Source organism: Sandarakinorhabdus cyanobacteriorum (genome assembly GCF_002251755.1).
Taxonomy (GTDB): Bacteria; Pseudomonadota; Alphaproteobacteria; order Sphingomonadales; family Sphingomonadaceae; genus Sandarakinorhabdus; species Sandarakinorhabdus cyanobacteriorum.
The window spans coordinates 42,501-127,639 of record NZ_NOXT01000120.1 but is presented as its reverse complement, the minus strand read 5'-3'; the positions used below and the strand labels follow the sequence as shown (position 1 = coordinate 127,639).

At 66.8% G+C, this 85,139-nt stretch carries 75 protein-coding genes, 3 tRNA genes and 1 other RNA gene; 55 read left to right on the top strand and 24 right to left on the bottom strand.

Features of this window, described 5'->3' with window-relative positions; translation table 11 throughout:
• Positions 1 to 135: 135 nt before the first annotated feature.
• Positions 136 to 1,722: a lysine--tRNA ligase gene (locus CHU93_RS12940; protein ID WP_094474588.1), complete on the bottom strand. Its 1,587-nt coding sequence runs from the start codon at positions 1,720 to 1,722 to the stop codon at positions 136 to 138.
• A gap of 48 nt (positions 1,723 to 1,770) precedes the next feature.
• Between CHU93_RS12940 and CHU93_RS12935 the strand changes: the two genes are divergently transcribed.
• Both CHU93_RS12935 and CHU93_RS12930 read left to right on the top strand, forming a co-directional pair.
• Positions 1,771 to 4,536, top strand: a complete 2,766-nt coding sequence (locus tag CHU93_RS12935; protein ID WP_243375666.1) for an ATP-dependent DNA helicase — start codon at positions 1,771 to 1,773, stop codon at positions 4,534 to 4,536.
• Complete coding sequence (locus CHU93_RS12930; protein WP_094474587.1) at positions 4,533 to 5,081, top strand: SixA phosphatase family protein; 549 nt, start codon at positions 4,533 to 4,535, stop codon at positions 5,079 to 5,081. Before CHU93_RS12935 ends, CHU93_RS12930 begins: the two co-directional genes overlap by 4 nt.
• On the opposite strand, the gene CHU93_RS12925 is transcribed toward CHU93_RS12930, so the two are convergent.
• The 4 genes from CHU93_RS12925 to CHU93_RS12915 are packed head-to-tail and all read right to left on the bottom strand — an operon-like array spanning position 5,078 to position 7,974.
• Complete coding sequence (locus tag CHU93_RS12925) at positions 5,078 to 5,695, bottom strand: glutathione S-transferase family protein (protein WP_243375664.1); 618 nt, start codon at positions 5,693 to 5,695, stop codon at positions 5,078 to 5,080. The two genes, CHU93_RS12930 and CHU93_RS12925, sit on opposite strands and share 4 nt — an antisense overlap.
• Positions 5,692 to 5,847 (bottom strand): hypothetical protein, encoded by a 156-nt coding sequence (locus tag CHU93_RS17600; protein ID WP_165768731.1) that lies wholly within the window; start codon positions 5,845 to 5,847, stop codon positions 5,692 to 5,694. The genes CHU93_RS12925 and CHU93_RS17600 overlap by 4 nt, the downstream gene beginning before the upstream one ends.
• The gene (locus CHU93_RS12920; RefSeq protein WP_094474585.1) at positions 5,810 to 6,649 is read right to left on the bottom strand and encodes a Gfo/Idh/MocA family protein; all 840 of its coding nucleotides are present in this window, start codon (positions 6,647 to 6,649) and stop codon (positions 5,810 to 5,812) included. Before CHU93_RS12920 ends, CHU93_RS17600 begins: the two co-directional genes overlap by 38 nt.
• Positions 6,646 to 7,974, bottom strand: coding sequence for an MFS transporter (locus CHU93_RS12915; protein ID WP_094474584.1), 1,329 nt, complete (start codon positions 7,972 to 7,974; stop codon positions 6,646 to 6,648). Before CHU93_RS12915 ends, CHU93_RS12920 begins: the two co-directional genes overlap by 4 nt.
• A 204-nt stretch (positions 7,975 to 8,178) precedes the next feature.
• Between CHU93_RS12915 and CHU93_RS18020 the strand changes: the two genes are divergently transcribed.
• Positions 8,179 to 9,009 carry a PEPxxWA-CTERM sorting domain-containing protein gene (locus CHU93_RS18020; protein WP_243375662.1) on the top strand — a complete coding sequence of 277 codons (831 nt, stop codon included), beginning with the start codon at positions 8,179 to 8,181 and terminating at the stop codon, positions 9,007 to 9,009.
• A 22-nt stretch (positions 9,010 to 9,031) separates the two neighbouring features.
• On the opposite strand, the gene CHU93_RS12905 is transcribed toward CHU93_RS18020, so the two are convergent.
• From CHU93_RS12905 to ubiA, 3 genes are all read right to left on the bottom strand, one after another.
• Entirely contained in the window at positions 9,032 to 9,850 is an 819-nt protein-coding gene (locus tag CHU93_RS12905; RefSeq protein WP_243375660.1) for an inositol monophosphatase family protein, read from the bottom strand.
• A gap of 10 nt (positions 9,851 to 9,860) precedes the next feature.
• Positions 9,861 to 11,207, bottom strand: coding sequence for a TldD/PmbA family protein (locus CHU93_RS12900; protein WP_094474583.1), 1,347 nt, complete (start codon positions 11,205 to 11,207; stop codon positions 9,861 to 9,863).
• A gap of 200 nt (positions 11,208 to 11,407) precedes the next feature.
• A complete protein-coding gene (gene ubiA, locus CHU93_RS12895) occupies positions 11,408 to 12,328 on the bottom strand; it encodes a 4-hydroxybenzoate octaprenyltransferase (RefSeq protein ID WP_094474582.1) in 921 nt (306 codons plus the stop codon).
• Between ubiA and CHU93_RS12890 the strand changes: the two genes are divergently transcribed.
• Together CHU93_RS12890 and CHU93_RS12885 are read left to right on the top strand one after the other, a co-directional pair.
• Positions 12,327 to 13,058, top strand: a complete 732-nt coding sequence (locus tag CHU93_RS12890) for a 16S rRNA (uracil(1498)-N(3))-methyltransferase (protein ID WP_094474581.1) — start codon at positions 12,327 to 12,329, stop codon at positions 13,056 to 13,058. The two genes, ubiA and CHU93_RS12890, sit on opposite strands and share 2 nt — an antisense overlap.
• 145 nt (positions 13,059 to 13,203) lie before the next feature.
• On the top strand, positions 13,204 to 14,001 hold the full coding sequence (locus CHU93_RS12885) for a c-type cytochrome (RefSeq protein WP_133064401.1): 798 nt from the start codon (positions 13,204 to 13,206) through the stop codon (positions 13,999 to 14,001).
• Here the strand turns inward: CHU93_RS12885 and CHU93_RS12880 are convergent.
• Positions 13,998 to 16,292, bottom strand: coding sequence for a penicillin acylase family protein (locus CHU93_RS12880; RefSeq protein WP_094474579.1), 2,295 nt, complete (start codon positions 16,290 to 16,292; stop codon positions 13,998 to 14,000). The genes CHU93_RS12885 and CHU93_RS12880 overlap by 4 nt on opposite strands.
• Positions 16,289 to 18,034 (bottom strand): N-acyl-D-amino-acid deacylase family protein, encoded by a 1,746-nt coding sequence (locus tag CHU93_RS12875; protein WP_094474578.1) that lies wholly within the window; start codon positions 18,032 to 18,034, stop codon positions 16,289 to 16,291. The genes CHU93_RS12880 and CHU93_RS12875 overlap by 4 nt, the downstream gene beginning before the upstream one ends.
• A 387-nt stretch (positions 18,035 to 18,421) precedes the next feature.
• Here CHU93_RS12875 and CHU93_RS12865 point away from each other — a divergent pair, with 387 nt between their 5' ends.
• Complete coding sequence (locus CHU93_RS12865) at positions 18,422 to 19,795, top strand: glutamate--cysteine ligase (protein WP_094474576.1); 1,374 nt, start codon at positions 18,422 to 18,424, stop codon at positions 19,793 to 19,795.
• Here CHU93_RS12865 and CHU93_RS12860 read toward each other — a convergent pair.
• Positions 19,789 to 20,295, bottom strand: coding sequence for a TetR family transcriptional regulator (locus tag CHU93_RS12860; protein WP_207759278.1), 507 nt, complete (start codon positions 20,293 to 20,295; stop codon positions 19,789 to 19,791). The genes CHU93_RS12865 and CHU93_RS12860 overlap by 7 nt on opposite strands.
• Before the next feature lie 105 nt (positions 20,296 to 20,400).
• Between CHU93_RS12860 and CHU93_RS12855 the strand changes: the two genes are divergently transcribed.
• Positions 20,401 to 21,051 carry a hypothetical protein gene (locus CHU93_RS12855; RefSeq protein ID WP_094474574.1) on the top strand — a complete coding sequence of 217 codons (651 nt, stop codon included), beginning with the start codon at positions 20,401 to 20,403 and terminating at the stop codon, positions 21,049 to 21,051.
• Positions 21,052 to 21,228: 177 nt separating this feature from the next.
• A complete protein-coding gene (locus CHU93_RS12850) occupies positions 21,229 to 24,156 on the top strand; it encodes a TonB-dependent receptor domain-containing protein (protein WP_094474573.1) in 2,928 nt (975 codons plus the stop codon).
• A gap of 58 nt (positions 24,157 to 24,214) precedes the next feature.
• Here CHU93_RS12850 and CHU93_RS12845 read toward each other — a convergent pair whose 3' ends face one another.
• The 5 genes from CHU93_RS12845 to CHU93_RS12825 all read right to left on the bottom strand — a co-directional run bounded on the left by CHU93_RS12845 (position 24,215) and on the right by CHU93_RS12825 (position 26,959).
• On the bottom strand, positions 24,215 to 24,592 hold the full coding sequence (locus CHU93_RS12845; protein ID WP_094474572.1) for an ester cyclase: 378 nt from the start codon (positions 24,590 to 24,592) through the stop codon (positions 24,215 to 24,217).
• Positions 24,589 to 25,344: a 23S rRNA (guanosine(2251)-2'-O)-methyltransferase RlmB gene (gene rlmB / locus CHU93_RS12840; protein WP_094474571.1), complete on the bottom strand. Its 756-nt coding sequence runs from the start codon at positions 25,342 to 25,344 to the stop codon at positions 24,589 to 24,591. Before rlmB ends, CHU93_RS12845 begins: the two co-directional genes overlap by 4 nt.
• A 35-nt stretch (positions 25,345 to 25,379) precedes the next feature.
• Positions 25,380 to 25,466: transfer RNA gene (locus CHU93_RS12835), tRNA-Tyr, on the bottom strand.
• Positions 25,467 to 25,560: 94 nt separating this feature from the next.
• Complete coding sequence (locus CHU93_RS12830; RefSeq protein ID WP_094474570.1) at positions 25,561 to 26,649, bottom strand: GGDEF domain-containing protein; 1,089 nt, start codon at positions 26,647 to 26,649, stop codon at positions 25,561 to 25,563.
• 236 nt (positions 26,650 to 26,885) lie between these two features.
• A tRNA-Gly gene (locus tag CHU93_RS12825) sits at positions 26,886 to 26,959 on the bottom strand.
• A 96-nt stretch (positions 26,960 to 27,055) separates the two neighbouring features.
• Between CHU93_RS12825 and CHU93_RS12820 the strand changes: the two genes are divergently transcribed.
• From CHU93_RS12820 to ssrA, 14 genes are all read left to right on the top strand, one after another.
• Positions 27,056 to 27,131: transfer RNA gene (locus CHU93_RS12820), tRNA-Trp, on the top strand.
• 224 nt (positions 27,132 to 27,355) lie between these two features.
• On the top strand, positions 27,356 to 27,562 hold the full coding sequence (secE, locus tag CHU93_RS12815) for a preprotein translocase subunit SecE (protein WP_086116089.1): 207 nt from the start codon (positions 27,356 to 27,358) through the stop codon (positions 27,560 to 27,562).
• Between the two features lie 8 nt (positions 27,563 to 27,570).
• On the top strand, positions 27,571 to 28,107 hold the full coding sequence (nusG, locus tag CHU93_RS12810; protein WP_094474569.1) for a transcription termination/antitermination protein NusG: 537 nt from the start codon (positions 27,571 to 27,573) through the stop codon (positions 28,105 to 28,107).
• Between the two features lie 73 nt (positions 28,108 to 28,180).
• Positions 28,181 to 28,615: a 50S ribosomal protein L11 gene (rplK, locus tag CHU93_RS12805; RefSeq protein ID WP_086115180.1), complete on the top strand. Its 435-nt coding sequence runs from the start codon at positions 28,181 to 28,183 to the stop codon at positions 28,613 to 28,615.
• A gap of 4 nt (positions 28,616 to 28,619) precedes the next feature.
• Positions 28,620 to 29,318 carry a 50S ribosomal protein L1 gene (rplA, locus tag CHU93_RS12800; RefSeq protein WP_094474568.1) on the top strand — a complete coding sequence of 233 codons (699 nt, stop codon included), beginning with the start codon at positions 28,620 to 28,622 and terminating at the stop codon, positions 29,316 to 29,318.
• Between the two features lie 421 nt (positions 29,319 to 29,739).
• Positions 29,740 to 30,255 carry a 50S ribosomal protein L10 gene (gene rplJ, locus CHU93_RS12795; protein WP_094474567.1) on the top strand — a complete coding sequence of 172 codons (516 nt, stop codon included), beginning with the start codon at positions 29,740 to 29,742 and terminating at the stop codon, positions 30,253 to 30,255.
• Positions 30,256 to 30,306: 51 nt separating this feature from the next.
• A complete protein-coding gene (gene rplL, locus CHU93_RS12790; protein ID WP_086115177.1) occupies positions 30,307 to 30,684 on the top strand; it encodes a 50S ribosomal protein L7/L12 in 378 nt (125 codons plus the stop codon).
• 204 nt (positions 30,685 to 30,888) lie between these two features.
• Complete coding sequence (locus tag CHU93_RS12785) at positions 30,889 to 32,250, top strand: alpha/beta hydrolase (RefSeq protein WP_094474566.1); 1,362 nt, start codon at positions 30,889 to 30,891, stop codon at positions 32,248 to 32,250.
• Between the two features lie 292 nt (positions 32,251 to 32,542).
• On the top strand, positions 32,543 to 36,685 hold the full coding sequence (rpoB, locus tag CHU93_RS12780) for a DNA-directed RNA polymerase subunit beta (protein WP_207759276.1): 4,143 nt from the start codon (positions 32,543 to 32,545) through the stop codon (positions 36,683 to 36,685).
• A gap of 110 nt (positions 36,686 to 36,795) precedes the next feature.
• Positions 36,796 to 40,935, top strand: coding sequence for a DNA-directed RNA polymerase subunit beta' (gene rpoC / locus CHU93_RS12775; RefSeq protein ID WP_094474565.1), 4,140 nt, complete (start codon positions 36,796 to 36,798; stop codon positions 40,933 to 40,935).
• A gap of 174 nt (positions 40,936 to 41,109) precedes the next feature.
• The gene (locus CHU93_RS12770; protein ID WP_243375658.1) at positions 41,110 to 42,282 is read left to right on the top strand and encodes a glycosyltransferase family 4 protein; all 1,173 of its coding nucleotides are present in this window, start codon (positions 41,110 to 41,112) and stop codon (positions 42,280 to 42,282) included.
• Between the two features lie 44 nt (positions 42,283 to 42,326).
• Positions 42,327 to 43,571, top strand: a complete 1,245-nt coding sequence (locus CHU93_RS12765) for a TolC family protein (protein WP_341476586.1) — start codon at positions 42,327 to 42,329, stop codon at positions 43,569 to 43,571.
• Positions 43,568 to 46,708: an efflux RND transporter permease subunit gene (locus tag CHU93_RS12760; RefSeq protein ID WP_165768729.1), complete on the top strand. Its 3,141-nt coding sequence runs from the start codon at positions 43,568 to 43,570 to the stop codon at positions 46,706 to 46,708. The genes CHU93_RS12765 and CHU93_RS12760 overlap by 4 nt, the downstream gene beginning before the upstream one ends.
• Positions 46,701 to 47,043, top strand: a transfer-messenger RNA (tmRNA) gene (gene ssrA, locus CHU93_RS12755). The genes CHU93_RS12760 and ssrA overlap by 8 nt, the downstream gene beginning before the upstream one ends.
• 142 nt (positions 47,044 to 47,185) lie before the next feature.
• On the opposite strand, the gene CHU93_RS12750 is transcribed toward ssrA, so the two are convergent.
• Positions 47,186 to 47,722: a DUF3833 family protein gene (locus CHU93_RS12750; protein ID WP_094474564.1), complete on the bottom strand. Its 537-nt coding sequence runs from the start codon at positions 47,720 to 47,722 to the stop codon at positions 47,186 to 47,188.
• A 165-nt stretch (positions 47,723 to 47,887) separates the two neighbouring features.
• Between CHU93_RS12750 and CHU93_RS12745 the strand changes: the two genes are divergently transcribed.
• The 10 genes from CHU93_RS12745 (at position 47,888) to CHU93_RS12700 (ending at position 56,621) form a co-directional block, all read left to right on the top strand.
• The gene (locus tag CHU93_RS12745) at positions 47,888 to 48,373 is read left to right on the top strand and encodes an SspB family protein (protein WP_086116088.1); all 486 of its coding nucleotides are present in this window, start codon (positions 47,888 to 47,890) and stop codon (positions 48,371 to 48,373) included.
• A gap of 41 nt (positions 48,374 to 48,414) precedes the next feature.
• Positions 48,415 to 49,020 carry a guanylate kinase gene (gene gmk, locus CHU93_RS12740; protein ID WP_086116087.1) on the top strand — a complete coding sequence of 202 codons (606 nt, stop codon included), beginning with the start codon at positions 48,415 to 48,417 and terminating at the stop codon, positions 49,018 to 49,020.
• Positions 49,017 to 49,646, top strand: coding sequence for a DUF4893 domain-containing protein (locus tag CHU93_RS12735; protein ID WP_086115170.1), 630 nt, complete (start codon positions 49,017 to 49,019; stop codon positions 49,644 to 49,646). The genes gmk and CHU93_RS12735 overlap by 4 nt, the downstream gene beginning before the upstream one ends.
• Complete coding sequence (locus tag CHU93_RS12730) at positions 49,646 to 50,419, top strand: sulfite exporter TauE/SafE family protein (protein WP_243375656.1); 774 nt, start codon at positions 49,646 to 49,648, stop codon at positions 50,417 to 50,419. Before CHU93_RS12735 ends, CHU93_RS12730 begins: the two co-directional genes overlap by 1 nt.
• Entirely contained in the window at positions 50,395 to 51,678 is a 1,284-nt protein-coding gene (locus tag CHU93_RS12725; RefSeq protein ID WP_094474563.1) for an amidohydrolase, read from the top strand. Before CHU93_RS12730 ends, CHU93_RS12725 begins: the two co-directional genes overlap by 25 nt.
• Before the next feature lie 17 nt (positions 51,679 to 51,695).
• Positions 51,696 to 52,970: an amidohydrolase gene (locus CHU93_RS12720; protein ID WP_094474562.1), complete on the top strand. Its 1,275-nt coding sequence runs from the start codon at positions 51,696 to 51,698 to the stop codon at positions 52,968 to 52,970.
• A 96-nt stretch (positions 52,971 to 53,066) separates the two neighbouring features.
• Positions 53,067 to 54,503, top strand: coding sequence for an aldehyde dehydrogenase family protein (locus CHU93_RS12715; protein WP_094474561.1), 1,437 nt, complete (start codon positions 53,067 to 53,069; stop codon positions 54,501 to 54,503).
• Positions 54,504 to 54,600: 97 nt separating this feature from the next.
• Entirely contained in the window at positions 54,601 to 55,554 is a 954-nt protein-coding gene (locus tag CHU93_RS12710) for an NAD(P)H-dependent flavin oxidoreductase (protein WP_086115166.1), read from the top strand.
• Entirely contained in the window at positions 55,554 to 56,069 is a 516-nt protein-coding gene (locus CHU93_RS12705) for a DsrE family protein (protein ID WP_094474560.1), read from the top strand. Before CHU93_RS12710 ends, CHU93_RS12705 begins: the two co-directional genes overlap by 1 nt.
• A 12-nt stretch (positions 56,070 to 56,081) precedes the next feature.
• The gene (locus CHU93_RS12700) at positions 56,082 to 56,621 is read left to right on the top strand and encodes a DsrE family protein (protein WP_094474559.1); all 540 of its coding nucleotides are present in this window, start codon (positions 56,082 to 56,084) and stop codon (positions 56,619 to 56,621) included.
• Between the two features lie 6 nt (positions 56,622 to 56,627).
• Here CHU93_RS12700 and CHU93_RS12695 read toward each other — a convergent pair whose 3' ends face one another.
• Together CHU93_RS12695 and CHU93_RS12690 are read right to left on the bottom strand one after the other, a co-directional pair.
• Complete coding sequence (locus tag CHU93_RS12695) at positions 56,628 to 57,143, bottom strand: GNAT family N-acetyltransferase (RefSeq protein ID WP_094474558.1); 516 nt, start codon at positions 57,141 to 57,143, stop codon at positions 56,628 to 56,630.
• Between the two features lie 84 nt (positions 57,144 to 57,227).
• Positions 57,228 to 57,749 (bottom strand): (2Fe-2S)-binding protein, encoded by a 522-nt coding sequence (locus CHU93_RS12690; protein ID WP_094474556.1) that lies wholly within the window; start codon positions 57,747 to 57,749, stop codon positions 57,228 to 57,230.
• 29 nt (positions 57,750 to 57,778) lie between these two features.
• On the opposite strand from CHU93_RS12690, the gene CHU93_RS12685 reads away from it, so the two are divergent.
• The 12 genes from CHU93_RS12685 to CHU93_RS12630 all read left to right on the top strand — a co-directional run bounded on the left by CHU93_RS12685 (position 57,779) and on the right by CHU93_RS12630 (position 68,445).
• Positions 57,779 to 58,603 (top strand): crotonase/enoyl-CoA hydratase family protein, encoded by an 825-nt coding sequence (locus tag CHU93_RS12685; protein WP_094474554.1) that lies wholly within the window; start codon positions 57,779 to 57,781, stop codon positions 58,601 to 58,603.
• Positions 58,604 to 58,711: 108 nt separating this feature from the next.
• On the top strand, positions 58,712 to 59,656 hold the full coding sequence (gene coxB / locus CHU93_RS12680) for a cytochrome c oxidase subunit II (protein WP_094474553.1): 945 nt from the start codon (positions 58,712 to 58,714) through the stop codon (positions 59,654 to 59,656).
• Positions 59,657 to 59,679: 23 nt separating this feature from the next.
• Positions 59,680 to 61,317: a cytochrome c oxidase subunit I gene (ctaD, locus tag CHU93_RS12675; protein WP_094474551.1), complete on the top strand. Its 1,638-nt coding sequence runs from the start codon at positions 59,680 to 59,682 to the stop codon at positions 61,315 to 61,317.
• A gap of 48 nt (positions 61,318 to 61,365) precedes the next feature.
• Complete coding sequence (locus tag CHU93_RS12670; RefSeq protein ID WP_094474549.1) at positions 61,366 to 62,286, top strand: heme o synthase; 921 nt, start codon at positions 61,366 to 61,368, stop codon at positions 62,284 to 62,286.
• Complete coding sequence (locus tag CHU93_RS12665) at positions 62,283 to 62,477, top strand: hypothetical protein (protein WP_094474547.1); 195 nt, start codon at positions 62,283 to 62,285, stop codon at positions 62,475 to 62,477. The genes CHU93_RS12670 and CHU93_RS12665 overlap by 4 nt, the downstream gene beginning before the upstream one ends.
• A complete protein-coding gene (locus tag CHU93_RS12660) occupies positions 62,474 to 63,082 on the top strand; it encodes a cytochrome c oxidase assembly protein (RefSeq protein WP_094474545.1) in 609 nt (202 codons plus the stop codon). The genes CHU93_RS12665 and CHU93_RS12660 overlap by 4 nt, the downstream gene beginning before the upstream one ends.
• 10 nt (positions 63,083 to 63,092) lie before the next feature.
• Positions 63,093 to 63,926, top strand: coding sequence for a cytochrome c oxidase subunit 3 (locus tag CHU93_RS12655; RefSeq protein WP_086115155.1), 834 nt, complete (start codon positions 63,093 to 63,095; stop codon positions 63,924 to 63,926).
• Positions 63,927 to 63,987: 61 nt separating this feature from the next.
• On the top strand, positions 63,988 to 64,299 hold the full coding sequence (locus CHU93_RS12650; protein ID WP_243375653.1) for a DUF983 domain-containing protein: 312 nt from the start codon (positions 63,988 to 63,990) through the stop codon (positions 64,297 to 64,299).
• Positions 64,296 to 64,940, top strand: coding sequence for an SURF1 family protein (locus tag CHU93_RS12645; protein WP_094474543.1), 645 nt, complete (start codon positions 64,296 to 64,298; stop codon positions 64,938 to 64,940). Before CHU93_RS12650 ends, CHU93_RS12645 begins: the two co-directional genes overlap by 4 nt.
• Positions 64,941 to 64,952: 12 nt before the next feature.
• Entirely contained in the window at positions 64,953 to 66,356 is a 1,404-nt protein-coding gene (thrC, locus tag CHU93_RS12640) for a threonine synthase (protein WP_094474541.1), read from the top strand.
• Positions 66,356 to 67,585, top strand: coding sequence for a M16 family metallopeptidase (locus CHU93_RS12635; RefSeq protein WP_243375668.1), 1,230 nt, complete (start codon positions 66,356 to 66,358; stop codon positions 67,583 to 67,585). Before thrC ends, CHU93_RS12635 begins: the two co-directional genes overlap by 1 nt.
• A complete protein-coding gene (locus CHU93_RS12630; protein ID WP_094474537.1) occupies positions 67,582 to 68,445 on the top strand; it encodes a class I SAM-dependent methyltransferase in 864 nt (287 codons plus the stop codon). The genes CHU93_RS12635 and CHU93_RS12630 overlap by 4 nt, the downstream gene beginning before the upstream one ends.
• Before the next feature lie 4 nt (positions 68,446 to 68,449).
• Here CHU93_RS12630 and CHU93_RS12625 read toward each other — a convergent pair whose 3' ends face one another.
• Genes CHU93_RS12625 through CHU93_RS12615 form a run of 3 tightly spaced genes read right to left on the bottom strand, consistent with a single transcriptional unit; the run spans position 68,450 to position 71,151 of the window.
• Positions 68,450 to 68,878 carry a DUF3429 domain-containing protein gene (locus CHU93_RS12625; protein WP_094474535.1) on the bottom strand — a complete coding sequence of 143 codons (429 nt, stop codon included), beginning with the start codon at positions 68,876 to 68,878 and terminating at the stop codon, positions 68,450 to 68,452.
• A 49-nt stretch (positions 68,879 to 68,927) separates the two neighbouring features.
• On the bottom strand, positions 68,928 to 69,590 hold the full coding sequence (locus tag CHU93_RS12620) for a class I SAM-dependent methyltransferase (protein WP_243375651.1): 663 nt from the start codon (positions 69,588 to 69,590) through the stop codon (positions 68,928 to 68,930).
• 37 nt (positions 69,591 to 69,627) lie between these two features.
• Entirely contained in the window at positions 69,628 to 71,151 is a 1,524-nt protein-coding gene (locus CHU93_RS12615; protein WP_094474533.1) for a M23 family metallopeptidase, read from the bottom strand.
• Positions 71,152 to 71,492: 341 nt separating this feature from the next.
• Between CHU93_RS12615 and CHU93_RS12610 the strand changes: the two genes are divergently transcribed.
• The 6 genes from CHU93_RS12610 to CHU93_RS12585 all read left to right on the top strand — a co-directional run bounded on the left by CHU93_RS12610 (position 71,493) and on the right by CHU93_RS12585 (position 77,023).
• Positions 71,493 to 74,069 carry a helicase-related protein gene (locus CHU93_RS12610; RefSeq protein WP_243375649.1) on the top strand — a complete coding sequence of 859 codons (2,577 nt, stop codon included), beginning with the start codon at positions 71,493 to 71,495 and terminating at the stop codon, positions 74,067 to 74,069.
• A gap of 3 nt (positions 74,070 to 74,072) precedes the next feature.
• Positions 74,073 to 74,405 carry an RNA-binding S4 domain-containing protein gene (locus CHU93_RS12605; protein WP_341476585.1) on the top strand — a complete coding sequence of 111 codons (333 nt, stop codon included), beginning with the start codon at positions 74,073 to 74,075 and terminating at the stop codon, positions 74,403 to 74,405.
• Between the two features lie 70 nt (positions 74,406 to 74,475).
• Entirely contained in the window at positions 74,476 to 74,814 is a 339-nt protein-coding gene (fdxA, locus tag CHU93_RS12600; RefSeq protein WP_086115145.1) for a ferredoxin FdxA, read from the top strand.
• A 337-nt stretch (positions 74,815 to 75,151) separates the two neighbouring features.
• Positions 75,152 to 75,655: a CarD family transcriptional regulator gene (locus CHU93_RS12595; protein ID WP_207759275.1), complete on the top strand. Its 504-nt coding sequence runs from the start codon at positions 75,152 to 75,154 to the stop codon at positions 75,653 to 75,655.
• Positions 75,656 to 75,683: 28 nt separating this feature from the next.
• The gene (locus CHU93_RS12590; protein WP_094474527.1) at positions 75,684 to 76,226 is read left to right on the top strand and encodes a hypothetical protein; all 543 of its coding nucleotides are present in this window, start codon (positions 75,684 to 75,686) and stop codon (positions 76,224 to 76,226) included.
• Between the two features lie 56 nt (positions 76,227 to 76,282).
• The gene (locus tag CHU93_RS12585; protein WP_094474525.1) at positions 76,283 to 77,023 is read left to right on the top strand and encodes a GIN domain-containing protein; all 741 of its coding nucleotides are present in this window, start codon (positions 76,283 to 76,285) and stop codon (positions 77,021 to 77,023) included.
• A 6-nt stretch (positions 77,024 to 77,029) separates the two neighbouring features.
• On the opposite strand, the gene CHU93_RS12580 is transcribed toward CHU93_RS12585, so the two are convergent.
• Positions 77,030 to 77,608 carry a nitroreductase family protein gene (locus CHU93_RS12580; RefSeq protein ID WP_094474596.1) on the bottom strand — a complete coding sequence of 193 codons (579 nt, stop codon included), beginning with the start codon at positions 77,606 to 77,608 and terminating at the stop codon, positions 77,030 to 77,032.
• 32 nt (positions 77,609 to 77,640) lie between these two features.
• A complete protein-coding gene (locus CHU93_RS12575) occupies positions 77,641 to 78,876 on the bottom strand; it encodes a metal-dependent hydrolase family protein (RefSeq protein ID WP_094474523.1) in 1,236 nt (411 codons plus the stop codon).
• A gap of 81 nt (positions 78,877 to 78,957) precedes the next feature.
• Here CHU93_RS12575 and CHU93_RS12570 point away from each other — a divergent pair, with 81 nt between their 5' ends.
• From CHU93_RS12570 to CHU93_RS12550, 5 genes are all read left to right on the top strand, one after another.
• A complete protein-coding gene (locus tag CHU93_RS12570) occupies positions 78,958 to 80,760 on the top strand; it encodes a peptide MFS transporter (RefSeq protein ID WP_094474521.1) in 1,803 nt (600 codons plus the stop codon).
• Positions 80,761 to 80,828: 68 nt separating this feature from the next.
• On the top strand, positions 80,829 to 82,247 hold the full coding sequence (locus tag CHU93_RS12565) for an amidohydrolase (RefSeq protein WP_423825909.1): 1,419 nt from the start codon (positions 80,829 to 80,831) through the stop codon (positions 82,245 to 82,247).
• Positions 82,244 to 83,539, top strand: a complete 1,296-nt coding sequence (locus CHU93_RS12560) for an amidohydrolase family protein (RefSeq protein ID WP_094474518.1) — start codon at positions 82,244 to 82,246, stop codon at positions 83,537 to 83,539. The genes CHU93_RS12565 and CHU93_RS12560 overlap by 4 nt, the downstream gene beginning before the upstream one ends.
• Before the next feature lie 43 nt (positions 83,540 to 83,582).
• A complete protein-coding gene (locus CHU93_RS12555) occupies positions 83,583 to 84,266 on the top strand; it encodes an NnrU family protein (protein WP_165768728.1) in 684 nt (227 codons plus the stop codon).
• Positions 84,263 to 85,066, top strand: coding sequence for an SDR family NAD(P)-dependent oxidoreductase (locus tag CHU93_RS12550; protein ID WP_094474514.1), 804 nt, complete (start codon positions 84,263 to 84,265; stop codon positions 85,064 to 85,066). Before CHU93_RS12555 ends, CHU93_RS12550 begins: the two co-directional genes overlap by 4 nt.
• Positions 85,067 to 85,139: the final 73 nt, after the last annotated feature.

Here is an 85,139-nt window from a genome sequence, read left to right as displayed (position 1 = left end):
CAACGCCCTGACAGGAAGGCTCATGAATAAGGCGGGTTAATACTTTAGCGGAGGCAGCTTTAGAAGGCGCGGACGAAGACGAACGGGTGCAGGGACCGCGTACCTGCCCGCCGGAGGCCAGCCTTCGCTTGGCCCTCAGCCCTTCAGCGCATCCGCGATCAGCGCCCGGCTCTGCGCCAGGCCATAAAGCGCGATGAACCCGCCCATGCGGGGGCCGTTTTCGCTGCCGATAAGGATTTCGTAGAGCGATTTGAACCAGTCCCGCAGGTTCGAATAGCCGGCGGCCTTGCCGGCTTCGTAGACTTCGAACTGATAGGCTTCCGCATCGGCCTCTTCGCCGACGGCGGCCAGGCGCGCATCGAGATCGCGAAGGGCGGACGCTTCGGTCACCGTCGGCACGCGGCGCTTCAGGCCTGGCACCACGAAATCGCGCGCGTAAGCCGCGGCGTGGTGGACCAGCCGGTCGAGCATCGGGTGGGTTTCGGGCGACGAACCCGGTGCATATTTCTTGACGAAGCCCCACAGCCGCGCCGGATCATCGGTGGCGGCGACGGAGGCGAGGTTCAGCAGCAGCGAGAAGCTGACCGGCAGGGCGGCGGCGGGCGGCTTGCCTTCGTGGATATGGTGCACCGGGTTGCCGAGCTGCTGTTCCAGCGGCTGTTCGGGATAGCGGCCGAGGAAATCGGCATAATCCTCGATGGCGCGCGGGATCACGTCATAATGCAGCCGCTTCGCCTTCCTGGGGTTCTGATACATGTAGAGCGCCAGGCTCTGCGGCGGGCCGTAATCCAGCCATTGTTCGATGGTGAGGCCGTTGCCCTTGGACTTGGAAATCTTCTGCCCCTCGGCATCGAGGAACAGCTCATAATTGAAGCCGGCGGGCGGATTGCCGCCCAGCGCGCGCACGATCTTGCCGCTGAGGATGACGCTGTCGATCAGATCCTTGCCGGCCATTTCATAATCAACGCCCAGCGCCAGCCAGCGCATCGCCCAATCCACCTTCCACTGCAGCTTGCAGTGCCCGCCGGTGACGGGAACCGTGACCTCCTCGTCGGTGCCGGGGCGGATGTAGGTGACGGTGCCGGCCGCCACATCGCGGGCGATGATCGGCACCTGCAGCACCGTGCCCAGCACCGGATCGACCGGCAGGAACGGCGAATAGGTGGCGCGCCGTTCGGGGCCCAGCGTCGGCAGGATGATGCCCATCACATCATCATAATGGGCCAAAATCTTCAGCAGCGTCGCATCGAACATGCCGCTGGCATAGCATTCGGTGGACGACATGAACTCGTAATCAAAGCCGAAGCTGTCGAGAAAGGCGCGCAGCCGGGCATTGTTGTGCTGGCCAAAGCTGGGGTGGGTGCCGAACGGATCGCGCACCTTTGTCAGCGGCTTGCCCAGGTCTTCGCGCAGCATCTCCGGGTTGGGGATGCCGTCGGGCACCTTGCGCAGCCCGTCCATATCATCCGAAAAGGCGATCAGGCGGGTCTTCACCCCCGGCGCCATCGCTTCAAAGGCGCGACGCACCATGGTGGTGCGCACCACTTCGCCAAAGGTGCCGATGTGCGGCAGGCCCGACGGGCCATAGCCGGTTTCAAAGATCACCGCCTGCCCGGCGGGCACGCCGTTCGGGTAACGGGCGAGGATCTTGCGGGCTTCCTCGAACGGCCATGCCTTGTTTTCCAGGGCGGCGGCTTGAAGGGTTTCGGTGGTGATGGTCATGGCTTTTGGCTATCGCTTGGCTTTGCCCCCCTGTGACGACTGATGGCCATGAGTGCAACAGAATCCAGCGATCGCGGCAGCGAACGTGGCATGGCCATCCCGGCGCTGGTGGCCAGCCATGCCGGCGTGTGGATTGGCGATGCCAGCGGCCAGGTGCGCGGGTTGAGCCGGGGGGAGGCGATTGCCCGGGCCGGCGATTCGCCCCACCTGCTGCTGAATGCGCCGGTCACCGCCAGCCGGCTGGGGCTGGGCGAATTGTCGGGCCTCGATCTGCTTGAGCTGTTCGCCTTCCTGTTTCCGGCGCGCTTTGCCATACCAACGCCGCGCGGGCTGGCCGCCGCGCTGGGCATCGCGCCGCCGGGGCACGAGGGCGACGCCGCATTCCTGCAGCGCGCGGCCGCCGCCCTGCTTGCCGTGCCGGGCCAGGCCGATTGGGCGCAGCGCCACGGTGCGTGGACGAGCCTGCAAAGCCTGATCCGCCAGCGCTGGGCCTGGGCCCCGCATCTGGCCCGGCTGATCGACAAGCCCAAGGCGCCCGAACGCCATGTGTTTCAAACCCTGCCCAAGTGGGAAGAGGCGCCCAGCCGCCCGGCTCCCCGTGTCGTGCTGCTGGATGAGGGCGAGGTGGAGGGCGAACTCGCCCGGCTGGTCGGGCCGGCGGCCGAGACCCGCGAGGGCCAGCGCGCCTATGCCCGCGCCGCGGCCAGGGCCTTTGCGTCGCGGCAGGAGGCTGGCCGCCCGCACATGGTGCTGGCCGAAGCCGGCACCGGGATCGGCAAGACCCTGGGCTATCTCGCCCCCGCGTCACGCTGGGCGGCCGAAGCCGATGGCGCGGTGTGGGTGGCGACCTATACCAAGGCGCTGCAACGCCAACTGGATGCCGAAACCCAGCGCATCTGGCCCGATCCGCAGGTGCGCCGCGCCAAGGTGGTGGTGCGCAAGGGGCGCGAAAATTATCTCTGCCTGCTCAATCTGGAAGATGCGGTGCAGGGCGGCTTTGGCGGGCGCGCGGCGGTGTTTGCCCGGCTGGCCGAACGCTGGGCCGAATATAGCCGCGATGGCGACATGGTGGGCGGCGATCTGCCCGGCTGGCTGCCGCCGCTGTTTGGCCGCACCAGCTTTGCCGGCCTCACCGATCGGCGCGGCGAATGCATCTATGCCGCCTGCCCGCATTATCGCAGCTGCTTCATCGAACGCGCCACACGGGCCAGTGCGGGGGCCGATCTGGTGATCGCCAACCATGCGCTGGTGATGATCAACGCCGCGCGCGGCCGGGCGGAAGGGGCCGGCCTCAATCGGCTGGTGTTCGATGAAGGCCATCATCTGTTCGATGCCGCCGATGCGACCTTCGCAGTCGCCTTGACCGGCCGCGAGGCGGTGGAGCTGAAAAACTGGCTGCTCGGCCCCGAACGGGCTGCCGGAAGGGGGCGCCGGCGCGGGCTGGCTGCCCGTCTGGCGGATTGCATCAGCTATGATGACGAGGCGGCGTTGGCCGTGGAGGCGGTGGCCGAAGCCGCCCGCGCCCTACCCAATGATGCCTGGTTGGCGCGGGTGGCCGGCGATACCGGCGACACCGCAATCGAGCGGCTGCTGGCCGCCGTGCGCGCCCAGGTGTTGGCCCGCGCCCCGGCCGACGAGGCGGACAGCGGCTATGGCCTGGAAACCGAAGTTGCCGAAGTGTCCCCCCGGCTGGTGGAGGCAGCGGCCGATGCGGCGGCGGCCTTGCAGAAGCTGGCGCGGCCGATGGCGCAGCTGGATGGCCGGCTGGCGCTGCTGCTGGATGATCCGCCCGATTGGCTGGATGGCGGGGCGCGGGCGAGGGTGGAGGGCGCGCGCGCCGGCCTGCAGTTGCGGGCGGGCCTGATCACGGCATGGACGGCGCTGCTCGCCCGCCTGGGTGGCCCGGCCGATGTCGATTTCATCGATTGGCTCGAAATCGTCCGCGCCGATGGCCGGTTGCTTGATGTTGGCATTCAGCGCCGCTGGCTGGATCCGATGCGGCCCTTTGCCGGCGCGGTGCTGGAGGGCGCGCATGGCGTGCTCGTCACCTCCGCCACCCTGCGCTCCCGCCCCGACGCGCTTGCCGATGATTGGCGCGATGCCGATGCCCGCACCGGGGCGGTGCATCTGCCGGGCCCCGCCCTGCATTTCGCCGCCGCCAGCCCGTTTGACTATGCCGCCCAGGCCCAGGTGCTGATCGTCACCGATGTGCGCCCGCGCGATGTGGCGGCGCTGGCCCATGCCTATCGCGCCCTGATCGAGGCGGCGGGCGGCGGCACGCTCGGCCTGTTCACCGCCATCGCCCGGCTGCGCGCCGTGCATGCCCGGCTGGCCGATCCGCTCGCCCGCGCTGGCCTGCCGCTCTATGCCCAGCATGTCGATCCGATCGACACCGCCACACTGGTCGACATTTTCCGGGCCGAACCGGGGGCGAGCCTGCTGGGGACCGATGCCCTGCGCGACGGGGTGGATGTGCCGGGCGACAGCTTGCGCCAGGTCATCATGGAAGGCGTGCCCTGGCCGCGCCGCACCGTGCTGCACGCGGCGCGCCGGCTGGCGGGCGGCGGCAACGCCTTTGATGATCGCGTCACCATGGGCCGGCTGGCGCAAGCCTTTGGCCGGCTGATCCGCCGTGCCGATGATCGCGGCCATTTCGTGCTGCTTGGGCCCGCCGTGCCGAGCCGCCTGCTGGGGGCGTTCCCACCCGGCGTGCCGATCGAGCGGGTGACGCTGGACGAAGCCGTGACGCTTGTACGGGCCGGCGTGAAGGCTGGCAAAGCTCTGCCTGATGTGCCAAGCCTTGGCCCGCAATGAAGACGCTCATCCTCTTGCGGCACGCCAAATCGGGCTATGACGATCCGCTGCTGCGCGATTTCGACCGGCCGCTGAATGACCGCGGCCGCCGCGCCGCGATGAAGGTCGGCCAATGGCTGGGCGCCGCCATCCGCAAGGGGGAAATGCCCGATCCCAAGCTGGTGTTTGCTTCGCCGGCGGTGCGGGTGCGCCAGACGATCGAAGGGCTGGAGGCCGGGGTCAACCACCCGCTCGCCCCGGTCTATGAACAGCGCATCTATCTCAGTTCATCGGCCACGCTGATCGAATTGTGCGCCGGCTTTTCCGACGATCACCAGAACGCGATGCTGGTTGGCCACAATCCGGGGCTGGAGGATCTGCTGCTGGAACTGGTGCCGCCCGGCGGGGCGCTGCGGGCCGAGGCCGAGCTGAAATATCCCACCGCCACCCTCGCCCGGCTGGACATCGCCATCGACCGTTGGGCCCAGATCGACGGCGGCCGCGCGGAGTTGACCCGCTTCATCCGCCCCCGCGATCTCGATCCCAGCCTGGGGCCAGACGATTAGGCTCCTGCGCTCGGCCGCGCGGCCACCCGGTCGCGCCAGGCCGGCAGCCAGGTCAGGCCATCGGGCAACGGCTGGCCCACCTGCGCGCCGAATTCGACAAAGCAAAACAGCAGGATATCAGCCAGGGTGAAGCGGTCACCGCACACCCAGTCGCCCGCCATCAGCCCATCCAGCCACTGCAGCTTCTTCGCCGCAATCGCCTTCAACTCCTGGCCAGCCGCCACCGAGACGATCGGGAAGCGCGGTTCGAACATCGGCCGGCCTTCGGTGGCGCGGAAACCGTTGGCCATCGGCTCGCAATAGCCCAGATCGATGATCCGCACGCATTTGCGCGTTTCCGCCCGTTCTTCCGCCGTGGTGCCGATGATCGCCGGGGCAGGGTGCAGCTCCTCCAGATATTCGGCGATCACGGTGATTTCCGAAACCACCTGTCCGCTGTCCAGCGCCAGCGCCGGGGTGCCACCGGCCGGCACCTTCTTGATATAATCGCCCTGGCGGTTGTGGCCGGCCATGATGTCGATGGTCTCGGTCGGGATGGTCAGGCCCTTTTCCGCCATCGCCATGCGCACCACGCGCGGATTGGGGCCGATCGAATCATAAATCAGCATCGTCATTCTCCTGCAGTTCGCACCAGATCGATGGCACGCATGGATTGCACCGGATCATCGGCCGGCAATGGCCAGTCGCCGCGCCCGGTCACAAGCGCCACAAAGGCCGCCAGCTGGGCATCATAACTGCCCGGTTCGGCCGGGCTCGGAATATCCACCACGTCGCCGGCCGTCTCCAGCCTTATGCCATGGCCGCCGCGCTGCGGGGCGAGCGGATTGGCAACGGTCAGCACGCCCAGTTCGCCTTCGATCCGCAATTCCGCTCCGAACGGCGCCGCCATGTCGGGCCGCAACCCGCGCCGTCACCCCGCCCGCCAGGTCCAGCGTGGCGGCAAAGGCGCCATCGGCCTGCCGCTCGCGCCGCATCACCACGTTGCGCGCCCGCACCGGTTCGCCGGCCACGGCGCGCACCCAGGTCAGCGGATAGACGCCCAGATCCATCAGCGCGCCGCCGCCCAGCCCGGCCTGCCAGCGGAATTCGGCCGCATCGGTCTTCACCGGCGCGTTGAACCAGGCCTCCACATGGCGCACCCGGCCCAGCGCCGGCAGATGCTGCGCCACGATGGCCCAGAAGGCGTGGCAGCGGCTGTGCTGCGCCTCCACCATCACCACACCCGCAGCTGCCGCTTGCGCCAGCAGGGTTTCGGCCTCGGCCGCGTTCAGCGTGAACGGCTTTTCCACCAGGCAGGGCTTGCCGGCGGCGATGGCCAGCCGCGCCTGTTCCAGGTGGAAGGCTGGCGGGGTGGCGACATAGATGGCATCAATATCGGGATCGGCCACCATCGCGGCATAATCGCCAAAATGCCGGGCGATGCCGTGGGTGGCGGCATAATCGGCGGCGCGGCCCGCATCGCGCGACGCCACGGCGGCCACCACCACATCATCGCGGGCCCGCGCCGGCGCGATCATGGCATAGGTCGCCACCCGCGCCGCGCCGATGATCCCGATGCGCAGGGTCATGATTGCAACGCCGCCACAATGCGCTCCTGCGCTGCCTTGTCGATGGTCCAGCCCCAGGCCAGCCAGGCCGCGCCCACCGCCGCGATGATTGGCGGAAACAGGAAGAGGTAAACCAGCCCCTCGATGGCCGACGCCGTGTTGCCGGCACCCAGCTTGGCATCAAAGCCCACGGCATCCAGCACGATATAGGCCAGCCCCACGGGAATGGCGTAACCGATCTTCTGCACCCCCATCAGCACGGCATAATAAAGCCCGGCATTGTTGCGCCCGGTGGCCAGCGTTTCGGCGTCGGTCACATCGGCCAGCATGGCGCGCACCAGGAAGGGCGGCGCCACCGCCGGCAGCCCGGCCAGCAGCATGCCCAGCGCCGCCAGCCAGAAATCCGCCCGTGGCGCCAGCACCAGTGCGGCGTGCAGCAGGGCATAGCTGCCGATCGACCAGGCCACGGCCTGGTGTTTCGAGGTGCGCCGCGCCACCCAGCTCCACAGCGGCGCGCCGATCAGCCCGGCAGCGAAATAGAACAGCAGCAACAGCCGCGCCTCGCTCACCGAAAAGCCGCGCGCCGCCTCGAAGAAGAACACCAGCAGCGCCCCGCCAAAGCCCGGCGGCAGGCTGGCGAGAAGATCGATCAGCATCACCCGGCCCAGCAGCGGCCGTTTCAGCGCGCCCCACATCGCCCGCCAGCCGTGATGTTCGGCTGCGGCCGGCTGGCCTTCCGGCACCCACAGGCTGGCGGCCACCAGCGTTGGCACCACCAGCGCGATCAGCACCCAGCCCATGGCGTGCACGCCCAGCCCCGCCGATGGTGCAAGGCCGAATCGCGGCCCCAGCCAGTTGGCCAGCGGTGGCACCGCCAGGATGGAAATCAGCGCCAGCATGTTGGCTGCCTGCCACCAGCCAAAGATGCGGCTGCGCTCGTGATAATCGGTCGAAAGCGACTGGCCCCAGCTGGTGTGGGCCACCTGCGCCGCCGAAAAACCGGCATACACCACGAACAGGCCGAAAAACGCCCGCAGTGGCGACAGGCCGGGCGCGGCAAAGAAGGTCAGCGCCAGCCCCAGCAGCATCACCAGCCCGCCAGCCAGAAGCCAGGGCCGGAACCGGCCGATGCGCGTCGCCGTGCGATCAATCCCGCGCCCGAACAGCACATCCAGCGGCAGGTCGATCCAGCGCACGGCGGAAAACAATATGCCGGTCAACGCCAGGTCCAGCCCCAGCGAGCCGGCATAATAAGGCGGCAGATACACCACCATCGGCAGGCCCACGCCGGTCAACGGCAGGCAGGGTGCGGCAAAGGCCGCCAGCGTCCGGCGTTTCAGATGCACTTCGGGCCCCTCCCCAGGGCCGCTGCACTCTGCGGTGGCCAGCGGCCGCGTGCAAGCCTGTGGAATGCGGCAGAGTCCGGCCTGCGGCCCTCTCCGCGGACGAATGTCAATCTTTGCAAGATGTCTGCGCGCGGCGCATTATGCCGCTTGACCATAAACCCCGACTTCACCGAGCATTTCGCGGCAAGAAACCGGGGGGTTCACATGCAGATCAAGTTCGCCGTGCTGGGCGCAGCCCTGCTCCTGTCGTCTGCCGCGCACGCCGCGCCGGCGCCGCCGATCGTGCCGCTCGGCCCGGCGGGCAGCAGCTATTTCATCAACATGTTCGGCGGCAGCGGGGCCGCGTTCGGGTCTGGCCCTGGCAGTGGCACCGTCCCCGGCGGGGATCCGGGCAGCAGCGCCGATTGGTCCATCGTCTATGGCGCCAGTCCGGCCCTGGCCCTCACCATGACCGGCGGTGGCAGTGGCAGTCTCTTCCTGCGCTACACCTTTGCCATCACCGCCAACAGCCAGCAGGCGTTTGATGATTTCAACGCCTTCCTCCTGCTTGATCCCAAAAACGGCGCCGAACTCAACGGCTTCTACAGTGTTGATCTGGGCGATCAGTTCGAAGGCGTCGATGCCTTTGCCACGGTCGGCATCGATGCCGGCTTTGGCCAGGGGCGGTTCGAATGCCGCACCGATGCCGGACCCGGCCCCCACTGCACCGGCCTGACCGGCGGGGTGTACAACCAGCAGGCCTATGTCGCGACCGCGGCGCTGGTTGCCGATCCGGGCAATCTCAGCTTCTTTGGCCAGATCGCCATGGAAGCGTCCATCGTCAAGCTGTTCGGCGGCACCGCCCATGCCTTCATCGATCCGCTGATCAGCCTGCCGGCGGCCTATCTCGGCGGCGGCGGCAATGCCGCCAATTTCACCGTCAGCACCAGCCCCAATCTGAACACCGTGCCCGAACCGGCGAGCTGGGCGATGCTGATCGCCGGCTTTGGCCTCATCGGCGCAGTGGCCCGGCGCCGCCGCGCGGTTCAGGCCTGATCAGGCATCACCAACCGGCGCTTCAAGCAACCGCCCGCCGCCGCGCCGCCAGCGCCTTCAGGGCATGGTCGAGCCGGCCCAGCACCTCGGCGTGCAAGGCGGGCGTTGCCGCGGCCAGGCCATGCACCAGCGGCTGCGGCTGGTTGAAGCGCAAAGGCGCCCCATGCCGGTCGGTCACGGTGCCGCCGGCTTCGATCAGGATCAGGCTGGCGGCGGCCACATCCCATTCCGCCACGCTGCGCCCTTCCATCCAGGCATCGGCCTCGTCGGCGGCCAGCATCGCCATCCGCAAGGCAAGACTGTTCGGCTTGGCCACCGCCGTGCCCGGCCAGGGCGAAGGCCAGAAACTGGCATTCAGGTTGGGCGGATCAATGGGCAGGCGCACCCCTTCCAGCGTGGCGAGGCTCGACACCTGCAAACGCCGGCCGTTCAGGGTGGCGCCCTCACCGGCACTGGCGGCATAGAGGCGCTGCTGCGCCGGGGCGGCCAGCACGGCCACCTGCACCGCGCCATCCTCCACCAGCGCCACCGAAACCGCCCAGCCGCTGCGGCCGCGCAGGAAATCGCGGGTGCCATCAATGGGATCGACCACCCACAGCCGGCGCTTGTCCAGCCGGGTCGCGGTGTCGGCACATTCTTCCGACAGCCAACCATCATCGGGCCGGGCGGCGGCGATCACGCCCTTCAGATAGGCGTTCACCGCCATGTCCGCCTCGCTCACCGGGCTGCCGTCGGCCTTGGCCCAGCTGCGTCCCCGCCCGCCGAAATGGCCCATGGCGATGGTGGCGGCGTTGCCGGCAATCTCGGCGGCGAGGGCCAGGTCAGCGGCACGCTGCGTCAACTGCCAGCCCTCAACTGCCTGCCACCATCATGCCATCGACGCGCAGGGTGGGCGCGTTGCTGGCGTGGCGGAAGGCCAGATCATTGCCGGCGACAAGGCGGGCAAACATGTCGATCAGATTGCCGGCGATGGTGATTTCCGCCACCGGGCGGGTGATCTCGCCATTCTCGATCAGGAAGCCGCTGGCGCCCCGGCTGTAATCGCCGGTCAGGCCGTTGACACCCATGCCGATCAGCTCGGTGACCAGCACGCCCTGTTTGATGTCGGCCATCAGTTTGGCCGGGGTCAGCGTGCCGCCTTCCAGGTGCAGGTTGCTGGTGCCGGCGCCCGGCGGCCCCGACGTGCCCCGGCTGGCATGGCCGGTGGGTTCCAGGCCCAGCTGGCGGGCGCTGGCCGAATCGAGCAGCCAGGTGGTCAGCACGCCATCTTCGATGATGGCGGTGCGGCGCGTCGCCAGCCCCTCGCCATCAAAGGCGCGGCTTCTGAGGCCGCGCAGGCGCAGCGGATCATCGATGATGTGGATGCCGGCCGGCAGGATGCGCTGGCCCATCTTGTCCTTCAGGAAACTCGTGCCGCGCGCGATCGCGCTGCCGGTGATGGCGCCGGCGAGATGGCCCAGCAGCGAGGTGGCGATGCGCGGATCAAACAGCACCGGCATGGCGCCCGAATTCAGCTTGATCGGGTTCAGCCGGCTGACGGCCCGTTGGCCGGCGCGGGCGCCGATGATGTCGGGCGATTCCAGATCGGCCAGATGGCGGGCGCTGTGCCAGGCATAATCGCGCTGCATGTCACCGCCGCTGCCGGCCACGACCGAGGCCGAGGTGCCATGGCTGGTGGAGCGCTTGGCGCCGCGAAAGCCGGTGGAGGTGGCCAGCGCCATCACCACGACGCCGGCCGATGCGCCGCCGCCCTCGCTGTTGGTCACGCCCGGCACGGCGCGCGCCGCATCCTCAGCCGCCAGTGCGCGGGCCTTCAGCTCGGCCGAACTGGGCTCGGCCGGATCATCAATGTCGAGATCGGCAAACGGTCCGCTGGCCAGACGATCGGCCGGGGCCAGGCCGGCGAAGGGATCATCGGGGGCCAGCCGCGCCATCATCACCGCCCGCTCCGCCGCTTCAATGAGGGCGGCGGCGGACAGATCGGAGGATGAAACGCTGGCCGACCGGTTGCCGACAAACACGCGGATGCCCACCTCCTCGCCTTCGGAGCGGCCAACATCCTCCAGCTGGCCCAGCCGGACCGAGACCGAGGTGGATCCATCGCCGACATAGAGCGCATCGGCAGCATCGGCGCCGGCGCGCTTTGCGGCGGCAAGGGCGGCATCAAGCCGGTTCAGGGCATCAGCGGGGGACAGCATGACCAAGATGTAGGGATGGGCAGGGCCGGTGTCACGGCCTATTCACGCGCGCTTTTGTCGCTTTCGTGCAATTCAAACCCGGCAAACGCGCCGATAACGATGTGGGTCGGATGCCGGTGCTGGGTGGGCCAGCCGGGATCAAACAGGGTGCAGCGCGGGGTCGAGACCAATCCGGTCCGGCCCCGCAGCCATTTTTGGCTTCAGGCCAAGCCCACCGCCGCGCAGGCCGCCGCCAGCAGCGCCCCGGCCCAGCGGTTCGCGCGGAACAGCGTGAGCGCGGTTTCGGGCACCGGATCCGCCAATTTTGCCACCTGCCAGCCAAAATGTGCCACCAGCGGCAGCAAGGCGGCCACCGCCAGCGGCTGCGCGGCCACCAAATAGAGCGAAATTGCCCACAAGATCAAGGCGATGGCGTAGAATACCGCCACGCCCACCCGCGCCCTGCCGCCCAGCGCCCGCGCCGAACTCTTGATGCCAGCCAGGGCATCATCCTCGATATCCTGCAGGGCATAGATGGTGTCATAACCCAGGGTCCAGGCGATGCCGCCAGCCCACAGCAGCCACATGGCGGGATCGGTGATCGGCGCCACCGCCGCCCAGCCAACCAGCGCCCCCCAGTTGAAGGTCAGGCCCAGCCAGGCCTGCGGCCACCAGGTGATGCGCTTCATGAACGGGTAGGCGGCGACCGGAAAAAGACTCGCCAGCGCAACCAGTTGCGCGGTTGCGCGCAGCTGCAGCAACACGATGAGGCCGATCAGCGACAGCGCCACGGCAAAGGCCAGCGCCGCCTTCAATGATACCCGGCCCGCCGCCACCGGCCGCAGGCGCGTGCGCTCCACCTGGGCATCGAGATCGCGGTCGACAATGTCGTTCCACACGCAGCCGGCGCCCCGCATGGCCAGGCTGCCAAGGCCAAACCACAACAACAACAAGGGCTTGTGTTCCATCCCGCCGGCCAGCGCCAGCCCGGCGACGCACGGCCAGAACAGCAGCCAGGTGCCCGCCGGCCGGTCCATCCGCGCCAGCCGGGCATAATCCTGCGCCCGCGCCGGCAGCCAATCAATCCAGCCCTTCACGGCATCTGGTGTTATCGGGGCAGGGGGCGTAACCACGGGGCCCATGAGCGAAGAAGCGCCCCGTTTGTCAACCACGCCGCGGCTGTTCGTCACCGATGCCCTGGCCGCCGGCACCGCCATCACGCTGGACCAGCCGCAATCCCACTATCTTGCCAATGTGATGCGCCGCCAGCCCGGCGATCTGGTCCGCCTGTTCAACGGCCGCGATGGCGAATGGGCAGCGCGGGTGACATCGGTGGCGAAAAAGGCGGTGACGCTGGCCGCCGAATGGCAGAGCGCGCCGCAGCAGGCTGTGCCCGATCTCTGGCTCTGCGCCGCGCCGTTGAAAAAGGGCCGCATCGACTGGCTGGTGGAAAAGGCCTGCGAACTGGGCGTCGCCCGGTTGCAACTCGTCACCACCGCCCGCACGGTGGTGGACAAGCCGAACCGCGACCGGCTGCAGGCGCATCTGGTTGAAGCGGCAGAACAATCCGGCCGCACCGCCCTGCCCGAACTGCCCGAACCGGTCACGCTCGACCGGCTGCTGCGCGATTGGCCAGCGGGCCGTGTCCTGATCTTCGCCGATGAACAGGGTGGCACGCCCTTGGCCCGGGCCAAAGCGCCGGCGCCGGCCGCCATCCTGATCGGCCCGGAAGGCGGCTTCACCGCCCCGGAACGCGACGCCATCCGCGCCCATCCGGCCGTCGTGCCGGTCAGCCTTGGGCCCAACATCCTGCGCGCTGAAACCGCGGCGCTGGCCGCGGTGGCGGTGTGGCAGGCGCTGAACGGGCATTGAACCACAGGGCAAAAGCCGTCATCCTGCGCACCGCTGGCAACCGGGGGGACGGCCCATGCATCTGATTCTGCTCGCCGCGGCCGCAGCGATAGCGCCGCCAGCCTGGCTCTATCCTCAAAACATGGCGCCCGAAACACCTGCCAACGTGGCCACAACGATTACCGTTCCCGGCAGCCGGGTGACGGCCGATGCCGCAGTGCTGCATGATCGCGCCAAGGCAGTGAACTGGTTCCCGAACGATCAGCCGCCACCACCGGCTCGCGTGCTCAAGGCCCCGGCCGGCCAGTTTGCCTGCGCCTATTGCCATATGCCGAACGGCGTCGGCCACCCGCAGAACATCAGCATTTCGGGGCTGCCGGTGGATTATGTGGTGGCGCAATTTGCTGCCTTCCGCAGCGGCCAGCGCAAGGCGGCGCAAGCAGGCTATATCCCCAATGGCAGCATGACGCGCGTGGCCGGGCAGGTGCCCGATGCCGAACTGCTTGATCTTGCCCGCTATTACAGCCGCCTGCCCTATCGCAGCCTGATCCGTGTGCGGGAAGCGGCGCTGGCGCCCAAGGTGACGGCCAGCGGCCTTGTCTGGGTGCGTGCGCCAGGCCCGGCCGAGCCGATTGCCGGCCGCATCGTCGAACTGATGGACGATCCGGACGATTCGATCCGCCACAATCCACGCGGGCGCACCACCGCCTTCGTGCCGCCGGGCAGCATCGCCCGCGGCCGCCGCATCGCTGCCGATCTGGGCTGCATGGCCTGCCATACCCAGATGCTGGGCGGCTGGGGACCGGGCCGGTCGCCCAGCTATATCGTCCGCCAGCTGCTCGCCATCCGCAACCGCGCCCGCACCGATCCGGGCGCCGAAACCATGCAGCCCATCGCCGATCAACTCAGCCTGGATGACATGGTGGCGGTGGCGGCGTGGATGGGGGCAGGGGCCAAGCCCTAGGGCGTCACCCGTATCACCCGCTCCGCCTCCTGCAACACGCGGGGGCGGCTCCAGGCAAAGGGCACATACTGGCCGGTGGCCCAGCGCGGGAACAGGTCGCGATAATGCGGGCTGGCCGGATCGCCGGACTGGCCGGGCGTGTTGATGGCCATCGAATTGTCCCACTGGCCGACATCCATCACCAGGCGCACCGATGCGCCCGACGCGACATGCCAGTCGGCGGCCGGCCCCATCGCCATCGGCGTCGAACCGCTGCCGCCGATGGGCAGCGGGCCGACCCGGCGTTCGGCATCCCGGCCGGCAATCGGCAACGCCGGCCGGAAATCGGCGACATGCAGCGCGCCCCAGCGCCACTTGGCCGGATCAGTGCCCAGCAGGCGGCTGGCCTCGGCAAAGGCGCTGCCCAGCGAGTCCAGCAGGATGGCGCTGCGCTGCTCCGGCGTGACCAGTTTTGCCTCTTCCAGCACCGGCAGCACGGTGCCGATGCCGGTGCGGCCAAATCCGGCCTGCATCGCCGCCGGCACGATGGCCTTCACCGCGGCGCCGGGCAGATGGGTGCGCGCCCAGATTTCATACAGCGCGGCGGCAGCCGAATCCGGCCCTTCATGGCCATCCCAGCCGGTCAGCACGGCCAGCGCGCCGCGTTCATTGGCATCCCGGCCCACCAGCCCCGACAGCAGCGCCACCGCCCGGCGCGCCATCGGCGAGGTGGCATCATTCTGCAATGCCATCGCATCGGTGATGCCGAATTTGGGCTTGGCGGCAATCACTTCGGAAATGCGGGTGATGCGGCTGCGGTCGGCCCAGCTGTCCAGGCCGAGCAGATGCGGATAGCCGGCCGGCAGGTTCATCTCGTTGGCGGTGGCGATCCAGCCTTCGGCCGGATTGTGCTTCACCGGCATCAGGGTCGCATCCAGCAGGCCGGTCCAGCGGTGGGCCTTGCCCGCCGGCACCGGCAACAGGCCGTCGCCGGCAGCGCGCACCGGCACGAAGCCGCCCGGCGCCCAGCCGATATCGCCGTCCCGCCCGGCATACATGAGGTTCAAGGGCGGCGCCCCCCAATGGTTGCGGGCGACGAGGAAATCGTTCCAGCCGCGCGCCTGAAACGCCCAGGTGGCGTTGAAATAGGCCGAAGCGCCCGGCCGGTCCCAGGTGGCGCGCAAGGCAAAGCTGCGCCCCGACGCCGGGTCTTCGTGGATGATGGGGCCATCGGCACTGAACTTCATCACCACTTCGCGCGGGGCCTCGCCCTTCACGTCGATGGTCTCGCGCACCTCGGTCAGCGTCATGCCCTTGGGGTTCACCACCAGATCCTGTTGATCGATGGCAAAGATGGTGATGGCCCATGCCGAATCCTCGTTGTGGCCAAAGCTGATGCCGGGCAGGGCGGGTTCGCCGGCGCCGGCGATCTTCAGTTCCGGCGTGTCGATGTGGGAGAGATAGCGCAGATTGGGCACGCCGTGGGCGCGGTGGGGATCATTGGCCAGGATCGGCCGGCCGGTGGTGGAGCGGGCGCCGCTGATCACCCAGTTGTTCGATCCCTCGCGCACGTCAGGGTCCAGGCTGGCCAGCACCACCTTGCCGCCATCAAAGCGCACGTCGCCGGTGCCCAGCGCATAATCATCCAGCACCTTGTCGGGGATGCTGCACGGATCAAGGCCCTTGGGAATGGTGACCGGCCGGGCCGGTTCGATGGTGCGGCGCAGCGGTTCATGGCGGACATCGCCGCCGCACAGGGCGCGGGCGCGCGCCACCTCGCTGGCCAGATTGCTGGTCAATGCGTTGGATCGGATGCGCACCACATCATCGGCCTGCCAGCGTTCCGGCCTTGTGCCGGTGGCGGCAAATTCCATCGGCAACGGCGCCCGCCCGGCCTCGACCTCGGCCACATAGGCGTTGATGCCGGCCACGAAGCCTTCGGTCCAGCTTTTGGCGGATGGCGCATAGGCGACCCATTCCGCCGCCATGTCCCCGCGATAGAGGAACAGCCGGGCCGCCCGGTCCTGCGCGACATAGGCCGGCCCAAAGCTGGCCGACAGCCGGCCCAGCCCGCGCTTGCGCCACAGATCGATCTGCCACAGCCGGTCGCGCGCCACGGCATAGCCCTGCAGGAAAAACCCGTCGCGGGCGTTGGCGGCATAGATGTGGGGGATGCCGGCGCGATCGATGACGATCTCCCCCGGGGCCGACAGGCCGGGCAGTTGCCGGGCCTCGCTGAAGGCGCCGGGCGGCGGCTCCTGCGCGTGGGCGGTGGTGGCCAGCAGCAGGGCGGCGAAAACAGCGCGCATCATTCTGCGGCCAGCGCGGCGGCGGCCGGGGTGGCCTGGGGCCCGCGGATCAGGCCGCCGGGCAGGGCGCCGGTCATCTGCCCGTCGCGGAAGGTGACGACGCCGTTCTTGATGGTCGCGACATAGCCCTCGGCCCGCTGCAGCAGGCGCTTGCCGCCGGCCGGCAGGTCAAAGGCCAGCCACGGCTTGCCCAGTTGCAGCCGGTCAAGATCGATGATGTTGAAATCAGCCAGATAGCCGGGCGCGATCAGCCCGCGATCGTTGAGGCCATAAAGCCGGGCCGTGTCGTGGCACTGGCGGCGGATGGCGTTCTCAAGGGTGACCGTGCCGCGCGCCCGGTCACGCACCCAATGCTGCAGCAGATAGGTCGGGCTGGCGGCATCGCAGATGGTGCCGCAATGGGCGCCACCGTCCGACAGGGAGATGACCACGTCATCCCGGTGCAGCAGGCCATGGACGAAATCGAGATTGCCATCGGCATAGTTGAGGATGGGGAAATAGATGAAGCCGCTGCCATCACCCCGGCACAGCAGGTCATAGGCATATTCGGCCGGATCCTTGCCCGCGGCCTTGGCCATCGCCCAGATCGTCTCAGCCTGGGTCGGCTCATAATTGAAGGCGTCGGTCATCTCATATTGCAGCTGCCAGCCCAGCGCGACCGCCATCAGCAGCGGCAGCACATCGGTTTCAGGCCAGACATTCTCTTCCGCGAGCAGCCTCGCCTTGAAGGCCGGATCGGTCAGATGCGCCCATTGCTCGGCCCATGGCAGCGCCTCGATCGCCTGCCAGCTTGGCCGGAACTTGAACGGGTGCACGGTGCCGCGCCACGCCATCAATATGCCGTTCCCCCGGATGGCAATCTGGGCAACGATATTGGCCCCTTCGGCGTTGGCGCGCGCGGTCTCGGCCATCTGCTCTTCCCACGGCAGCTCCTTGGCGATGGACTGCAGCATGGCGAAGGTGACCGGCAGGCCGGTTTCCCGGCTCATTTCGGCCATCCAGCCAAATTCGTCCCATTCGCGCTTGAGGTCGCTCGCCATTTCGAACACGCCGTGGCCCACCTGGCCCATGGCGCGGCCGATCGCGATCAATTCGTCCTTCTCGGCCGTGGTGCCGGGCACCAGCTCGCCATCGATGCTCTTGTGCAGGATGGTGCGGCTGGTCGAAAAGCCCAGCGCCCCGGCCTTCACGCCTTCGGCCACGATCTCGGCCATGCGGGCAATGTCATCGGCGGTCGGCTTTTCATTGCGCGCACCGCGTTCGCCCATCACATAGGCCCGCACCGCGCCGTGCGGCACATGGGTGGCTACATCGATGGTGCGCGGCCGCTTTTCCAGCGCATCCAGATATTCGGGGAAGCTTTCCCAATCCCAGGTCATGCCTTCGGCCAGCGCGGTGCCGGGAATATCCTCCACCCCCTCCATCAGGCCGATCAGCCACTGGTGCCGGTCAGGCCGGGCCGGCGCAAAGCCGACGCCGCAATTGCCCATCACCACCGTGGTGACGCCATGCCAGCTGGATGGCGCCATTTCCGAATCCCAGGTCGCCTGCCCGTCATAATGGGTGTGAATGTCAACAAAGCCGGGGGTGACGATGCGGCCGGCGGCGTCAATCTCCTCCCGCCCCGGCGCGTTGATCTGGCCAACGGCGGTGATGCGCCCGCCATCCACGGCGATATCGCCCACAAAGCGCGGCCGGCCGCTGCCATCAACGATGGTGCCGCCACGGATGACCAGATCATGCATTGCCTTATCCTCCCCAGGATGGCGCGGAGGATGCCAGAAGCCGGCGCGGGGTCAAACTGGTCTGATGCGCAGGGTCACCCCCGCGGGGCGGCCGGCGGGGTTTCGGCCTGCTGCGGCCGCTCCGGATCGGGGGGGCAGGTGGCCCCAGCGGTCGGCATCCGGGGTCGGGGCCGGCTGGCTCTGCTCGATACCGCAGGCGCCCAGCGCCAGGGCAGCCAGAATCACCAGCGCGTTGAAGGGGGGGCGGGGCAGCATCGCGGCGCAATGTGGCGATGCATGACATTTTGGCAAGGGGCAGTTTGCGCCATCGCCGCAGTCTTGCTGTCATCGCCCTGTAACCACCGGGTCTGATTGCCTGAACCCGGCAACGGGTTTAAGGCGCAAGGCATGAGCAACAAGGTTACGGCCGCGGGCGACGACGAAATCATCGAAACGCGCGACCAGCTGGTCTCGGTCTTTGCCGACGGGGCCAAGCCGCGCGACGCCTGGCGCATCGGCACGGAGCATGAGAAATTCGTGTTCCGCACCGCCGACATGCGTGCCCCGTCCTATGACGAACCCGGCGGCATCCGCGATCTGTTGATGGCGATGACCCGCTATGGCTGGGAACCGATCGAGGAAGGCGGCAAGGTCATCGCCCTCAAGGGCGCCGATGGCAACATCAGCCTGGAACCGGCCGGCCAGTTCGAACTGTCGGGCGCGCCGCTGGAAAATCTCCACCAGACCTGCGCCGAATCCAACCGCCACCTCAGGCAATGCCGCGAGATCGGCGCCGAACTCGGCCTCGGCTTCCTCGGCCTCGGCTTCTGGCCCGACAAGGCGCGCGCCGACCTGCCGGTGATGCCCAAGGGGCGTTATGCCATCATGCTGCGCCACATGCCGCGCGTCGGCAGCCTGGGGCTGGACATGATGCTGCGCACCTGCACCATCCAGACCAACCTCGACTATGCGTCAGAGGCGGACATGGTGCAGAAATTCCGCGTGTCGATGGCGCTGCAGCCGCTGGCCACCGCCCTGTTCGTCAATTCGCCCTTCACCGAAGGCCGGCCCAACGGCTTCAAGTCGTTCCGCAGCCATATCTGGACCGACACCGATCCGGCCCGCACCGGCACCCTGCCCTTCGTGTTCGAAGACGGCTTCGGCTTTGAACGCTATGCCGATTATGCCCTCGATGTGCCGATGTACTTCGTCTACCGCGACGGCAAGTATATCGATGCCGCCGGCCACAGCTTCCGCGATTTCCTCGCCGGCAAGCTGGCCGTCCTCCCGAGCGAAAAGCCGCGGCTGGGCGACTGGAAGGATCATCTGTCCACCGCCTTTCCCGAAGTGCGGATGAAGGGCTATCTCGAAATGCGCGGCGCCGATGGCGGGCGCTGGGATCGCATCTGCGCGCTGCCGGCGCTGTGGGTGGGCCTGCTCTATGACCAGTCGGCGCTCGATGCCGCCTGGGATCTGGTCAAGCACTGGACGCCGGCCGATCACGACCGGCTGCGCCGCGAGGTGCCCGCGCTGGCCCTGGGCGCGGCCAGCCCCAATGGCGGCACGCTGAAGGATCTGGCGGCCGAGGTGCTGAAGATCGCCGATGCCGGCCTCGCCGCCCGGGCCCGGCTGAACGGCGCGGGTGACAGCGAACAGGGCTTCCTTGGCCCGTTGCGCGAAATTGCCGCCAGCGGCCTCACCAATGCCGATCGCCTGCTGGCGCTCTACAACGGCGCCTGGGGCGGCGACATCACCCGCATCTACGAGACCGAGGCCTATTGAGCGAGGTTGGCGGTGGCGGCGATGCGGGCCGCCATCCGGGCCGGCGTCGCGGCAACGGCACCGGTCATCCACGCCTCCACCGCGGCCAGTTGCGCGGCGGCGATCTGCACCGCCGCCAGCCGCTGATCCGGCCCCAGCCGGGCCAGGATGGCATCGGCCAGCGTGCGTTCCAGCACCTGGCGCAGCGGCGGGGCAAACAGCACCCGGCCGTGGCGGCGCTGTTCCCAGAAATGTTCCAGCAGCCACAGCAGCTGCGCCGTCTCCCCGGTCGCGGCTGCGGCCAGCACGGTCAGCAGCGGCTGCATCGACGCGGTGAGCAGCGCATCGCGCCCGGAAAAATGCGCATAGAAGGTGGAGCGGCCGACATTGGCGCGCGCGCACACCGCCGCCACGTCGATCCGGTCATAGCGCTGGGCAAACATCAGGTCGCGAAACGCCGCCAGCAGGGCCGCGCGGGTGCGCGCCGGCCGCCGATCCGGCGCACGCTGATTCCGGGACAAGGTTGGAGCGACGTCCATTTCAAGACAAACATGCCCATGTGTCTGGTGATCGGTCAAGCCGGCCGGCCTAAGCCGTGCTGGTCTTCCAACCACGAGGGCCCTGCCATGCCAGCCACCAATTCCACCGATCAATCGCGCGCCACTGCGGTCCTGCTGGTTGCCACCGCCGCGCTGTCCGTGCTGGGCATGGCCCATCATCCCACCGGCCACGGCCATGGCCGCACCCTGCTGGACAGCCTGGCCGCCATCGGGCCGATGGCCAATCTGGTGCACGCCGCGCTGCTGGCGCTGATGCTGGCGCAACTGATCGGCCAGGCCGGGCTGGCCAGCCGGCTGGGGGCCCAGCGGCTGGTGGTGCAGGGGGCGTTCGTGGCGCAACTGGCCGGCGCGCTGGCGCTCACCGGCGCGGCGGTGATCAACGGCTTCACCCTGTCGGCCGTGGCGCAATCCATGGTGGCGGCCGGATACACCGCGCCCGAACAGGTGCGGCCATTGCTGTGGGCGCTGTTCGGCCAGGCCCGCGCCTGGGCGCAGATCGGCACGGCGGCCTGGGCCATCGCGCTGGCGCTGTGGGGGCTGGCGGCCTGGCCGCACCACCGCCGGCTTGGCCTGCTGGCGCTGCCGCTGCTGCTGGTGCCCCTGGCCGGCGGGGTGGGGTTGCTGCCGCTGGACGTGATCGGCTTTGGCGCGGTGGTGCTGGCCCAGGCGGTCTGGGCGGCGGCGGCCGGCGTGCTGATCTGGCGCGGACGGCTGTAGCGCGGCCGCCTGCGAATCGAGTCTTGCCAGATGGTCATTTTGCCCTGACACTGAACCGTCACGATCGTGGTCCGCCTATCGTGGGAAGAGGCCCGACGCTGACCATTGGGGAGGTGAAGAATGGCTCTTGCTGCATTGCGCGCGGGGAGCGCGCTGTTCGTTTTGACTTCGGCCTTGATGTGGGGTTCGGCCGCCTCGGCACAACAGGCCGCGCCGGCAGCGGCGGCCCAGGCCGACACCGAACCGCAGGAAGATGTGGAAATCGTCGTCACCGGCAGCTTCATCCGTGGCACGCGCGAGGATGCCGCCGTGCCGATCGACGTGTTCACCGCCGATGATCTCAACAAGCAGGGCGTCACCTCGCCGCTGGAATTCATCAAGCAGCTGCCGTCGGTCGGCGCCTCGCTGGGCGACACCAACCAGTTCTCCACCGCGGCGCAGGGCTTCCAGGGCAATGGCTCGCTGAACCTGCGCGGCCTGGGCCCCACGCGCACGCTGGTGCTGTTCAACGGCCGCCGCACCGTGCTCGCGCCTGGCGATGGTTTTGCCGACACCAACCTGATCCCGATCTTCGCGCTGGCGAACATCGAAGTGCTGAAGGATGGCGCGGCTGCCACCTATGGGTCTGATGCCATTGCCGGTGTGGCCAACTTCGTCACCCGCAAGGATTTCAACGGCGCCGTGGTGCAGGGCGATTTCGACGCCATCAAGGGCTCGCGCGGCAACTGGACCTTGTCGGCCCTCGTTGGTCACACCTTCGGCAAGGTCAATGTGATGATCGGCGGCGGCTGGCAGCACCGCTCCACCCTGCCCAGCTTCAGCCGGGATTTCAGCCGCACGCCCTATGCGGTGAACCCGTCGGCCTGGTCGGCGTCGAGCACGCCGGGCGTGTTCGCCGCGACCTATCTGGTCAACGGCGCGCCTTCCACCACCACGGTGCTCGACGGTGGCAACACCGCCTGCCCGGCGGTGGGCGGCGTCAATGATCTCAGCGGCCTGGGCTCCGGCCTGCCGATCTGCCGCTTCAGCTTCCTGCCGTGGAACAACATCATCGAAGAGGAAGACCGTTACCAGGCCTATGCCCAGATCGATGCGGAACTGTCGGACCGCACCAAGTTCCACGCCGAATTCACCTATGCCCAGACCGACACCACGGTCGGCCAGTCGCCATCCTTCCCGCCGATCCAGGGCCCTGGCGGATCGGGCAGCACCAGCCGTTTCACGGTCAGCCCCAACAACCCGGGCGTGCCGGCGTTCCTGGCCCAGAATGGCCTCGCCGCCTCCACGGCGGAACGCCCGCTGGCGGCGATCACCGCCGTGCTGTGGCGGCCGTTCGGCTGGCTTGGCAATCCGTCCGAACCGGTGCGCGGGGCTGGCCTCGGCTTTGCCGAAAACAAGAGCTACCGCCTGTCGGCCGGTTTCAACCACGAGTTCAGCGACAGCTTCCGCGCCGAACTGTTCGGCACCTGGTGGCGGTCCGAACGCAATGCGGCCTCGCGTGACATGGTGGGCACCCGCCTGCAGAACGCCCTCAACGGCCTTGGCGGCCCCAATTGCAACGTCGCGGCCAACACGCCGGGGCAGAATGGCTGCCAATGGTTCAACCCGTTCATCAACGCCGGGCAGCCGGTGTCGATCCAGGGCCGGACCAATCCCAACTATGTGCGCGGGGCGGAAAACTCGCCGGCGCTGATTGATTTTATCCAGCCCTACAGCGGCACCCGCCAGATCGAGGAGCAGCTGGTTGTCGACGCCATCTTCTCCGGCGAGACCAGCTGGGATCTGGGCGGCGGCCCGATCGCCTATGCCTTCGGCTTCCAGTATCGCCGCAACGAATGGTCGTCGAACCCGCTGCTGCCGATCTCCAACGTCAACCTCAACCCCTGCTTCCGTGAAGGCGATCGCAGCTGCGTCGGCACCCCGCAGGAAGGCGTTGGTCCCTTCATCTTCCTCGGCGTCACCCGGCCCGAATCGGTGCGCCAGAATGTGAAGGCGGTGTTTGCCGAAGTGAAGGTGCCGATCACCGACAAGCTGGAGTTCACCGGCGCCGCCCGCTACGAGGATTATGGCGGCTCGGTCGGCTCCACCTTCAACCCGAAGGGCGCCATGCGCTGGAACCCGACCGACTGGCTGGTGCTGCGCGGTTCGGTGGGCACCACCTTCCGCGGCCCGCTCGCCAACCAGGTGGTGGCCAACCAGATCACCTCGCTGGCCGGCATCCAGGCCGCGGCCAACGCCTTCCGCTCGGTGGACATCTTCGGCAACCCGAACGATCTGGGTCCGGAAACCGCCTTCACCTACAACGTTGGCGCGGTCATCACCACGTCGGGCTTCACGGTTTCGGCCGATTACTGGAGCTTTGATGTCGACGGCCGCATCACCACCACGCCGGGTCAGGCCATCGCGTCTGCCGTGGTGCCGGGCACCAATGGCCTGGGCCTGGCCAACTGCAGCAGCCCGCTGGCCAGTCTGATCACCTTCCAGGGCGGCTGTGTGCAGGGCGTCACCAACGGCAACGCCATCAGCCGCGTTCGCACCGACTGGGTGAACGGCCCCAACCTGAAGACCAGCGGCATCGATCTGTCGATCGACTACAAGACCGATCTTGGCCCCGGCAAGCTGAACGTCGGCGCGCAGGCCAGCATCACGCTGGATTATACCTTCGCCGCCTTCTCCGTGCGCGGGGTGCAGGTGTTGCCCGGCTATCAGGCCAAGGGCTTTACCAATTATTTCCGCGATCCGCTCACCGTCTCGCCGCTGCGTGCCACCGGCTGGATCAACTATGGGCTGCCGCGGTTCAATGCGCGCTACCAGGTCCGCTATGTCGGCGGGGTGGATGACGAACGCTGCGTCGGTCTGGCCAACTGCGCGGTCACCAACTTTGGCCCGACCAACTTCGGCGCGGTGGTGAAAAGCTTCACCCAGCACGATATCAACTTCCAATATGATATCCCGATGGGCGGCGTGACCACCCAGCTGCAGTTCGGCATCGACAATTTCACCAATGCCAATCCGCCCGCGTCGCGGCTGGAACTGTCCTACGATCCGTTCATCGGCAACCCGCTGGGCCGCGTGTTCCGCTTTGGGGCCCGCGTCCAGTTCTGAGGCTGATGGTCTGAAACCAGCGCGCGGCGTGGCCCCCGGGGCTGCGCCGCGTTGCTGTTCAACCGGTCTGGCGGGCGTAATCGCCGGCGTCAAACCAGCCGCAGGATGCGGCGATCAGGCCATCGGCGCCGATGCGCCAGGCCTCCCAGCCGGTCACGTCCACCGGCTTGCCGCTGCCGGCATGGGTGCCGGTGAAGCGCCACAGATAAAGTGCAGCCGCACCGGCGGCGCGCACGCCCTCGCACATCAGCACCATGTCGGGAATGTCGGCCATGAAACCGGCCGCCATGTCGGCCACGCCGGCCCGGCCCTGCCACAACGGGCCATCGTTGATGCTGATGCTGCCATCGGGCGCATAATGGGCCGCGACGGCCTCAGGATCACCGCTGTTCCACGCCGCCGTGTAGGCGGCGGCCAGGGCGGCAAGATCGGTCACAGCCGGCGCCGCGCGCAGGCATAAAGCGCGATGGCCGCCGCGTTCGACACGTTCAGGCTTTCGACGCCGGAAATCGGCAGGCGGGCCAACTGGTCGCAATTCTCGATGGTCAGATGGCGCAGGCCTTCGCCCTCGCTCCCCAGCACCAGTGCCGGCTGGCAACTGCCCAGCGCGGTTTCCAGGTCATCGGGCGCCTCGCCATCCAGCGCGATGCGCCAGAAGCCGGCCTCGCCAATCTCGCCCAGCGCGCGCGCCAGGTTGACGACACGCACCCACGGCAGCGCCTCCAGCGCGCCGCTGGCACTGCGCGCCAGCACGCCCGATTCGGCCGGGCTGTGGCGATCCTGGGTCACGATGGCGCGGGCATTGAATGCCAGCGCCGACCGCATCAGCGCGCCGACATTGTGCGGATCGGTCACCTGGTCCAGCACGATGATCGGCCGGTTGTCGCCATCATCGGCGTCCTTCAGGATATCGCCCAGCCACACATTCTCCAGCGGCTCCACCTCCAGCACATAGCCCTGGTGCGGCGCATCGGGCGGGCACAGCCGGCCCAGATCATGGTCATCGCCATATTGCACCTGCAGGCCAGGCGGCAGCTCAAGCGTTTTGGCCGTCTGCGGGGTCAGCCACAGCTTGCGGAAACTGCGTTCGGGATTGTCCAGCGCGGCAAACACCGCGTGCCGGCCATACAGGCGCGGAAACGGGCTCTTCTGGCCCTGCTGGTTCTTCGGGTGCGGTCTGCGGCCCATCTCAACGTGCCATCCTGTGCTTGGTGCGGGCACGGTGGTGGAGGGGGTTGGATTTGAACCAACGTAGGGTGAAACCCGGCAGATTTACAGTCTGCTGCCATTGACCGCTCGGCCACCCCTCCACAGTCCGCTTTGGCAAGCCTGTCGGGAGGCGGCCAAATGCGGCAGGCAGGCGCGGCTGTCAACACACTTGTTGGCCGCCGCCGCTCGCGACATTCAGCTGCGATCCGGCACAACCCGGTCGCGGCCCAGCCGCTTGGCGGTGTAGAGCGCGCTGTCGGCCCGCGCGATCAACTCGTCGCCGCTCTGGTCGCCGCGATGTTCGGCCACCCCGGCGGAAAAGCTGATGCGGCCCATGCTGCCGCCGTCCACCGCGCTGCGTAACACCTGGCCGGCCAGTTCGGCCCGCACCCGGTCGATGCGCCCGGCCGCGGCCTGCAGGCCCACGCCCGGCATCACCCCCACGAACTCCTCCCCGCCCAGCCGGCCGACAAAGCCGCCGTCGCGGCCCAGCCGGTCGGCCAGGTGCCGCGCCACGAAACACAGGACATCATCGCCCATGGCATGGCCAAAGCGGTCGTTGAAGCGCTTGAAATGATCGATGTCGACCACCGCCAGGGCCAGCGGCACCCCGGCTGCGATTGCCGCCTCCTGGGCCTTTTCCAGCATGGTCATCAATCCGCGCCGGTTCATCACCCCGGTCAGCGCATCGGTCACCGCCGCCCGCTCGGCCTGGGTCAGCCGGTCGGCCAGCGCCCGGCTTTCGGTCGCCGCCTGCTCCAGTTCGGTCATCAGCTTGGCAATGGCGGCCTGCATGGTGGCCGTCGCCGCACCCAACTGCTCCAGCAAGGCGGCCAGCCCGGCTGCATCGATCGGCCCGGCCAGCTTCTCGCCGCCCACAGCAATCGCCCGGCCATAATCGGCCAGATCGGTCTGCCCGCCCTCGATGCGCCAGCCCAGCGCCTCCGCCTGGCCCTGCGCCTCGGCGATCAGCTGATTCACCTGCGCCTCGCTCAACTGGCCCAGATGTGTTTCACGCAGGGTCATCAGCGTGCTGATGGTCAGGCCATCGCCGGCAATGGCCTTGTCGATGGCCAACGACAGATCATGATCATCATCGCGCACATAGCGCCACAGCACGTCATACACCGGCGGCTCCGGCGGCAGCCCGGTGCGCACCAGCATGGCGCGCACCTTGTCGAACCAGCCCAGGCCGGCGCCAGGCGGCGCGGCGGCAGCGGGCGCCACATCGGCCGGGGCCGGCACTTCGGCGGCCGCCTGATATGGCCCCGGCTGATACTGCATTGCCCTGTTCCTCCTGCGACCCGTGGATGCTGTGGGTTGGGGAACGGCGGTGCCGGCGGGGGTTTAAGCCGGGGGTGGGCGATTTTGCGGTGGTCAAATGTTGGGGGGAGGGCGCCGCGGCAAAGCCGCGGCTGACGTCGAAGCTGCTCTGCCGGGCTGAGGCCCGGCAGCCAGCCCGGCCGATCTTGCCGGAGTCGGTGGATTGCGCGGGGCGCAATCCACGCGCCTGGCTGCGATGGAGCGGGTAGCGGGAATCGAACCCGCATAGCCAGCTTGGAAGGCTGGAGCTTTACCACTAAGCTATACCCGCATCGCATCCGCCTCTACGGCAGCCGCGCGGCAGTTTCAATGGCGCGAAGCACTTGCGCCGGTCCCGCCGCCTCTCTATAGCGCGCGGTCTGCGCCTAGGAGTGTAGCTCAGTTGGTAGAGCATCGGTCTCCAAAACCGAGGGCCGGGGGTTCGAGCCCCTCCACTCCTGCCAGCAGCCTGAAAATTCGACCGCAAGTGGTTGAACCGAAAGGCGGCTGATCCCATCTCAGGGGCGCGGCGATACCAAGGCAGCCGGCGGCGGGGCAGTGCCCCGTGCCGGTTCTTGGTGTTGATGGGCGGCCTGCTGCACTGCAACAGGCTGATTCGTGTTCGGTTGTTGGTTCTTGGCAAAGGCGAAGCTGCGTGAGCGACGGCAAAGCAGGCGGAGGGGCAGAAGTGGCGAAGAAGCCCCGGGTTTCCCCGGCGGAATTCGTGCGCCAGGTGCAGACCGAAACCCGCAAGATCGCCTGGCCCACGCTGCCCGATACCGTGCGGATGACGATCATGGTGCTGGTGATGACCAGCATCCTGTCGGTCTTCTTCCTCGGCATCGATCAGTTGCTGGGCCGCACCGTCAAATTCCTGCTCAGCCTGGCTGCCTGAGGATTTTCATGTCGCGCTGGTACATCATCCACGCCTATTCGGGCTTTGAAAACAAGGTGAAGGATTCGATCCTCGCCGAAGCTCGCCGCATGGGCCTTGAAGCCTTCATCGATGCAATCGAGGTGCCGGCCGAAACCGTGACCGAGGTGGTGAAGGGCAAGAAGCGCGCCGTCGAGCGCAAGTCGATGCCCGGCTATGTGCTGGCCAAGCTGGCGATGACCGACGATGTGTTCCACCTCGTCAAGAACACCCCCAAGGTGACCGGCTTCCTGGGCCAGCAGAACAAACCGCAGCCGATCAGCGAGGCCGAAGCCGCCCGCATACTGAACACCAAGGCGGAGGAAACCCCGGCCGCCAAGATCAAGAAGAAGGCCAATTTCGAGATCGGCGACAGCGTGCGTGTGCTCGATGGCCCGTTCGCCAGTTTCAACGGCCTGGTCGAGGAAATCGACTACGACCATGGCCGCGTCAAGGTTTCGGTGTCGATCTTCGGCCGCGCTACGCCGGTCGAACTCGGCTTCGAACAGGTGGAAAAGCAGAAGTAATTCAGCCGATTCACCATAGGCGTGGGAGGCCGGTTGCCCCGGCCGCTAGCACCACACAGCAAGGAGTGGCCCGATGGCCAAGAAAATCACTGGTTATATCAAGCTGCAGGTGAAGGCCGGCATGGCCAACCCCAGCCCGCCGATCGGCCCCGCGCTCGGTCAGCGCGGCGTCAACATCATGGAATTCTGCAAGGCGTTCAACGCCAAGACGGAAAGCATGGAAAAGGGCACCCCGATCCCGACCGTGATCACCGTCTATGCCGATCGTTCGTTCAGCTTCATCACCAAGCTGCCGCCGGCATCCTACCTGCTCAAGCAGGCCGCTGGCCTGAAGTCGGGCGGCACCACGCCGGGCAAGGGCGCAGCCGTTGCCAAGATCAAGCAGTCGCAGATCCGCGAAATCGCGGAAAAGAAGATGCCGGATCTCAATGCCAACAGCATCGAAATGGCGATGAAGACGATCGAAGGTTCGGCCCGCGCGATGGGCCTCGAAGTGGTGGAGGGCTGATCCAATGGCGATGACCAAGAAGGCCAAGGCGTTCGCCGCTGCCGTCAACCGTGACCATCTTTATCCCGTCGATGAAGCCATCGCCCTGGTGAAGAGCCTGGCCACCGCCAAGTTCGATGAAACCATCGAAGTGTCGTTCAACCTGGGCGTTGATCCCCGTCACGCCGATCAGATGGTGCGCGGCGTCGTCACCCTGCCCAAGGGCACCGGCAAGACCGTGCGCGTCGGCGTGTTCGCCCGCGGCGCCAAGGCCGAGGAAGCCAAGGCCGCTGGCGCTGATGTCGTTGGCGCCGAAGACCTGCTGGAAATCGTGCAGGGCGGCACCATCGATTTCGATCGCTGCATCGCCACGCCCGACATGATGGGTCTGGTCGGCCGCCTCGGCAAGGTGCTCGGCCCCAAGGGCCTGATGCCGAACCCGAAGCTGGGCACCGTCACCATGAACGTTGGCGAAGCCGTGAAGGCCGCCAAGGGTGGCCAGATCGAATATCGCGTTGAAAAGGCCGGCATCATCCACGGCATCCTGGGCAAGGCCAGCTTTGGCCAGGACGATCTGCGCGCCAACTTCGACGCGCTGCTCGATGCCGTCGTCAAGGCCAAGCCGACCGGCGCCAAGGGCAAGTATCTGCTCAAGGTGGCCGTCAGCTCCTCGATGGGCCCGGGCGTGAAGGTTGATCCGTCGTCGACCGGCGTGACCAACTGATCGCCTGACGATCCGCTGAAACGAAAGGGCCGGGGCGAGGCATCGCTCCGGCCCTTTTGCATTGGCCGGCGGCACGCCCGGCTTGACTCTGTGCGGCCAACCCCCTATCGCGCCGCAGCCGCACGGCCCCTCGGGGCCGGGCGACCGTCCGAGATTGCAGGTGGAGCGTGCTCCTTAAGCCATTTGGGCCTGCATGAGACGAGGCAAGTTTTTCCGCACCGGTCATGCCGCTGCGGGTCTGTGCGGGCCATGGGCCGGCATGGGCGACGATCCTCTTCGGACGGGCCTGGCGCCCGCCCATCCCCTTCACCGGTGACTGGCAGGCCACAGGCTCATTGAGCCGGCGCAGGCATCTGCCTGCGTCATTGTCCCGCCGGGAACGGGCGCTCCGTCCGCACCCGGCACAGTTCAAGGAGTGAGCATGGATCGCGCCCAAAAAGCCGAAGCCATCTCCAGCCTGGCCAAGACGCTGACCGAAACCTCGGTCGTCGTGGTCACGCGCAACCATGGCCTGACCGTCGCGCAAGCGAGCGATCTCAGGAACCGGATGCGCGCCGCTGGGGCCAGCTTCAAGGTGACCAAGAATCGCCTCGCGCGCATCGCGCTCGAAGGCACGCCCTACCAGCCGCTCGGTGATCTCCTCACCGGCCCCTGCGGCCTGGCCACGTCCGCCGATCCGGTGGCCGCTGCCAAGATCGTGGTGGAATTCGCCAAGACGACCGACAAGTTCGAAATCGTCGGCGGCGCCATGGGCGGCACTGTCCTCGATGTGAACGGCGTGAAGGCCCTGGCCGAACTGCCGTCGCTGGATGAACTGCGTGGCCGTCTGGTGGGCCTCATCAACGCGCCCGCCACCAAGCTGGCCCAGCTGTCGACCGCTCCGGCGGCCAAGCTGGCCCGTGTCTTCTCGGCCTATGCCGAGAAGGACGCCGCGTAAGCCTTCGATCATCAATTTCACAGACCCGAATAGAAAGACTGGAGAATCAAAATGGCTGACCTGAATTCGATCGTTGACCAGCTGTCCGCTCTGACCGTGCTGGAAGCCGCTGAACTCGCCAAGATGCTGGAAGAAAAGTGGGGCGTGTCCGCCGCTGCTGCCGTGGCCGTGGCCGCTGCTCCGGCTGCTGGCGCTGCCGCTCCGGCCGCCGAAGAAAAGACCGAGTTCGACGTGATCCTGACCGGCGACGGTGGCAAGAAGATCAACGTCATTAAGGAAGTCCGCGCCATCACCGGCCTGGGCCTGACCGAAGCCAAGGCGCTGGTCGAAGGCGCTCCGAAGGCCGTGAAGGAAGGCGTGTCGAAGGCTGACGCCGAGAAGTTCAAGAAGCAGCTGGAAGAAGCCGGCGCCACCGTTGAACTGAAGTAAGCGCTTCGTATCAGCTCTGCTGGCGCGAACAGGAAAGGGGCGTCTCCTTGTGGAGCCGCCCCTTTTCTTTTGGGCGCCAAAGGCGCATACTTGTGATCATGCCCGATTGGCCAGAAAGCCACCTCATTCGCGCCGGCGTTGGCCGCATGAGCACCCGTTGAAACTGCTGCGCCGTTTGGTGATTGTGGCCATTGCCGCAGGAGCATGGGCGCTCCCGGCCGCGGCGCTTGCACCGGAACCGGTGACTTGTGCCGACCCCGGCCTGCCTGCCGAAGCTACATGTTTCCGCCTGGCGGTGCCGGAGTCCCGCGAAGCTCACGGACCGGACCGATTGCTGTCCTTGTCGCTGGTCCGACTGCCCGCTGTTGCAGGCGCCGGCCACAAAGCCATCTTCATCTTCCAGGGGGGCCTGGGCAGGCGGCCACCCGGCTGACCGGCTTTTACGCCCGCATCTATGCCGGGGCGCGGTCCACCCACGACATAGTGCTCATCGATCAGCGCGGCACCGGCGGATCGGCGCCGCTGAATTGCCGCGTTCCGGCCAACCAAACCCTTGCCGATCTGTTCGATCCGGCGATCATTTCTACCTGCCGCGCCCAGCTTTCTGCCAGACACCGGCTGGCTGCCTTCACGACCTCTGCCGCCGTTGCCGATGCCGAAGCCGTGCGCCAAGCCTTTGGTTATGGCCGCATCGATTTGTACGGCACTTCCTATGGTACCAGGGTCGCCATGGAATATGCCCGCCGTTACCCAGATCATGTGCGCACTCTCACGCTGAAGGGTGTGGTGCCGCCCTGGTCAATCATGCCGGCCGATTTTGCCCCCGACGTCCAGGCGGCAGTGGCACTCATGCTGCGCGACTGCACAACTGACCACGCCTGTCACGACGCCTTTCCCGATCTGGCCGGCGATCTGGCGCGCGCTGTAGCCAGACTCGATGAGGCACCAGCGACGGCTGTGGTCGACGCGCAGCCGCTGCGCCTGCAGCGCGGCATGTTTGGCACCGTGATCCGGACAATGTTACAAGCAACGCCTCTGCGTGCCGGATTGCCGTTGCTGTTGCATGAAGCAGCAGGCGGGAACTGGCAGGGGTTCATCGCGCAAGCGGCGGCGCTGCGGCGGGCTGCCCAAAACGATATCGCTACCGGCCTGATGCTGTCGGTTGCCTGCAGCGAGGATGTGCCGTTCATCGATCGGGCAAGGGCGCAGCTATCGGCGCGTGGCACCGTGCTCGGGCGCTATTGGATCGACCAGTTGATCGGTGGCTGTGCCCGCTGGCCGCGCGGCAGCGTGCCAGCCGATTGGCGCGAACCCTATCGGCTGGCAGGGCCGGCGCTGCTGATTTCCGGTGAGCTTGATCCGGCGACGCCGCCGGCTGGAGCAGAGCAGGTCGCCAGGCTGATCGATCAGGCACATCATGTGCTGGTGACGGGTAGCAGCCATAGCTTTGCCGGCATGAACGGCTGTGTGGATCGCATCATGACCACGTTCGTGGTTGCGGGCAGCATGACTGGCCTTGACACCGGCTGCACTGCGGCAATCCGCCCGCCGGCATTCAAGCATTAGCATCCGCCTTCTGGTCGATGGGCTGACACCGTCATTTCGCGCCGCCCCCCTTGCCCGAATCCAACAACCGGCCTACATGCCGCATCATTCACTGGCCGGCCCCCCCGATTCCCGGTCAGCCCGCCACCTTTCGGGATACGGCCTGTCGCGCGATCAGGCCGCAACGGATGGAAGGGTGGCGGGATCCATCGCCAGTGACCGTGCGACATTGCCGCAGTTGCGGGAATGACGTGCGGTTTTTGCTGTTTTCCCGCTGGGCGCATCCGCCCGGCAAGAGAGGCGACACGAAGACATGGCCACCCAGATGAAGCCGCCGCACGGCGTCACGCCGTTCAACAACCGCCGCCGCATCCGCAAGACCTTCGGCAACAGCGGCGAAGTTGTGCAGATGCCGAACCTGATCGAGGTTCAGCGCGAAAGCTATGAGCAGTTCCTGCGCTCCAACCCGGCGATCGGCTATGTCTCGGGCCTGGAAAAGACCCTGCGTTCGGTGTTCCCGATCCGCGATTTCGCCGGCACGGCCGAGCTGGACTTCGTGCATTATGAACTGGAAGAGCCGAAGTACGACACGGATGAATGCCGCCAGCGCGGCATGACCTATGCCGCGCCGATGCGCGTCACGCTGCGTCTGATCGTGTTCGAAGTGGACGCCGACACCGAAACCCGCTCCGTGCTCGATATCAAGGAGCAGGACGTGTACATGGGCGACATGCCGCTCATGACCGAGAACGGCACCTTCATCATCAACGGCACCGAGCGTGTCATCGTCTCCCAGATGCACCGTTCGCCGGGCGTGTTCTTCGATCACGACCGCGGCAAGACCCATGCCTCGGGCAAATATCTGTTCGCCGCCCGCGTCATCCCCTATCGCGGTTCGTGGCTGGATTTCGAATTCGACGCCAAGGACATCGTCAACGTCCGCATCGACCGCAAGCGCAAGCTGCCGGTCACCAGCCTGCTCTATGCGCTGGGCTGGCATTCCGAAGAAATCCTCAACCTCTTCTACAACCGCGTCACGTGGGTGCGCGGCCATGGCCCCAACGGCGATGCCGGTTGGGTGGTGCCGTTCGTCGAAGCCAACTGGCGCAACAGCAAGCCGACCTTCGATGTCGTCAACGCCGAAACCGGCGAAGTGGTGTTCCCGATGGGCACCAAGGTGACGCCGCGCATGGTGCGCAAGGCCACCACCGACGGCTGCAAGAGCCTGCTGATCCCGACCGAGGAAATCTTCGGCCGTTACAGCGCCTTTGATCTGATCAACGAAGCCACCGGCGAAATCTACATCGAGGCCGGTGACGAGCTGACCGCCGAGAATCTCGAAAAGATCGACCGCTCCGGCCAGGCCAGCATCGAGCTGCTCGACATCGATCATGTCTCCACCGGCCCGTGGATCCGCAACACGCTGATGGCCGACAAGGTGGAAGACCGCGACCATGCGCTCGCCGAAATCTATCGCGTCATGCGCCCCGGCGAGCCGCCGACCCGCGAAACCGCCGAAGCCATGTTCTATGGCCTGTTCTTCGATCCCGACCGGTACGACCTGTCGGCGGTGGGCCGCGTCAAGATGAACATGCGCCTCGGCCTCGATTGCCCGGATGATGTGACCGTGCTGCGCCGCGAGGATATCGCCGCGGTGGTCAAGACCCTCGTCGACCTGAAGGACGGCAAGGGCGAGATCGACGATATCGACAACCTCGGCAACCGCCGTGTCCGCTCGGTCGGCGAGCTGCTGGAAAACCAGTATCGCGTCGGCCTGCTGCGCATGGAACGCGCCGTGAAGGAGCGCATGAGCAGCGTCGATATCGACACGGTCATGCCCAACGACCTGATCAACGCCAAGCCGGCGGTGGCCGCGGTGCGCGAATTCTTCGGCAGCAGCCAGCTGTCGCAGTTCATGGACCAGACCAACCCGCTGTCGGAAGTCACCCACAAGCGCCGCGTCTCGGCCCTGGGCCCGGGCGGTCTCACCCGCGAACGCGCCGGCTTCGAAGTGCGCGACGTGCACCCGACCCACTATGGCCGCATCTGCCCGATCGAAACGCCGGAAGGCCCGAACATCGGTCTGATCAACAGCCTCGCCACCTTCAGCCGCGTCAACAAGTACGGCTTCATCGAAACCCCCTATCGCAAGGTGGTTGATGGCAAGCTGACCGACGAGGTGCAGTATCTCTCCGCCATGGAAGAAGCCCGCCACACCATCGCCCAGGCCAACGCCGGCATCGATGGCAACGGCGTGTTCGTGGAAGAGCTGATCTCCGCCCGCCAGGCCGGTGAATTCCTGATGGCGCCGGCCGGCACCATCACCCTGGCCGACGTGTCGCCGAAGCAGCTGGTTTCGGTCGCTGCCTCGCTGATCCCGTTCCTGGAAAACGACGACGCCAACCGCGCGCTGATGGGCTCCAACATGCAGCGCCAGGCGGTGCCGCTGGTGAAGGCCGAATCGCCGTTCGTCGGCACCGGCATGGAAGGCACGGTGGCTCGCGACAGCGGCGCCGCCATCGCCGCCAAGCGCACCGGCATCGTTGACCAGGTGGACGCCACCCGCATCGTGATCCGCGCCACCCAGGATGTGGAACCCGGCAAGTCGGGCGTCGACATCTACACGCTGATGAAGTTCCAGCGTTCCAACCAGTCCACCTGCATCAACCAGCGCCCGCTGGTGACCGTGGGCGACCTGGTGCAGAAGGGCGACATCATCGCCGACGGCCCGTCGACCGAGGATGGCGAACTGGCGCTGGGCCGCAACGTGCTCGTCGCCTTCATGCCGTGGAACGGCTACAACTACGAAGACTCGATCCTGATCAACGAGAAGATCGTCAAGGAAGACATCTTCACCTCGATCCACATCGAGGAATTCGAAGTCATGGCCCGCGACACCAAGCTGGGCCCGGAAGACATCACCCGCGACATCCCCAATGTCGGTGAAGACGCGCTCGCCCGCCTCGACGAGGCCGGCATCGTCTATATCGGCGCCGAAGTGGAGCCGGGCGACATCCTCGTCGGCAAGATCACGCCCAAGGGCGAATCGCCGATGACGCCGGAAGAAAAGCTGCTGCGCGCCATCTTCGGCGAAAAGGCCAGCGACGTGCGCGACACCTCGCTGCGGCTGCCGCCGGGCGTGTCGGGCACCATCGTTGATGTGCGCATCTTCAACCGCCACGGCATCGACAAGGACGAGCGCGCCCTGCAGATCGAGCGCGAGGAAATCGAGCGCCTGGAAAAGGACGCCACCGACGAACGCGGCATCCTCGATCGCGCCACCTATGCCCGTCTTGCCGATGCCCTGCTGGGCCAGGAAGCCGTGGCCGCGCCCAAGGGCGTGAAGAAGGGCGTGACCATCGATCAGGCCCTGCTCGACGAACATCCCCGCCGCGAATGGTGGAAGTTCGGCGTCGCCGATGACGGCGTGCAGGCCGGCCTGGAGGCGCTGAAGGCGCAGTGGGATGAAGCCCACGCCAGCATCAATGCCAAGCTGGAAGACAAGAAGGCCAAGGTGCAGGCTGGCGACGAACTGCCGCCGGGCGTGCTCAAGATGGTCAAGGTCTTCGTCGCGGTGAAGCGCAAGCTGCAGCCGGGTGACAAGATGGCCGGCCGTCACGGCAACAAGGGGGTCATCTCCCGCATCCTGCCGCAGGAAGACATGCCGTTCCTGGCCGACGGCACCCCGGTCGACATCGTGCTCAACCCGCTGGGCGTGCCCAGCCGCATGAACGTCGGTCAGATCTTCGAAACCCATCTGGGCTGGGCCGCGCGCGGCCTGGGCAAGAAGATCGCCGCCATGCTGGAAGGCATCAACGACACGATGGTCAACGGCAGCGCCGCCGAAATCCGCGACCTGTTCAAGGCCATCTATGGCCCGCAATATGGTTCGGAGATCGACGGCCTGGATGATGCCGCCGTGGTGGAACTGGCCCGCAACCTCGCTGGCGGCGTGCCGATGGCCACCCCGGTGTTCGACGGCGCCAAGGAAAGCGACGTGTCGCACATGCTGGAACTGGCGGGCCTCGACAGCTCGGGCCAGGTCGAGCTGTTCGACGGCCGCACCGGCGACCAGTTCGATCGCAAGGTGACCGTGGGCTATATCTACATGCTCAAGCTGCACCACCTGGTCGATGACAAGATCCACGCCCGCTCGATCGGCCCCTACAGCCTCGTCACCCAGCAGCCGCTGGGCGGCAAGGCCCAGTTCGGCGGTCAGCGCTTCGGGGAAATGGAAGTCTGGGCCCTGCAGGCCTATGGCGCCGCCTACACCCTGCAGGAAATGCTCACCGTCAAGTCCGACGACGTGGTGGGCCGCACCAAGGTGTATGAAGCCATCGTCAAGGGTGACGACACGTTCGAAGCCGGCATCCCCGAAAGCTTCAACGTGCTCATCAAGGAAATGCGGTCGCTGGGCCTCAACGTCCAGCTGCAGAGCATCGAGGATGTCGAGTGACAGCAGGATGGGGGCGGCCCTGACCGGCCGCCCCGCCTGACGAACCCGGACCGAACACCCACCCCCAGCCCCTCCCGCCAGCGGAAGGGGATCAGGAAGGGAATAAGACCATGAACGACGTGACCAATTTCTTCTCGCCGGCCGCCAAGCCCGAGACCTTCGACCAGATCCAGATCGCGATCGCTTCGCCGGAGCAGATCCGCAGCTGGTCCTATGGCGAGATCAAGAAGCCCGAGACCATCAACTACCGCACGTTCAAGCCGGAACGTGACGGCCTGTTCTGCGCCCGCATCTTTGGCCCGATCAAGGATTACGAATGCCTGTGCGGCAAGTACAAGCGCATGAAGTACAAGGGCATTGTCTGCGAAAAGTGCGGCGTGGAAGTGACCGTCTCCAAGGTCCGCCGCGAGCGCATGGGCCATATCGAACTGGCCGCGCCGGTCGCCCACATCTGGTTCCTGAAGTCGCTGCCCAGCCGCATCGGCATGCTGCTCGACATGCAGCTCAAGCAGCTGGAGCGCGTGCTCTATTTCGAACAATATGTCGTCATCGATCCGGGCATGACCCCGTTCAAGAAGTTCGACCTCCTGACCGAGGATGAACTGCTGACCGCCCAGGAAGAATATGGCGAAGACGCCTTCCAGGCCGGCATCGGCGCCGAAGCCATCCGCACCCTGCTCGAACAGCTCGATCTTGAAGGCGAGATGGAGCAGCTGCGCGAGGAGCTGCGCACCACCAAGTCGGAACTGAAGCCGAAGAAGATCATCAAGCGGATGAAGGTGGTCGAAAGCTTCATCAACTCGGGCAACAAGCCGGAGTGGATGATCATGACCGTCGTGCCGGTCATCCCGCCCGATCTGCGCCCGCTGGTGCCGCTCGACGGTGGCCGCTTCGCGACGTCGGACCTGAACGATCTCTACCGCCGCGTCATCAACCGCAACAACCGCCTGAAGCGCCTCATCGAGCTGCGCGCGCCCGACATCATCGTGCGCAACGAGAAGCGCATGCTGCAGGAAGCGGTGGACGCGCTGTTCGACAACGGCCGCCGTGGCCGCACCATCACCGGTGCCAACAAGCGTCCGCTGAAGTCGCTGTCCGACATGCTGAAGGGCAAGCAGGGCCGCTTCCGCCAGAACCTGCTCGGCAAGCGCGTCGACTATTCGGGCCGTTCGGTCATCGTCACCGGCCCCGAACTCAAGCTGCACCAGTGCGGCCTGCCCAAGAAGATGGCCTTGGAACTGTTCAAGCCGTTCATCTACTCGCGCCTCGACGCCAAGGGCCTTTCGATGACCCTGAAGCAGGCCAAGAAGTGGGTGGAAAAGGAACGCAAGGAAGTCTGGGACATCCTGGACGAGGTGATCCGCGAGCATCCGGTGCTGCTGAACCGCGCGCCGACGCTGCACCGCCTCGGCATCCAGGCCTTCGAACCCGTGCTGATCGAAGGCAAGGCCATCCAGCTGCACCCGCTGGTCTGCTCGGCCTTCAACGCCGACTTCGACGGTGACCAGATGGCCGTCCACGTGCCGCTTTCGCTGGAAGCCCAGCTGGAAGCGCGCGTGCTGATGATGTCCACCAACAACATCCTGTCGCCGGCCAACGGCAAGCCGATCATCGTGCCCTCGCAGGACATGGTGCTGGGTCTCTATTATCTGTCGATGGAGCTGGAGAACGAGCCGGGCCAGGGCATGGCCTTTGGCACCATGGCCGAAGTGCACCAGGCGCTGTTCACCAAGGCTGTGACCCTGCACACCAAGATCATCGCCCGTGTGCCGCAGACCGACGCGGATGGCGTGGTGCGCATGAAGCGCTTCAATACCACCCCGGGCCGCCTGCTGCTGGGCGAAACCCTGCCGAAGAGCCACAAGGTGCCGTTCGAAACGGTCAACCGTCAGCTCACCAAGAAGGAAATCGGCGACGTCATCGACACCGTCTACCGCCACACCGGCCAGAAGGAGACGGTGCTGTTTGCCGATGCCATCATGGCGCTGGGCTTCCGCCACGCCTTCCAGGCCGGCATCAGCTTCGGCAAGGACGACATGGTGATCCCCGATGCCAAGGCCAAGCTGGTTGATGAAACCAAGGCGCTGGTGAAGGATTTCGAGCAGCAATATCAGGACGGCCTGATCACCCAGGGTGAGAAGTACAACAAGGTCGTCGACATCTGGGCGCGCTGCGGTGACCAGGTCGCCACCGAAATGATGAAGGAAATCAGCGCCAAGAAGAAGCGGCCCGATGGCCGTGAGGCGCCGATCAGCTCCATCTACATGATGGCCCACTCCGGTGCGCGTGGCTCCCAGGCCCAGATGAAGCAGCTGGCCGGCATGCGCGGCCTGATGGCCAAGCCGTCGGGCGAGATCATCGAAACGCCGATCATCTCCAACTTCAAGGAAGGCCTGACCGTGCTGGAGTATTTCAACTCCACCCACGGCGCCCGCAAGGGTCTGGCCGACACCGCGCTGAAGACCGCCAACTCGGGTTACCTGACCCGGCGTCTGGTCGACGTTTCGCAGGATTGCGTCGTCGTCGAACAGGATTGCGGCACCGAACGCGGCATGGTGATGAAGGCCATCGTCGAAGGCGGCAACACCATCGTGTCCTTGGGCGAACGCATCCTTGGCCGCACCGTGCTGGTGGACGTGGTTGATGCCAAGACCGGCGAAGTCGTGGTGGCCGCCGGCCATCTCGTCACCGAAGCCGACGTTGGCCGCATCGAATCGGCCGCCGTGGCGGAAGTGAAGATCCGCTCGCCGCTGCTGTGCGAAACCAAGGGCGGCGTCTGCGCCACCTGCTATGGCCGCGACCTGGCGCGCGGCACGCCGGTGAACATGGGCGAAGCCGTGGGCGTCATCGCCGCCCAGTCGATCGGCGAACCGGGCACGCAGCTGACCATGCGCACCTTCCACATCGGCGGCGCCGCCCAGGTGTCCGAACAGTCGACGCTGGATGCGCCGGTGGATGGCCTCGTCGAATATCGTGGCCTCACCACCATCACCGACAGCCGCGGCCGCGCCATTGCCATGGCCCGCAACGGCGAACTGGTGCTGCGCGATGGCGAAGGCCGCGAACGCTCGATCCACCGCATCACCTATGGTGCGATCATCGCGGTGGCCGATGGCGCCACGGTGAAGAAGGGCGACCGCCTGGCCGAGTGGGACCCGTACACCCTGCCGGTGATCACCGAAAAGTCGGGCAAGGTGAAGTATCAGGACCTGATCGAAGGACTGACCCTGCGCGAAGAGGTGGACGAAGCCACCGGCATCACCAACAAGGTGGTCGCCGAATGGAAGTCCAGCAACAAGAAGGAAGATCTGCGTCCGCGCATCACCCTGCTTGATGACGCCTCGGGTGAATCGGCCCGCTATATGCTGGCGGCCGATGCCATTCTCTCGGTGGCCGATGGCCAGGATGTGTCGGCCGGTGACGTGCTGGCGCGTATCCCGCGTGAAGCCGCCAAGACCCGCGACATCACTGGCGGTCTGCCGCGCGTTGCCGAATTGTTCGAAGCCCGCGTGCCCAAGGACAATGCGATCATCGCCCGCATCGATGGCCGCGTGGAATTTGGCAAGGATTACAAGACCAAGCGTCGCATCACCATCCGTCCGGAGGAAGGTGGCGATCCGGCCGAATATCTGGTGCCCAAGGGCAAGAACGTGGCGGTGCAGGAAGGCGACTTCGTGCGCAAGGGTGACTATCTGATCGATGGCAACCCCAACCCGCACGACATCCTGGAAGTGCTGGGTGTGGAGCCGCTGGCCGAATATCTCTGCGCCGAAATCCAGGAAGTCTATCGCCTGCAGGGTGTGCGCATCAACGACAAGCACATCGAAGTGATCGTGCGCCAGATGCTGCAGAAGGTGGAAATCACCGAAAGCGGCGACACCACGCTGCTGGTGGGCGAACAGGTCGATCGCGAGGAAATGGACGCCGAAAACGCCAAGCTGGGCCCCGATGGCCGTGCCGCGTCCGGCAAGCCGGTGCTGCTCGGCATCACCAAGGCCTCGCTGCAGACCAAGAGCTTCGTGTCGGCGGCGTCCTTCCAGGAAACCACCCGCGTGCTCACCGAAGCGGCCGTGCAGGGCAAGGTCGACACGCTGACCGGCCTGAAGGAAAACGTCATCGTCGGCCGCCTGATCCCGGCCGGCACCGGCGCCGGCATGCAGCGCCTGCGCGTGGCGGCCAACGCCCGCGACGTCGCCCTGCGCGCCGTGCAGAAGGCCAACCAACAGGCGCTGGAACAGACCGAAGGCTGACGCTCCCGCCTGTTCGGGCCCGAAACATCCCGCCGGCAGCGCTGCCGGCGGGGTTTTTCTTGGGGCTTTCGGTCACCATATTGCCGCGTCTTGGCCACAATGCGCTGGCAAAAGGCCGCGCAAGGGTGGGATTCGTCCACCGTTCGGGATCGAAAATTGGCCACAGCGTTCAAAATGCCGGAAGCGATTGGCTCTGAACCTGCCCGCCCGCTGCGGGTGGCGCTGTTTTCCGGCAACTACAACTATGTCCGTGACGGCGCCAATCAGGCGCTGAACCGGCTGGTCGCCTTCCTCGAACGCGAAGGCTGCACCGTGCGCGTCTATTCGCCCACCAGCGACACGCCGGCCTTTGAACCGGCCGGCACGCTGGTTTCGGTGCCCAGCTTTGCCATTCCCGGCCGCGGCGAATATCGCCTGGCGCTGGGCCTGCCCGATCGGCTGAAGCGCGAGATCCGCGATTTCGCCCCCGATATCATCCACTTGTCTGCCCCCGATCCCGCCGCCCATGCCGCCAAGAAACTGGCGCGCAGCCTTGGCGTGCCGGTGGTCGCCTCCATCCACACCCGCTTTGAAACCTATCTCGAATATTATGGCCTCGGCTTCGTCCGCCCCGGCATCGAGGCGCTGCTCCGCCGCTTCTATGCCGGGCTGGACGAGATTTTCGTCACCACGCCGGGCTTTGGCACCATGATGCGCGAGGCCGGCATCATCGCCGCCGAACCCGCCGTGTGGAGCCGCGGCGTCGACAAGACCCGCTTCACCCCCGCCCGCCGCAGCCCGGAATGGCGCTGGAGCTTCGGCATTGGCGACACCGAAGCGGTGATTGGCTTTGTTGGCCGGCTCGTGCTCGAAAAGGGCCTCGATACCGTGGCTGCGGCGGTCAACCAGCTGAAACAGCGCGGGATTCCGCACCGGCTGCTGGTGGTGGGCGAAGGCCCGGCGCGCGAACGCTTTCAGGCCCAGGTGCCCGATGCCATCTTCACCGGCTTCCTCGATGGCACCAATCTCGCCCGCGCCTATGCCAGCGCCGATCTGCTGCTCAACCCCTCCACCACCGAAACCTTCGGCAACATCAACCTGGAAGCCATGGCCAGCGGCATCCCGGTGGTCGCGGCGCGCGCCAGCGGCAACGAATGCCTGGTCAGCGATGGCCGCACCGGCGCCCTGATCACGCCGGGGGACATCACCGCCTATGCCGATGCGTTGGCGCGTTATTGCACCGATCCGCAATTGCGCGCCGCCCATGGCCAGGCCGGGCTGGCGGCGGCCCAGGCCTTTGACTGGGATGTGATCAACGGCGCCGTGCTCTCTCGCTATCGCGAATTGATTGCAGCTAACCACAAGTAAAATCACGGGTTTTCTCGGTTTTTGCATTCGTCTAGGGCTGGTGCATGTTCATGCGCCTCACCTTGCTCCTTGCCCTCTCCACCCCGGTGGCGGCGCAAACCCCAGCGCTCAGCATTGATGCGCTCGCTGCCGAGGTGGTGGCCGGCAACCCGGAACGCCAGTTCCTCGCCCGCCAGATCAGTCTGGCGCAAACCGGGGTGCAGGCCGCCCGCCGGCTTGCCGATCCCGAACTCAGCATCGAATTTGGCGAGCGGCGGACAGACAATGTCCAAACCGGCCAACGGCTTGGCGATGGCCCGGCCTTTGCCGCCGCCATCCTGCAACCGATCGAATTCAACGGCCGCCTGCCGCTCCGGAAGGCGATAGCCGAGGGCAATGTCACGCTGGCGCGGCTGGGCCTGGCCCAGTTCGAAGCCACGCTGGCCGGCCGCGCCCGCACCCTGGGCTATCGCCTGTTCGCCGCCGACGCCCGCGCCGAAGCCGCCCGTGCCGTGGCCAGTCGCATGCGCAGCCTTGCTGGCGTGATCATCGCCCGCGATCCCGCTGGCCAGGCCCCACGGCTCGAAGCCGCCGTCCTCGAAGCCTCGGCCATCACCGCCGAACGCACCGCCGCCGAGGCCGAAGCGGCCTATAACGCTGCCCTTTATGAACTCAACGGCCTGCGCGGCCAGCCCTTCCCGGCGCGGGTGCGCATCCAGCGCCCGCCGCTCAGCCCGCCGCCGCTGCCCGATGTCAGCCAGCTCGCCGAACAGGCCGAATCCGGCAATTTCGAGCTGCTGGCGCTCAAGACCCAGCTGGACCAGCAGGGCCTCTCGGTCCGCCTGGCCGAAAAGGGCCGGGTGGGCGCGCTAAGCATCGGCCCGTTCATCAATCGCGACCGTGGCGACGTGAAGGATCAGGTGATTGGCCTGCGCGCCACCACCAGCCTGCCGCTGTGGAACCGCCAGGCCGGTGATGTGGCCGCCGCCGAAAGTCGCGAGGCGCAAGGCCAGGCCAGCCTGATCGCCGCCCGCCGCCGCATTCTCGCCCAGCTCCATGCCGATGCCGCCCTCTATCGCGCCCGCGCCGAGGCCTTGGCCCGCTGGCCCGCCGATGCGCCGCAACGCTTTGCCGCCGCCGCCGAAGAGGCTGACCGCGCCTATCGTCTGGGTGCCGTGCCGCTGCCCACCTATGTTGCCATGCAGACCGGCTGGCTCGATGCCCTGACCGCCGTGCTCGATACCCGCGCCGGCCTGTGGGAAGCCCGGGAGCAGCTGCGCATCCTCACGGGCGGCAGCACCGCCCAATGATCGCCGCCCTGATTTCGGCCAGCGAGCGCAATCGCGGCGGCGTCGTGCTGGCGGCGTTGATCGCCGCTGCCATCGGCCTTTGGCATCTGGTCAGCCTGCCCATTGATGCCATCCCCGACGTCACCGGCGTGCAGGTGCAGGTCAACACCGCCGTGCCTGGCCTCGCCGCGCAGGAAATCGAAACCCGGGTGACCGTCCCGATCGAGCGGCTGATGGGCGGCCAGCCCGGCCTCATCGGCTTCCGTTCGCTCACCCGCTCCGGCCTGTCCCAGGTCACCCTGCTCTATGAAGACGGCACCGATGTGATGCGCGCCCGCCAGGTGGTGGCCGAACGGCTGGGCACGGCCGCGGCGCTGTTGCCGCCCGGCGCGGCGCCGCAGCTGGCGCCGATCACCACCGGGCTGGGCGAAATTCTCTACTACACGCTGGAATGGGATCATCCGCCCCACGACGAACCGCATCATCCCGGCCTGGTGCCGGCCAGCACCGCCGAAGACCATCTGATGGCCCTGGCCGAAACCCAGGAATATGTGGTGGTGCCCATGCTGCGCACCGTGCCCGGCGTGGCCGAGGTGAACAGCATCGGTGGCCTGGAACGCCAATATCTCATCGAACCCGATCTGGCCCGCCTGGCCGCGGCCGGGGTGACGCCGGCCGAACTCGCGGCTGCGGTCGCCGCCTTTGCCGACAATGAAGGCGGCGGCGCCATCAACCGCGATGGCCGCCGCATGGTGGTGCGCACCGATGCCCGCGTGATGCAGCCCGAACGCATCGGCGCCCTGCCGGTGAAATTTGCCGGTGGCGTGCGGCCGCTCACGGTGGCTAATCTTGCCACGGTGCGGGTGGGCAGTGCCCTGCGCGCCGGCGCCGCCACCGTGGATGGCGAACAGACGGTGCTGGGCACCATCATGTTGCTGGCCGGCCGCAACAGCCGAGAGGTGGCGCGCGCCGTCGACGCCTATCTGCCCGACGTGCAGGCGGCGCTGCCGGCCGGCATGGTGATTCGCGCCCGCTATGACCGGGCCGACATCGTGGAGCGCACCGTTGCCACTGTCCGCAACAATCTGTCAGAAGGGGCGTTGCTGGTCGCCGTCGTGCTCATCCTGGTGCTTGGCCACTGGCGCGCCGCACTGATCGTCGCCGCGGTCATCCCGGTGGCCTTCCTGATGGCGGCCATCGGCATGGTGCGGCTGGACATCTCGGGCAATCTGATGAGCCTCGGCGCCCTCGATTTCGGCCTGCTGGTCGATGGCGCCATTGTCGGCGTTGAAAATGCCCTGCGCCGGCTGGGGGCCGAACAGGCCCGGCTTGCCCGCCCGCTGGCCGAGGACGAGCGCCGCACCCTGATTGCCCGCGCCATGGGCGAGGTGGCCCGTCCGGTGGCGTTTGGCGTGGCGATCATCACGCTCGTCTATGTGCCGGTGCTGGCGCTGGGCGGGGTGGAGGGCAAGTTGTTCCGCCCGATGGCTGAAACCGTCATGCTGGCGCTCACCGCCGCGCTGCTGGTCAGCCTCACGCTGGTGCCGGCGCTGGCCTCCTATATGCTGACCTCTGGCGGCGATCATGGCCCCAATCGCCTGATGCGCGCGCTGGAGATGGGCTATCGCCCGGTGCTCACCGCCACGCTGGCGCGCCCGGCCCTCGCCATTGTCCCGGCGCTGCTGGTCATGCTGGCGGCCGGGCTGGTCTTCACCCGGCTGGGCACGGTTTTCACCCCCCGGCTCGACGAAGGCTCGATCACCGCCATGGTCTATCGCCCGGTGGACATGAGCCTGGAGGCCAGCCTGGCCCAGGAACAGGCGATCGAACGGGCGATCCTGCGGAAATTCCCGCAGGTCACCCATGTCTTCTCGCGCATCGGCACGGCCGCCGTCGCCACCGATCCGATGCCGCCGAATGAGAATGATCTCTACGTCCACTACAAGCCGCAGGCCGAATGGCCGGCCACCGGTCCGCAGACCAAGGCCGAGCTGGTACAGGCCATCGAGGCGGAGGCGAAACGCATCCACGCCAACCAGCGCTTCCTGTTCGCCCAACCCATCGAAATGCGCTTCAACGAGATGCTGGAAGGCACGCGTGCCGACCTGGCGGTGAAAATCTATGGCGATGATGATGACCGGCTGGAGGCGCTGGGGGCTGCCGCGTTGCAGGTGCTGGAGCGTCTGCCCGGCACCGCCCAGGCCGAGTTCGAGGTGGATGGCCGCACCCCCAGCCTGGTGGTGAAGGTGAACCATGATGCGCTGGTGCGCCTCGGTCTCGGGGCCGATGAGGTCAACCGCGCCATCCGCGCCGGCCTGGCGGGGCAGGAGGTGGGCGCCATCCTGGAAGGCATCCGCCGGCACGCCATCGTGGTGCGGCTGCCCGATCGCCAGCGCGCCGATCTCGCCGCGATTCGTGCCCTGCCGCTCCGGGTGGGGCAGGCGGGCCTGGTGCCACTGGGTCGCGTGGCCACGCTTGAAGAGGTGATGGCGGTGGAGCCGGTGCGCCGCGACAATGGCCAGAAGCGCGCCGCCCTGCTGATCAATCTCTCCGGCAGCGATGTGGAAGCCTATGTCGCCCGCGCCAGGGCCGAGCTGGCCAAGGCGGTGCCGCTGCCGCCCGGATATCGCATCGAATTCGGCGGCCAGTTCAAGCAGTTGCAGGAGGCCAAGGGCCGTCTGGCCGTGCTGGTGCCGGCCTGCCTGGTGCTCATTCTGGTGCTGGTGTTCGGCGCGCTGGGCTCGGTCGCCCAAGCCTTGATCGTCTTTGCCGGCATTCCGCTTGCCGTCACCGGCGGGGTGTTCGCGCTGGCCTTGCGCGGCATGCCCTTCTCGATCACGGCAGCCATCGGCTTCATCGCGCTGTCGGGCATTGCCATGCTCAACGGTCTGGTGCTGGTGGACCATATCAACCATCTGCGCCGCGAAGGCCTCGCCCGGGCCGACGCTGTCGCCGCCGGCGCGCTCGACCGGCTGCGCCCGGTCATCTCCACCGCGCTGGTGGCCAGCATCGGCTTCCTGCCGATGGCGATTGCCAGCGGTGCCGGCGCCGAAGTGCAGCGCCCGCTGGCCACGGTGGTGATCGGCGGCATCCTGTCGTCCACCCTGCTCACCCTGCTGCTGGTGCCGACCTTGTATCGAAAATTCGTCAGGGATTGAGGAATCACCCCCGACACCCTACATGGGTCGTGCCGGCTTGCCGGCTATGGCGATAAATGATGCCGTGGAATAGACGCAGCGGACCCGGGGGCAGTACCCGGCGGCTCCACCATTCTCAATCCCGTTGTCGGGGTGAATTGCGGGGCCGAACCAGGATCGACGTGTGTTCAAAGACGGTGTTTTTGCCCGGCCTGAATGCGCCGTTAAACCGTTCAAAACCCACAAATGCCAACGACAACGAGGCATTCGCGATCGCGGCGTAATTGAGTCCTAACGGACGAAATTACCCCAAGAGAACGCGGCACGGGCCACGCCGGGCAACAGAAGTGGATTCCAGCGGCCAGAGGGGGGCCGGGCAACAGAACCCCCTCACCGATTTGCGCGCGCCAAGGCCCCCCGGCAAACCCACAACTTGGGGGCCGGGCAACATTACCTCCTCACCGATTTGCGCACACGGCGCCTCCGATCCTCGGCCTGTCACTCGGGCTCCGACGCCTTGGCATCCTCCAACCGGCGGATCGTCTCATCCAGCCGCGCCACGGCCAGCCCAAATTTGCGCACGATCATCACATTGTGCACCGTTCGGCCATCAGCCTGCAGCGCCAGCGTCTGTTCGGCGCGCAGCCCGCCCTTCAGGGCAAAGCGCAGCCGCAGCCGGCCATCCACCAGGGTGCCGCTCACCGGTCCGGCCGCATCGCTCAGCACGCCGCTGAACCCGCCCTGGCCGTCGCGGCGCAAGCGCCACTGCCGCCGCGACGGCGCCTGGCCGGCCATGGTCACCACTTGATCCAGCCGGATGGCACCATCGCCGGCCGGCACGCCCTGGCCGTCAACCGTCACGGCGCGGGTCTTGCGGGTGGCAATGCGCAACTGGCCCTCGCCGCGCGTGGTCCCGGCAAAGAACCGGATCGGGTCGAACATCGGCGCCCCGGCCGCCGCCTGTGGCAAGCGGCTGGTGGACACGCATGCCGAAACGCTGGTCAACAGCAACAGCGCAGCAAACGCCCGTTTCATCCCCAGTCCTCCTGCCAGTGCCAGCTACGCCAACATGGCCCGGCGCGATGCCACTTGTCGCGCAGCCCCATTGCCCCCAATGCCACATTGCCCCACGCCATTGCGCTTGACCTCGCCCGCGCCCCGCGCCAATCGGAAGCGCACACCAGCCAAGGCTCAGTTCCCGTGAACGACACCACCCCAGACAGCCTGATTCCCTATGACGATATCGTCCAGGATGCGCTGCGCGGCGTTGTCAGCCGCGTGCTGCGCCGCATCCAGGCCGAAGGCGGCCTGCCCGGCAGTCATCATTTCTACATCGCCTTCCGCACCCGCGCCCCCGGTGTGTCCATCCCCAGCCATCTCATGGAACGCTATCCGGACGAGATGACCATCGTCATCCAGCATCGTTACTGGGATCTGGTGGTGGCCGATGATCATTTCTCCATCGGCCTGTCGTTCAACCAGATGCCGGCCACGCTGGTCATTCCCTATGATGCCATTGTCGGCTTCGTCGATCCGGCGGTGAACTTCGCCCTGCAGTTCGCGCCCAAGGATGGCGAGCATGCACCGGAACCGCCGGAGCCGGAGGCACCGCCGCCCGCGCCGGAACCGGATGGCAGCAGCGATGGCAGCAATGTCGTCACGCTCGACCGGTTCCGCCGCAAGTGACCCAGTTCATCCGCCGCGATGCGCCTGCCCGGCGCGGTTTGATGTTCGTGCTGTCCTCCCCCTCGGGCGCCGGCAAGACGACCATGTCGCGCGCGCTGATGGCCGAGGACAATGAAATCACCATGAGCGTTTCCGCCACCACACGCCGGCCCCGCCCGGGCGAGGTGGATGGTGTCGATTATTATTTCGTCAGCCCCGATCAGTTCCAGTCGATGGTGCAGGAAAATGCGCTGCTGGAATGGGCCACCGTGTTCGGCAACCGCTATGGCACGCCGCGTGCCCCCGTGGAGGCCGCCCTGGCCGCCGGCCGCGATGTTCTGTTCGACATTGATTGGCAGGGCACGCAGCAGTTGCAGCAAACCGATGCCGCCTCCGATCTGGTGCGCGTGTTCATCCTGCCGCCCACACTGGCCGAGCTGGAACGCCGCCTGACCAGCCGCAACACCGATCACCCCGATGTGATCGCCGGACGCATGGCCCGCGCCCGCGACGAGATCAGCCATTGGGGCGAATATGACTATATCCTCGTCAACGACGACGCCGAAACCTGCCTGAACGAGATCCGCGCCATCCTGAAGGCCGAACGCCTGCGCCGCAAACGCCAGCTCGGGCTGGCCGGCTTCGTGCGCGGCATGCTGGGCGAATGAAGCCGGCAGCGGCCCTGCTGGCGCTGCTGCTGCTCGCCGGCTGCAGCAAGGGCGATGATCTGCAGCCCTATGCCGTCGTCCGTCGCGCCGATGTGTGGCAGGCGGTGATCCGCGACAATGATCGTGGCCGCCTCGCCCGCTTGTCTGACGCGTGGACGGAGGCGCAGGCCGATATCGCTGCCGCCGGCGCCACGGCGGATCTCGCCGCGCTGGGCCCCGTTGCCGATCCCACGCTGGCCAGCCCGGCGCCGCTGCCGGCGGCCGGCGCCTTCCAGTGCCGCATCATCCGGCTGGGCTGGCGCCAGGGCAGTGTGCGGTTGGCCCCGCCGGTGCAGGCCGAAGCCTGGGCGCCTTGCACCCTGGCTGCCGATGGCATCCTGCTCCGCCTCGAAACCGCGCCCGGCGTGCAGCGCTTTGCCGGCACGCTTTATCCCGATGTGGACCGGCTGGTGTTCCTGGGGAGCGTGCAACTGGCCGGCGAACCCGGCCGCCTGCGCTATGGCGAGGATCGGGACCGCGACCAGCTCGGCGTGCTCACCACCCTTGCCCCCGGCCATTGGCGCCTCGCGCTGCCCTGGCCGCGCTGGAGCGCCCGCCTGGTGCTGATCGAGATCAAGGCCGGCTAGTGGCCGAATTCACCGCGGTGCTGGCGGCCCAGAGCTGGGCCTTCTGGGCGGCAGCCATTGCCGGCGTCACCATCCTGGGCCTCGCCAAGGGCGGCTTCGCCGGGCTGGGCGTGCTGGGCGTGCCGATCATGGCGCTGGGCATGAGCCCGGTGCTCGCCGCCGCCATCCTGCTGCCGATCCTCCTCGTTCAGGATGTGTTTTCGGTGAAGGCCTTTGGCGCGCATCGCAGCAACCGCGTGCTGGCCCTGATGATCCCCGGATCATGCCTCGGCATCCTCGCCGGCTGGGCGCTGGCCCGCTTCGTGCCAGTGGCGGCGGTGGAGGCGGCGGTCGGCCTGATTGCCCTTGGCTTTGGCATCCAGCGCATCCGGGCCAAACATCGTGGGCTTGCCGCGCGGGTCGGCCCGCCCTGGCAGGGCGTCGTGATGGGCGCCGCCGCCGGCTTCACCAGCCAGATCTCCCACGCCGGCGGGCCGCCGTTCCAGATGCATGTGCTGCCGATGAAACTGCCGCGCGACAGCTTCATCGGCACCAGCAGCGTGTTCTTTGCGGTGATCAACTGGCTGAAGGTGCCGGCCTATGCCGCGCTGGGCACCTTCACGCCGGCCAACATGGCGCTGGCGGCGGCGCTGCTGCCGGCCGCGCTCGCCTCCACCTGGGCCGGCACCCTGCTGGTGCGCCGGGTTGATGGGCCGCGTTTCTATGCCATCATGCATGTGATGATGATCCTGGTTGGGGGGAAATTGCTATGGGACGGGCTTTCGGGGCTCTGATCGCGGCCATGCTGGCCAGCCCGGCGGCAGCAGCGCCGGTTGATCTCGTCACCCTCTACAAGGATCTCCATGCCCATCCCGAACTGGGTTTTCAGGAGGTGCGGTCCGCCGGCATCCTCGCCGCCGAAGCGCGCGCCGCCGGCTTCGAGGTGACCGAGAAGGTCGGTGGCACCGGCGTGGTCGCCCTGCTGAAGAACGGCAAGGGCCCCACCGTGCTGGTGCGGGCCGACATGGATGCGTTGCCGGTCAAGGAAATCACCGGCCTGCCCTATGCCAGCCAGGCCACCGGCCATTACAAGGGCGGCCCGGAAACGCCGGTGATGCACGCCTGTGGCCATGATATCCATATGGCGGTGTGGGTGGGCGTGGTGCGCGCGCTCGCCGCCAACAAGGCCAATTGGCGCGGCACGGTGATGATGGTGGCCCAACCGGCCGAGGAGATCATCCAGGGCGCCCGCGCCATGCTGGCCGATGGACTTTATGCCCGCTTTGGCCGCCCCGATTATGCCCTGGCGCTGCACGATGGCACCGGCCCGGCCGGCACGGTGCAGGTGAACCTCGCCGCCAACGCTTCTGCGGCCGACACGGTGGATATCGAGGTGAAGGGCATCGGCGGCCACGGCGCCTATCCGGCCGACACCAATGACCCGGTGGTGCTGGCCAGCCGCATTGTCGTCGCCTTGCAGACGCTGGTCGCCCGCGAGAACGACCCGTTCCAGCCCGCCGTGGTGACGGTGGGCAGCATCCACGGCGGCACCAAGCACAACATCATCGGCGAAAGCGTGCATCTGCAGCTGACGGTGCGCAGCTTTGATGCCGGCGTGCAGGCCCGGCTGCTCGAAGGCATCCGCCGCATCGCCCGCGGCGAGGCCATCGCCGCCGGCTTGCCGGAAAGCCTCTATCCGCAGGTGACTGTGGACCCCAACGGCACCCAGCCGACCATCAACACCACCCCGCTGGCGCTGCGCATCAAGGCGCTGTTCCAGAAGACGCTGGGGCCCGACAAGGTGCTGGAAGGCAACCCGTCGATGGCGTCGGAGGATTACAACCAGTACGGCCTCGCCGATCCGCGCATCCAGACGGTGATGTATTCGCTGGGCGCGGTGAATCCCGATGTCTGGGCCAAGGCGCAGAAGGACGGCACGAAACTGCCCGGCCCGCACAACCCGCGCTGGGCCCCCGATCCCGAACCCACCATTGCCACCGGCGTCGCCACCATGACCGATGCCGTCATGATGCTCTTGCCAAAATCGCGCTGAACGAAGGACGATCCCCGATGAAATCGCTCATCACCGGCCTGTTGCTGGCCGCGGCCACCCCGGCGCTGGCCGCCCCCGTCGATCTCGTCACCCTCTACAAGGATCTGCACGCCCACCCCGAACTGGGCTTTCAGGAAGTGCGCTCGGCCGGCATCCTGGCCGCCGAAGCCCGCGCCGCCGGGTTCGAGGTGACGGAAAAGGTCGGCCGCACCGGCGTGGTCGCCGTGCTGAAGAACGGCAAGGGCCCCACCGTGCTGATCCGCGCCGACATGGATGCGCTGCCGGTGAAGGAAGCCACCGGCCTGCCCTATGCCAGCACGGCAAAGGGCCATTATGACGGCGGGGAGGATACGCCGGTCATGCACGCCTGTGGCCATGATATCCACATGGCGGTGTGGGTGGGGGTGGCCCGCTGGATGGCGGACAACCGCAAGGCCTGGAAGGGGACGCTGGTGATGATCGGCCAGCCGGCGGAGGAAATCTCCGGCGGTGCCAAGGCGATGATCGACGATGGCCTGTTCACCCGTTTCCCCAGGCCCGATTTCGCCCTCGCCCTGCATGATGACAGCCGCATCCCCGCCGGCACCGTGTCCGTCCCGCCCTATCGCGCCCTGTCCACCGCCAGCTTCATGGATATCACGGTCAAGGGCATTGGCGGCCACGGCGCCTATCCGGCCACCACCAAGGACCCGGTGGTGCTGGCCAGCCGCATCGTCAGTGCGTTGCAAACCCTGGTGAGCCGCGAGAATGACCCGTTCCAGCCGGCGGTGGTGACAGTGGGCAGCATCCACGGCGGCACCAAGCACAACATCATCCCCGATGAGGTGAAGCTGCAGCTGACCATCCGCAGCTATGACGCCATGCAGCAGCAGCGCCTGCTCGACGGCATCATGCGCGTGGCCCGGGGCGAGGCCATCGCCGCCGGCATCCCCGACGCCCTGATGCCAACGTTCAGCCAGGGCGCCGCCGCCCCGCCCACGCTCAACGACACGCCGCTGGCCACCCGCATCAAGGCCCGGTTCGAAACCCTGCTGGGCAAGCCGCGCGTGATCGATCTCGACCCGTCGATGGCATCAGAGGATTACAATATCTTCGGCACGACGCTGGGCATTCCCTCGGTCATCTACTGGCTGGGCGGCGTCCCGCAGGCCAAGTGGGATGCAGCGCAAGCGGGCGGCCCGGCCATCCCGTCGCTGCACAACGCCGGCTGGGCGCCGGATCCGGCGCCCACCATCGCCACCGGCGTCGAAACCATGACGGCCGCCGCCACCATGTTGATGCCGGCGAAATAGCGCCCTCCTCAAAAAGCCCCCTCAAAAAGCCCAAGCGCGCAAACCGGCCGCGCGCGTGCTACAACCTCCCCGTTCAGCTCCTGGGGAGGATGCAGCATGCGCGACTACACGAAATTCTACATCGACGGCCAATGGGTCGATCCGGCCGTCGCCAACCCGTTGGATGTGATCAACCCGGCCACCGAAGAGGTGGCGGGCAAGATCAACCTGGGCAGCGCTGCCGATGTCGATCGCGCCGTCGCCGCCGCCAAGGCCGCCTTCCCGGCCTTTGCCCGCACCAGCGTCAAGGAGCGGATCGAGCTCCTGGGTGCCATCGCCGGCGAATATCAGAAGCGCTACAACGATATCGCCGCCGCCATCACCGAAGAAATGGGTGCCCCGGCCTGGCTGTCCAACCAGGCCCAGGCCGCGCTGGGCATCGGCCACATCGCCACCGCCATCGAGGTGCTGAAGGGCTACAAGTTCGATGAGCTGAAGGGCACCACGCTGATCACCAAGGAACCGATCGGCGTCTGCGCCTTCATCACGCCGTGGAACTGGCCGATCAACCAGATCGCCTGCAAGGTCGCCCCGGCGCTCGCGGTTGGTTGCACCATGGTGCTGAAACCGTCGGAAATCGCGCCATTCTCGGCCTATATCTGGACGGAAATCCTCCATGCCGCCGGCGTGCCCAAGGGCGTGTTCAACCTGGTCAACGGCGATGGCCCTGGCGTTGGTGTCGCCCTGTCGTCCCACAAGGATGTGGACATGGTCAGCTTCACCGGCTCGACCCGGGCCGGTATCGCCGTGGCCAAGAACGCGGCCGACACGGTCAAGCGCGTCGCGCAGGAGCTGGGCGGCAAGTCGCCCAACATCGTGCTGCCCGATGCCGACCTGGTGAAGGCCGTCTCTGGCGGCGTGCAGAGCGTGATGATGAATTCGGGCCAAAGCTGCAACGCCCCCACCCGCATGCTGGTGCCGCGCGCCAAGATGGCCGAAGCCGCCGCCATCGCAAAGCAAGTCGCCGAAGCCACCACCGTGGGCGATCCCAATGGCAACAGCGCCATGGGCCCCGTGGTCAGCGAGACCCAGTGGCACAAGATTCAGGGCCTGATCGAACAGGGCATCAAGGAAGGCGCCACGCTGGTCGCCGGCGGCCCCGGCCGGCCGGAGGGTCTCGACAAGGGCTATTATGTCAAGCCGACCATCTTCGCCGATGTGACGAACGACATGACCATCGCGCGCGAGGAAATCTTCGGCCCGGTGCTGGCGATGCTGCCCTATGACAGCGGAGAGGACGCCATCGCGATCGGCAACGACACCGTCTATGGCCTCGCCGCCTATGTGCAGGGCGAGCCGGAACATGCGAGGCTGGTCGCCCGCGAACTGCGCGCCGGCCAGGTCAACATCAACCAGGCCGGGTTCGATCTGATGGCGCCGTTCGGCGGCTACAAGCAATCCGGCAATGGCCGCGAATGGGGCGACCATGGCTTTGCCGATTTCCTCGAAGTGAAGGCGATCATCGGCTTCGGCGAAGCCCAGGCGGCAGAGTAACACTGGGGGTGGGTCTCACCACCCGCACCCAGCCTTGGGGCACGACAATCATTCCCACCCCCGAACCCTCCCGCCAGCGGGAGGGGAGGAGACCAAGATGACCATCCACACTCCGATCTGTGACCTCCTCGGCGTCGAACATCCCGTGCTGCTGGCCGGCATGGGCGGCGTGTCCTATGCCGAGGTCTGCGCCGCCGTCTCCGCTGCCGGCGGCTTTGGTTCGCTTGGCATGGCCGGCCTGCCGCCGCGCTTCATCGCCGATCAGATGGCCCGCGTGAAGGATCTGACCGACAAGCCGTTCGGCGTCGACCTGCTCACCGCCCAGCCCGAAACCCTCACGGCTAGCGTCGATGTGATCATCAAGGGCGGCGCCAAGGCCTTCATTGCCGGCCTTGGCGTGCCGGTGGCCATCATCAACGAGCTGAAGGCGGCCGGCATCGTCGTCATGTGCATGGCCGGCAATGTGAAGCATGCGGTCAAGGCGGCCGAAGCCGGCTGCGATGTCATCATCGCGCAAGGGACAGAAGGCGGCGGCCACACCGGCAGCGTCGCCTCCGTCGCGCTGTGGCCGCAATGCGTGGACGCGGTCGATATCCCGGTGGTGGCGGCCGGCGGCCTTTATGACGGCCGCGGCCTTGCCGCCGCGCTGGCCTTTGGCTGTGTCGGCGTGTGGATGGGCACCCGCTTCATCGCGTCGGAAGAGGCGCATGCCGGCCAGAAATACAAGGAGGCGATCGTCGGCATGTCGGAAAGCGACACCGTCATCTCCAAGGTGTTCACCGGCAAGACGCTGCGCGCCATCGTCAACGACAGCAACCGCAACTTCGACAATCGCGATGCCAAACCCTTTGCCGCCCAGGTCGCCGAATCGGTGCAGCTGAACCGGCTGGGGCCCATTGCCGGCGTGCTCGACGTCATCCCCGAAACCCAGTGCCTGGCGGCCGGGCAGGGCGGTGGCGGCATCACCGAAATCCTCCCCGCCGGCGAGATCGTGCGCCGCACCGTGGCCGAGGCCGAATCCACCCTCACAAGCCTGCGGAGCTTCGGCTGATGCGCCGCCTCCTGCTCGCGCTCGCCCTGCTGGCCACCCCCGCTGCCGCCATCGACGGCCCGGTGTTCAAGGGTTTCGGCACCTACACCGCGACCGAGCATGATGTGGTGATCCCCCGGGGCACGGTGCTGCGCCATGTCTATGACGTCACCGCCGCCACGCCGGGCAAGCGCAACCCCGGCTTTGAAACGGCGGCGCGCTTCATCAACTCCCATGTCGGCAACGGCATGGCGGAGCGGGACGTGGCGGTTGCCGTCGTCGTCCACGGCCCGGCCATCGCCGAACTGACCAGGCCCGAGGTTTATGCCGCCCGCAACGCCGGCCCCGCCAACGCCAGCGAGGCGATGGTGAAGGCGATGCTGGAAAAGGGCGTGCGCTTCATCGTCTGCGGCCAGGCCGCCAACGCCATGGGTGTGAAAAAGGCTGACTTGCTTCCCGGCGTCGAACTGGCCATCTCTGCCAGCAGCGCCCACGCCATCCTGCAGGCGCAAGGTTACACGCTGAACCCGTTCTGAAAGGCTTCTCCCATGCTGCGTGCCGCGCTTCTTGCCACCATCCTGATCGCGGCGCCGGCACTGGCGCAGGATCGCAGCGGCTTCAGCCTGGGCCCGGTGCTCGGCGATGTCGGCCCGCACGCCGCCGTCCAGTCCGATCTGCCGATCCCGGCCGGCACCAGCTTTAGGATCGCCTTTGATCTGCACACCCGCGCCGAACCGGGCGGGCTCAGCCGACAGATCGAAACCGCGGCCCGCACGTTCAACATGCTTGTCGCCGCCGGTGTGCCCCGGGAAAAGGTCCAGATCGTCCTGATCGCCCACGGCCCGGCGGCGCAGGATCTGCTCAAGCCCGAAAGCTATGCCGCGCGCAATCCCGGCAAGGCCAATGGCAGCCTGGATGCGGTCAACAAGCTGCTTGGCGCCGGGGTGGAAATCTATCTGTGCGGCCAGACGGCGGCGAGCCAGAAGATCAGCAAGGCTGATCTCATCCCCGGCGTGAAAATGTCCCTCTCGGCCATCACCGCCCACGCCCTCTATCAACAGCGCGGTTACACGCTGAACCCGTTCTGAGGCGGCTCAAACGGCCTTTTCCAGCACCACAAAGTGCAGATCGTCGCGCAGCGGGGTGCCGAACCGCTGATCGTCATAGGGAAAGGGCGCGATGCCACCGGTCTGCGTGTAGCCCCTGCGTTCATACCAGGCGATCAGCGTGTCGCGCACATTCACCACCGTCATCCGGATCCGCTTGCCGCCTCTTGCCTGCACCCACCGCTCTGCAGCGGTCAGCACGGCGCGGCCCAGGCCGTTGTTCTGCCGCTCCGGATCGGTCGCCAATGATCCCAGATACCAGATGCCGTCACCCAGTGGCTCCAGCCACACGCAACCGCTGATATCGGGGCCATCCACCCATTTCAGGAAGTGGCCATCCGGCTTTTCCGCCAGCTCGGCGCGGAAAAACTCGGCATTGGTGCGGTTGCCGGCAATCACCCCGGCCTCCGAGTTCCAGCCGGCGGAATCACCCGTGCCGCGATAGGCGCGGTTCATCAGCGCCACCAGCTGCGGCACGTCTGCATCCTCGATGGCGACCAACATGCATCCTCTCCCGGCAGCACGCTGGCAGGAGCAAGCCATGCCCAGCCAGGCATTGCAACCGCGAGTTGGCGGGGAGCGGAAATCCTATCCCTTCAGCGCCGGCACCCGCGCCGCCGCCTCGCCGGCATCAATCTCCGGCCCCGGCACGCCCGAATCCACCCGCCCGGCCGCCGCCATGCGGATGGCGCGGCGGATGCGCGGATAGGTGCCGCAGCGGCAGATGTTGGTCATGGCGGCGTTGATGTCCTCGTCCGATGGATTCGGCTTGTCCTTCAACAGGGCGGCCGCCGCCATGATCATGCCCGATTGGCAATAACCGCATTGCGGCACCTGGGCTGCGATCCACGCCTGCTGCAGCGGGTGGTCGCGATTGTCAGACAGGCCTTCGATGGTGGTGACGAACGTGCCTTCCAGATCGGCAATCGTCACCTGGCAACTGCGCGTCGCCTTGCCATCCACATGCACGGTGCAGGCCCCGCACAGCCCGGCGCCACAGCCGAACTTGGTGCCGGTCAATCCGGCCGCCTCGCGCAGCGCCCACAGCAGGGGCGTCGCGGGGTCCATCAGAAATTCGACAGGATTGCCGTTGACGGTGAACTTGGTCATGCCTTGTCCATAGACCGTGGGAGCCTGCAATGGAACTCAAGACCCTCGATTACCGTGTTGACGATGGCATCGCCCGCATCACGCTCAACCGCCCGGCCGAACTCAACACCATGAACGGCGATTTCTGGCCGGAAATGGTCCGGGTGTTCGATGAAATCGCCCACGACATGGCGGTGCGCTGTGTCATCATCGCCTCCACTGGCAAGCATTTCACCGCCGGGCTCGATCTGAAATGGGCCGGCCAGAATGCGCTGGCCAGCCGCGGCAGCGCCGATCTCGGCCGCCAGCGCGAGGCGTTCCGCCGCCACGTCAAGGAACTGCAGGAAAGTTTCAACGTCATCGACAATTGCCGCGTGCCGGTGATCGCCGTGTGCCAGGGTGGCTGCATTGGCGGCGGCGTCGATCTGGTGACGGCGTGCGACATGCGCATCGCCACCGCCGATGCCTATTTCACCATCCAGGAAATCAATGTCGCCATCGTCGCCGATGTCGGCACGCTGCAGCGCATTCCCTTCCTGTTGCCGCAGGGGCTGGTGCGCGAACTCGCCTATACCGGCCGCAAGTTCCCGGCCGCCGAAGCTGCCCGCCATGGCTTCGTCAACCGGGTGGAAGACAGTCACGAGGCCGCGCTGGCCGCAGCCGATGCAATTGCCCGTGAAATCTGTGCCAAGTCGCCGCTGGCCATTACCGGCATCAAGCAGGTGCTCAACTATGGCCGCGATCACAGCGTCGCCGATGGCCTTGATTATGTCGCCGTCTGGAACGCCGCGATGCTGCAGGGGGATGACATGACCTCCGCCGTGCAGGCCCAGATGGCGCGGCAATCTGCCACCTTCCAAAATCTGAAGGCCTGACAAATGCGCAGGCTTGGGCATGTTTCGGGCTTGCCTGTTGCGCTGCAGCGCGGCATAGCTACTCCGTCATTTGGCGGGTGAGTCCGCCCGTTTCAGGCCAGGGGCAGTATGCGCCGCATCATCAAGTCGATTGTTTCCGCCGGAGCGATGCTCGCGCCGGCTCTCGCCGCTGCACAGGAGGCGGTCGCCGCCGCACCGGTGCCACCCGTTGCCACCACCGATGTGCCAGCCGCCACCCCGGCGTTGCTGCCGCCCACGCCCGGCATCGGCCAGCCCACCGGGGGCATCGATCTGCAGACGCCGGTCACCGACATCGCCATTGAAGCCCAGAACATGGTGCACAATGTGCTGAACCCGGTGATGTTTGCGGTCGCCATCTTCGTGCTGATCCTGCTGGCCTGGACCATCGTGCGCTACCGCGCCGGTGCCAACCCGGTGCCGTCCAAGAACAGTCACAACACCGTGATCGAGGTGGTGTGGACCGTGGTGCCGGCGCTGATCCTCATCGTCATCGCCTTCCCCAGCTTCCGTCTGCTGGCCAATCAATATGATCCGCCACGCGCCGATATCACCATCAAGGCCATCGGCCACCAGTGGTACTGGGAATATGAATATCCGGATCAGGGTGGCTTCACCTTCGATTCGATCATGCTCACCAACGAGGAAGCCACCAAGCGTGGCACGCCCAAGCTGCTGGATGTCGATAACCGCATGGTCGTCCCGGCTGGCGCCACCGTGAAGGTGCTCACCACCGCGGCCGACGTCATCCACAGCTTCGCCATGCCGGCCTTCTATGTGAAGATGGACGCCGTGCCGGGCCGCATCAACGAAACCTGGTTCAAGGTGGACAAGCCGGGCGTCTATTTCGGCCAGTGCAGCGAGCTGTGCGGCACCAAGCACGCCTATATGCCCATCGCCATCGAAGTGCTGCCGAAGGCGCAGTTCGATGCCTGGGTCGCCGCCAAGCAGAAGGAAAACGGCATCGAGCCCAAGGTGGCCGAAGCCCCCGCTGCTGAAGCCGCCCCCGCCGCCACCCCGGCCGCTGCTGAATAAGATCTGAGAAGAGGAACCCGACCATGGCTCACGCCGCAACCGCCGGGGCGCATGATCACGATCATGACCACACGCCCGGTTTCATCCAGCGCTGGCTCTTCTCGACCAACCACAAGGATATCGGCACGCTTTACCTGATCTTCGCGATCATTGCCGGCACCATCGGCGGCGCGATTTCGGGCGTGATGCGCCTCGAACTGGCCGAGCCCGGCATCCAGTGGCTCACCTTCATGACCCAGGGCAATGTCGACCAGGCCAACCATCTGTGGAACGTGTTCATCACCGCCCACGGCCTGATCATGGTGTTCTTCACCGTGATGCCCGCCATGATCGGCGGCTTCGGCAACTGGTTCGTCCCCATCATGATCGGCGCGCCCGACATGGCGTTCCCGCGCATGAACAACGTGTCCTTCTGGCTGCTGGTGCCGTCCTTCCTGCTGCTGTGCGGCTCGATGTTCGTCGAAGGGCCCGCGGGTGCAAATGGTGTCGGCACCGGCTGGACGGTCTATCCGCCGCTCTCCACCGTCGGCCACCCCGGCCCCGCCGTGGACATGGCGATCCTGTCGCTGCACATCGCCGGCGCCAGCTCGATCCTGGGCGCGATCAACTTCATCACCACCATCCTCAACATGCGTGCACCGGGCATGACCATGCACAAGATGCCGCTGTTCGTGTGGTCGGTGCTGGTCACCGCCTTCCTGCTGCTGCTGTCGCTGCCCGTGCTGGCCGGCGCCATCACCATGCTGCTGACCGATCGCAACTTCGGCACCCATTTCTTCACCGCTGATGGCGGTGGTGATCCGATCCTCTACCAGCATCTGTTCTGGTTCTTCGGTCACCCGGAAGTCTATATCCTGATCCTGCCGGGCTTCGGCATCATCAGCCAGATCGTCTCCACCTTCAGCCGCAAGCCCGTGTTCGGCTATCTCGGCATGGCCTATGCCATGGTCGCCATTGGCTTCATCGGCTTCGTGGTGTGGGCGCACCACATGTTCACCGTCGGCCTCGACGTGAACACCAAGATGTATTTCACCGCCGCCACCATGATCATCGCGGTGCCCACCGGCATCAAGATCTTCAGCTGGATTGCCACCATGTGGCAGGGCTCGATCAAGTTCGACACGCCCATGCTGTGGGCGATCGGCTTCATCTTCATGTTCACCGTTGGCGGCGTTACCGGCGTGCTCCTGTCCAACGCCGGCGTCGACACCTATTTCCACGACACCTATTATGTGGTCGCCCACTTCCACTATGTGCTGTCGCTGGGCGCCGTGTTCGCCATCTTCGCTGCCTGGTATTATTGGTTCGGCAAGATGTTCGGCAAGCAATACAACGAGTTCCTGGGCAAGCTGCACTTCTGGTTCTTCTTCATCGGCGTGAACGTGCTGTTCTTCCCGATGCACTTCCTGGGCCAGGATGGCATGCCGCGCCGCATCCCCGATTATCCGGATGCCTATGCCTATTGGAACCAGATCGCCTCCTACGGCTATGCCATCATGGGCGTGGGCATGCTGATCTTCTTCGTCAATCTGCTGATGTCGGCCTTCTCGCGCCGCAAGGTGGAAGACAATTATTGGGGCGAAGGTGCCACCACCCTGGAATGGACCCTGTCCAGCCCGCCGCCCTTCCACCAGTTCGAAACCCTGCCGGTCATCAAGTGATCGCAATCGCGCGGCGGCGCCTCGGTGCCGCCGCGCAAGGCATCTGCAATGTCTGAAATGGCCAACCCCTCCAGCGCCCTTCCCAGCACCCTGCTGGCCGACTGGCGGGATTATTTCGCCCTGCTGAAACCGCGGGTGATGACGCTGGTGATCTTCACCGCTGCCTGCGCCATGGTCGCGGCGCCGGGCCAGATGCACCCCTTCCTCGCCTTCATCGGCATCCTGTGCATCGCGGTGGCCGCCGGGGCCGCCGGCGCGCTCAACCAATGGTATGAAGCCGATATCGATGCGGTGATGAAGCGCACCGCTAAGCGACCGCTGCCCGCCGGCAAGCTGGAAAAGCCCGAGGCGCTGGCCTTTGGCGTCGTCCTCGGCACCGGCTCGGTCGCCATGATGGGCCTGGCATTGAACTGGGTCGCAGCCTTCTGGCTCGCCGTCTCCATCCTCTTCTACGTGGTGGTCTACACCGCCTGGCTCAAGCGCCGCACGCCGCAGAACATCGTCATTGGCGGCGCCGCCGGGGCCTTCCCGGTCATCTGCGGCTGGGCCGCCGTGTCCGGCGACACGCCGCTGCTGGCCTGGATCCTGTTCGCCATCATCTTCCTGTGGACGCCGCCGCACTTCTGGGCGCTGGCCCTGTTCATGGAGGCCGATTATTCCAAGGCTGGTGTGCCGATGCTGCCGGTCACCCACGGCCTTGCCGAAACCCGCCGCCAGATCCTCGGCTATTCCGCTTGCCTCGTGCCCGTCACCATCGCGCCCACGCTGCTGGGCCTCGCCGATTGGGCCTATGGCGGCACCGCCATCACGCTCGGGATCATGTTCATGGTCATGGCCGTAAAGGTGTGGCGCAACACCGCCACGGCGCCGGCCGGGATGGGCCCCGAAAAACAGCTGTTCAAATTCAGCCTTCTCTATCTGGCCTGCCTGTTCGGCGCCCTGGTGGCTGACCGGCTGCTGCTGCCATGAGTGTGGAGCCTGCCAGCTGGACCCAGGCCGAGCGTGAAGCCTTCTACGCCCGCCGCGCCTCCCGCAACCGCGCGCTGGGCATCCTGCTCTTCACCCTCGTGGCCCTGTTCTTCGGCATCACCGTGGTGCGGATGACCGGCCAGGTGAAGAACGCGCCCGACGCGCCCGCCACCGCGGCCAAGCCGGCATGAACCACGCCGGCACCCCGCTGCATCAGGCCAACCGCCGCATCGGCCTTGCCGCCGCTGCCGGAGCGCTGGCGATGATCGGCGTCGCCTATGCCGCGGTGCCGCTCTATCGCCTGTTCTGCCAGGTCACCGGCTTTGGCGGCACCACCCAGGTGGCAGCGGCCGCCCCCACCGCCGATCGGCTGGCCGCCGTTACCGGCCGCACCATCAAGGTCCGCTTTGACTCCAACATTGCCCCCGGCCTGCCCTGGCGCTTCCACCAGAAGCAGAACGAGGTGACCATCCCCATCGGCGAAAAGCGCCTCGCCTATTACAGCGCCACGAACACCAGCGACCGGCCGATCACCGGCCGCGCCGTGTTCAACGTGTCGCCGGATGTCGCCGGCCAGTATTTCATCAAGATCGCCTGCTTCTGCTTCACCGAACAGACGTTGCAGCCGGGCGAGACGGTCGACATGCCGGTCACCTGGTATGTCGATCCGGCGATCCTGGATGATCCGATCGCCAGGAAGATCGACGAAATCACGCTCAGCTACACCTTCTATCCAGTGGACAAACCGGAGCAGGTCAGGCTAAGCGGTGCGACAAATCGTAACACATCAGGATAGGGCCACCATCATGGCTGCGGGCAAGACCCACGATTTCCACATTCTCAATCCGTCATCGCGGCCGCTGATGATGTCGATGGCGGTGCTCGTGCTCGCCGCCGGCGCCATCGGCTGGATGCACAAGGCCGGTTGGGGCATGGCCACCTTCTTCGCTGGCCTCGCCGCTGTCTCGGCCATGTTCTTCCTGTGGTGGAAGGATGTGGTGCACGAAGCCAACACCGGGGATCACACCCCGGTGGTCCAACTGCACCACCGCTATGGCATGATCCTGTTCATCGCGTCCGAAGTGATGTTCTTCGTCGCCTGGTTCTGGGCCTATTTCAACGCCGCTCTCTACCCTTCCATGCACGAAGGCATCGAAGGCGCCTGGCCGCCCAAGGGCATCGAACTGCTCGATCCGTTCGTGTTCCCGCTGTTGAACACGCTGATCCTGCTGCTGTCGGGCACCACGGTCACCTGGGCCCACCACGCGCTCATCCACGATGATCGCAAGGGGCTGAAGCAGGGCCTGTGGGTCACCATCGCGCTTGGCCTGATCTTCACCTGCGTGCAGGCCTATGAATATCATCACGCCGAATATGGCCTGGCCGACAGCATCTATGGCGCTGCCTTCTACATGGCGACCGGCTTCCACGGCTTCCATGTCATCGTCGGCACCATCTTCCTGATCGTGTGCCTGGCCCGCACCTACAAGGGTGATTTCACCCCGCGCCATCACTTCGGCTTCGAAGCGGCGGCCTGGTATTGGCACTTCGTCGATGTGGTGTGGCTGTTCCTCTTCATCGCCATCTATGTGTGGGGCTCCAAGTTCGGCGCCGCCGTGGCCCAAAGCCCGCTTGGCTGATCAACCCACACCCGCGCAGGTTGCGCTTCGGGGCCGCTGTCCACGCTGTGGCGGCGGTCCCTTGTTTTCCGGCCAGGGCTTTGCCGGCCTGCTGCAGCTGGCCAAATCCTGCAGCGTCTGTGGCCTGGATTATGGCCGCTTCAATGTCGGGGATGGCGCCGCCGCCGGGGTGATCCTGCTGGTGGGCGCCATCATCATGCCGATCTCGCTCGTGGTCGATTTTCGCTTTGCACCGCCCTGGTGGGTGCACGGCCTGCTGTGGGTGCCGGCCGTGGTTGGCCTGTCGATCGCGCTGTTGCGCCTGTCCAAGGGGCTGCTGGTGGCGATGGAGTTTCGCCACGATGCCGGTGAAGGCCAACGCTCCGACCAATGATGCTCCGCAAGCTGCCGTTGTTCCCGACGCTGATCACCATCATCGGTGTGCTGGTGCTGTGCGCGCTCGGCCGTTGGCAACTCGAACGCCGCGAATGGAAACATCGGCTGATCGAACGGCTGGCCGCCGCGCCAAATCTGCCGCCCGTTTCCCCCGTCGAATTCCAGCGCGCCATGCAGCGCGAATTGTCGGTGCAATATCGCCGGGCCGAAATCAGCTGCCACGCCGGGCCAAAGAAACCCTATGACCTGCGCCCCGGCGCGTCGGCTGGCGGCACCTCCGGCTATTTTGTCGTCATGTCCTGCCGGCCCAACAACCGGCCGCCCGACATTGTCGCCGTGGCCGGCTGGACGCGCCGGATCGATGCCAAGGATGTCGTGATCAATCTGGATCACGAATTGTCCGGCATCATCATTGAACGCCCCTATGGCGATGATCCGGGCCGGCCGCGTTTCATGCTGATCCCGGATGCGCCGATTCCGCCGTTGGGCAAGCCCCGCCAGCCCAGCGCCGAAGACCTGCCCGACAATCACCTGGCCTATGCCGGCCAATGGTTTGGCCTCGCCATCGCCCTCAGCGCCATCTACGGCTTGTGGCTGCGCAAGCGCGGCTTGGTTGCGCCCACGCCCAAGCCCGAATAACAGGCAGGCGTCATGCGCTATATCTCCACCCGCGGGCAGGCCCCGATTCTCGATTTCCGTGGTGCAACCCTCGCCGGCCTTGCCAGCGATGGCGGCCTTTATGTGCCCGAAACCTGGCCGCGCTTCACCACGGCCGAAATCGCCGCCATGGCCGGCCTGCCTTACGTGGAGGTGGCGGTGCGCGTCTGCCGGCCGTTCACCGGGGACTGCCTTGATGAAGCCGCCCTGCGCGATATCTTCACCCGCGCCTATGGCCGCTTCGCCCACGCCGCCGTGGTGCCGCTGAAGCAGCTCGACCACCGCCATTTCCTCGCTGAAATCTTCCACGGGCCAACGCTGGCCTTCAAGGATATCGCCCTGCAGGCGCTTGGCCTCGTGTTCGAACGTTTCCTCGGCGAATCGGGCGCGCATGTCACCGTGATCGGCGCCACCTCGGGCGACACCGGTTCGGCCGCCATCGATGCGCTGGCCGGCCGCGCCGGGGTGGAGGTTTACATGCTCCACCCGCACGGCCGGGTGAGCGAGGTGCAGCGCCGCCAGATGACGACGGTGCTGGATGGCAACATCCACAACATCGCCATCGAAGGCAATTTCGACGACGCACAGGCGCTGGTGAAGGCGATGTTCAACGATGCCGCCTTTGCCGGCCGCTTCCCGCTCGCCGCCGTCAACAGCATCAACTGGGCGCGCCTGCTGTTCCAGGTCGTCTATTATTTCACCACCGCGCTGTCGCTGGGCGCGCCGCACCGGGCGATGTCCTATGCGGTGCCCACCGGCAATTTCGGCGACGTGTTCGCCGGCTATGTCGCGGCGCAGATGGGCCTGCCCGTCGAACGGCTGGTGGTCGCCACCAACGAGAATGACATTCTCCACCGCGCCCTGTCGGCCGGCGATTACAGCCAGGGTGTGGTGCGCCCCACCGATGCGCCGTCGATGGACATCCAGGTTTCCTCCAATTTCGAACGGCTGCTGTTCGATCTGGCCGGCCGCGATGCCGCCCAGCTGGCGGCGCGCATGGCCGAATTTGAAGCGACGAAACAGATGCGCTTGCCCGACGACCAACGCGAAGCCGCCGCCCGCCTGTTCACCTCGGCCCGCGTGGACGCTGCCGAGATGATCGACACGATGCGCTGGGCGCTGGCACACACGGGCGAGCTGCTCGATCCGCACACCGCCATCGGTCTGGCGGCTGCCCGCCGCGATCCGGGCCCGGATTCGGCTGGGGCGCCGATGGTGACGCTGGCCACCGCCCACCCGGCCAAATTCCCGGCCGCCGTCGCCGCTGCCACCGGTATCACCCCGGCCCTGCCGGCGCGGCTGGCCGATCTGATGAGCCGCCCGGAACGCTATGATGTCGCCCCGGCCCAGCTGCAGGCGATCGAGGCCTATATCGCCCAGCGGGCCCGACCGCGGTGATGGCCCCCAACGTCAGCATTCTCGACAATGGCCTGCGCGTGGCCAGCTGGGCCATGCCGGGCCTTGAAACCGCCGCGGTGGCGCTGATCACCGATGCCGGCTCGCGCCACGAACGGGCCGAGCATAATGGCCTCGCCCATCTGTTCGAACATATGGTCTTCAAGGGCACGCATCGCCGCTCCGCCCGCGCCATTGCGGAGGAGATGGAGGATGTCGGCGGCCAGTTGAACGCCTGGACGTCCCGCGATTCGACAATGTTTCACGCCCGCATCCTCGGCCGCGACCTGCCGTTGGCGGTGGACCTGATCGCCGATCTCGTCACCGGCGCCCGCTTCGATGCCGACGACATGGCGCGCGAGAAAGAGGTGGTGCTGCAGGAACTGGGCGAGGCGCGCGACACGCCGGATGACATCGTGTTCGATCATCTCCAGCTGGCCGCCTTTCCCGGGCAGGGCCTCGGCCGCTCCATCCTGGGCGATGAGGAAAGTCTCGCCCGCATTGGCCGCGATGACCTCGTGGATTGGCAGGCCAGCCATTATGCGCCTCAGCGGTTGACGCTGGTCGCCACCGGCAAGGTGGATCATGCCACCCTGTGCCAATTGGCGGCCACCGCCTTCCCGGCTGCGGCCACCGGCGCGGCGGTTGCGGCCACGGAATCGGCGGTTTTTGCCGCTTGCCTCCACCACGACAGCCGCCGCATCGAACAGGCGCAATTGACCGCCGGCTGGGCCGCCCCCAGCCATCATGACCCCGCCCAGGATGCCGCCCTGCTGTTCACGCTGGCGGCCGGCGGCGGCATGTCCTCCCGGCTGTTTCAACAGGTCAGGGAGGAACGCGGGCTGGCCTACACCGTCTCCGCGTCGCTGCAGCCCTATGCCGATGCCGGCCTGATGAGCGTGCATGCCGCCACCGATCCCAAACAGGCCGCCGCTGCCCGCGATCTCATCACCCAGGTGCTGCATCAGACGGCCCAAGGCCTTGAAAAGGCGGAACTTGATCGCGCCCGCGCCCAGGCTGTCGCCGGCCTGCTGATGGCCCTGGAAGGCGCGCAAGGGGCCAGCGACTATCTCGGCCGCAGCCTCATGGTTCACGGCCGCTTCCTGCCCCCCGCCGAACTCGTCGCCCGGATCGAGGCGGTGACCGTGGACCAGGCCCGCGCCGCAGGTGCCGCCATGCTCGCCGGTGCCCCCGCCCGCGCCGAAATCGGCCGCCACAAGCCCGCTTCATGACGCAGCTTTCCACCCTGATCACAGAGGCTTGGCCGGATTTCGGCCTGATCGATTCCGGTGGTGGCCGCAAGCTGGAACGCTATGGCCGCTTCCGCTTCATCCGCCCCGAACCCCAGGCCATGTGGGCGCCGGCCACCCCGGACTGGAAGGCGGATGGCGAGTTCATCGGCGGCAGCGAGGAAGACGGCGGCGGTCGCTGGCAGCTGAAGCCGCAGGTGCCCGACCGTTGGGAATTGTCGCGCGGCCCGGTGCGCTTCTGGGCCAGCAACACGCCGTTCCGCCATCTCGGCTTCTTTCCCGACATGGGCGGCCAGTGGGATTGGCTGGCCAGCCGAATCCGGCCTGGTGACAAGGTGCTGAACATGTTCGGTTATACCGGGGTCGGCAGCCTGATGGCGGCCCAGGCCGGTGCCCAGGTCACCCATGTCGATGCCAGCAAGAAAAGCGTCGCGGCGGCCCGTGAAAACGCCGGCCTGTCGGGCCTGGCCGACGCGCCGGTGCGCTGGATCATCGATGATGCGCTGAAATTCCTCCGCCGCGAGGTGCGGCGCGGCAGCAAATATCATGGCCTGATCTTCGATCCGCCCAAATATGGCCGCGGCCCGGATGGGGAGGTTTGGCAGCTGGAGCGTGATTTGCCAGAACTGGTTGATCTCGCAAGGCAATTGCTCGCCGATGATGCGCGCTTCCTGGTGCTCACCGTCTATGCCATCCGCATGTCGGCCCTCGCCCTCCACTCGCTGCTGGCCCAGGCCACCGCCAGCCGTGGCGGCCAGATTGAGGTGGGCGACATGGCCATCCGCGAGGAAGCCCGCGGCCTGCTGCTGCCCACCGCCATCTTCGCCCGCTGGAGCGCCTGACCCGTCAGCCCTGCAGCAGCGCCTGCCATGCCAAGGCGGTCATCGCGCCGGCCGTGAGCACCATGCGCAGCCGGCCATACCAGCAGGGCATGGCGCGGGCTGCCAGATCCCACAGCAGGTGCAGCAGCAGGGCCGTGGCCAGCGCACTGAACTGGATCACCCGCATGTTGGCCGGCACCAGCACCAGGATCAGCCAGCCGGCAATGCTGGGCAGCATGGCCAGGCCGATCAGCCGGGGCGAGGGGGCATCGGCCTGCACCGCCGCCCCCCAGCGGGCACCGCCCAGAAAGCTCAGGATGATGGCGCTCCACCACAGCAGCGCCTCATTGAACTGCCAACGGAAATCGGGCGCCAGCATCGTGCCGAGCGGTGCCGCGAAAAACGGGATCAGGCCGGCCAGGCCATAGAGCAGCACAACGCGGGGGATCGTCATGCCCACCCCCTGCCATGCCCCTTGCAGCAGGGCAAATGCGGCAATTTGGTCAGGGCCGGCAAGCGCGCACGCTGGCCGGATCCGGCCGCACCCCCGGCCGGAACACCGCGACATAGCCCCTTGCAAGGTCGGTCACCCCCATCAGCTCATAGCCGACCGCCTTCACCTCGCAGACCAGCAGCGCCTTGGGCATGCCATGGGCTTCGGACGGCTGGTCAAGATCGACAATGACGATCTTGCCGCCCGGTTTCAGGCTGGCGCGCAGCCGGTCGAGCAGCAGATAGGGCTGCTCGATCTCGTGATACATGTGCACCATCAGCGCGACATCCACGCTGGCTGCCGGCAACCGCGTGCTGGTCTGCCGACCCTGCACATACCGCACATTGGTGTAACCTGCCGTCTGCACCCGCTGCCGCACTTGGTCCAGCGCGGTGGCCGACAGGTCCTGGGCATAAACCCGGCCTTGCGGGCCGACGATGGGCGCCGCCTTCAACACATAATAGCCGCCGCCCGTGCCAATATCGGCCACAGCCATGCCGGGCCGAATACCGGCAATCCGCAGCACATCGCTGGCCTCGCCCTGGCGGTCGCGTGCGGCCTCGTTGCCAAAGGCCTGTGAAATGATCGGTGCCACCGGCCGGGCCGGACGCGGCAAGGGCGCGGCGGCGCCCAGCAGGGCCGGCAGTATCAGGGCAGGCAGGATCTGACGCACGATCCGTTTTCTGGCAGGCCAGCATGGCCAAAAAATGTCAATCGCCTGTGCTGCTTGCCGATTTGGGCGCGCTGCCCAGCGTGGGCAGGGCGCGCCAGCGATTCATCTGCCGCTGGAACTCGTTCAGGGCCCGGCCCGACAGCTCCGCACCGCCAATGAAGCGCAGCGACACCGGATTCACCGCCTTGCCGCGCAGCCACACCTCGTAATGCAGGTGCGGCCCGGTCGACAGGCCAGAGGATCCGACATTGCCGATCACCTGGCCTTGCCGCACGCTCTGCCCCGGCTTCACCGCGATGCGCGACATATGGGCATAAGCGGTGGCCAGTTCCTTGTTGTGGCGGATCATCACATAGCGGCCATGGCCGCCATGCCAGCCGGCAAAGCTGACGGTGCCGCCGCCAGCCGCCATGATCGGTTCCCCGCTGGCGGCGCCAAAATCGACACCCTTGTGCATGCGGGAAAAGCCGAGCACCGGATGGAAGCGCATGCCAAAACCGCTGGACATGCGGGCGCCGTCCACCGGCGTCTTCATCAGCCCCTTCTTCACGCCTTCGCCGCTGCCCAGATAATATTCGCCCTTGAACAGGCCGATTTCCACCGGGGTCTTGCCCTTGCGCATGATGGCGCCAAACAGCAGCTTGCCATGGCGCACCTCGCCGGTCTCGGCGCGGTCCTGCTCGATGATGATGTCGTACCGGTCGCTCTTGCCCAGGCCGCGCTGGAAATCGACAACATGGCGCATCTGGCGCACAAACTCGCCGGCCTGTGCGGCCGGGATACCGGCGCTGCGCAAGGCGCGATTGAGGCTGCTGCCCACGGGCCCCGACAGCCGCAGCGGCGTTGAATCCACCTTGATCGGAATGCGCTTGATGGTCAGCGCGCCCTCCACCCGGCTGATCTCCACCCGCAGATCAAAGGCGGCGCGCAGGTTCAGGCTTTCGAGCGGCCGCGGCACGGTCTTGGTTTCGCGCCGGCCCAGCACCAGTTCGGCCCGCACGCCGCCGCCCGGCCGGGCACTGCCCAGCAAATCTGTGACCTCCGCGACGTCGCCACTGCTCACGCCGGCATTGCGCAGTGCCGCGGCCAGTCCGCGCGATCCGATGGTAACGCTGCGCTCCACGCGCGGCCGTTCCGGTGGTTCGGCCAGCGGCCGCAGCAGCCGTGCATTCACCCGTGGGCCGGCGCCGGTGCGGCCGCCAAGCGCCAATGGCGCAATCATGTGCGGCCGGGCATCTTCCAACTGCACAGGCGTGAAACCAGGCGGCAGCAGGGGCAGGATCGGCTGCACCTGCAAGGCCGCCCAGCCGGCCCCCAGCACCAGCCCGGCACAGGCGCCGGCCTTCATCCACCAGCGCCGGGTGAAGATCGCTGTGCCCAGATCCAGATCAACGTCGCCAACCGTGGTCGCCCGGTGGAGCGCCGCAAGATCATCTGCCAGACGCTGCCGTTCATCGGCCAGTGCGCGTGCCACGCCATCGGCCACCCGGCGCAACGGACGGCCAGGCGCCGGCAGCGCAACGCTGCCGCCAAAGGCCGGCTGATATTCGGGTTGGTACAAGTGCGACCCCCTGCCAACACCCCGTGGTCGACCGATCACCACGGTCCACGCGTGGTTTGCCGCCACCGAGTCGCCGTGTCAATTCCGCAACAAGCTGTGGACAAGTCTACATGCCCGCTCCGGGCAGAGGCGACGATCCTTGCGTTGCGAATCGGCCTATGTCAGCTTCATGCGCATGATCGTGTGCGTCGGGCATTCGTGACACAGCGGCGGTTCACGCCGTTCTTGGGCAAACCGGGTCCGGTTGCCGTTAGTGACCCTGTCATTGCCATCGGTTGCCCCATGCGCTCCCATTGCCACAGCCCCTTGCTGCCCGGCCGGCGACGGGCCACCTTGCCGGCGTGATCCAGCGTCCGGCCTCGCCCTCTTCCGCCGCCAAGGTGACGGCCGTGCTGGGCCCGACCAACACCGGCAAGACCCATCTCGCGGTCGAGCGGCTGTGCGGCCACGCCAGCGGCATCATGGGTTTCCCGCTGCGCCTGCTGGCCCGCGAGGTCTATGACCGGGTGGTGGCGGCCAAGGGTGCCCACCAGGTCGCGCTGATCACCGGCGAGGAAAAGATCGTGCCGCCCCAGGCGCGCTGGTTCCTGTGCACGGTGGAGTCCATGCCGCTGGACCGCGAGGTGGCGTTCGTTGGCATCGATGAAGGCCAGCTGGGCGCTGATCCCGAACGCGGTCATGTCTTCACCGATCGGCTGCTCAGGGCGCGCGGTTGTGCCGAAACCATGATCCTGGGCTCGGAAACGTTGAAGCCCCTGATCCGCAAGCTGCTGCCCGAGGCGGAGATCATCACCCGGCCGCGCTTTTCCACCCTGGCCTATGCCGGCCCGAAGAAGCTGTCCCGCCTGCCGCGCCGCACGGCCATCGTCGCGTTCACCGCGGCCGAGGTCTATGCCATTGCCGAGATGCTCCGCCGGCAAAAGGGCGGGGCGGCGGTGGTGATGGGCTCGCTTTCGCCCCGCACCCGCAACGCCCAGGTCGCGATGTATCAATCGGGCGAAGTGGATTATCTGGTCGCCACCGATGCCATTGGCATGGGTCTGAACATGGACATCGCCCATGTCGCCTTTGCCGGTCTGGGCAAGTTTGACGGCAAGCGCCAGCGGCGGTTGACGCTTGCAGAAATGGCCCAGATCGCCGGCCGCGCTGGCCGCCACCAGCGCGACGGGACCTTCGGCACCGTGCAGCTTGGCGCGCAGGAACAATGCAGCTTTTCCCCCGAAGAAATCGAAGGGCTGGAGGCACATCGCTTTGAACCGCTGACCCAGTTGGTCTGGCGCAACCATGCGCTCGATTTTTCCAGCCTGCCGCGCCTTGTGGCCACCATGGATGCCCGCCCGCCCCGCCCGGAACTGGTGCGCGCCGATGATGCCCTCGATCTGGCGGTGCTGAAGCGGCTGGCCGGCGAGCCTTGGGTGATGGAACGGGCTGGCAGCCGGCTGCTGGGCGAACGGGGTCTGTTCCGCCTGTGGCAGGCCTGCAGCCTGCCCGATTACCGCAAGACTGGTGTCGAAGCGCATACGCGGCTGGTCGCCCGGGTGTTCCGCCACCTCACCGAAGGCAATGGCCGGCTGCCAGCGGCCTGGATCGCCGCCGAGATTGCGCATCTTGACCGGGTGACCGGCGATTTCGAGGCAATCGCCGACCGCATCGCCGCAGTGCGCACCTGGACCTACATCGCCCACCGGCCCGATTGGGTGGACAGCACCGCGACCTGGGCCGAACGCACCCGGGCGCTGGAAGACCGCTTGTCTGATGCGCTGCATGCGGCGCTGACCCAGCGCTTTGTCGATCGCCGCACCGCAGTGTTGCTCAAGGATCTGAAGGCGCGCGGCACGGATGCGCTGGTGGCCATCGAAACCGATGGCGCGGTTGCTGTGGATGGCGAAGTGATCGGCCGCCTCGACGGGTTCCGCTTCACCGCCGATGCTGCGGCGCGGGCGGGCGAACAGCGCTTGCTGCTGGCAGCGGCGGAACGCCATCTTGTGCGCGAGCTGGCCCACCGCGCCCGCCAGCTGGCCGACAGCCCGGCTGGGGATTTCGCTCTGGTTGCCGGCAGCAAGGGTGGCCAGCATCTGCACTGGCGAAGCGCCCGGGTTGCTACCCTGCGCAAGGGCCGCGATGCCCTGACACCACGGGTGGAGCTTGACCGCGCGTTGACCAGCCTTGGCCCCGATGATCGGCGCCGCGTCCAGCAGCGGCTGGAGGCCTTTGTGGCCGAGGCGACCGGCCGGGTGCTGGCGCCCTTGTGCACGCTCGCGCAGCTGCACGGCGAATTGTCGCCGCCAGCCCGCGGGCTCGGTGTGCAGCTGGTGGCGGCGCTGGGCGTGCTGGATTGCGCCCCCCTTGCCGAACAGCTGGCCGGCCTGACCCGGGCGGACCGGCAGGCGCTGGCGCGGCTCGGCGTGCGGCTGGGACCCCAACATGTGTTCGTGCCCGCCCTGCTGCGGCCAGAACCGACGCGCTGGCGCCTGGCCTTGTGGGCGGTGGCGCAGGACCTGGCGGAACTGCCGGCGGCGCCGGCGCCCGGCAGGGTCAGCATCGCCAGCGATGGCTTCTCGCCAGAATTTCTCGCCGTAGCCGGTTTCTGGCGGGTGGGGCCGCAGGCCGTGCGCATCGACATGGTCGATCGGCTGGCCCGGCATATCCACGATCGCCGCAACGGCCGCACCCCGTTCATGCCGGATCCGGCCTGGGCCACCAGCCTGGGCCTGTCGCACGATGGCCTGGCGCGATTGCTGCGCGCCCTGGGTTATCGGCCGCGCTTGGTCGATGGCGCCACCCAGTTTGCCTGGGCTGGCCGTGACCAAGGTGCGCGGCCGGCCGCGACACGCCAATCCACTGAAGCCGCCAGTCCCGATGCCGGGCGGAATGGCGCGTCACCCTTCGCGATCCTGGCAGCGATGAAAGGCAGGTAGAATTTGGTTTACGGTGCAGGCCTGAGGCTCGACAAGTTTCTGTGGTTCGCGCGGCTCGCGCCATCACGATCCCAAGCTCAGGACCTGTGCGAAAGCCGACGATTGCGCATCGATGGCCGCGTGGTCGATCGTGCCTCGGCGCTGGTGCGGGCCGGGAGCGTGCTCAGTTGGCCGCGCGGTGACGAGATCATCGTGGTCAGGGTGGAAGGCCTGCCCGAACGGCGCGGCCCCTATGTTGAAGCACGGGGTTTCTACACCGATCTCACGCCCGGACGGCAGGCTGTGACGATGGCTGCGCAACATGACCCCTTGCCAGAAGGCTTGGCCCTCGCCTAAGGCGCGCAGGCAAAACAGGGGTTGTCCACCAGTCTGAAGGGGCGCCTCGCGCCTTCGTGAGGGGAGTTTTATGGCCTACGTTGTCACCGAAGCCTGCATCAAGTGCAAATATATGGACTGCGTTGAAGTCTGCCCGGTCGATTGCTTCTATGAAGGCGAGACCATGGTGGTGATCAACCCGAACGAGTGCATCGATTGCGGCGTGTGCGAGCCGGAATGCCCGGCCGAAGCCATTTTGCCCGACACCGAGGGTGGCCTGGAAAAGTGGATGGAGCTGAACGCCACCTATTCGGCGCAGTGGCCCAACATCACCATCAAGGGTGAGACCCCGGATGATGCCGATTCGCACAAGGGCGAAGACGGCAAGTTCGACAAATATTTCTCGGCCAATCCGGGCAAGGGCTCCTAAGCGCCCGGCCCGAAATGACGATCTTGTGGCCGAACTGGCCGCAAGGGTGGTGATTTCGGCCACCGCGGTGCCGCAAAAATGGCACCCGGTGGCCGAGTCATGTGGAAATTGTGACAAATCCGTGCTATTCGGGAAATGTGAATGGCGGTCACCCGTCGTTCGTTTCGCGGGTTCCGTTGCCGCATCGCCCACCTGCCGGGCGGGCAGCGGGCCAGTTCAGGTGGTGGAGCAGGCAGGTCTGTTGGTCATATCAGGTGCATCGCCGGCAGGGCCCCTAGCCTTGGCGCGGTGCCCGCTTCGGACCATCGGGCCGGGTACAAGCGAGGAACAGCAAGACATGGCAATGGCCAAGACGCTCGGTTTCGAAGTGGGCGATTATGTGGTCTATCCCAAGCATGGCGTTGGCCGTGTGGTGGAGATCCAGAGCCAGGAAATCGCCGGCATCGCGCTCGATCTGTTCGTGCTGCGGTTCGAGAAAGAGCGGATGACCCTGCGTGTGCCGATGAACAAGGTGGAAAGCGTGGGCATGCGCAAGCTGTCCAGCCAGGCCACCATGAACGAGGCGCTGACCACCCTGAAGGGCAAGCCGCGGATCAAGCGCACCATGTGGTCGCGCCGTGCCCAGGAATATGAAGCCAAGATCAATTCCGGTGATCTGGTGAGCATCGCCGAAGTGGTGCGCGACCTGCACCGCGCCGAGGACCAGCCGGAGCAAAGCTATTCCGAGCGGCAAATCTATGAAGCCGCCATCGGCCGCCTGGCCCGTGAACTGGCCGCAATGGAGAATATCGACGAGCCGGCCGCCCAGCAGAAGATCGAACAGGTTCTTAAGGCGGCCTGACCGGCTGCTGCCTGATCCAACGCCGGCATTGACGCGCAGTCTGCACTGGTTCCAGGCCTTCAAGGCCTTGGTCTATGTGGCGCTGCTCGCCAATGTCGGCGTGTTCATGTGGGCCGCTGATGATTGGCTGGCGCCCAAGGCCATCGATCAGATCGGCTGGGTGATCATCCTCGGCGTGTTCGAATGGGAAACCGGGCGGCTGGCCGAGGGTGTCGCCCTCACCCGCATCAGCCCGGGCGCGCTGGCGGCCGAATTGGCCGGCTATGCCTGCGCGCTGTTCGCGCTGGCGCATTATGTCAGCATCCGCGATCCGGTGGAGATTGCCAACGCCACCGCCTGGCTGGCGATTTCGGTGCTGATCTGGGTTGATCTCTTCCGCCCCGATGGGGCCCGCAGCTTCGGCCGCTCCGCCCTGCGCTGGACCCTGTATCTCGTCACCTTCCTGTGCGCGCTGCTGTGGTGGCGGGATGGGGCCTGGCTGGATTTCTTTGATGCCGCCATCTGGATTGTCTGCTTTTTCGTCATTGAAATCAATATTTTCGGCCTGAATCTGCCCGGTTTGCGCCGTTGACTTGCCGGGTGCCGCCAATCGGTGTATTAAACAAGCAATACACAACGGAGGCCCCCATGACCCGCACCGCCCTGCTTGTCGCTGCCATGCTGATCGCCACGCCGGCCCTGGCGGCGGAGCGCAGCTTTCCCAACACCGGCTTCACCCATGTCATCATCGAGGGCAGTGACGACGCCTTGATCCGCAAGGGCGGCTTTTCGGTGGTGGCCTCCGGCGAGACGGCGGATCTTGACCAGCTGCAGGTCCGGCAGGAGGGCACCACCCTGCGGATCGGCCGCAAGCAGCAGGGCTGGCGGCTGCGCAGCAAGGATGTGCAGTTGATGATCAGCCTGCCGGCGCTGGCGGCGGTCACCGTGTCGGGCTCGGGCGATGTGGCGGTGGCGGATCAGGCCGGCGCTGGCGGCGATGTCGCGCTGCGCGTCAGCGGTTCCGGCAATCTGGCGGTGCCGGCCGTGCAGGCGCGGGCGCTGTCGGCCAGCATTTCCGGTTCCGGCAACATGGCCGTGGGCGGCATCACCGCCGAAACGGTGACGACGGCGCTGTCCGGCTCCGGTGACATGGCGGTCGCTGGGCGCTGCACCAATCTGGATGCCCGCCTGTCGGGCAGCGGCGATCTTGATGCGGCCAAGCTGGGCTGCACGGGGGCCACGGTTGCCACGTCCGGGTCCGGGGATGTCAGCATCCGGGCCACCGGCACGGTGTCGGCACGCAGCTCAGGGTCTGGAGACATCATGGTCACTGGTGGCGCGCGCTGCACCAGCCGGTCGTCGGGAAGCGGGACAATCCGCTGCAACTGATCGGGTTCAGCCCGGCCAGCGGCTGGTGATGGCAGCGAGGTCAGGGCGCGGCCGTTCCTCCAGTGGCTTGGCCTGGCGGCCGATGAAGAAAAATCCGGCGATGCGTTCGGGCGCGGCACCGCCAAACAGCGCCAGCACCTGCGGATCAAACGCCGCCCAGCCGGTCAGCCAGTTGGCGACAAAGTCATGGGCATGGGCGGCAAGGCACAGATTCTGGCACAGGGCGCCGGCCGAAAGCTCCTGTTCCCATTGCGGGATATGGCTGGGCTTCGGGCTGGCGATCACCACCACCAGGCACGGGGCCTGGGTGGCAAACTGGACAACCGCCTCCAGCTCCAGCCGGCCGGCCTCCGGCTTGCCGGCACGATAGATGGCCAGCAGCCGCTCGGCAAAGGCGGCGCGGTTTTCCACCACGACGAACCGCCAGGGGAACAGCTTGCCATGATCCGGCACGCGCGCGGCGGCGGCCAGGATGGCGGCCAGCTGTTCGGCGTCCGGCCCCGGCGCGATCATGTCGCGCGCCTTGCCGGACCGGCGGGTGGCCAACAGGGTGGCGGGGGTCGATCGATCGTTGAACGCGTCCATGGCCATGGCGCATAGCCGGCTGGGCCGGCCAGTCAATCGCGGCGCACCGTCTCCCCGCCCTTCATGACAAGGCGCACCTGGGTGACGGCGTTGAGATCGGCCAGTGGATCCCCCGTCACCGCCACCAGATCAGCCAGCAGCCCCGGCGCGATGCGGCCGCGATCAGCGAGGCCGAACAGCCGGGCATTGCCGGCGGTCGCCGCGGCCAACACGCCGGCGTTGCCCATGCCCGCCTTCGCCATGGCCAGCATCTCGCGCGCATTCTCGCCATGGGCAAACACGCCAACATCGCCACCCATGCAGATCGGCACGCCGGCCTTCAGCGCCAGCTGGAAGGCGGCGCGATCGTCCTGAATATCGGCGGGTGCAGGCTCCTGCCCGTTCCAGCCGCGATAGCGGGCAATGGCCTCGCCGGCGGCCAGGGTGGGGCAGAGGCCGGTGCGGTTCTTCGCCATCAGGGCAAAGGTGGCGGCATCGCCTTCGCCGCCATGTTCGATCACGTCCACCCCGGCGGCGCTGGCGCGGCGCATGGCCTCTGCGGTGTTGGCGTGCACCGCCACCGGCCGGCCGGCATCGTGGGCGGCGGCAACGGCAGCCGCGATCTCGGCCTGGCTGAAGGTGGGCCGGCTGCCTTCACCGGGGCGCCAGCGATAATCGCCGTAGAGCTTCACCAAATCGGCCCCGGCGCCGATCTGCCGGCGCACGGCGCTGACCAGATTGGGGCCATCCGCTTCCTCTGCACCCTGCGGCACAGCCCAAGCGTCATTCTTGGGGGCATAGCTGCCCGGTGCGACGATGGCGCGGGTGGCGATGATCATGCGCGGGCCCGGCACATGACCTTCGTTGATGGCGCGCTTGAGGCCGACATCGGCGGTGCCGGCGCCCTCGGTGCCGAGATCGCGCACCGTGGTGAAGCCGGCCATGAGGGTTGCGCGCGCATGGGTCACGGCGCGGGCGACTCGATAGGCCTCGCTTTCCTTCAGCACCTGATCGTCCCACGGGGTCTTGTCATAGGGGTGGAGCAGCAGATGGCTGTGCCCTTCGATGAAGCCGGGCAGCAGCGTCTGGCCGGGCAGGGCGATGCGCTGCGCATCGGCGGGCGCGGCGAGATTGGGCCCTGCTGCCACGATCCGCTGGCCATCGACCAGCACTTGCCAGCCGCTGTGCATCGCCTCCCCATCCCACACCCGATCAGGCTGCAGCAGCACGGGGGCAGCGGCGGCTGGTGACGCGATGACGGCGAAAAGGGCGGTGACGAGTGTGCGCATGGCCCAAGCAGACGCCGGCCCCGCCGGCCCGTCAAGCCTGCAGCGCTTGGCGAGCGGGCGCAGCCCCGCTATCACCATGGCATGAAGCCGCCTGGGCAGGGAGCGGCGCGAGGGAGACAGGGTTTGAGCGAAAGCAAGACAGGCGGCGTGGTTGATACCCGTCCGCAATGGTTCGGGCATCCGGCGCAGCTGGCGCGGCTGTTCACCACCGAAGCCATGGAACGCTTTGGCTATTATGGCATGCGGGCGCTGTTGACGCTCTATCTCGCCAACCATTTCCTGTTTTCCGACAGCACGACCACCAGCCTCTATGGCGGCTTCACCGCGCTGGTCTATCTCACCCCGCTGGTCGGCGGCCTCTTGGCCGACAATTATCTGGGGTCGAAAAAGGCGGTGAAATTCGGCGCCATCCTGATGGCACTGGGCTATTTCACCCTGTGCTTTGGCGGGGAGGCGGCCAAGCCCTGGGCCAAGATCGATGGCCAGCGATACGACGTGACGTTGGTGACCAGCGGCAACGACAAGGTGCAGCACATCAGCGTCGCCGGCCAGGATCTGACTATCAAGGGCAATGAGGATGGCAGCGTGAGCCTGCTGGCCGCCGATGGCAGCGAAGCGCGCCGGGTGGCCAAGGGCGGGTTCGAAGCCGGCGGTGACCGTGATCCGCTGTTCGTCACCATCATGCTGCTCGGCCTGTCGGCCGTCACCATCGGCAACGGCTTTTTCAAGCCCAACATCTCCACCATGGTCGGCAGTCTCTATGCCAAGGGCGACAGCCGGCGGGATGCGGGTTTCACCATCTTCTACATGGGCATCAACCTGGGCTCGACGGGCAGCCAATTGCTGTGCCCGGTGCTGGCCGACAAGGTGGGCTGGTGGGCCGGCTTCCTGCTGGCGGCCTGCGGGATGGCCTTGAGCTGGTATCTGATCCAGTTCTCCGGGCCCAAGCTGGAAGGTTATGGCGACCCGCCGGCCAATGCGCCCAAGCGCGACATCCCGATCTATCTGGGTGCGATCGCCTTTGTGCCGCTGGTGTGGTTCCTGTTCACCAACCTGATGGCCGCGCCGCCGCCGGTCGAAGGCGCTGGCTTCGTCGGCTATCTGATGGGCCTGCCCATTTTGGGCAAGGTGCTGTTCGGCACCTTCCTGGCCTGCGTGGTGTTCATCCCGATCTGGTCTGTCATTTATGGCAACCGGCAGGAGTGGCAGATGATGCTGGCCGCCATCGTGCTGATCGTGTTCAACGTGGTGTTCTGGACGCTGTTTGAACAGGCCGGTTCCAGCCTGACGCTGTTTGCGGCGCGCAACACCGATCTGTCGGTGTTTGGGCTGTTTGAAATCTCGCCGGGACAGACACAGTTTTTCAACGCCATCTTCATCGTGATGCTGGCCCCGCTGTTTTCGATGCTGTGGCAGGCGCTGGGCCGGCGTGGGCTGGAGCCGGGGATTCCGGTGAAGTTCGGTCTGGCGCTGGCCGGCGTGGGCGGCGGCTTCCTGTTCCTGGTGTGGGGCAGCCAGTTTGCCGGCGATGATTTCAAGGTGGGCCTGTGGTGGCTCGCTGGCCTCTATCTGATCCATTCGATGGCGGAGCTGATGATCTCGCCCGTCGGCCTGTCGATGGTGACCAAGCTGTCCATCGCCCGTGTCGTCGGTCTGATGATGGGCCTGTGGTTCGTCTCCATCGCCTGTGCGCAATATGTCGGCGGGCTGGTGGCGCAGGTGGCCAGCGTGGAAACCGTGGGCGGTCAGGTGACCAACCTGAAGGTGAGCCTCGACACCTATACCCAGGTGTTCCAGACCATCGGCCTCGCCTCCGCAGCGATTGGCGGCGTGCTGCTGCTGCTGTCGCCGCTGCTCAAGAAGCTGATGCACGGCGTCAAATGATGGCCGCAGCGTAATTTGCCACGCCTCCCCTGTTGGCCCACCATGATGGCCAACAGGGGACGATGGTGATGCGTGCATATGTTGTGATGGCCGTGGCGCTGGCCACGGCGGCCGCCGCGAAGGACAAGCCGGCCCCGCCGCCGCCACCGGCCCCGCCGCCCGAAATCATCGCCGCGCCGAAAGACCCCTGGCCCAGCCAGTACAAGCCATATCCGGCCCGGACCACGGTGATCCGTGGCGCCACCATCTATGATGGTGCCGGCAACCGCATTGATGGTGGCATGATCCGGCTGGACGGTGGCAAGGTGGCCGAAATCGGTGCCGCGGTTGCCATTCCCGACGGCGCCACCGTGATCGATGCCACTGGCAAATATGTGACGGCCGGCATCATCGACATCCACAGCCACCTGGGCGTCTATCCCAGCCCCGGCGTGGAGGCGCACAGCGACGGCAATGAAGGCACCAGCCCGGCCCGGCCTGAGGTGTGGGCCGAACACAGCGTGTGGCCGCAGGATCCGGGGTTCAGCCGGGCGCTGGCCGGCGGCATCACCGCGCTGCACGTGCTGCCCGGATCGGCCAATCTGTTTGGCGGGCGCGGCACCACGTTGAAGCCCGTCTATGGCCGCAGCGTGCAGGAGATGAAGTTTCCCGGCGCGCCCTACAGCCTGAAGATGGCCTGTGGGGAGAATCCCAAGCGGGTCTATGGCAACCGCAACCAGATGCCCTCCACCCGGATGGGCAATATCGCCTATGCCCGCCAGCTGTGGTCAGACGCGACCGCCTACAAGCGACGCTGGGATGATTATACCCGCAGAGCCCAGGCCGGCACCGCCAAGCCCACCGATGCGCCGCGGCGCGAGCTGGCGCTGGACACGATGATGGGCGTGCTGAACGGCGAGATATTGGTGCAGAACCACTGCTATCGCGCCGACGAGATGGCCAATGTGATCAGCATGGCGCGCGAGTTCAATTACAAGGTGACGACGTTCCACCACGCGGTCGAAAGCTACAAGATTGCCGACATGCTGAAGGCGGAAGGCATCTGCTCGGCGATGTGGGCCGATTGGTATGGCTTCAAGATGGAAAGCTTTGACGGCATCAAGGAGAATATCGCCCTGGTGCACAACGCCGGGGCCTGCGCCATCGTGCACAGCGACGATGAGAACGGCATCCAGCGGCTGAATCAGGAGGCCAGCAAGGCGCTGGCGGCCGGCCGCCGGCTGGGGATCAATGTGCCGCCCGAAACCGCCTGGACCTGGCTGAGCCTCAACCCCGCAAAGGGCCTGGGCATATCCGACAAGACCGGCAGCCTGGAGGTGGGCAAGGCTGCGGACGTGGTGCTGTGGTCGGCCGAGCCGTTCAGCGTCTATGCCCGGCCGATGAATGTGTGGATCGATGGCGCCCTGATGTATGACTGGGGTGATCCCAAGCGGCGGCCGACATCGGATTTCGAACTGGGCCAACCCGGTGTGGGAGAGGTGAAATGAAGCGGCTGCTCCTGACGGCGGCGCTGGCCGCCACGCCGGCGCTGGCCGCCCCCACCGCCATCACCGGCGCCACGTTGATGACCGGCCAGGGCGATGCGGTGATCGCCAACGCCACCCTGATCTTTGACAATGGCCGCATCACGGCGGTTGGCGCCGGCCTGCCCGTGCCGGCCGGCGCAACGGTGGTGGAGGCCAGGGGACGTATCGTCACCCCCGGCATCATCGCCGCGGCCAGCGATGTGGGCCTGTCGGAAGTGAATGGCGTGCGCGAATCGAATGACTCGGCGGCGCGCCAATCGGCCTTTTCGGCCGCGCTGGACATGTCCACCGCCATCAACCCGCGATCGATGCACATTCCGGTCAACCGGCTGGGCGGCATCACCCGCGCGGTGGTGGTGCCCGATTCGGCCAGCACCATCTTTGGCGGGCAGGGTGCGGTGATCAGCCTGTCTGCCACTGGCCCCACCCTCACGCGCGCGCGCGCGGTGCAATATATGGAGATGGGCGAAAACGGCGCGCGGCTGGCCGGCGGGTCCCGCCCCGCCGCCTGGGCGCAGCTGGCCAACATGCTGGCCGAAGCCCAGCGTTATGCCGCCAATCCGGCCCTGTTTGATCGTGGGCAGGATTCGGGATCGCTGGCCAAGCGGCTGGATGCCGAGGCGCTGGGTCCGGTGCTGGATGGCCGGCAGGCGCTGCTGATCCATGTCGAACGCGCCAGCGACATTTCGGAGGTGCTGAAGCTGAAGGGTCGATATCCGGCGATGCGCCCGGTTCTGGTGGGCGCGCGCGAGGCGTGGCTGGTGGCGGGCGAGATCGCCAAGGCCGGCGTGCCGGTGATCACCCACAGCCTCTATGATCTGCCCGACGATTTCGAATCGCTGGCCGCCAGCCGCAACAACATCGGCCATCTGCAGGCGGCCGGGGTGACGGTAGCGCTGGGCGCGCTGGGCGGTATCGGCGGCACCGCGCCGTTCAACCTGCCTGCCTATGCCGGCAACGCCGTGGCGCAGGGGCTTGTGCCCGGCGGCAAGGGCCTGACCAAGGGCCAGGCGCTGGCCGCCATCACCGCCAATCCGGCCCGAATCATGGAGCTGGCCGATCTGGGCACGCTGGCGGTGGGCAAGCGCGCTGATGTGGTGATCTGGGATGGCGATCCGCTGGAGCTGCAGAGCGCGCCGGTCGCCGTCTATATCGATGGTGTCACCCAGCCGATGACCAGCCGCCAGACCGAGCTGGCCAATCGTTACAAGGCCCTTGGCCGCACCGATTTGCCGTTGCAATATCCCCGCTGAGCGGTGCGCCCGGTGGCGGGCGACCGGAGGGGAAAGGGTCATCGTGTCGGATCTGCTGCTGTTGGGGTTGCTGGTCGGCCTGTTCGTTGTCAGCCATGAATTGCTGTCCCACCCGCTGCGCGCGCCGTTGGTGGCGCGCATTGGCGAGAAGGGCTTTGCCATCCTCTATTCGCTGGTCGCGCTCGTCAGTTTCGGCAGCGCGGTGCAGCTGTGGCGGGAAATGCCAAAGGAGCGGCTGTGGGACACGCCGGCCGGCGCCTATCTGCCGGTGCTGATCGCCATGGCTGTCGCCTGCATGTTGTTCGTCGGATCGGTCAGCGCGCCCAACCCGGCGATGATGCCGGGGGTGAAGGGCGATCCCAAGGGCATGCAGCGCATCACCCGCCATCCGATGATGTGGAGCTTTGCCATCTGGGCCGGGGTGCACATCCTGATGACGGCCGATCCGCGCACCATCGTGCTGGCTGGCGGCGTCGGCACGCTGGCGCTGGTTGGCTCTGCCATGCAGGATGGCAAGAAGCGCAGCCAGAACCCATCCTATGCCGCCCACATGGCCCGCACCAGCCATGTGCCGTTCCTGGCCATCCTGACCGGCCGGCAACCGCTGTCGGCGCTGTGGCCCGGCCTGGTGCCGGTTTTGGGCGGCCTTGTGCTGTGGGGTCTCATTCTCTGGGCGCATCCGATGCTGATCGGCGTGCCCGCTGCTGGCTGGAGTTATCTGCAATGACCGATCTGACAGGCACCACCATCTGGATCACCGGCGCCTCGTCGGGCATCGGCAAGGGGCTGGCGCTGGCGTTGGCGCAGCGGGGCGCCCGGCTGGTGCTGTCGGGCCGCAACCAGGCCGCGCTGGATGCGGTGGCGGCCGAATGCCCCGGCAGCATCGTCGAGGCGTTTGAGGTGACCGATCTTGATGCCCTGCCGGCCATCGTCTCGCGCGTGGAAGCGGCAACCGGCGGCATCGACTGGTTGGTCAACAACGCCGGCATCTCCCAGCGCAGCCTGGGGCTGGACACGGATTTCCAAGTCTATCGCACGCTGATGGAGGTGGATTTCTTCGCGCCGCTGCGGCTGACCCAGCTGGTGCTGCCGGCAATGGTGCAGCGCGGCCAGGGGCGCATCATCAACAATGCCTCGGTGGCCGGCAAGGTCGGTTCGCCGTTGCGCACCGGTTATTGCGCGGCCAAGCATGCGCTGGTCGGCTGGTCTGATGCGCTGCGGGCCGAGATCGCCCAATATGGCGTGCAGGTCCACGTGCTCACCCCCGGCTTTGTCGCGACCGGCATCGGCGCCAATGCGCTGACCGCCGATGGCAGCCAGAAGGGCGCCGGCGATGATCCCGTGGATGGCGGCATTTCCATCCACGAGGCGGCCGAGCAGATCATCGCCGGGGTGGTGGGCAATGTGCCGGAAATCCCGGTCGGCCGGGACGGGGCGGCCGAGATGCAATTGCTTGGCCTGAAGCGCCAGGATCCGGACGCCTGTTTCCAGCTGATGGCCAGCATGGCCCCCAAGGTGGCACGCTGACCGGCCTGCCGGGGACGGTTGCGTCGTTTTTCCCTTGGCGGCTGGCCACTTTGCCGCTAGGGCGCGATTGGAT

Coding starts and splice junctions, on each gene's coding strand:
- CHU93_RS12940 (WP_094474588.1), bottom strand. CDS start 1,722: ATGACCATCACCACCGAAACCCTTCAAGCCGCCGCCCTGGAAAACAAG.
- CHU93_RS12935 (WP_243375666.1), top strand. CDS start 1,771: ATGAGTGCAACAGAATCCAGCGATCGCGGCAGCGAACGTGGCATGGCC.
- CHU93_RS12930 (WP_094474587.1), top strand. CDS start 4,533: ATGAAGACGCTCATCCTCTTGCGGCACGCCAAATCGGGCTATGACGAT.
- CHU93_RS12925 (WP_243375664.1), bottom strand. CDS start 5,695: ATGACGATGCTGATTTATGATTCGATCGGCCCCAATCCGCGCGTGGTG.
- CHU93_RS12920 (WP_094474585.1), bottom strand. CDS start 6,649: ATGACCCTGCGCATCGGGATCATCGGCGCGGCGCGGGTGGCGACCTAT.
- CHU93_RS18020 (WP_243375662.1), top strand. CDS start 8,179: ATGCAGATCAAGTTCGCCGTGCTGGGCGCAGCCCTGCTCCTGTCGTCT.
- CHU93_RS12900 (WP_094474583.1), bottom strand. CDS start 11,207: ATGCTGTCCCCCGCTGATGCCCTGAACCGGCTTGATGCCGCCCTTGCC.
- CHU93_RS12890 (WP_094474581.1), top strand. CDS start 12,327: ATGAGCGAAGAAGCGCCCCGTTTGTCAACCACGCCGCGGCTGTTCGTC.
- ubiA (WP_094474582.1), bottom strand. CDS start 12,328: ATGGGCCCCGTGGTTACGCCCCCTGCCCCGATAACACCAGATGCCGTG.
- CHU93_RS12880 (WP_094474579.1), bottom strand. CDS start 16,292: ATGATGCGCGCTGTTTTCGCCGCCCTGCTGCTGGCCACCACCGCCCAC.
- CHU93_RS12875 (WP_094474578.1), bottom strand. CDS start 18,034: ATGCATGATCTGGTCATCCGTGGCGGCACCATCGTTGATGGCAGCGGC.
- CHU93_RS12865 (WP_094474576.1), top strand. CDS start 18,422: ATGAGCAACAAGGTTACGGCCGCGGGCGACGACGAAATCATCGAAACG.
- CHU93_RS12855 (WP_094474574.1), top strand. CDS start 20,401: ATGCCAGCCACCAATTCCACCGATCAATCGCGCGCCACTGCGGTCCTG.
- CHU93_RS12850 (WP_094474573.1), top strand. CDS start 21,229: ATGTGGGGTTCGGCCGCCTCGGCACAACAGGCCGCGCCGGCAGCGGCG.
- rlmB (WP_094474571.1), bottom strand. CDS start 25,344: ATGGGCCGCAGACCGCACCCGAAGAACCAGCAGGGCCAGAAGAGCCCG.
- CHU93_RS12830 (WP_094474570.1), bottom strand. CDS start 26,649: ATGCAGTATCAGCCGGGGCCATATCAGGCGGCCGCCGAAGTGCCGGCC.
- nusG (WP_094474569.1), top strand. CDS start 27,571: ATGTCGCGCTGGTACATCATCCACGCCTATTCGGGCTTTGAAAACAAG.
- rplK (WP_086115180.1), top strand. CDS start 28,181: ATGGCCAAGAAAATCACTGGTTATATCAAGCTGCAGGTGAAGGCCGGC.
- rplA (WP_094474568.1), top strand. CDS start 28,620: ATGGCGATGACCAAGAAGGCCAAGGCGTTCGCCGCTGCCGTCAACCGT.
- rplJ (WP_094474567.1), top strand. CDS start 29,740: ATGGATCGCGCCCAAAAAGCCGAAGCCATCTCCAGCCTGGCCAAGACG.
- rplL (WP_086115177.1), top strand. CDS start 30,307: ATGGCTGACCTGAATTCGATCGTTGACCAGCTGTCCGCTCTGACCGTG.
- CHU93_RS12785 (WP_094474566.1), top strand. CDS start 30,889: ATGGGCGCTCCCGGCCGCGGCGCTTGCACCGGAACCGGTGACTTGTGC.
- rpoB (WP_207759276.1), top strand. CDS start 32,543: ATGGCCACCCAGATGAAGCCGCCGCACGGCGTCACGCCGTTCAACAAC.
- rpoC (WP_094474565.1), top strand. CDS start 36,796: ATGAACGACGTGACCAATTTCTTCTCGCCGGCCGCCAAGCCCGAGACC.
- CHU93_RS12770 (WP_243375658.1), top strand. CDS start 41,110: ATGCCGGAAGCGATTGGCTCTGAACCTGCCCGCCCGCTGCGGGTGGCG.
- CHU93_RS12765 (WP_341476586.1), top strand. CDS start 42,327: ATGTTCATGCGCCTCACCTTGCTCCTTGCCCTCTCCACCCCGGTGGCG.
- CHU93_RS12760 (WP_165768729.1), top strand. CDS start 43,568: ATGATCGCCGCCCTGATTTCGGCCAGCGAGCGCAATCGCGGCGGCGTC.
- CHU93_RS12750 (WP_094474564.1), bottom strand. CDS start 47,722: ATGAAACGGGCGTTTGCTGCGCTGTTGCTGTTGACCAGCGTTTCGGCA.
- gmk (WP_086116087.1), top strand. CDS start 48,415: ATGTTCGTGCTGTCCTCCCCCTCGGGCGCCGGCAAGACGACCATGTCG.
- CHU93_RS12735 (WP_086115170.1), top strand. CDS start 49,017: ATGAAGCCGGCAGCGGCCCTGCTGGCGCTGCTGCTGCTCGCCGGCTGC.
- CHU93_RS12725 (WP_094474563.1), top strand. CDS start 50,395: ATGGGACGGGCTTTCGGGGCTCTGATCGCGGCCATGCTGGCCAGCCCG.
- CHU93_RS12720 (WP_094474562.1), top strand. CDS start 51,696: ATGAAATCGCTCATCACCGGCCTGTTGCTGGCCGCGGCCACCCCGGCG.
- CHU93_RS12715 (WP_094474561.1), top strand. CDS start 53,067: ATGCGCGACTACACGAAATTCTACATCGACGGCCAATGGGTCGATCCG.
- CHU93_RS12710 (WP_086115166.1), top strand. CDS start 54,601: ATGACCATCCACACTCCGATCTGTGACCTCCTCGGCGTCGAACATCCC.
- CHU93_RS12705 (WP_094474560.1), top strand. CDS start 55,554: ATGCGCCGCCTCCTGCTCGCGCTCGCCCTGCTGGCCACCCCCGCTGCC.
- CHU93_RS12700 (WP_094474559.1), top strand. CDS start 56,082: ATGCTGCGTGCCGCGCTTCTTGCCACCATCCTGATCGCGGCGCCGGCA.
- CHU93_RS12695 (WP_094474558.1), bottom strand. CDS start 57,143: ATGTTGGTCGCCATCGAGGATGCAGACGTGCCGCAGCTGGTGGCGCTG.
- CHU93_RS12690 (WP_094474556.1), bottom strand. CDS start 57,749: ATGACCAAGTTCACCGTCAACGGCAATCCTGTCGAATTTCTGATGGAC.
- CHU93_RS12685 (WP_094474554.1), top strand. CDS start 57,779: ATGGAACTCAAGACCCTCGATTACCGTGTTGACGATGGCATCGCCCGC.
- coxB (WP_094474553.1), top strand. CDS start 58,712: ATGCGCCGCATCATCAAGTCGATTGTTTCCGCCGGAGCGATGCTCGCG.
- ctaD (WP_094474551.1), top strand. CDS start 59,680: ATGGCTCACGCCGCAACCGCCGGGGCGCATGATCACGATCATGACCAC.
- CHU93_RS12670 (WP_094474549.1), top strand. CDS start 61,366: ATGTCTGAAATGGCCAACCCCTCCAGCGCCCTTCCCAGCACCCTGCTG.
- CHU93_RS12665 (WP_094474547.1), top strand. CDS start 62,283: ATGAGTGTGGAGCCTGCCAGCTGGACCCAGGCCGAGCGTGAAGCCTTC.
- CHU93_RS12660 (WP_094474545.1), top strand. CDS start 62,474: ATGAACCACGCCGGCACCCCGCTGCATCAGGCCAACCGCCGCATCGGC.
- CHU93_RS12655 (WP_086115155.1), top strand. CDS start 63,093: ATGGCTGCGGGCAAGACCCACGATTTCCACATTCTCAATCCGTCATCG.
- CHU93_RS12645 (WP_094474543.1), top strand. CDS start 64,296: ATGATGCTCCGCAAGCTGCCGTTGTTCCCGACGCTGATCACCATCATC.
- thrC (WP_094474541.1), top strand. CDS start 64,953: ATGCGCTATATCTCCACCCGCGGGCAGGCCCCGATTCTCGATTTCCGT.
- CHU93_RS12635 (WP_243375668.1), top strand. CDS start 66,356: ATGGCCCCCAACGTCAGCATTCTCGACAATGGCCTGCGCGTGGCCAGC.
- CHU93_RS12630 (WP_094474537.1), top strand. CDS start 67,582: ATGACGCAGCTTTCCACCCTGATCACAGAGGCTTGGCCGGATTTCGGC.
- CHU93_RS12625 (WP_094474535.1), bottom strand. CDS start 68,878: ATGACGATCCCCCGCGTTGTGCTGCTCTATGGCCTGGCCGGCCTGATC.
- fdxA (WP_086115145.1), top strand. CDS start 74,476: ATGGCCTACGTTGTCACCGAAGCCTGCATCAAGTGCAAATATATGGAC.
- CHU93_RS12595 (WP_207759275.1), top strand. CDS start 75,152: ATGGCAATGGCCAAGACGCTCGGTTTCGAAGTGGGCGATTATGTGGTC.
- CHU93_RS12585 (WP_094474525.1), top strand. CDS start 76,283: ATGACCCGCACCGCCCTGCTTGTCGCTGCCATGCTGATCGCCACGCCG.
- CHU93_RS12580 (WP_094474596.1), bottom strand. CDS start 77,608: ATGGACGCGTTCAACGATCGATCGACCCCCGCCACCCTGTTGGCCACC.
- CHU93_RS12575 (WP_094474523.1), bottom strand. CDS start 78,876: ATGCGCACACTCGTCACCGCCCTTTTCGCCGTCATCGCGTCACCAGCC.
- CHU93_RS12570 (WP_094474521.1), top strand. CDS start 78,958: ATGAAGCCGCCTGGGCAGGGAGCGGCGCGAGGGAGACAGGGTTTGAGC.
- CHU93_RS12565 (WP_423825909.1), top strand. CDS start 80,829: ATGCGTGCATATGTTGTGATGGCCGTGGCGCTGGCCACGGCGGCCGCC.
- CHU93_RS12560 (WP_094474518.1), top strand. CDS start 82,244: ATGAAGCGGCTGCTCCTGACGGCGGCGCTGGCCGCCACGCCGGCGCTG.
- CHU93_RS12550 (WP_094474514.1), top strand. CDS start 84,263: ATGACCGATCTGACAGGCACCACCATCTGGATCACCGGCGCCTCGTCG.